Below are 86,375 nucleotides of genomic sequence, written 5' to 3'. Positions count from 1 at the left end.
CTCAAGGCGCGCGGTTGCGTGTTCCAGGCCTTGACCGCCTCGGCGGCGATGCTTGCATAGTCGGGCGGGCGGTTGTAGCCGGGCGCCTGCGGCGGTGGGCTCGAACTGCCGGCCAAATGGCTGAGCATGCCGATTTCCGGCAGCGGATGATTACCATGCGCCTGCGGCCGGCCCGGCAGGCTGTACTGGTCGTTCAAGCTAATTTCCAGCTGTTGCAGGATCGGGTGGTAACTATCCTGGTGCAGCGCACCCCAGCCGCGCCGTTTGGCTTCCGCCGTGGTGAGCCAAAAAAGGCTGTCCGGCACCTGGCAAGGGCCATCCGGGTTGACCTCGGTGTTGTTCGGATCGAAGAGTACTTGGCGCTCGGCAGGATCTTGGAAGGTGCCCTTGGTGGCGGCGCCAATCCCTTCAAGCGTGCCATTGGGCGGCGCCCATGCGGCCCCCTTGTTGTCCGCTAACTTCAAATTCGTTCCCATGATCCCCGGCACGAAGATCACCGGAATCACGTTGTGCGGCGGATTCACGCATAGCGCACGCTGTTTGAAGCTGTCCGGGCTTTTGACCGATTCGAAAAACGGGTTGCCCTGCTTGTCGAACTGTAGTTTGACGCGGCGGGTTGCGGTGTTCAGTACGTCGGTCATCATCCGCTCCGTTTCAGGGTCATTTTGAGGGCATCGATGGCACGGCCCGCCAGGGTGGGCGTAGCGCCGCTGCCATCGGTGCTGCCCGCCCCCTCCGGTTGGCTCTGACCATTACGTACGTCGTGTCGCAGGTCTGGCCGTGCCTGGCCGGCGCGGCCGGATACGCCGAACTGCTCATGGGTCGCCATGGTGCTTTGCGGCATGTTGGGCGGTGCGGCGCTGACGCTGGCCGGGCCGTCCATGCTGTGGCTGGCTGCGTGTTGCTGGTGCGTGGCGGTGGTCTTGGTAACAATGCCGCCGCCGTATTCGGCGCCGGCGTTGCTGGCCTTGATGGTGACCTTCGGTGCTTCCAGAATCAGCTCTTCCAGCGCATACAGGTGCAGTTTCTTGGCGGCGCCGATTTCGATGTCGTCGCTTTGCGCCTGAATGCGGATCTTGCCGGCGGCGGCGATCAGCTTCATGCCCAGTTGCTGTGCGAACAGCGATAGCGATTGGCCGACACGCAGGCGGAAGTGCTGGCCGATGGTCAGGTTGTGGTCTTTGACGGTGACCACGTCGTGACTACCGCCGCTGACCTGCTGAATGCTGGCCTCGCTGGCAATGGCGATGCCTTGTGGCGCACCGAGAGCCAGAATGGCCTTGCCGCCACCGGCCTGGTCTTTGGCGGTGTTGCTGCCACCATGCCATTGCTTGATGTCGTCGGCCAACTGCTGCTGCGGTGCGGTATCGGTTGGGTCGGCCTGGTGGGTGTCGGCTTGGCTCGACAGGCTTTGCGCCATGGAGAGCGCCATCTCAAGCAGCCCGACCAATTCCTCGCGGGCCAGCTGCCCATCCTTGGCCTTGGCTTGCGCATGCGTACTCAGCAGCAAACCTTTGGCGGCGCGGATCGCCCCCTGCAGATCGGTGCGCAGCTCGAAGCCCTCGCCGCGTGGCTCGGCTTTACCATCGATTCTAGGGTGGGTCAGGAAACCTTGATTGAGCTGCGTGGAGCCATGCTCGTTGGACAATCGGGTGCGGGTCTGGCCGCTGGTGTCGTCGAACAGCAGTTCGCCGAAGCCGCTGCCCTGATGTTCTTTGGACTTGATGCCCGACAGCGTTTTGTTGCCCGGCAGGTTGCCGGCGCCGCTGAATTGCGCTGGGGTGTGGCTGCCGTTGTACAGCACCCCGGTGACCACCGGGCGGTCGATGTCGCCTTCGATAAAGTCCACCAGCACTTCTTGGCCGATGCGCGGGATGAATTGATGCCCCCAGCCGGCGCCGGCCGAAGGCATGGCGACGCGGATCCAGCAACTCGAACGTTCGTCGCTGGCGGCGCCCGCTTCGGGGTGCTCCTGGCCACGTTGCCAATGCAACTGGATTTTGATGCGGCCGGACTCGTCGGTAAAAACTTCCTGGTCGGCCGGCCCCACCACGGTAGCGGTTTGCACGCCCGGGGCGGTTGGTTTGGCCAGGGCGGTGTTGGCGTAAGGCGGCGATAGCGGCAGGCCGCGCGGCTGGGCATTGAACTGGGTGGTGAAGGGCGCGCTGTCCGGCGTACTGCTCAACGACTGTTTGAGCGCCTCCGGCAGGTTGTTGCGCGCGTTGAACTGCTGCTTGGTCACCACGAATTCGCGCTGATCGGCCGGCTGGCTGTCGTGCGCGGGGTGATTATCCAGCCGAAACCAGTGGCCGGCGTGTAGCCCGCGCAGCGTGCCGCCCCCCTGAAAACCTTGAGCGGCCAGGTCGTGCGCTTGCTGACGCTGTTGCGCATAACGGGTCAGGCCATCGGCGTCCGAGGCGTAATACAGCGTTTGGGGTTGATAGTCTTCCAGCGTGCTTTGCGCCGCGCGTTCGCTGTCGCTCAGGGCGCGCGTGCTGCTGTCCTGGCCGTGACCGGTTTGCACCGCCTTGTAGTCGAAGCTGGCCAGACTAACCTGACCGCTGGTCAACTGCCGTTGTGCCTGCCAGTCGGTCAGGCCATCCTCGCTTTCGGTGGCGTCGGCACGTTGAAAACGCACGCGCTGTTGTGCTGATTGCGGCAGGCTGAACGGATCGTCGAACACCGTCAGTTGGCTTTGCAGCGTCGAGCCGCTGCTGACATGTTCGAAGCGCCAGGCCAGGCCCTCTTCATGCATTAAGCGGCGCAGGAAATCATAGTCGCTTTCGCGATACTGCAAAGTGTAGCTACGGGGCGCGTGCTGGCCGCTCAACTGAAAGACGAGCGTCTGCAAGTGGGTGAAGACTGGGTTGTTCGCCTGATGTTCGGCGATAACCTGTTTGACGATGTCCGGCACGCTTTGGTCTTGGAAGACCCTGCTGGTCACCCGGTGGGTCAACAAGGCTATGGGCGGCACAATCACCAGGCGGTAGCGGCTGAAGCCGCCGTCGCTGCCGAGCGCCTGTGCTTGGCTGACCACGCCGCCGCGCAGTACCGGCTCGCCGTTTTGATCTTGTATGGCCAGGCGCGCCGACAGGCCGAGTAGATTTTTTAGCGGTAGATTGCCGTTGGCCGACAGACAGTCGACGGTGTAACGATAACTATCGGAAACCGCTTCGCTGCCTTCGACGCTTTGCGGCAGCAGCACACCGTCCCATTGCTGATCGTCACCCAGCTGCAGCGATAACAAACGTTGATCTTGCGTGAAAGCGGAGGCGAAGGCGGCCAACAACGAGGAAAAATCCATGGGCGCGGAGACTGTCGCAGCAATTCACGACATTCTTATTTAAAATAAAGTCATAGATTTTAATTGATCGTTATGAGAGGGACAAGGTAGCCTGACCCAAAGGACAGGTTTTTAAGATTCATCCGAACGGGCCAGTCCCCTATAAACCGTTCCTACTCCCTCTCTTACCCCGCCCCCAGCACCAGCGCCACCACGACACCCGCCGACAACGCCAGACTCAACAGCGCCAAACGCAGCGGCGCGAAATAGAGCGGCGCCACCTCGGCGTCGAACGCCTTACGGCCGGAGAGCATGGCGCCGATCAGGTTCTGCCGTTTGAACACGCGGTGATAAACCACCGCGGCGACATGCACCGCCACCAGCAGCATGATCAAGTTGAAGAAGCCCTTATGCAGATCGGTCAGGACTTCGGAACGCCCCGAGGCAATCAAATGCGCCAGGGGACCGTTGTACAGGTAGCTATCGACATCGGAGGCAAACAGACCGGTGGAAACCTGGAACAGCAGCACCAGGATCAATGCCAGCACCATCAATCCGCCCAGCGGATTATGGCCAGGCTGCTGATGTTCGGGCAGACGACCGCGCAAATAGCGGCGGATCACGTCCGGCCCCTTGAGAAAATCGCTGAAGCGCGCGGTTTGGCTACCGAAGAACCCCCACACAAGGCGGAACAGCAACAATACCGCCACACCCTCGCCGCACCAGATGTGATAGCGCAACCAATCGCCACCTTGCGTGCCGGTAAACCACATGCCGGCGAATAACCCAACCAACGTCCAGTGAAATAACCGCGTAGGCAGATCCCAAACCGCCACGACTCGCTTCATTTTTGCATGCTCCTTCGTTGGCGTGCGCCGGCGCACGCCATGTCATCGACATTATATTTTAGAAAATATGGTACTAGAGTACGCAAGGAAGATTAAATCGGGCTTATGGCCGAGAGAACGATGCATTTTTCCGCGCGACCAGCAACAAGCCCGGCACCGGCCGGCCAAGCTCCACCCGCACAGTCACCTGGTTCAACGTCAGCAAGGTCAGGCCAGCCGCCGCCAACGCGGCGCGCAGATAGTCTTGGGTATGGTTGTAGCGCCCGCTAGGCGTAATACCGAAGCCGTCCTGCTCGAAACGCTCTTCCACCGAGGCCACCAGCAAGCCGCCCGCGGTCAACGACGCCGCAGCGGCATTCAGGAACGGCTCAAGCGCGCCGAAGTAAATGAAGGTATCGGCACTGGCAATCAGATCGAAGTACGCCGGGTGCCGTTGCAGATAGCTGACGATTTCCACCTGGTGCAGCGCATCGTAGCAATCTTTCTTCGCTGCCAGCGCCAAGCTTTTCGACGACAGATCGATACCGATCAACTCGCGTGCCCACGGCGCCAAGAACGATCCGCACAGCCCAGTGCCGCAACCGGCATCGAGCACGTTCAGACCGTGGGCAGGCAGATCGTATTCGGCCAGCATCTGGCCGATCAACTCGGGAATCCGGTAATCGAGCGTGTCGAGCATCTTGTTGTCGAACTGCACGGACGCCTGGTCGAAATACATCTCCAGATAGGCATCGGACGCACGCGGCGGCACGTTCTCCACCGTGCAGGCCGCCAGCATGTGCTCGGCGATCGGATTGCCGGGTTCGGCGTCGAGCCATTGACGGTAAACCTCGGCCGCCTCGTCGATTCGCCCAAGCACGTAAAAAGATGTTGCCAGCAGCCGGCGCGGCTTGGCCTCGTGCGGCGGCAGGACATAAGCCTGGCATTGGCAATGCGCCGCCTCAAGCACATTGCCGAGCGCTTCATGCAACGCAGCCAAGTCGCACCAGGCTTCTGCGCGCGTCACATCCAGCGCCAACGCCTTCTCGAAGGCGGTCAGCGCCTCATCCAGATGCCCACCGCGCTGCAGAACCGCACCCAGATTGCGCCAAACCGGCGCCTGGTGCACATCGCATTCCAGCGAAGCGATGAAAGCCGCCGCAGCTTCGTCATCGCGCCCCAGCGCGGTGTACAGATTACCCAGGTCGTTGTGCCAATCGGCACGCGCCGACGCCAACGTCACGGCGCGTTGCAACGAAGCCAACGCCGCCTCGCCTTGCCCACTCTGGTATTGCCACAAACCGAAGGAGTGATGCGCATCGGCCAAATCGGGCCAACGCGCCAGCACGCGCCGATAGCCGCTGCCGGCTGCACGCAACCGTCCCGCGCATTGCGCCTGCCAGGCGGCAGCCAGCATCATCTGCGCCTCGGGCGGCATCTCGGCATGAGAATGGGTGGTCATGAACAACTCCTGGGTACGTACGATGGCGCCTGTCCCTAGCATACAGCCGCGCCATGGGACGACTTATATACCATCATTCGGCCATCTAATAAATTTATATATTCATTTGTCCGCGCGGAATTGTTAAATATAATCGACTTGCATTCTACGACCGGTCGGCAATAATGACTGCTGAGAACGATATCGGATGTAACTTGCGTACCAGAACCCGTCGAGCGGGTCCTTCGCACTCAACGCCTGTTACTGAAAGCCAATCGACTTGAGGCACCCATGCCACCACCGCTAATTTTGCTGGTCGATGACAACAGGTTTTCACTTGAGCTGCTGACACACGGCCTCGAACTGGCCGGCCTACGCTGCCACGGCGCAGGGCGAGGTCAAGATGCGATCGAATTCTGCCGGCAGCAACGTCCCGACCTAGTGGTCATGGATATGGCCATGCCGGAGATGGACGGCCTGCAAACCACCGCCGAATTGCGCCAACTATTCCGCGACGATTGGGTACCGATTCTGTTCCTATCGGCCAACGGCGATGAAGAACAGGTCATGGCCGGTCTACGTATCGGCGGCGACGATTATCTGATCAAACCGGTCAATCCCGAGCTGCTGCTCACCAAGATCCAGGTCTTCTTACGCATTGCGCACCTGCAACAGCAAATCACCCAAGACGCCATACGCTTGGCACGCTACTACGAAGAAAACGAGTTCGAGCAGACGCTGGCGCTGGAGCTCATCCAGCGCCTGACCTACCGCTCCTTCGTCGGTCAAGCGCACATCTGGCACAAGCTCCACCCCGCGGGCATTTTTAACGGAGACGTTGTCTGCCGCAGTCTGTCCGCACCCGGTATCGAACACTTTCTGCTCGCCGACTGCACCGGACACGGTCTAACGGCGGCGATCAGCGCCTTGCCGGTCATTGACGGCTTCTACGAACTGGTCAAGCAATACCTCTCCACCAGCTTACTGGCCAGCGGCATCAACAAAAAACTGCACAGCCTGTTACCGACCGGTCGCTTCGTCGCGGCCGCACTTTGCTCGATCGACTATACCCAACACACCCTGTCGATTTGGAACGGCGGGACTCCCTGCGCGCTACTGATCGGCGCCGGCGGAAAGCTGAAACACCTCTTCCCGCCGCGTTACCCCCCCTTGGGCATTCTCGACGAGAGCGATTTCGACTCAGGACTCGAGCAGATCCCCTGGCAAGACGGCGACCTGCTGGTACTGACGTCCGATGGCATTACCGAGGCATGTATGCCGCACGGCAAGCTATTCGGTATCGACGGCGTCATCCGTGCGATCGAAACCGGCTGGCCCGACTCGGTCGGCAAGCATGTTCTCGCCGCATTGAGCGAACACCTGGACGGTAACCACGCCCAAGACGACGTCTCGCTACTGATCGTAAAACTACATACCCCGAAAGACTGATTTGCCTGGCGCAGTAACACCGCTAGGGTTTATCGGACACCGACAGCGCCTGTAGTCCCGCGCCGAAGTGGAATTGATAAAATGCATCCAGACTGCCATCGTCGCGCATCTGCTGCACGCCCCGATCGATGCGGTCTCGCAGCCACCCCAGACCCGGCCGCAGAGCCAGCGGCTGCGGCTTACTGGCGACGACTTCCGGCAGGCGACGGATTGCTCGCGCAAAAACCGGATCGACGTCTTGCGTCACAAACGGATCGTCCAGCATCAGATCGATGCGCCCGTTGGCCAGCAGCGCCACCGCCTCCACGGAATCGACCGCCGGCACACGCCGATATTGCTGGTCTTTATCCAGCGTCTCGGGGTAATCGTAGGCGTCGATCCAGGCCAGGCGCTTACCGGCAAACGCTTCGGGCGAGAAATGGGTGACAGGGCTCTTTAACGGCACCCAGGCATACAGCACCCAGGTGACCAGTGTCTGACGGGTGTTAAGCCAGCCTGGCGGCAAATGCGACATCGTGGCGAAAGCCGCCAGGTCGACCTGCCCTTGCCGCATCAGCTTCTCGCAACCGGCCATGCCCATAAAACGGTAGCGGATACGCACATCGGGCTGACGCTGCAGCGCATCTACCAACAGCCCCCTTGCTTGCCCCGCATCCTGATAGATGAAGGGGTACCAGGGTTCGGCGCACAGCAAAAACGGCTTCGCCGCGACCGGCAACCACCACAAGCAACCCAGCAACACCAACCAACGTTTCATGTATTTTTTCCTGGCAAAGTCATGGTTTCACCAAAAGAAATTCTGTGTTGAAGCACTTGCCCGCCGGCGCGCGCATCAGCAGACTGATACGACAAGGAAGGCAAACCATGAACATCCACAAAGAGAACAACAACGCCAAAGCGCCACGACCGACCATCCGTCTGGCGGTGGCATCGGGCGTGGCGCCTTGCGAACTGACCGCGCTGCCCGACGGCTGGCAACTTACGCTCGACAGTGCCGTATTGGCACAGGTCGCCATGACGCCCTTGCCGCCGCGCCCCGAGCGACTGGAGGCCGCGATTCAACTCGTCGAGGATCGAATCGCGCCACTTGGCGCACAGTTGCCCGCCAACGCACGCTGGCAGGCCGATTCCCCGCTGGTCCGCCAAGTGCTCGCTATCGTTTCGCCGCCGCCGGTGAGCCGCGCGGCGCTGGAACAGGTTTACCAGCAGTTGGCGGACAGCGCTCTGGGCCGCCCCTGGCCGCGCAACGGCCAGACACTCGACGCCGAGCTTGCGGCGACATTGCTGATCCTACGCGAATTGATGCATCACCTGGCAATCGACTTCCTGTACGACCAAGCCGACGACGCCGGCTCGCTCAAAGTTTGAATTGGCCGATGGCCCGAGCCATAGCAGCCGACAGCGCCGTCACCTGGTCGGCGTCTTGGGCGGTATGCAACGCGGCTTGCTCGGTCTGAGTCGCCTGGCTTGCAACCCGGGCAACCTCCTGAGCCACTTCGCCGGTATGCGCATTTTGCTCCTCCAGTGCCCGGCTGATCTCCCCAACCAAGGCCAGCACCTCGCCGGCGCTGGTCTTGATTTGCGCCACCGCGTCGCCGGTTCGGTTGACATGCTCGACCCCGGATTGCACCTGTCCCTCCACCGTGCCCATGGTATCGGACACTTCGTGCGTATTTTGCTGAATCTGCCGGATGATCTGCTCGATCTCGTCGGTCGATTGCGTCGTGCGGTCCGCAAGCTTGCGCACCTCGTCGGCCACCACGGCGAAACCGCGCCCCGCCTCGCCGGCCCGCGCCGCCTCGATGGCGGCATTGAGCGCCAACAGATTGGTCTGCTTGGCCAATTCGTCGATCACACCCACCACGCGGGAAATGGCATCGGTCGAGGCTTGCAGTTCGGTGATCTTGCCCGCCGCCGCCGACACCGAGCTGGCAATCGTCCCGATCTCCTCGACAGCCAGATGGATAATCTGGTCGTTGTTCTCGGAAATTTCAAAAGACTTCCGGGTCAACTCGGCGGCGGCACGGGTTCGCTCGTTGAGCACCGCCAGGTTGGCGACGATCAGTTCGAGCTCCTGGTGCATATGCGCCGCAGCGCGCGAGCCGTCCTGCGCCGCGCTCTTCATCGAGGCGGATGAAGTCTGCAAATGGCCGGAGGCGCCATCCATCTCGCTTAGATTCTGCAACACCTCGCGCAGACTGCTCTGCAGCCCCTCCAACAGGGTATTGAACGCGACAATGGTGCGCTGCGCCTTACTCTGCGCGGCCGCGGGCACACGGGTGGAGAAATCGTGTTCGCTGGCGACTCGCAGGATGGTCGATTCCACCCCGCGCAGTGCGCGCATTTCCACATGATTGCGATGCTGCCGGTAGACAAAAAGCAACGCCAGCAGATAAAGCAGCAACAGCACGCAAAACACTGTCACGAGCCGGCTGTGGTAAGCCGAGACCACGGGGGTAAGCGCCTGTGCCAACATCACCGGCGTCACGTGGAGATACAGCACCCAAGGGGTATCGGAATGGATCTTCAGCGGACGGGCGAGCAGTTGCTCGCCGGCGTTGTCTGGCTGCGCCAGCAGCTTACCCAGCGCTTTATTGCGACGGTCGAAAATACGAATGCCGTGCGCCTCGTTGACCAGACCGAACGGCGAGACGCCGGGCGGCATGGTCACGCCATCCTTATGCGCGCTTTCGCGATCCTTGTCAGTCAGAATCAGATACGGCACATCCAGCAGTTCGGCTTCGAAGGCATTGGTTCGAGAAATCACGGCGATCAGGCCGTTGAGCACCTTGCTGTCCCCGCGATAGATCGGGATCGAGTAGATGAAGCCGTTGGCGTCGAGCACGCTGCAGGCCTTCTTGGAGTAGTACTGGGTGTTGTCGCAAGTGCGCATCACCGGGGAGAAATACGCAGGGATATCGTCGATCGCGTGGAAATCGAAAGTGGGATGTGCCGCGCGGATGCTATCCAACTGCTTGGGGAAATAGGTGTACTCCTCGTCCTCCAGCTCTTCCGGCTTGTCCGGATTCTTCACCTCCGGGCCACTGTCCTCGCTTTTGGCATTGTTATCGACGATCAGCGTGTCGAACATAAAAAAGGGCACCTCGCCCTTTTTGTAATCCAACCCCGGCAGCACCGCATAGACCTCGGATACATGCGCGCTACCGGCCAAGTTGTTATAAATCTGCTGCACGGTCTTGAAGCTATCGGCGCTCATGCGCCCCTGGGCGACCACATCTTCCTTGTCGTTATGGCGGTTGCCGCCGGAAATGCCCCGAATGCTGGGCAACAGCGAGATGGTGCGCGCATTCTGGTACATCGCGTTGAAGGTGGCCTCCAACTGGATGGCCTTACCGGCCAATACTCGATCCTTCAGATCCTGAACCGCGACCTGGCGTGCCTGTGCTTCGCGTTCCGCTTCGTCGCGCATCAGGTAACCGTAAATCGCGGCCGACACCGCCAGCATGCACAGGGTCGCTAAGCCGGCACGCACATACAGGTCATTTCGCCCCTTGGTAAACATTGTCGACTCCGCGTGGATGCTGAATTTTTTCTTGGAATTATTTAGTCATATGTCCTGGGTGCGACAATGTCAAAAATATAGCCCTATCCCTGTGCAACAGGACTCACGCCGCCTTCGCATTGTCCGTCACCGCTTTCCGAAAACTCACGAGAGCATAACCGCGTCGACGCGGACTAACACCCTGTCGACCAAACCCAGCCGACACCCCGTACACTTCAATGTACTTAGGAGATTTTCATGAGACATCCACTTGTAGCCGGCTTGGCCGTGGCCTTCATGAGCAGCGCGCCGATTCTCGCAAACGTCAGCGGCACCTCGACCGAAGACTGTACGCATCAGAAATGGAAGCAGCTCTCCGATCGCTACATCAAGGCGCTTTACGACGACGACGTCAGCGTCGAGCAAACCGTGTCCTACGCAAACGAACTGACCGCATGCGAGGATGATCGGGTTAAGCCAAGAACATAACTTCGCCTAGCCGTACCATCGCGGCGGGGCATGCCGCCCGCCGCCGCCCTCCTCACCTGCCGACATCAAATCCCTGGCCGACTGCGATCTGACTGCCATAATGAATGGCAAAGTAAGATCCCAACGCACACGCGATCGAGAAGCCATGGACACGCCCCCTTGGTCGCACACCCAGGGAGGCCCGCATGGCACTGCAAGCACAAGATACGCTGCGCTCATTCACATTGAGCGACGGCCGGAATGCGCGTTTCCATGCGCTGTCGGCATTGGCCGACCTCGGCATCGCCCAGGTCGAGCGTTTGCCGGTGTCGCTACGCATCATCCTTGAATCGCTACTGCGCAATCTGGATGGCCAACGCGTCACCGAAGCCCATGTCCGCCAACTCGCCAATTGGCAACCTCAAGCGACGCGCAACGAGGAAATCCCGTTGATCGTGGCGCGCATCGTACTGCAAGACTTTACCGGTGTGCCGTTACTATGCGACCTGGCGGCCATGCGCAGCGTCGCCCAACGTTTCGGCAAACCACCGCAGATCGTCGAGCCGCTGGTACCGGTGGACCTAGTAGTGGATCACTCGGTACAGGTCGACCATTTTCGCGAAAGCAATGCGCTGGATTTGAACATGCAGCTCGAGTTCCAGCGCAATGCCGAGCGCTACCGTTTCATCAAATGGGGCATGCAGGCGTTTCACCATTTCCGCGTCGTGCCGCCCGGCATCGGCATCGTGCACCAGGTCAACCTGGAGTATCTGGCACGCGGCGTACTGCGGCAGGACGACGTCTACTATCCGGACACGCTGGTCGGCACCGACTCGCATACCACCATGATCAATGCGCTGGGCGTCGTGGGCTGGGGCGTCGGCGGCATCGAGGCCGAAGCCGGCATGCTGGGTCAGCCGGTGTCGCTCTTGACGCCGGACGTACTGGGCATGCAGTTGACCGGCAGTTTGCGCCCCGGGGTCACCGCCACCGACCTGGTGCTGACGATCACGCAAATGCTGCGCAAAGCCAATGTCGTGGGCCAATTCGTCGAATTCTTCGGCAGCGGCGCCAGCACGCTGACACTGCCGGATCGAGCCACTTTAGCCAATATGGCTCCGGAATATGGCGCCACCATGGGTTTCTTCCCGCCGGACGAACAGACCGCAGCCTACCTGACCGCCACGGGGCGCACGGCCGACGAAGTCGATGCCTTCCATCGTTATTTCCAAGCGCAGGGTCTGTTCGGCATGCCGCAAGTCGGCGCCATCGACTACAGCCGGGTACTGACGCTTGACCTCGCCGAGGTGGAACCCAGCGTGGCCGGTCCACGTCGGCCGCAGGACCGCATTCCCCTATCGGAACTCGATGCCCGATTCCGCGCCCTGCTCTCGCAGCCGATCTCCGATGGCGGCTACGGCAAGGCCGAGCATCGACCGACTCCGGATCAACTGGATCACGGCGCGGTATTGATCGCCGCGATCACCTCTTGCACCAACACCTCCAACCCCAGCGTGATGCTGACGGCGGGCCTATTGGCCGCCAAAGCCGCCGCCCGCGGCCTAACCGTCTCGCCCAGGATCAAAACCTCACTGGCGCCCGGCTCGCGCGTCGTCACCGACTATTTGGAAAAAACAGGCCTGCTGGCGCCTTTGGCGCAATTGGGGTTCCGGCTGGTGGCCTATGGCTGCACCACCTGTATCGGCAACGCCGGCCCGCTGGATCCCGAACTGGAAGCGGAAATCGCCGCCCGGGATCTGATTTGTGCCGCGGTATTGTCCGGCAATCGCAATTTCGAAGCCCGCATCCATCCGGCGATCAAGGCCAATTTCCTGATGAGTCCGCCGCTGGTGGTGGCCTTTGCCATCGCCGGCCGGGTCGATATCGATTTGACGCATGAGCCGCTGGGCTTCGATGGCACAGGCCAGCCCGTGTATCTGAGCGAGATCTGGCCCGATGCCCAGGAAGTGGCCACCACTTTGCAGCAAGCCACCGAACCGGCCAGCTATCGCCGGCTGTACCAGGATCTCGACGGCATGAACCCTTTATGGCAGCGCATTGTGGCGCCGGGCGGGCCAGTCAGCGATTGGACGCCCTCCAGCTATATCGCCGAGCCGCCGTTCTTCACCGACTTCGCGCTGCAGCCGCCTGCCGTCCCGCCGATCCGAGACGCTCGGGCACTGGCGATTTTCGGTGACTCGGTCACCACCGATCACATCAGTCCGGCCGGCTCGATCAAACCCACCTCGCCGGCCGGCCTCTATCTGCAGCAGCTAGGCATCAAACCGGCCGACTTCAATAGCTACGGCTCGCGCCGCGGGCACCATGAGGTGATGATGCGCGGCACCTTTGCCAACGTGCGGATCCGCAACTTGATGTTGCCTGCCGACGCCAACGGCCAACCGATCGAGGGCGGATTGACCCTGCGCCAGCCCGACGGCACGCAACAGTTCATCTACGATGCGGCGATGCATTATCAACAAGCCGGCACGCCAACGCTGATCTTCGCCGGCGAGGAATACGGCACCGGTTCCAGCCGGGATTGGGCAGCCAAGGGCACGCGCTTGCTGGGCGTCAAAGCGGTGATCGCCCGCAGCTTCGAGCGCATCCACCGCGCAAACCTGGTCGGCATGGGCGTGCTACCGCTGCAATTCCTGGGCGACGATAGCGCCGCATGCTTACGCGGCGACGAGTTGTTCGACCTGATGGGCATGGATAACGGGCTGCAGCCGCGACAGCACGTCTCGCTAACCATCCGCAGCCCGGATGGCCAGACCCGGCAGATGACCTTGTTGCTGCGGATCGATACGCCGATGGAGATCGAGTACTACAGACACGGCGGCATCCTGCCCTATGTCATGCGGCAATTGCTTGGCTGAGACCGCCGGCCGTCGCTACTCGGTGGTGCTTGGATTCCAGAAGGCTTGTTTGATATAGGCTTTGGCCGACAATCGCTCGGCGATGCGATCCAGCTCGGCCGAATCCGCCGATGTACATAGCAAAGTGGCGGTCAGTTCGACGTCGTCGTCGCCGAAGGGATCGACATCCAGGTCGCCCACCGGGTATTGCGCCTGCTCCAGCAATTCTTCCACCATGGCGCGCGCCAATTGCTGCTCGTTGCTGGTGGTGATGACGCACAGCTGATAGGTGACTTCGCTGTCCCGGTCGTGCAGCGGTTTGCGGTTGATCGAATCCACCACCGGGCGCAACAGCGTATTGGCCGACAGGACGGCCAGCGTCGCCAGCAAAGCGGAATCGTACAACCCCGCGCCGGCGCAGGCACCGGCCGCGGCCGACCCCCACAAGGTGGCGGCCGTGTTCAGGCCGCGCACATTGAGACCATCCTTCATGATGGTTCCGGCACCGAGAAAGCCGACGCCGGACACCACATACGAAACGACGCGCACCGCGCCGTCGGCGCCGGTCAGGCGCAACGCCATATCGACAAAGGCCGCCGCCCCCACCGCCACCAGCGCATTGGTCCGCAAGCCGGCGGTACGCTGGCGCACCTGGCGCTCATAGCCGATGCTCGACCCGAAAACGAAGGCCGTCACCAAGGCTAGCGCCGAGTGCAGAAAAGGCGAAAGACTGAAATTGAATAAGGTTTGCATGGCAGACTCCCATGGCGGCACGCCCCGGGCCTAGACCCGGGGGCGCTTGAATCAGATTGCGTGAATCACCGAATAAATCACCATCCCCATCGCCACCAGCAGGTAGATCCGCAAGATGGACATCCACAGCTTGTTGCCCGAAGACAGGGTCATCGGCTTGAGCTTGGCCAACGGCGCCATACGGAATTCGTACAGGGCTTTCTGGCTGATCTGGCGATCGCTCTGCTCGTCGCCGCCCCTATCGGCCGCTTCGCGGGCGCGCAGTACATTGACGACGATCGCGCAAATCAACGAAATCAACCCGCCGCCGATCAAAATACCGACGATCGTTTCGCTCGAAATATCCGGGAACGCGACCGAGGCGGTCAGGATGACCGACAGCACCACCAACGCCGCCACGATGACGGCCGCCATCACATTGGTCGTGCGCGTATTGACCCACGGCCCCAGCACTTCCTTGTCGTTGCACAGGATCAGCAAGAACACCACGGCGCTTGGCAGCAACACGCCGGCCAACGTTTGCACCGCATTGGTCAACAGTCCCAGCGGCACACCGGGGATCAGCACCAGAGCCGCCGCCACGGCGATCAGGCCGCAGTACATCGCATAAAAGCCCGGCGCGTCGGTCGGCTTGCGATGCAGCGAGTGCTTCAGGCTCAGTACATCGCCCAGCGCATAGGCAGTGGACAGCGAGACCGCCATGGCGCCGATGATGGAGGCGTCGATCAGGGCAATGGCGAACAGCACGCCCGGCAGGCGGCCATAGTATTTGGCGAAGCCGGCGCAGATGGCGCCCGCATCCTGGAAATTGCCGAACTCGGGGTGGCCGGCAAAGATCTGCGCGGTAAAGGAGATCATGGCCACGGCGCCGACGATCACCAACACGATGCCCAGCAGTAGATCGGCACGGCCGTATTTGATGAAACGCGGCGTAATGCGCTTATCGATGACGTAGCTCTGCTGGAAGAACAACTGCCATGGCGCCACAGTGGTGCCGACAATGCCGATGATCAACAGCATCACATCGGTCAGCTTGGCGCCCGCCGGCATCTGCGGCGTCACAAAATCGTGCGCCACTTGCGACATCGGCGGATGCACCATCACCAGGATCGGCACCAGGATCAGACTACCGATCACCAGCAACATCGAGACACGCTCGAAGCGGCGGAAGTCGCCGGTACTGGCCGCCGCCATGATGAACACCGCCGATAACAAGACCCCCATGACCTTGGGCACACCGAGGAATTCCATCCCCAGGCTGATGCCGATGAACTCGGTGACGATGGTCAGCGCATTGAGCAAGAGCAGGTCGATCGCGCTGAAGGCGCCCCAGAATTTGCCGAAGCGTTCCAGAATCAGGCGCGCATGCCCAACGCCGGTGATCGCGCCCAGCCGCAGCACCATTTCCTGGCTGACATACAACACCGGAATCAGCATGGCCAAGGTCCACAACAATGCCGTGCCGTAGTTTTGGCCGGTCTGGCCATAGGTGCTAAAAGCGCCGGCATCGTTATCGCCGACCATGACGATCAGCCCCGGGCCGATAATCGCCAACAGCGTTCTAAGCCGTGCGAACCACCCGGTACGCTTGGCGGTGTCGTTGTGGCGAATGGTGCCAAACGCACCGCGAATATCGCCGATATGGGCGCTGTCGAGCACAGCGGCCTGAATGTTTTTGTTTTCGGACATGAGACTTCCCTTACACAAACTGCTATCGGAGCGTCTTTCTATTGCCTGCGCTTAACGCATGAACGGCGTTGCTCTGGCGTGTCGATGCACGAGAGCGCACAACACGGGCAAAAGAAAAACGGAGCGAGGAAGACCGGACCCGAGGGGTCGGCGTTCCCGAGGGAGGTCACGCTGGAGGGAATGTCGGTAAAACGAGGAATCGAGGCAGGATCAAGCGATTGCCTATCTGCCTGGCGGCGCCATTCCGATCAGCATGACCGCACGACTAGGTGATGGTTCCATGGTCTGCCTTTCTCAAAATCAGCGGCTCGATTGTCCGAGCGGATACCCGCGAGGGGTGCCATCCGGAGAGCCTGTATTATTACGACAAGGTCGTGGTCGTCATGACTGGGCCGTGCAAGGAATGCCGCACACAACATCGCGACGTTTTCGAACGCATGCCATGAACGCACGCAGCACGAAGGCTTCGACGATTCGGATTTGGAGGTGTACCACAAAGATGAAACCGAAGGACACGCACCGTTTGCTCAAGCAAGACGGCGGCGGATGGAAACGCGGGTCTTGCCTAGCTTATTTGTTGAATCCGTAAGTGTTACAACTCTGACAGTCCAAGGCAGTCGCCCATGTAATTAACTTGGCGGCGATTCTAGTCGCGAAAAATGCCATCGTCAACCACAACACCTTGTTCCTAGCACCAGGTTCTTTTGCACCCAATGCGATTTGCCCAAATGCCAGCATGCCAATCCTGGCCTTTCGCTCAGTAGGGAAGCCTATTTTTTTTCCTAAATTTAGCTGGCGTTTCCTAAATAACGCATTTCGACAGGAGAAAACCATGGTCCCTATCCCCAGCCCGGTCACCCAGGTTCGTGTCTTTCCGTACATCCCGGATGCCCCCATCGTCGTGCCGCCGGTCTTTGTCAGCGGCGCCGGCACCTATTCGGTGGGCACACTCGGAAGAAGCGTGTTTTACAACCTCGACCTCACCTCGGGCGAAACCCAAAACGGCGGGCCGCACGCCGGCGTCAAATACTACGCCATCTGTAAGAACGCGGACGGCCAGGAGTTCACCACCACTTGGCTTACCTGCTTGAAAGGCGGCCCCACCCCGCAATTCGGCCGTACCGTGACCCTCGGTGGCCGCGTAATGGAAACCGAAGCGGCCGTGGGCAGCGACATCGCGTATCAAGTCCATCTATCGGATGTTTCGGTCAACGCCTACATCCCGCCGAATGAGCCGTTGATCCTGCCGCTGATCGAATGCGGCAAGGGCATTGCCACCTTTGCCGGCCTGCTCCCCGGCGGCTCGTGGTCGGTATCGGTGGCCGGCGGCGAACGCATCAACCCGCTGCACGTCGGCATGACCGTCACCATTCACGGCACCAACGTGGCCACCGGGAAACCATTCTTCATCCCGGCCACCTTCGTCACGCGAGATGCCGGCGACCCCGCCGAGTTCGTGGAACGACGCATTCCGCGCGATGCGTGACGGGCGCCTCGATATGCGGCGATAAAAAAACCGGGCCTATGCCCGGTTTTTCTGTCTTCGACACGAATGATTTCTTAATCCGTTGATTGCAAGATAGGAAACCTAGTGCGACTCGGAATCCAAAACAAAAGCAGTGCTGAATTTGATCGCGGTCTGGTATTGATGGAAAACCTCAGAAGCGCTCGTATCACGAAGGGAATGTTCATCATCCATGCCATAAGGGGACAGGAGGTGCAGGGATCTGACTCGCTGGGCGGAAATCTCCAAAGGTAACTGTTGGCGAATCGAACTTAATACTGAATCACCAGGGTTCCCCCCCATTCGCACCAGCCACACCAACGCAATGGTGGCGCCTTGCTCCTTGATATCGGAAGCAGACGATAGTTCTCGCAGAGAAAGCCGGCGGGCATCCAAATGTTGCGCTCTCAGAGCAAGCAACAAAATTTCAGCAGCCAACTCATCAGGCTCTCCGTCTGCGGCAATCACAGCCACCACCGATTTTGTTCCTTGCCTTTGACCACGCCCACTTTCACTGAGACGGCGCCAGGACCTGGCAATAGGTTCACCATCCAGCACAGCAGCGCCTCTCCAATGCAACTTGCGCCCTTCCAGCGCCCCAAGCAAGGAGATAATCGCACGATTTACCTTGCGGCGTTCATCCGCCGTTATGTCACGTTGATCGAAATCGGCTTTGGCCAGAAACATGGCAGGGATCAGGACTTTGTCACAATAGGTGCCAAGCGTGTGCTTGCGAAGAAATTGCCTAGCCTGAAAGATAAGCCCATGGGTATCGCCACGGAGCACTCGCTGATAAAACCGTTCCGGCAAATCCAGTGACGGCGCATCTCCAAACAAGATGTCCAGAAAACGCAAAGCTGGCAAATACCTGCCTGCCACGACCATGCACAGGGTTAATGGTGTCGATAAAACCAATCCGGCAGGCCCCCACAATGCACTCCAGAAGATGGCGGAAAGCACCACCGACAACGCCGACAGCCCGGTGCTATGTCCATAGAGATGTGGTTCCAGAAACTGGGAAACAATCAGTTCAGTTACCAGGAATACCGCAATGCATTGAACAGCAAGCAACCACCCGGGAGAAATGGCTGCGGCCAATAGCGAAGCGCACAAACAGGCGATCCACATCCCGATATAAGGAACAAAGCGAAGCAACGCAGACATCGCCCCCCATAAAAAGGCCTGCGGAACGCCAATCCACTTCAAACCAAGGCCGATGATAATGCCGACGGCCAGATTGACCGCAAACTGTGACACAAAGTAATGAGATAACCGTTGCGCCGCATCGCTGACTGCCGCAGTCGTCACCCGCAAACTACCGGGGCCGGTCAATCGAATGAATCGGTCACCCAGCGTATCTTGTTCAAGCAGGACAAAGATCAACACAATCATCACGACACTGACCGTCTCAAGCATACTCGACAGCTGACCAGCAATATTCAGTAAAAGTTGAATCGGTCCTGGCTTGGGCGTCTGTAGCTCTACAGTCATTGGCGCGACGACATTGCGGGCTCCCTGGACGGCGGTCGAGGGCGGATTTACAGATGCCTGAGCACGATTGATATCGCCAAACAGTTGATCGGTCCGTTTTGTCAGATCGTTCAGTTGCCCCAATGTCAGTTGATTCAATTGGGAGATCTTGTCATGGATAGTTGCTTGGTACTGGGGAATTTCGCTCCCCAAGTGCACCAACTGTTCTCCCAATTGGGCGCCCAAGATCAATAGACTCAATGAAAAGGCGAGAACGGCGAGGCAGACAGAAATACCTTGGCCAATGCCCAGACGGCGTAGGGCACGCACCAATGGCGCGATCAAAAAACTGAGCATGATCGCCATGGCAATCGGCACCAAAACACGACGGCCCGCATATAACAACGTGATCACGGCACCAGCATCGATCATATGGCTGGCAAACTGAGGGGAAGAGCGATTGACTTGCGGGCGAAACACACATTCTCCTTTGTATCCGTTGCGGCGAATGAATCGCCCCGGCATCAGCAGACCGTTTCTTGCCGATTGAAATATTGCCGTTCGAACTCTACCGGAGAAACCCCGCCAGCATAACCATGACGGCGTTTCGGGTTGTAAAATATTTCAATGTAATCGAACGCATGACACCGAACCGGCTCGCGATCCATGCACGCCAGCATCCTGCGCGCGGAATGCGGCGCAGCTCACTAGGCGTAATACCCACTGGGATGGACGGACATCAGATAAAGAGAGACTTACTACTATTCAGTCAATCACCGCTCACAACCAGGCAGTCGCGGGCAGAATACTCGCCGTCGAAAACAGTGGCTTCTCCAGCACCAGACTGATATAACGACGCCCTTTGAAACGCATCGATTCGGCAATGCGAAACCCCATGTGCAGATAGAAGGCGCGCAGCTTATCGGCCCGCTTGGGTGTATCGAGCGCCAAAATGGAAAAACCGGCTTGTTTGGCGGCACATTCGGCCAGGCGCAGCAGCGCATCGCCCACCCCTTGTCCCTGATAGCCGGGATCGACGGCGAACTGATGCACGCTGGCGACCCGGCCATCGCGATAAACCCGGCTACCGCTGCCCTGCTCGCAGGGATACACCGTGATTGTTCCGACGATACGCCCCGCGTCGACGGCGACAAAGCTCCACCCGCGAGCGATCCGTGCCAACGTCTCGCTCGATGGCTGGTTCCCGCTGGCGCAATGGATACCGCACCGCGCCAGATCGGCAAAGGCACGGTGCAACAGGTCGGTAAGCACCTGCGGCGAATCGCCTGCCTGCCATGGCCGATAGAGAATGGCGCGGGCACCGCGCCGATCCGAGGGAGGGTTATCGCGTGCCATGCTAAAACCGAACCACCCACTTATGTTCGGCCACGAAATTCGGCCGAATGACACTATCCGAGCGGGCAAAATAGCGCGCGGTGTCGTTCAACATTTGATCGCGGCCACGCCGGCATAGCACCGTTCCCACGCCTTCATTGGTCATCAGTTCGGAGATCAGCCCGCCGCATTCGGCGGCATCGACCAAATGCACGGTCGACACCCCAAGATCCACGGCATCCCTGGCCGCGCACACCTCCGGCTCCAGTGCATCCCGCTCATGCACGGCCAACCAAGCGGACAGTGCACGGCGGTCGATGATGCCCGGTTGAACGCCCGCCTGCTGCAGCAGATCGCCCTCGCTCACCAACACCAGCGAGCGCGCGCAAAGCCGTAGCGCCACTTGGGCGGCAAACCGTTCGGGCGGCAAGGGGTGCAAATGGCCATTGGCATCCGGCGCGCACGCCATCAGAGCGGGAATCATGCCGCTGGTTTGCAACAACGTCATCAAAGACATGTCGGATTCGCGCAGCCCCTGCGACGCCTGCTCCGATGCCTGCGCCCAGCGCGCATCCTGCCCGGTGAGCCCCACCGCGCGCACCCCTTCGCGGTTGAGGAGACGCACCAGGTCAAAGTTGACTTCGGACATCGCGGCACGCATCGCCGCCGGCGACTCTTGCTCGCCAACGCGCATACGCGGAGCACCATGAACCAGCAATGGCCGCGCCCCCAGCAGCGCCAACAGGGCAATGTCCTGCATCCAACGCACACGCGTCGGCACATCGAATAATGCATCACCTAAAAAGCCGATCACCACAGTCTGCCCATGCAATGCCTGCACGAACGGCAAGGACTCGCGCAACAGCAGGGCCTGCCGCGTCGGCGTACTGCCTGAAACTTTGCTCATCATGACTGCCCCCCATCGCGCATGACCGCATGCACGTCGGCAATGGAAACACTGGTCCGCAACCCATCGCGCACGCGACGCTCGCACAATATCCGCGCCGCATCCGCCAAGCGCTGCAGATGCTCTTGAGTTGCCTGTTCTGGTACCAGCAGGATAAAAAACAGATCGACCAGCTTATCGTCCGGCGCACCAAAAGCAATCGGCAACGCCGTACGCACCAACACAGCAATGGGCGTCGCCAGGTCGCGTAAACGCGCGTGCGGGATGGCCACCCCCTGTCCCAACCCGGTCGAGCCGAGCGTCTCGCGCTCGTCGAGCTGACGGGCGATCGCCGACGCCGCGTCTTGCCGCTGCGGGCTCAAAAATCGCCCAACTGTTTCAAATAGCTGCCTACGGTCTTGTATGTCTACGTCCAACAATATGTGTTCGACATCGCAAGGTCGAACCAAAGTGTTCATCATGGCAAGGGTATCCTTCTGGAGAGCAGTCGAGTCCTCCGACCTGTGGCCGGCGATCTCATGCTAAGCAACACCACGTAAAGATCGCATAAAAGTTCGGCGCCATCCGGTCTGCCCCAGAAAATCGTCGAGCCTGCGCAGGCCGGCAGCCAGGGGTTCTACGGCGGCGCCGAGCCCCCCCCAGTTGCCCCCTACTGATCTGGCGCGCGCGAAGTTCGCGCACAAAAAAGGCGGCCGAGGCCGCCTAGGTGGCACGAAAATAAGTTGTCATCCGTTCTTCACGACGTGGCTGAGCAGCGTCAGCTTCTGCCCCATCGCCACCATGAGCACAGCGACAGTCGCCGGGGTGTAGCCGTTGGCAGGGCTGTTCAGTTGCCGAATTAGCACGTTGAGATTGCGCCTGACATCGCGCAGATCGTTTTGCAGCGCTTGGGAGGGGGAAATAGCGGCGTTCATCATGGCAGGTATTCCTTGTGTACGTGTATTGTTCCCGCCCTCTTTCTGCTAGATGGGGGGGCGGGCCGAGGCGGGGTTAGCAGACCGGACACGTACACCAACCGGCACACCCGAAGGTGTCCCCCGCCTGGCCCGCCATAGAAAAGCCTTGCCAGACGTGCACGCACCGCCTGACGGCAGTGCTGCGATTGTGTACGTGTCGTTGGGCTGCTAAACCCCTCGTGCAGGTGCACGACGAGCGGACGATAGGATCCGAGCATCCTAGCGTCAACGGCATGGCCGCGTTATCGGAAAAACCTTCATATCGCTTAGGAATCAAGCGCATTTGTCGCTGCTGGCATACCCCGTTTCCTACGCCGCCCCCCTCTAAGTCGCACCCTAGCCCCTTGACCACCAACAGTCGGCACTCACGCCATCTACGCCAGATACAACCTATCGAGCGCACAGCAGATATTTAACAATCGTCAAAAGTATTTCCAAACCGTATCATTACCTTAATGTCATATTCAAAATATGAGGACGGTGATGAGCGATCAGCTAACCCCTGCACAAACCAAAGCAGCAAGAGCACTACTTGCTTGGTCACAACAAGAATTAGCCGCCCATGCACACCTCGCCACCTCAACAGTGGCTGACCTTGAGCGTGGCCAGCACACATCAATACACCAAAATGCGCATGCAATCCGCGAAGCCCTAGAAGCTCAAGGGTTGAAATTCGTCGCGGGAGGGGTTGTCGAGAAGGACATGCTGTCACTCCAGCCCCTAGCGCGACCAGGGGCATTAATGCGCTGGATCAATGCCACACATTTATCCCAGTGGTGCGAGCAGCGCGAGGGGCAGAGCAGTATGCCTGAACTGATTCGGCGTCTGATTTTTGCAACCGTTGGCCCTGCCGCCAAGGTACGGTTTCCATCAGATGAAAGTGTCCAATATGCCGGCTTGGATGGTGCCTGTACTTCTCCGGATGGGACTAGTTTTGTCCCTGAAGGAGAGTCGGCATGGGAGATTGGAACCCAGCGAACAAAGATCACAACCAAGGCCAATGGTGATTTTGCGAAACGCACTGCTGACCCACTCGGCAAAGATCAAGCGCAAACCACGTTTGTGTTTGTCACCCCCCAGCGATTCACCGGCAAAGATGCATGGGTATCGGCCAAACGTAAGGAGAGCCCCTGGCTTGATGTGCGTGCCATTGATGGGGATGATCTCGTGCATTGGCTCGAGATGTGTCCTGCAGTTGCCCTGTGGCTGGCGACAAAAATCGGCCGACGGCCACAGGGGTTGCGGAATCTAGAAGAGTTCTGGTCAGAATGGACACGGGCGACACGCCCTCCACTGACCCACGATATCCTCCTAACTAATCGCGATCAGACACAAGCCGCTATATCAAAGTGGCTGCGCTCATCGACGTCAGAAGTAATATCCTTGCAAGCAGAGGCCCCTGATGAGGCCATCGCCTTTTTCTATTCCTCTCTCTGCCATTTCCCCGAAAACTACCGTCTCCACTACTTGAGCCAATGTGTCGTTGCAGACAACGCTGACACGGCACGTGCACTCATTGGCTTGGGAACCCCCTTGATCATAGTACTGATCGATCCAGAGCCCGGACTAGCTCAACGATTGGTTGAGGATGGGCATCGTGTCCTCACAGCACATGGGCCAAATGCACACGATCTTAACGGCAACCTACTATCTCTTCCCAAACCTTGGCGATCCGATCTGCAAAATGCGCTCATGGGAGCAGGCCTACCCGAAGACGACGCTCATCGCTTGGCACGCGCATCAGGGCGTAGCATCACTATACTGCGTCGTTTGATGCCTGCCGCCCCGAATTACCGACCCAAATGGGCAGAACAGCCGTCGTCCGAACTTATCGCGGCAATGCTCGCTGGATCATGGCGTGAGGATTCAGAAAAAGATCGAAAAATTCTTAGCGATCTAGCCTCTCGCTCCTATGAGCAAATCGAAGAGGCTTTGGCTCCTCTGGCCGCAACCATGGGCGGCCCACTCGTGCGGTCAGGCATGATCTGGAAAGTCGTTTCACTACGCGATCTTTGGCTTCAAATTGGAGGCCAACTCACGCCAAGCCAGCTAACTCGATTCAAAAAAGCATTCCATGACGTCATGAGCACGATCAACCCGCGGTTTACACAAAAGCCTAAGAGTATTTTTTACGAAGCCCCGGGGGAATTTGGAGAAGAGATTTCTGGCGCACTCCGACGCGGGATTACTGAAGCCATGATTGCAATGGCCACGCTCCCTACATGCGCCAAACTCATTTGCAATATTGAACAACATGCATACGATGCCATCCATACATTGCTTGACAGTGCCGATGGCTCGCTTTGGTGGTCACTATCGGGAGACTTCAGGAATCTTGCCGAAGCCTCTCCAACTGCATTCCTGGATGCACTAGACATTGCTCTCGAGAGCAATGCCACGATCATGCCGCTGTTCCGTAGCGACGAGGGCGCCTTATGCCCGACGGAATACCTAGCGAACCTCCTGTGGGCATTGGAAATGCTAGCGCGAAGTCCAGACTATCTATACCAATCGACCTCATTACTTGCAAGGCTGGCTGAGATAGATCCAGGGGGAAAATTGGGCAATCGCCCAGCCGCGTCGCTACGACGAATCTTTGTTAGCTGGTCGCCTCAGACCTATGCAACTCCGGCTCAGCGCTTGAAGGTGATAGCCTCCCTCGTACACCAATTCCCAACGATAGGCTGGAATTTACTTCTAGGATTGGCGCCACGCTCTTACGACACATCAGAACCTTCTGCGATGCCAAATTGGCTCGACTTCGCTCCCGATGAAGAGGAGGTGGTCACATGGCAAACTGCAGCGGTAGCAGCGAAGGCGATTGGCGAACTACTTTTGGGGCAAGTGGGCAACAGTACGGCACGCTGGCACTCGATTTTGGACTTATGGCCAAATTTTGACCCGCAGTGGCGATCGAAAGCTATCGAACAGCTTAAGGACACCGCTCTCATGCTCACTGACGCCACTGAAATTGAGATGTGGCGAAACAAGCTGCGAACATATTTGCAACATCACCGAGATTATCAAGATACAGAGTGGGCCTTACCCGAAGAGGATCTAAAGCAGCTCGATGAAGTTATGGAGTTGCTACCGCCCGAAAACGTAGAAGAACAGGTTCGCTGGCTATTTTCCAATAGCGTTAACAAGTTGAGGCCCAATATCGACTGGGAGGCACAACAATCTGAGTTGGCAGAACAACGGCGTCAAGCGATAGAAACACTCTTAGCAGACTATTCGTCCGACCAGTTATTTTCCTTTGCCACAACAATCGCAGCACCACGTGCCCTTGGAATAGCCATTGCAACATCATCCCAACCAGAAGCGACAAAACTCGCGCTGATAAAGCGAGGACTGTCGGCCGGCGGTGCTGTTGAACTAGAGCTCGGGCTGGGTATTTTCTATGGGCTAAAAGTCGCGGCGGGATCTGAAGGGGACACATGGGTGCGTACCTGCTGGGCACAAGCCATAGCGGAAAGCTGGGGGGAAAGCGCAGAAAACTGGATTGTACAAGCTCTACCGCTGAACACGTCGACTTGGTCAGAAATTGACGCTCGCTCAGCTAACCTTAGCAAGACCTACTGGGAAACATTGCCTCTATTTCTGGCATCGACAGGGGCCGAACCAGCTTACGTGGTCGAGCATCTGGTGGCAGCAAAACGTAGCCATGAAGCGATAAGCTGGTTGGGAATGCACCTCCAAATGAAGCCAGATAGTGCTCTGGTCATTCGATGTATGCAAGAAGCTGCACGCTCGGGGCAGAGCCGCGACAATACCGATACGACCATGCTCAGCCATTATGTAGCCCTGATTTTGGATTACCTTGCCAAGGACAACACAGTTGACAGGCATAGCCTTGTACAGCTGGAGTGGATGTACTATCCAGCACTTTGCTTCTCTCAACGAGGCACCCAAACGTTACATCGAGCACTGGCGCAAGAACCTGAGTTCTTTGTCCAACTAATCAAACTAATCTATCTACCGACCGAAGCCAGCAGCATCGCCGAGGAGGAGCCTCACAATCCCGATATACTACATCAAGCGTACAGTGTCATACGCGACTGGGCATGCGTACCTGGAGAGGATGATCAAGGCATCATTGACCCAGTCGCCTTGAAGGCTTGGATTACTCGCGCAAGAGAACTCCTTACAGAGGCGGGTCGCCGCAGCATTGGCGACAAACAAATTGGTGAAGCCTTATCAGCGGCCAAGAGTGAGCCTAATCAACCTTGGCCCCCAACACCTGTACGTGACGTGATTGAACTTTTCCGTAGTCGAGACCTTGAAGTAGGCTTTGAAAGAGGAGTCTACAGCCGTCGTGGGGTAACTGTCCGAATGCCCCATGATGGCGGCATGCAGGAACGGGCCCTTGCTGCGCGCTACCGTCATGATGCCGAGGTGCTACGCAACGATTGGCCACGAATGGCTGCTTGTCTTGAGAGAATAGCGGCAAGCTACGACGATAGTGCAACCCGAGCGGATCTCCGAGCCGAACAAGGGGACTGGTAATGAATTGAAAAGAGTACTCCTAATGAATACTCATCTCAGGACATGGCCACAATTGAGGCGTCCTCGGAAACATTCCTTTGCCGTATGGTGAAAACATACTCTTGCTTTTTGGTCATGAAGCCGATACTCGACCTAGCTTCGTTCGACGAGATCGATGAGGCGCAAATAGCGTGGATCTGATGTCAACCTCGGTTCGGTTTCTGCGATCAATGTGAGTATCTGCGGTAACTCGTATGGCGGCCGTGTAAGAACCAGCGGCGTCACTATGTTCACCAGATCTAGTGTCGTTTCGGGGAATCGAGTGGTAATCGGTCTTTCTCCACTTATCTCTTGGGTGAATCGGTAGAAGGGATGCTCATCTGTCTCCACCGGCACCAAGAACCTCTTCACTGCCTCATAGACGTAGGGGAAGGCATCACCCGTGTCATCAAGTAGGCCAATCCATGCCTTTACTGATGCAGAGGTTCGGTATCTGCGTTCTCTCGGCCAATCATCGGCAATTAAGGGGATGACATGATTTACCCAGCTATTCTCCTTTTGCTGTCCAACCCGACCCAACCAAAAAATGAACTGGCTCCGGGTGTCGTCAGACATTGCACGCAAAGCCGAACGCATTTCACTTCGAGAAAGACTGCTCACGCCCGAATAAAATACCCTCATGACGCCTAGCCACTGAGCAGCTTGGCTTGAGAAGTCGCGTTCCCAAGAAAAACCTTCAATCCACGGGTAGAGGTCAAGCATGAGCGGTTTGAGGATCTCGGCTAATGGAGTCCAAGGCGCTCGGCCGCTGTAAAGGAACCCATTCCACGCTGGTTCTGCAGCTGGATGCCCAAACGCCAACATGGGAATAAGACGTTCTTCAGTCCAGATGGGATCAACGTACATGAGCCAGTTCAGCTTGCTCGTCGTTATCGATACCGCATGGTCGGCTCCTTCTCCTGGCGCAGTAAATAGGCGCTCGACGCGAGACTTGATGTGATCCGGGATCAGTGAGCTAGCTTCCGGCTTTACGCCGGAGACCGCATGGAAAAGGGCTTCTGCGCACATGCCGACAGGGCCGTTGACCGCATAACCGAATGTACGCCGCGATCGTGGAATGACTTTCCCTCCTTGGTGAACTTCGCCCAAAGCACTTTTCGTGGCATCAGCACCTCCGCTCAGGATGCCATCGACGGTGTGATCATAGACAGCCCAACCGAGATCATCATCAAACTCAAGAACCGCAGCCAAGTGATCTCGGAGCCACCGACCCAAGGGATGGCGTAATTGGGCGATAACCGCATGAGGGAGCCGTGCTACTCGGTTCAGGAAAGCCCGTCTGAGCCTCGGGCGGATATCTAAGGGGAGAGCCTCAATCAAGGACGACCAGAACACTACAGGGTAGTCGTCAGCCCGTCCTGCTATCGTCAGCGCAGACAGCGCCTTTCGCGGATTTGTTTTCACCAAGCCCGTGAAGGGGCGTTTCTCGGTGAAACTATCAAAGTCCCACTTAAGGTCTTCCTTGGCACGGGGAATTACCGCGTTTATGGGAAGGTTCAAAATCGCATCAGGTGTTTCGTCCGTGCCGACCACCCCCATGTGTGACCCCTCTTCAACAACCACTGAGGTCGCCCAGTCATCGCGCCATCCAGGTATGTTTCCAATAATCTCGACAAGCCGTTCATGGGTGGCCGCCGTCAGTTCGCAATCTTGTAGTTCGAGATACCGGGCATATTTGGCAGCGAGTTTATCTCGTAGCCTTGAGAACTCCTCGTCAGGCCAGTAGGAAAACTGATCAGGGCCCGCCAAGATACGTTCAGAGAGTTGCGCCCTACTCTCCGGAGAGAACTCCCCCCATCGGTCCCCGAGTAGAAAAAGAAGCTCTCGGATCACATCGCTGTCCCAGAAAGTCTCCTGATCTAAGGATAAAAGTCCTTCAGCAACATGATCAGCATGGAAGACGTTTACTTTGCTGTATGCATACAACTTGAGCTTTCGGAAAAAGAATCGGTCAGTCAGAGGCCAGGTCGTTGCGTATGCGTTCGCCAGTATGGGCCATTTGGCAGCCATTCGATCAAAAAGCCTGACAAACCATGTGATGACCTCTGCGCCTTTTGTAATGAGCTCTCTGCCGTTGACTTCACGGTTCGGGTAGCAAGTTGGTATCTGAATGGAGGCTGGCTGAATATCCGCAAGGAGATCAGAGGTGATGATCAGCTGTTCCTGCAGAATGCCAAATACCTTTGGTAATATCTCATCAGGAACTTCAAGATCCTCGTCATACATCTCAAGGAACTGGACCGCAAACTGTCCAAGGTCACTGGGACGTACATTTTCCCAAGTTGATGAAGGGGGTTTGGCCTCCCCTAGGCCAAGTGGTGGCCTGATACTGACTCGGGGCATCACTGCCCGGCTGAATTCACGCAGAGTGCTGGATGTCCAACCTTCGGCATCGACCCGGCCCTTCAAGTCGAACCACTCGCCCCTCCACTGACGATTGCGCGGATCTCTATGGCATTCAAGAATCAGGCGCCACGTGTGGCGCGCGCGCTCATGAAGACCTTTCTCTTGCTCTAATTGCCAATCAATTTCATGCAACAATCTTGGATGAAGCTCGTTTTGCCGAATGGCCCACCAAGCGAGTACTGGACTAGCGATGGACTTCCTGACCCAAGCAATGAGGTGCCCAAGCCTTTTCGGGATCGTTTCAAAACCGTCTAGATGTCGCCCACCCATACGATGAAAATCGTGGGGGTTATCATCTTCATTACGCCAAACCAGGAGATTGTCGTTACAGACCCCCTGCCTGCGTTCATCCTCAGAGATATCCCTCAAGTCATCATCCAGCCCATACGCTGCTCTAGGATCGAAAACTTCAGCATTATCGCCATGGCTGCGGCATTGGTTGGCGGATCGGACACTTGCATCCATCACGCACACCCACTCCGGGTGAGGTGCAGGATCTGTATCCGCGAATAATCTTGCCCCCTGTACAGTGCGAAGGACATGAGCAACTTGGCCCCGCTCATGAGGAGTCAGGTTCTTCGGATCTTGCTGACTTTTAGCAATTATGGATGCTCGCCACCCACGGGGATCATCGGCTCGACCAGCCCAAGCTTCCAAGCTCGTCCATAGATCCGGATGATTGGAATAGGCGATGGCAGTAACGCCTCGGTCACGCCACTTGGCCTCAATATCCTCAGGAAGTCCACGGTCAAAAGCATAGAGTCTAGACCGGTCATACTGACCATCATGGTTGAGGCCCTGAAGAAGGTATTTTATTGGCGGATCTTCCGCCTGATAGCCAACCAAAACGACAGTATATTGTTCGAGGAGGTGCCGGATGAAATTGGTTGCCCATCCTTCAGAGAGATAGGCACGTCCAAAATCCGCGCTGCTGAGCACATAGGGATGGCTTTCAGAACCTATATCCACCAACCGCCCGTGTAGATACGTGATTCCTTCTATCGTCGACCCGAAGTTCAGATCGGGGAAAGCCGGAGGTTCGTGCCGGGCCAGGCTCTTACCCTTCTGTTCGGCCTCGAACAATCTGTCAAAGTTCGTGGTTACAATTTGCGGCACGCCGTTCTGACTCGAAGAAATCCTCTTAATTAGAGCGTGCTCACGTCCAGAATCTTTGGTTTCTAGGGACTCGCTCAGCCGCTTAGTGACAAGAGCGTTCACTTCATCCTTGCCATATTCAAGATGGAGGAGGTTGAAGATTTGGTCGAGAGGGGTTTTCACAGCAGATTGATCAGATTGATCAACCAACCATGGCTGAAACGCAGCCATGATTTCTGAGTCGACAGGTGGATCAAAGAACTCAATGACGTACTGAGTAAGGTCGACAAAGTTCGGCATGCCAGATGGCACCGAGACCCCTGCTCCACACAAAAACACTACGCGCCCCGCATCACAGCGCTCAAGGAGGACGTCTGGTATGGATGGGCCATTTGGATGGAATCTCATGAACTCAATTTACCATTGATTCGGATGCAGCGCCTATCGACTCTAGCCTAGTTCCTGCACGGCAAGTGGATATACAAGAGTCTTGGCGAGGAATGTTAATGATAATGGCAACGCTTATATTGTCATCAGACGCATACAAATAATGCGCTGCGTAACTTTCCATGTGTAGCAAACTTGCGGCAGGGATAATCTTCGACTACCGGGGAAAAAGCTGGATAAGTAAAGCACCGTCTTGAAATTTAAACGGGCATTATTATGTTGTATGATTATACTTTTGGATATGTTCATGCAGCATGCCACTTCTCCTGCTGTTTCCGTTGCAAAGCAGTGCACGTTGCAGATTCAGCTAGCCCCATCACTGCTCAACGCTAATTCTCATACCGTAGCGATATCTCAGCTGCCAACAATACAGGTCAGGGCGACAAGCCCCACCGACTGGTTCGCAATCGGCAGCCTGTTCGTGGGGGCGTTGGCCACGGTGCTAGTGGTGTTGGCTGGTGCTTGGCTTACTGACCGTAGTAACCGTAAGCATGCCGAGGAATTGCGTGAGCAGGCCAATGCAGGGCAGCGCGCTGCGAGCCGCCAAGCATGGATAGATACATTACGGGATAGCCTAGCGGAGTACATCGGGTGTCTGAAACGACTGTGGGACTTGCATCAACTGAAGCTAGGTAGGGAGCCCGCACTCCGTCAACATGTAGACAGTAGTTACGTATTGCAAGAGACGCAGCAACATGCGTTGACTCAAAACCAATTAGTGGCGGAGGCTGAACGGGTTCGCGCCAAGATCAAGCTTTTGCTGAATCCCGCGGAGCCGAATTATGGTGAACTGGAACGACTGCTGGATCGCGCTCTTGACTGTGCCCGTGATGGCGACATCAACGTGCTTCCCGCCTGCAATAATCTGGTACAAGCTTTTCAGCCAGTGTTAAAGGCAGAATGGGAGCGGGTGAAAGCCCGAGAGTAGTATCAATAAATCCATTTGGAAATCCATTTGGATCGCGAGCAGGCCCGCCGGCGCCATTCAAAGTTGCAAAAGAGAAGATAGCAATGAGCGAAAGTCCGGGTGAATTGTGTCACCTGAGCCTTACCCTCGGCCAGCTCTCAACAATAAAGCAAAATCTTTTGCCAGGGCGGGCGTATAGCCAGCGAATCAGTTTGGCCCTGGCATTGCAGCTGGCGCAGATGAAGGTCGAGCGCGACTATTTCGATTGGGTGGTTGACCAACTCGATTTTTTGGAGGGCCTGTGCGTATCTTCTTGTGTAGTGGCCAGCACGCAGTTCAAGCATGCACCTCTGTTTCCGCTCTGGCATGCCCACTATTCAACGCCAAGCGATATCGCCAGAAACCTCCGCCAAAACATCACGGGCAAACAGGGGGCCCGCTGGCTTCACTCCCTTATCAACGAGGTGGCCACACAATGCGGAGAGAATCCTGATGTTTGGCCCGGTGTGCTAGCCCATCGCATGGTCATCGATGGTTACCGCCACCGCACCAGACAGGGTGAAAGTGCAACGATCCATGAGATGCCCCCCGGTGAACCGCGCGGACAAGGGCTCACCGGTGAATGGATCATCTATGGTAAGCATCAGGGAGAGAATTACTATTTATCCCTTGCTACGCATGCTGAAGCGGAGCCGGAACAAGTTGCCGATCTCTACGAGCGCTTGCAAGGCAGTTGCCAGGCAGAATTTCCGTTCTTGTTCTCTGCGGATAGCGGCGCGGGTTAATCCTGATCTCCCTCTATTCCATCCGTACTCCTTACGGGGTTGGTTATCGTGCTCAAAAACAATCTTCAGGAGCCTGTTGCGCCATGATTTCGCCTTCGACACATGGAGGCAAGTCTTAGCATAATGTCGCGCCCAGAAGGAGGCTTCTGAAAATAGCCGACCTCAACCATTTGACAGTGACTGCTAAACAATGAATAAGCTAAAATTATAAGTTTGCTGTTAACTGCAGGTGACTTCATGGCTAAACGTGCCATTATTCGGGTCGGTGATCTCACATCACACGGAGGCCAAGTTGTAGAAGGTTTTGAAACTCTAACTGTATATGGCAAGAAAGCTGCTGGCATCGGCCATCACGGCTTTTGTCCCTTGTGCAAGAGGCCTTTTGTGATTGTAGGCGGCGCGGAAAACTTCACCTACTTCGGTAAAAACGTCGCGCTGGAAGGCATGTATACCTCATGTGGCGCGCAGCTGATCGCCTCCCAGGGCGAGGCGACAGTGGACGACTCGGCGGGCAGTGGCGGTACCGCGTCGAGTGCTACAGCGCAAAGCGCCTCAAAGCGTATGTTGAGTCGCCCCGATTCGATGTTCAACGACAAATTCCAGCTACGTGATGAAGATGATCTGCCTCTGGCCAATGCCGAGTACACGATCTTCCGTGCCGATGGCAGCAAAGAAAGCGGCAAAACCGATGGCAGCGGCCATACGCATATGATTGACGACCACAAAGCCGCTGAAATCGTGGCCATCCATATCGGAGATTTCGATGACTGATACCGCCACACTGACCAGCGAGTCTGGCACGCCGTTGATCAAAGTTGCAGAGAAGACCACCACGCCCAGCGCCGACAACAAAGCCAAGGTTATCAAGGTAGACAAAAAGGCTGTTCGCAAAGCGCAGAACGAGGCGTATTTGGCTAATTCCAACGTGGCCGCATTCCTAAAAGCAATCGCCCAAGCCGAAGGTGGTGGATACGATTTCATGTATGGTGCGATCAAAGGCAAGAAGAACGACAAGTGGCGTTTTAGCGATTACTCTAAGCACCCTGGTCCCGGCTACGATGGCAAGACCAGTGCGGCGGGCATGTACCAAATCAACCTCGTAACGTGGCGCGATATGGGCGGACGGATGGGGCTGACAGACTTCTCTCCGCACACGCAAGATTTGATTGCAGTAGAAATTTTCAGAGCGCAGAAGGCTATTGAGGCGATTGTGGATGGTGATCTGGAAACAGCTTTGAGCCGTTGCTCCGGTCGATGGGCCGCACTCCCCCAAGGCAAAGGCAAGCCAGGACGATACAAACAGCCCTATGCCAAATATGAAGATTTTGCCGGTTACTACACTTCAAACGGGGGGACTATTAAATGAGACTAATTCTAGCCCTGCTAATGATGGCGAGTATTTCGGTCTATGCCGCTGATCAGGCCGATTCCTTCCTCAAGAAAGACCAGCCATTCAAGCCAGCACGAAAAACGGTGCTAGCGCATGGTTGGAAGCCCTTCAAAAATATGGATCCGAGCACTTTGATAGGTGTGGACAAGATGCTGTACCGTGCCGGGTATAAGGAGGTCTACTCTTGCGCCATGGATATTGGCGTCTGCATCCTCCAGTACAAAGACAAGAAAGGCCAATGTCTGTCGGTGTTCGTGAAGGGTGAGGAGCTAAAGGACATGGTTGTCAGTGATTGGAACAATCAGTGCCAGTAGGGTTAGGCTGCATTGGACAGAAGGGTAAGGCGAAGTGACCTTGCCGCTGGGGGGAAGGTCAGAAAGGGCATGTATGATGGCATTGAGTCGTGCAGCCAGAAATGCAGGCCTACAAACCAAAGAAGCCATGCAGAACAGGCGGTGCAAAACCGCACCGCCCGCCAACTGGACGTGTCCAAGCGTTTACTGTAAAATGCCACCTCACCTAGTGAGATAAGCCTCTGACTAAGTTAGGAAATTAATAAGGTGAGACCATCGCAGAGGCGGCCCATTTGAGTCGGGCTACATGCTTTGGTTATAGGTTGGAAGTTCCAAGCCACATTATTTTCCTTTCTAGTCGGTTCCACTCATCGACCTGAGTGTCTTGGTAGACATTAGTTGTAAATGAAGGCTCGAACGCGCCAAACGTTCGGGCCTTCGCCATTTTTAGCTCAAAACCCAACCCTGTCCGCGCAAATTTTTGAATTGCTTTCCAGCGGAAAGCATCTTAGATAGCCGCAGTTGCGGCTCCTCATAATTCATTTCAACATTCCCAGCAACAAGCGCTTCGTAAATTTCAGAAATGGACAAAGGCCGTGAAGCGCACTTCAACAAATCGCTCATAGCCGCAATCACCGGCTTCTGAGATTGCCGCTTTCGTGAAATTTCACCGGAAGTTTCCGCATTAACAGCAACGGAATCAGCTTCACTACCATCACTCACCCCAATCGCAGGAGCCATCATTGGATGGGCCACCCCCTCATTTTGAATAGAGAAAAGCACTTTAACTGTGGTGTCAAGTTCAGAAATTTGCACTTCAATCGATTGCATTTCACGCTCAATCTCAAGTCTTCTCATTTTGAGACTCTCAAAACTCGCAATCAACTCAGAGCGTTTGACTTCCAAAGCCTCAACAACAATCTGAATGTCCTGTGTTTTCCTCACGGAGCAGCCCATCCTTACGTCAAGATACGTAAATCATATCATTAAGGGAATTGAATCGCAACACTTGTGAAATATTGTGACAAAAAATTCGGGAACACATGAATGGCAAGAAGTCAGCGCTTTCTCGAATCTCAACTTCAAAAACCCAAGGTCGCAACAACAGAAAACAAGATAAAAGCCAGCTCAATAGCCTTCCGCGATGTAGCATACAAATGCTCGATGTTCAATCCATTTTGACGCTAATGTCGTCAGTCACACTGCGACTTCCAACGCTCATCTGTACTGGATGTAAGTTTCATCCCTCGTTTTACATCGCTATTTTCTCCTAGCCTACAGCGCTCCTTTGTATCCAGTAACGATTTACAACGATCTTTTGTACCAGATTAAAAATCCTGCCCGAAGAATTTTGAGCTTGCTCGACAAACCGGATCGCAGCAGAAAAGACGTCACCGAGCGCGGCAAGCCGCTCGGCCCCACCCGAGCACGCTCTACGAGTGGATTCAGCGATACGACGACAGCCACTTGCTGACTGCCCTACTGCTCGCACTCGTAGTAACAAAGGCTCAACCAAGTTCGCGCCGGAAATCGAAACCATAATCCAGGCGGTCGTTAAAAGCGCGTACCTAACCAAACAGCGCAAGTCGCAACAGAAGATCTGCGACGAAGTGCGTAAACGTTGCATAAATGCAGGTTTCGAACCACCGCACGACAACACTAATACGTAATCGCCGTCGGCGAACAAACGATAGCCAAGCGCAAGGGCCGCAAAACGCCTATTCGCCTATCGAAGGCAACTTCCCAGGCGCCTATGGACTCCTGGATATCGTCAGATCGATCACACGCCGCTGGACATCATCCTGGTGAATGACATCGACCGGCGCCCAGTTGGCCAGCCATGGAGCACACTCGCCATCGACGTATTCAGCCGGATGGTTGTCGTGTTCTACGTGCCGTTCGACCCGCCAGGCGCGCTATCTACTGGCCAGTACCTCGCCAACGCCATCCTTCCCAAGATAGCCTGGCTGGCCAAGCACGGCATCATGGGTGAATAGCCATGCTGGGGCGCCCCGACAAAGCTGCACATGGACAAATACCAAAGAGTTGCGCGGCGACATGCTGAAGCGTGCCAGCGACAAATACGGCTTTGATATCGAATGGCGCCCGGTGGTGCGCACCCATTTCGGCAGGCGCATCGAACGGCTGCTTGGCACTTTTGCCAAGGAGATCCATACCTTGCCGGGCACCACCTTTTCGAATACCCGAGAACGCGGAGACTACGGCTCAGAGAGCAAAGCAGCGATGAGTTGGACTCTTGGTTCAGAAGGAACCTGGGGATTGTGCTCTACACCACCAAACCAGTCTACCCTCCAGACTCGACCATCATCTGGAAACTCTCTGATCTTCGGTATTGCCCTTCGCATACCCGCCCCTTTCAGTAGCGATTAGCGATGTAGAGTACAAATTAGCGTTGTTCAGTCGCCATGAGCACTGGCATCGTCAGTCACGCCCCCGCGCCATGCGCCTGCACGTCGGCATGATAGCTGGAGCGCACCATGGCGCCGACCGCCGCATGCTTGAAGCCCATCGCATAGGCCTCGCGTTCGAACATGGCGAAGGTGTCGGGGTGCACATAACGCAACACCGGCAGATGGCCGTCGGACGGCTGCAGGTATTGGCCGATGGTCAGCATGTCGACGTTGTGCGCACGCAGGTCGCGCATCACTTCGAGGATTTCCTCGTCGGTTTCGCCAAGCCCCACCATCAGGCCGGATTTGGTCAACACATCCGGTTTTTTCGCCTTGTAGTCGCCGAGCAATTGCAGCGAATGGGCATAGTCGGCGCCCGGGCGGGCCTGCTTATAGAGGCGCGGCACGGTTTCCAGGTTGTGGTTCATCACGTCCGGCGGGGTTTGGCCGAGAATGTCGATAGCCATTTCCAGCCGACCGCGGAAGTCGGGCACCAGGGTTTCGATCTGCGTATCGGGCGACAGGCGGCGAACCTCGCGGATGCATTCGGCGAAGTGCTCGGCCCCGCCGTCGCGCAAGTCGTCGCGATCGACCGAGGTGACCACCACGTAGCGTAGGCGCATGGCCAACACCGACTCGGCCAGATGCAGCGGCTCGTTGGCATCGAGCGGATTGGGACGGCCGTGGCCGACGTCGCAGAACGGGCAGCGACGGGTGCAGATGTCGCCCATGACCATAAAGGTGGCGGTGCCCTTGCTGAAACACTCGCCAATGTTCGGACAGGTGGCCTCTTCGCAAACGGTATGCAGTTTCTGCGAGCGCAAGATGGCCTTGATCTCGTGGAAACGTTCGCCGGTGGGTAGCTTGGCGCGAATCCACTCGGGCTTCTTCAACTTCTGTTCCAGCGGCACCACCTTGATCGGGATGCGCGCGGTCTTGGCGGCGCCCTTCTGCTTGACGCCCGTCATGTCTTCCGGCTTCAAACCACTCTCCTCATCACACCGTCAGTTGTCGTTCCAGTTGCGGCAGCAGCCGTTCGGCCACTTGGCGCACCGACTCGTCCACACCGAGATCCTTCAAGTGCGTTACCCGCAAATTGGGGTAGCCGCAGGGGTTGATCCAGCCAAAAGGGGCCAGATCCATGTCCACATTCAACGATAGGCCGTGATACACGGCGCCGTTCTTGATGCGCAGACCGAGCGAGGCGACCTTGGCGCCATCGACATAAACACCCGGGGCATCGACATCGCCATTGGCCCGAATGCCGTATTCGGCCAGGGTGTCGATCACCGACTGTTCGAGCCGGCGCACCAGTTCGCGCACGCCAATATGCATGCGTTTGAAATCGACCAGCGGATAAACCACGAGTTGTCCCGGTCCATGATAGGTCACCTGCCCGCCACGATCGGTGCGCACCACCGGAATCGGCAGATCGGTACGCAACAGATGCTCGGTCTTGCCGGCCAGGCCGAGCGTATAGACCGGCGGATGTTCGAGCAGCCAGATTTCGTCCTGGGTTTCGGCATCGCGCGCCTCGGTGAGGGCTTTCATCGCATCCAGCGTCGGCGTGTACTCGACCAGCCCGAGGAACTTGATCTTGCGCGTCACTACAGCACCACCTTGACCATGTGGTGACTGGTCAGCGCCAAGTAAATGGTATCGAGCTGCTCGCGCGAAGTGGCGGTCACCGTCACGGTGAGCGACAGATAGCGGCCGGAGCTACTCTCGCGCAGCACCACGTCGTGCTGTGCCAGATCGGGCGCATGCACGCGCACCACCTCGAAAATGGTGGCGGCGAAGGTATCGTGCCGTTCGCCCATGATCTTGAGCGGAAAGCGGCAGGGGAATTCGAGGAGATCCTTGCTAGGCTGAGTCATTGCGTATTCTTTCACTTGCGGATCGGTCTGCCGCCCTTCACAGATGCGGGCATCCGGCCAGAGTGCAAGTTAGTGGTTCCGGGTAATGCGCCCAGCATTATACACCTAGCGTATGCCAAGCCGACAGCCGAGGCATGATGCATTGCAACAACCGGCTTCCGGTCACTATCCGATGCTGTTAATCTGCTGAGACAAAACGAGAAATATAGGACGAAGAGATATGAATCAAGATTACCTGGAGCGTATCCTGACCGCGCGCGTCTACGACGTGGCGGTCGAGACGCCGTTGGAAGAAGCGCCCAATCTATCGCGCCGCTGCGGCAACCGCATTTTGCTCAAGCGCGAAGATCTGCAGCCGGTGTTCTCCTTCAAGATCCGTGGCGCCTACAACAAGATGGCCAAGCTGACCCCGCAAGAGTTGGCGCGCGGTGTGATTACCGCCTCGGCAGGCAACCACGCTCAGGGTGTGGCGCTGTCGGCGCAAAAGCTGGGTTGCAAAGCCACCATTGTCATGCCCGTCACCACGCCGCAAATCAAAATCGACTCGGTACTGCAACGCGGCGGCCATGTCGTGCTGCACGGCGATTCGTTCTCCGACGCCTATCAGCACGCGGTCGAGCTGGAAAAAACCAGCGGCGCCACCTATATCCCGCCGTTCGACGACCCGGATGTGATCGCCGGCCAAGGCACGGTGGGCATGGAGATTCTGCGCCAGCACCCCGGCCCGATCGATGCCGTTTTCGTCGCCATCGGCGGCGGCGGCCTGGCGTCCGGCGTGGCGGCTTATATCAAGCGGCTCAAACCGGAAATCAAGATCATCGGCGTGCAGCCGGTCGATTCCGACGCCATGGATCAATCGATTCGCCAAGGGCAGCGCGTGGAATTGAAGGATGTTGGCCTGTTCGCCGACGGCGTGGCGGTCAAGTTGGTCGGCAAGGAGACCTTTCGTCTATGTCGCGAACTGCTCGATGAAATCATCCTGGTCGACACCGATGCGATCTGTGCCGCCATCAAGGACATTTTCGAGGATACGCGCTCGATCGCCGAGCCGGCCGGCGCCCTGGCGGTAGCTGGCGCCAAAACCTATGTCGAACGCGAGGGGGTCAGCGGCCAGACATTGGTGGCGATCAACTGCGGCGCCAATATGAACTTCGACCGTCTGCGCCACGTCTCGGAGCGTTCGGAGCTCGGCGAGCGGCGCGAGGCGATCATCGCCGTGGCCATTCCCGAACGGCCCGGCAGCTTCAAGAAATTCTGCAGTCTGGTCGGCAAGCGCAATATCACCGAGTTCAATTACCGCTATGCCGATGTCGATGTGGCGCATGTCTTCGTCGGCATCCAGATCACGAAGCGCGAGGATGTCTCCCAGCTATTGAGCGAGCTGGCGCAGGAGGGACTGGAGGGGATCGACCTGACCGACAACGAGTTGGCCAAGCTGCACATCCGCCACCTGGTCGGCGGCCATGCGCCCAGCCTACGCGACGAGCGAGTGATCCACTTCGAGTTTCCCGAACGCCCGGGCGCACTCATGCGCTTCCTGGAAGCGATGCGCACGGACTGGAACATCAGCCTGTTCCACTACCGCAATCACGGTGCGGACTACGGCCGGGTGCTGGTGGGCATTCAGGTACCGTCGCAAGATACGCAGGCGTTTCAGTCGTTTCTCGATCAGTTGGGCTACCCCTATATCGAGGAAACGGACAACCCGGCGTATAAGCTGTTCCTGGGCAAGACCGCCTGATCCGTGACTTGTGAGCCGGGAAGCGCGGGGAGTAGACTCTCCCGTTTCCCGTCTTCCGAGTCCTCCATCATGATCAAAGCAGTCTTGTTCGACCTGGACGGCACGCTGGCCGACACCGCGCTCGACCTCGGCTCGGCGCTCAACCGCCTGCTGACCGAGGAAGGGTTGCCGACGCAGCCGGATCATCTCATCCGCCCGATCGCTTCGCACGGCGCGCGCGCCTTGGTGGCACTCGGTTTCGGCATCACCCACGAGCATCCGGATTTCGAGGCGTTGCGCCAACGTTTCCTCGACCATTACGACGACAGTTTCGCCGATCGCACCTGTCTGTTCGAGGGAGTAAGCGAGCTCATCAGCGAGATCCACCGGCGCGGCCTGCCGTGGGGCATCATTACCAATAAGCCGATGCGCTTCACCGACCGGCTGATCCCCACGCTGCCCTTCCCGGTGGCGCCGCAGGTCGTGGTCAGCGGCGATACGGTCGGCGTGGCCAAACCCGACCCGCGCCCCATGCGCTACGCCAGCGAACGGATCGGACTCGATCCGACCGCCTGTCTGTACGTCGGCGATGCCGAGCGCGACATTCAGGCAGGTCGCAACGCCGGCATGCGCACCGTCTTGGCTGGCTGGGGCTATATCGCCGACAGCGACCGCCCGCAAGAATGGGGCGCCGACGTGCGTATCGAATCGCCGCTCGACCTGCTTCAACATCTCTAATTCCCTTGCCGGGGCGCGATGCGCCCCGCTTCCGCACAACCTTCCGGCCACCGCTTGTCAACCCGAGCGCGCTGGGCTATAGAGGTGATAGACCAAACCCAACGTCATTGTAGGCACAAAAACCTGTGCCAATGTACTTGGCCACCGCCAGGACGGCCAAGTGCGGTGCTGTGCCAACCCGGAAAGGTGCCGCGCATTTATGAAGCCCATGCTTGCGATGCCACAGGAACGCCACCCTTTCATTTCGACCGTGGCGACAACGCCGGGCGCACGCCGGTTGGCACTGGCGGTCACCTTGCTGTCGCTGGCGGTATTTCTGGCGTTGGTGCCATTCGCCAAGCTGCCGCTGGCCAAAGTCTGGCCCTTCATTCCCATCTATGAGTCGGCCCTGGTCGTCAACGACCTGATCACCGCGGTGCTATTGTTCGGCCAATTCGGCATCCTGCGTTTGCGCGGTCTGCTGCCATTGGCTTGCGGCTATCTGTTCACCGCCTGTATGGCCGTCTTCCACATGCTGAGTTTCCCCGGGCTGTTCGCGCCCACCGGACTACTGGGAGCCGGATCGCAGAGCACGGTTTGGTTGTACATGTTCTGGCACAGCGGTTTTCCGCTGGCGGTTCTCGCCTATGCCTGGCTCGGCACCGCACAGAACACCGCCATCGACAACACCCGCCCCATCGGGCGGCTGATGTTGGCCGGCATCGTCGCGACCGTCGCCATCGCAGCGGGCTTAGCGACACTGGCGACGCGCGGCCAAACCCTGCTACCGACTCTATTGCTCATTACACCGTACGGTGTCCAGTACACCTCTTTGCTACGACCGGTCGTGAGCTTCGCCCTGATTTCATGTTTGGCGACACTATTCTTGCTGGGACGACGGCGCGACCGCTCCCTGCTCGATCTGTGGCTGATGGTGGTGCTGTGCGTCTGGCTGTGCGACATCGCGCTATCGACCTATTTCAATGCCAAACGCTTCGACCTCGGCTTCTATGCGGGTCGCATCTATGGTCTGTTGGCGGCCAGCTTCGTGCTGATCATGCTGCTGCTCGAAAATGGCCTGCTGTATGCCAGGCTAAACGAAACGGCGGTCGCGTTGGCGCGCGCCAAGCAGCAGGCCGACGAAGCCACCCAGGCTAAATCGCTGTTCCTGGCCAATATGAGCCACGAAATCCGCACACCGATGAATGCGATCATCGGCTTGTCGCATCTGGTGCTGCGTACCGAACTGACGCCGATGCAACGAGATTATCTGTCCAAGATCCATCACGCCGGCACCTCGCTGCTGGGCATCATCAACGACATCCTGGACTTCTCCAAGGTCGAAGCCGGCAAGCTCGAACTGGAAGCGGTCGATTTCCGCCTCGACGACGTGCTCGACAACGTCACGATGCTGGTGGGCCAGAATGCGACCGACAAAGGGCTGGAGTTCCTGATCGATAGCGGCCGGGACGTAGAACAGGGCCTGATCGGCGACCCGCTCAGACTGGCACAGGTGCTGACCAACCTCGCCAACAACGCGATCAAATTCACCGAAAAAGGCTTCGTTGCGATCACCATCCGGCTGCGCGAACACGATGGCAGCAACGTCACGCTGGATTTCGAGGTGAGCGACACCGGCATCGGCATGACGACCGAGCAGATGCAGCGTCTGTTCCAGTCGTTCACCCAGGCGGATGAATCGATGACGCGCAGGTATGGCGGCACCGGCCTGGGCCTGACGATCGCCAAGCGGTTGGTCACCATGATGGGCGGCGACATCCAGGTCGCCTCCACACCCGACAAGGGCACCACGCTCAGCTTCCATGCCCGCTTCGGCATTTCCGGCGCCGGCGCCATGCACCGCAAGCCGCTGCCCGCCGAAATGCAGGGACTGCGCGCACTGGTGGTGGACGACCATGATTCGGCGCGCGCCATCCTGGCCGAGCAACTGCGTGGACTGGGATTCGACACCGAAGCCGTCGCATCGGGCGCAGAGGCATTGCACGCCATCCGCCAATCGACCGCCGCCCGCCCGTACAACTTGGCGCTGATCGACTGGATGATGCCCGAGCTTGACGGCATCGAAACCATTCGCCAGATCCAGGCCCTCGAATTGGCGCCGCATCTGATCATGGTGACCGCTTTCGGCCGCGATGAAGTCCGCACCCAAGCGGAACGGCTCGGCGTCGAGGCCTTTCTGGTCAAACCGGTCAGTCAATCGTCGCTGTTGGATGCCGTGCTGAACGTCTTCGGTTCCCCCTCCGGCGCCGCCGCCTCGCCGCAGACAGAAGCGGCGCTGCCCCATTTCGCCAACGCGCGGGTCTTGTTGGTGGAGGACAACGAAATCAACCGCATGATCGCGGTCGAACTGCTACAAAGCGCCGGCATCGCGGTAACGCTCGCCCACAATGGGCAAGAAGCGCTGACCAGACTGCAGTCGGGAAACACCGACGACTTCAACGCCGTGCTGATGGACGTGCAGATGCCGGTCATGGACGGCATCGAGGCCACGCGCCATTTGCGCGCCGATACGCGTTTCGCCCACCTGCCGATCATCGCCATGACGGCGCACGCACTGATCGACGAGCGCGACAGCTGCCTGAGCGCCGGCATGAACGACCATATCGCCAAGCCGATCGACCCCACCGTGCTCTATCGCACGCTGGCCCGCTGGCTGCCCATGCTGCACGAGCAGGAAGCCTGCCCGGATCTGAGCATCATTGCCGGGCTGGATCACGCCACAGGCCTTAAGCGCGTCGGCGGCAACAGAGAGCTATACCTCAAGCTGCTACGCGTCTTTTGCGAAGATGAAGCCGATTCCGCGCGCCAAGTGTCCCAGGCGCTCGCCACCGGCGACAAGGACACGGCGGCGCGCATCGCCCACACAGTCAAAGGTGTGGCCGGCAGCCTCGGATTGTCCGCGCTGCAGACCTCGGCCCAGCTCCTTGAGCGGCAGATCAAAGAGCATAACGAGGGGAAGGTGCCCGCACTGGAGCCATTCGAACGACAGCTCGACGAGGTTATCGATAAGTTGAAGCGAACCTTGGCCACATGACGCCACACGGCAAGCCTAAAATAAGATCGAAGCCGGTCATGTAAGAGGAACGAACACTATGACGCAGATGCCTGGAACGCCCAAGAATCAGACGATATTGATCGTCGACGACACCTCGATCAACCTGACCCTGATGAACGAGCTGCTGAAAGGGCAATACCGGACCCTCACCGCCAACAGTGGCGAGCAGGCGCTGCAAATCATGCAAAACGACACGCCGGACTTGATCCTGCTGGATGTCATGATGCCGGGCATAGGGGGACTCGAAGCCTGTCGCCAAATCAAGAACAACCCCAAAACCGCCGGCATCCCGGTCATCTTCCTGACGGCCAAGTCCGACATCGAGGACGAACAAATCGGCTTCATCACCGGCGCGGTCGACTACATCACCAAGCCGATCTCCCCCGCTATCGTGTTGGCTCGAATCAAGACCCACCTCAAGCTTAAAGCGATGAACGACTTCCTGTCGGATGCCAATGCCTTCCTCACCAGCGAAGTGGAGCGACGCACGCACGAGGTGCAGGTCATCCAGGACGTCACCATCATGGCCATGGCCACGCTGGCCGAAACGCGCGACAGCGATACGGGCCAGCACCTTCGCCGTACGCAGAACTATGTGCGTCGGCTGGCCCAGGCACTGCAATCGCACCCGCAATTCTGCGACGCGCTCACCGACGAAAACATCGAGCTGATCTACAAGTCCGCGCCGCTACACGACATCGGCAAGGTCGGCATTCCCGACCGCATCCTGCTCAAGCCCGGCAAGCTGACGCCCGAAGAGTTCGAGATCATGAAAAGCCATACCGTGATGGGACGCGACGCCATCGCCGCGGCGGAGAAGCTGCTCGACACGCCGAGCAGCTTTCTGCGCTTCGCCCGCGAAATCGCCCACCGGCACCAGGAAAAATGGGACGGCAGCGGTTATCCGGATGGTCTGAGCGGCAACGATATCCCGGTCGCCGCCAGGCTGATGGCGGTCGCCGACGTCTACGATGCCCTGATCTCTCGCCGCGTCTACAAACCGGCCTTCCCCCATGCCGACGCCGTAACGATGATACAGGCGCAAAGCGGCAAGCATTTCGACCCCGCGATGGTGGATGCCTTCGTGCGCATTGCCGACGATTTCCAGGAGATCGCTCAGCGTTTCAGCGATCCGGAAACATCAGATCGCGAACACGAGTAGCACCTTGAAAAAAAAGACTATATTTGCTTATCGTCGCCGGCCAAATCTGGCACAATGCGCGTCTGCCTGAAAATCCGAGTTGTCATGACGCAAGTACAAGCCACACCCAAACCGATTTTTTCCTATCGCAAATACTGGGCCGAACGCTTTGGTTTAGCGCCGTTTTTGCCGATGAGCCGTGCCGAGATGGATCAGCTCGGCTGGGATAGCTGCGACATCATCCTGGTGTCGGGCGATGCCTATATCGACCACCCGAGCTTCGGCGCGGCGCTGATCGGCCGTCTACTGGAGGCGCAGGGCTTCCGCGTCGGCATCATCGCCCAGCCCGATTGGCACAGTGCCGACGACTTCCGCCAATTGGGCAAGCCCAACCTGTTCTACGGCGTGACCTCGGGCAATATGGACTCGATGATCAACCGTTACACCGCCGACCGCAAACCGCGATCCGACGATGCCTACACGCCGCACGCCGCCCCGAACAAGCGGCCGGACCGCGCCGTGGGCGTCTATGCCCAGCGCTGCCGCGAGGCCTATCCGGGCGTTGGCGTGCTGATCGGCAGCATCGAGGCCAGCCTGCGCCGCATCGCCCACTTCGACTATTGGAGCGACAAGGTGCGCCCGTCGGTACTGGTCGCCTCCAAGGCCGACTTGCTGGTATTCGGCAATGCCGAACGCGCGATCGTCGAGATCGCCCACCGCGCCGGCCGCGGCGAGAAATTGTCCGAGATGCGAGATATTCGCGGTACGGCCTTCATGACGCAGCACGGCTGGCGGCCCGACGAAGACTGGCAGGAACTGGACTCGACCACGGTGGATCAGCCCGGGGCGGTCGATACGCACAAGAACCCCTACGACATGGAGCCGGCCGCCGCCCCAGCGACCGCGCAAGACGGCGTGCAGCCGATACGCTTCATGAACCTGCAAGAGCGCGTGGCGGCACGACGCGATGCGCGGCGCCGCACCGTGGTGCGCCTGCCGGCCTTCGAGGCCGTTGCCTTCGACCCGGTGCTATATGCGCATGCGAGCCGGACGCTACACCTGGAATCCAACCCGGGCAACGCGCGCGCACTGGTGCAACTGCACGGCGAACGCGACGTTTGGCTCAATCCGCCGCCGATACCGCTTAGCACCGAAGAGATGGACTATGTCTACGGCTTGCACTATGCGCGCAATCCGCACCCGGCCTACGAAGGCGCGCGCATCCCGGCCTGGGAGATGATCCGTTTCTCGGTCAACATCATGCGCGGTTGCTTCGGCGGCTGCAGCTTCTGCTCGATCACCGAACACGAGGGCCGCATCATCCAGAGCCGTTCGCACGAGTCGATCCTGCATGAGATCGAAGAGATTCGCGACAAGACCGAAGGCTTCACCGGACACATCACCGACCTGGGCGGACCGACCGCCAACATGTACCGGCTGGCGTGCAAAGACAAGAAGATCGAGACCTCGTGCCGGCGACTGAGCTGCGTGTATCCGGACATCTGCGAGAATTTGAATACCGATCATAGCTCGCTGATCGAGCTGTACCGCAAGGCGCGCGCGCTACCCGGCGTGAAGAAGATCAGCATCGGCTCGGGCCTGCGCTACGACTTGGCGGTGCGTTCGCCGGAATACATCAAGGAACTGGTCACCCACCATGTCGGCGGCTACCTGAAAATCGCACCGGAGCACACCGAGGAAGGCCCGCTGTCGAAAATGATGAAGCCGGGCATGGGCGCCTACGAGAAATTCAAGGAGCTGTTCGAACGTTTCTCGCACCAGGCCGGCAAGGAACAGTACCTGATCCCCTACTTCATCGCCGCCCATCCGGGTACGACCGACGAGGACATGCTCAATCTGGCGCTCTGGCTCAAGCGCCACAATTTCCGCCTCGACCAGGTGCAGGCCTTCGTGCCGACGCCGATGGCGCTGGCCACCACCATGTGGCACACCGGCCGCAACCCGCTGAAAAAACTGGCGCGCAGCTCGGAGAAAGTCGACGTGGTGCGCGACGCTTACCGCCGCAAGCTGCACAAGGCCTTCTTGCGTTACCACGATCCGAACAACTGGCCGATGCTGCGCGAGGCGCTCGTCGCCATGGGCCGGGAAGATTTGATCGGCTACGGCAAGCAGCAATTGATCCCGACGCGCCAGCCGGCCGAGGGTCGCAATGAGCGCAATGCCCGCTTCAATCCGGCCCACACCAAACATACCGGCGAGCCGCGCGTACCGGGCCGTAAACCGCCAAGCAAGGGTCGTCGTTAATTTCATCCGCCAGAGAATCATTACATGTCACAAAGCGAACACTTCATCCCGGGCAAGGACGCCGCGCTCGAAACGACGATCGCGCGTCTGCAAGACCGACTCGCCGAGCTCGGCCTGGAAGTCGAGGAACAATGCTGGCTCAACTCGGTGGAGAACGTCTGGTCGGTGCATCTGGCCAACAAGCATTGCCCGCTGATCTACGTCAACGGCAAGGGCGCCAGCGAGCTGGCCGCCCGCGCCAGCGCCTTGGGCGAGTTTTTCGAACGCGTCGGCAATAATTATTTCTGGTCGCACTACTACCTGGGTGCGGACATTGCCCGGCGCGACACCGTGTTCTTCCCGCAAGAACGCTGGTTTGCGCTGGAAGACGGCGACCACTGGCCCGAGGGGTTGCTCAATCGAGAGCTTAAGGCACTGTACAACCCGGAGGGCGCCATCCCGGCCAGCATGCTGGTCGAACTCAATTCAGGCAATCGCGAACGCGGCATCTGCACCCTGCCATATCTGCGCGAGCGCGATGGCGCCACCACTTGGTTCCCGATCAACATCATCGGCAATCTGTACGTCAGCAACGGCATGGCGGCCGGCAACACCGCGCCGGAAGCCCGCACTCAGGCACTGTCGGAAATCGTCGAGCGCTACGTCAAGTTCAAGGTTCTACGCGAGGGCCTGTGCCTGCCGGACGTACCGCAAGAAACCATCGACCGCTACCCGGCCATTGCCGCCGGCATCCGCGGCCTGCGCGACGCCGGCTTCGGCATTCTGGTCAAGGACGCATCGCTGGGCGGTCAATTCCCGGTCATGAACGTCACGCTGCTCAATCATCGCGACCAAGGGGTATTCGCCAGCTTCGGGGCGCACCCGCGCTTCGAAATCGCGCTGGAGCGCGCGCTGACCGAGCTGCTGCAAGGCCGCGCGCTGGCGCAACTCGACGGCTTCCCCGAACCCGGCTTCGACATGGATGAAGTGGCCGACCCGCAGAACCTGGAGATTCACTTCGTCGACTCCAGCGGCGTCATCGCTTGGCGCTTCTTCGGCGACACGCCGGACTTCGACTTCCACCACTGGAACTTCAGCCAGACCACGACCGACGACTACGCCTGGATCACCGACTGCATCCATCGTGCCGGTTACGATATTTACTGTGCCGACTTCGATCATCTGGGCGTCTATGCCTGCCGCATCCTGGTGCCTGGCATGTCCGAGATTTACCCGCTGGAAGAGTTGGAATGGGAAAACAACAGCGTCGGCAACACGCTGCGCCCGTATTTGCTGCGCCTGCCGTCGCTTAATCTGGCCGAGTGCCGCGATCTGCTGGATCTGCTGGATAGCTTGGGCCTGGACGACCTGCGCCCGGTGCCGGCGCTGATCGGGGTGGCGGCCGATGCCGACTCCGCCTGGAAGGAACTGCGCATTGGCGAACTCAAGACGCTGCTCGCGTTGGCGCTCTCCGACGAGGACGGCATCCGCGAAGGCTGCGACTGGATACGCCACTTGCGCCACATGCCCCCCGCCCGCCACAAGGTCTATCGCGCCATTGCCGCGCTACTCGATCTGCAAGGCGATGCCGAGCACAGCCTGACGCTGTTGTACGGTGTCGACACGGTCGCACAGGCCAAGCGAGTGCTTAGCGGCGAAACGCGCTTTTTCGGCCTGAACGAGCTGGGCGCCAACATCGAGCACAGCCGCCTGCATCAAAGTCTGCTGGCCGAATACCGCAAGCTGTGGCCCTAAAAGCCGGTTCGATGCGCGCAACCGCTCTCCATGCGCTATAGTGTCCATGTATCCATGACAAATGGATTGCGCATTCAAGCGGCTTGGAAGGAGGCGCCATCATGCACATGGAGCGCTGGTTGCTCGAATTTCCGGCATCGGTACGTAAGGCGGCATTGCAACAGGATCTATCCGGGGCAAAGCTGATCATGGCACGGCTGGAACGGCATTACGCCAACAAGAGTTCGGGCGAGCGCCAGGCGATTTATCTGAGCTTGGCTCGCACGATTCTGGAAGATCTGGACAAGGAGACCTACCGCCAAGCGGAAGGTTTTTTACTGCAGATCGGTCTATTGCAACACCAGAAGGCCTGAAGTCCCCCGTCACGCCCGCCGCCTCCGCGGCGGGCTTTTCATTGCACCACACAAAGTATCGAGGCTTTCCACGATATGGCATTGTCAATTCGTGTCGACCCTGTTATTTTGGCCGACTGCGCGCGACGCAAACGCCGTAGAGCGATAAGCACACCCGCCGCAGAGGAACAACGCCACTTAGGGAGCACGCATGGCCACACAACGCAGCAGCGTTCAACGAAGACTGATCACCCCGGCCTCCTGGGGCAAGAAAGACCCGCGTCAGATAAACGCGTCCGGCGAGGAACGCGCCTGCGGGCACTGTTCGCACCGCGGACTCAAGGCCGAGAGCACCATTGCCGGACAGATGTTCCGCTGCCCCGCCTGCAAAAAACTGCAATTCTGAGCACCGTCACGCCCGACTGAGATGTATCAAACCACTCGGCGATCGTTCGTGACATAGTGACGCATCGAACCTCTTTCATCGGAACGCAGCGCACATGGCCTCTCTGTTCAAACGCCTCGTCGACAAAGTCTTCGGCCCCGACCCCGAACCGCCTCCGCCCTTAAGTGAGCAAGAGCTGGCCGCGGTCGAGCGCTTTCTATTCGAAATTTTCGTCCAACAGAAAGCCAAAGCCGGAATGCCAGTTGGCGCGGTACTATTTTCTCCTCGTCTACGTCGGCTCAGCCCCCTGGTGCAACATATGGAGCAAGGCATGAGCTCGCTGTTCGAAAAGGGCTGGGTGGAAACCCATAATGCACGCTTCCTGGTGCTGACCGATGCCGGCTACGAACGGCTTAAATTTCTTGGCCTGGAAAAAACAGTCGACTGATACGCCAGAAGCACAATCGGCGGCAGCGCCGCCGATTGCCTCCCACTCCCGCGATTTCAAAGTTTGAAGTTGCTGAACATCTTCTCCAGGTTCTGCGCCAGCTCGTTGAGCTGATGTACCGCCGCGCTCGCCTGATGCAAGGCCTCGTCCGACCCTTGCATCTGCCCGGTGATGCGCTCCGCACTTTGCGCCATGGCGGTGGTTGCCGCCAACTGTTCGCGCGTGGATAGCGCGATCTCCTCCATCTTGTTCACTACCGCATCCATGTTCTCGCGGATCGAAGCAATCTTCCCGGCCGTCTCGCCAGAGGCGCCGGCACCGGTTTGTACTGTTTGCAAAGTGCGATGCATGTCGCTGACCGCGGTGCCCATCTCGCTCGTCATGCCCTCGATCATGCCGGTGATCTGCACCGTCGCTTGACCGGTACGCTCGGCCAGCTTGCGCACCTCATCGGCAACCACGGCAAAACCGCGCCCCTGCTCACCGGCACGCGCCGCCTCGATGGCGGCATTCAGTGCCAGTAGATTGGTCTGGTCGGCGATATCCTTGATCACGCGTATGATGCCGCTGATTTCCTGCGAGCGCTGGCTCAAGCCGTTTAGCAGACTCGACAACCCCTCGACTTCGCGCGCCGAACGCCCCACATCGTCGGCCACCACCTGAACCGAATGCGCCGATTCGCTCGACAGCGCACCGGTGTTCTTCACCAGTTGATCGGCATCGTTGGTATGGTCGGCGATATGCGAAATGCTGACGGTGATCTCTTCGATGGCGGCGGCATTCTCGGCCGTCAGGTTCGACAGGGCCTGGGTATCGCGCGACAATTTGCCGATCACCTGATTGATCTCGTTGACCCCCGTCGTCAACCTCGCCGTCTCGTGCCGGATCTCCTGGAACATATTGCGCAGGATATCCAAGAAACGGTTGAATGCCCGCGCGGTCGAGGCGATTTCGTCCACACCCTGGATGTCGATTTTACGCGTCAGGTCACCGCCGCCCTCGGAGATTTCCTGCATGGCATCATGGATGCGGCGCATGCCGGAGAGCATATGGCTGATCTGCAAACCGGCTAGCGGCAGAATCAATAGGATCAGCACCAAGAGCGTCAGACCGGCGCGCAAGACCAAACCGTTGAGCGGTGCCAACGCGCTGGCCTTGTTCACCGCCACGGCCAAATAGAGATCGGCGCCAGGTACCGCCTGGACGTAGAAATAGTTGACGCCGCTATCGAACTGCACTTCCCGCACCTGCCCGCTGGCGGCAAGATCGGCCAATACCGTCGCACTGAGGTCGGGAGACAGATCGCCGACCGGCTTGTTGATCCGCTCGGCATCCTTGTACACCAACACCTGTCCATCCTTGCCCATCAGCATGGCGAACCCTTCGCCGGACAAGTTGATACCGAGCACGTTCTTCACGATATCGTCGAGCAAGGTGTCGGTGCCGAGCACGCCGATCAAATTACCGTTCTTGCGCACCGCACCGGCGAAGGAAAGCACCAACTTGTGCGTCGACACGTCGACATAGGGGGGCGCCATCGTGGTGCCGTTGGCGGCGACCGCCGACACATACCAGGGCCGATGGGTCGGATCGAAGCCAGGCGGAATACCCAAATCATGGTCGCCGATCATCCGCTTGTCGGTCGTGCCGAGATAAGCCGCTTGAAAAAGGCCTGACTTGGCGGTCTGAACGATGCCGGGCAGCGGATCATCCGCCTTGGACAAGTTTTCGACACCGGCAGTGACGATAGACATGCGCACATCGATCCAGGACTTGATCAAACGTGATGTATCGGCGGCGGCATTGGTGATTTCATTCTTGATGCTAACGTCGATCAACTGATTGCGCATTTGGAGATAACTGCCGACCGTCATGGCACATGTGATCAATACCGCCAGCGCCACCACGAAAACAATCAGCTTGGTTCGCAGAGTCATTTTCATCCGCCACCCCATTTTGTCGGTACCGCCCGATGGCGGAATATGATTGGTATTCATACGGTATAGCGCATAGAAATATGAAAAAAATGCGCAAGATCAAAAAAAGGCCGCGAAAGCGGCCTTTTTTGCAGGATGCGGCTCATGACCACTCAGCGAGTGTTGATTTCACCCTGGCAATTTTCATATTTCATCAAACCAGCCGGGCAGGCGATCGCTTTCAGCCCGGTGTCGACGCACAACCACAGCCCGGTCAAGAACTTCTTCTGCTGGGGATCTTTGTCGCAGGTGGCGAACTGGGCGGCAGCCGGATATTGCGGATTGCGCTCGGCAAAACGCTGCTTGATGGCGTCGACCGTACTCTGCGCCGCCAGCGCCGGCACCGTAATTTTTTGGTAGGCGGCAATGGCGTCGCCAAAATAGCGGTTCACACGCTGGTAATACCCGGCGGCATCGCTTTGCTCGCTGCCCGGCTGATAAAACGGCGTACAGGTGGCGTGCTTACTCCACTCGTGATCGACAAATTCGACCGCGTTCTTCAGGTACGGCCGATAGGGATTGGCAAAGGTCAGCCGCGTCGAATCGAGTGGCGGCACGGCATGGCAATCGTGCGGATAACTGCCATCGCTACGCTCCGGCCACAAGCCATGGAACATCAACGGCGCCACCTTCTCGCCACATGCCTGAGACGGATCGAGCGTCGCACCGCTCTTGCCGGCCGTGCCGGTCTGACACCAGCCCGGCACCCATTGCGTGGACAACAAGTAATAGTCGAATCCGTTACCGGCCGGTATATCGGCCGCCATTGCTAAACCACTCAGTACCGCCATGGCGCCGGCCACGACAACAAGCCACGTTTTCATCATGCAAAGCTCCCCATCAGGTCAACATCGAACGGCGGACAGTATATTCCAATGGGTTAACAAATAAAGCTTCGACATCAAATGACCCAACGACAAAGGACATCAGAGGCAATACTTGCCGCCGTCAGGCCACGCAACCACAAAATATGGTAGGCTTGCCCAACCGTTTGCCCAGAACACACCATGAACGCCTCTCAGATTCTCAGCTTCATGATTCAGGCCAAGAGCAGCCAACAGATCAAGTGGGCGGCCATTCCGGCACTGTATGCCGTCACCTTGGCACAGATCGCGCCCAAGCTCAGCGAAGAAGAACTCTTCAGCCTGATCGCCATCGGCTCGGTGCTGTACGACCACAGCACCAAGGAACTCACGGCGCAGGCCGCCACCAATCAATTGATCCAATCGCTGATGCACCCCACCCCGGATCCACAATAGAGACAAGGGGCCCATAAGGCGCACTGCAGGAGCGGCTGTAGCGGCTTCAGCCGCGATACCCTCCACCCCGCACTACCCTGTTCGCGGCTCAAGTCGCTCTCACAGCCCCTGCGAGCGATCAAGAAAAATGCCAGTCGGCGTTAACTGACTGGCATTAGGCGAAAACCCCATTTCATCGAACGATCAGCCCTTACTTGGCGGGCCGACCAGTCTTGATTTTTTCCAGTTGCGACAGCGCTTGTTGCAACTGCGCGTTGGATAGCTTGCTCAAAGCGGCCAGGCCGGCACGCAACAACTCGCTCTTCTTCACCTCCTGCCCAAGTGTCAACACACGCTGCTTCAGCGCGGCAATCTGCTGGTACTCGCCCTCAGGCATGGTGAAACTATCCCTAACCAACTTGGGCTTCTTACCCCCAGCCTTCTTCTTGACCCGAATCTGCGACGCGACCTGCACCTCGGCAAGCACCTGGGCCGGATGCGGATCGACTGCGGGCTTGGCTGCTACAGGCTTGGCTGCTACGGGTTTGGCCGCTGCGGGTTTGGCTACTGCGGGCTTGGCCGCTGCGGGCTTGGCTACTGCGGGCTTGGCTACTGCGGGCTTGGCTACTGCGGGCTTGGCCGCTACAGGCTTGGCTACTGCGGGCTTGGCCGCTACGGGCTTAGCTACTGCGGGCTTGGCCGCTACGGGCTTAGCTACTTCAGGCTTGGCAACAGCCGATGCGGCAGCCGCCGGTTTGGCAACAGCCGATGTGGCGGCCGCCGGCTTGGTGGTGCGATTACTTGCTTTCATTGCTCACCTCTGTGCACAAGTTAACCTTAACAGTATAAACAATTTATACTGTATTTCAATTAACCGGCATGAAATGCGCAAAATTTGACCGCTCCATATCCCCAACGACCGGACAAGCACTTGCAGCATTTGCCCACAGTCTTATCCACAATCTCTGTGGGTAAAGCCCACCTCGCCAACCCCCGTTCAGCCGCCCGCGCCCCGAGCCTCGCCACGCAAAACGACCGCCGCCTCACGCAAAGTGGCTTCGGTCGTTTCCCAATTCAGACAAGGGTCGGTCACAGAACAGCCATAGCGCAACGCAGACAAATTTTCCGTCAACGGCTGGTTACCGGCCTCCAGAAAGCTTTCCAGCATCAAGCCGACAATACTGCTGTTGCCATACTCGATCTGGCGCAAGACATCGCCAACCACCAGCGGCTGCAGCGCGGCCTGCTTGCCGCAATTGGCGTGTGAGCAGTCGATGACGATATTGCAGGGTAAGCCCGCCGCGCTGAGCGCCGCTTCGGCCATGGCGACACTGACGCTATCGTAGTTCGGCCGCCCGCCCCCGCCGCGTAAAACCAGATGGCCATAGCGGTTGCCGCGGGTACGAATAATCGACGAACGCCCCTGGCCGTTGATACCAAGAAAACTATGCGGATACGAAGCCGACATAATGGCATTGACCGCGGTGGCGACCGAACCATCCGTGCCATTTTTGAAACCAACCGGCGTGGACAAGCCGGACGACATCTCTCGATGGGTCTGCGACTCGGAGGTGCGCGCGCCGATCGCCGTCCAGGCGATCAGATCGCCGATGTACTGCGGCGCAATCGGATCCAGCGCCTCGGTTGCCGCCGGCAACCCCAAACGGTTGACTTCCAACAGAAACTCGCGCGCACGGAACACCCCTTCGTCGATCATGAAGGAATCATCCATGCGCGGATCGTTGATGAACCCCTTCCAGCCGGTTGTGGTTCGCGGCTTTTCGAAATAGACGCGCATCACCAAGTAGAGCACGTCGGATAGCTCATCCGCCAACCGCTTGAGGCGGCGCGCATAGTCGAGCCCGGCAACCGGATCGTGAATCGAACAAGGACCGACCACGACGAACTTGCGTTTGTCGGATCGATCGAGAATCCGTTGCAGCGCTTGTCGACTGGCCAGCACATGCTCGGCCAACGCATCCGACAGCGGCAGGCGTTGATGAATATCATCCGGCGTCGGCATCGGGTCGAATGACTCGATATTGAGATTTTCCGTTTTAACCATGGCAATATTAGAAAAATAATGTCACCACAGCTTACCAGAAACACTCAAGGACTTGCAGTTAATCCATCAGGGAAAAAACCCGCACCCGCTGCACATAGCAGATCAGACAAGAACCGAATACGAAACTGGCCAGCAACCCCCACTCCACCGCACCCAACCCGACACGCGCCAAATTATCGCCTTCCAGGTAAGAAACCAGGGCAAGGCCCATCCAGGCGGATAGCGTCACCAGGCTTCCGAAAATCGCCCGATTGTCGACGTCAGGAAACATCTTGGGCAAAGAAAGGGTCAACGCCATGCTAATCACCCGATCCAAACCGACAAAGACGACAAACAACAGCGTCGCGCCCCACAACGGGCAATACGCCTTGACCAGAACAAGAAACACCGCCGCTGACAAGACAATGCTGCCCACCAGCGTTTTGACATAACCGAAATATCGCAGAACATAGGGCGCCGCAAAGGTCATTGCCACCTCGGCCATACCGATAAAGAACAGCCGCGAGCCCACTTCGAGCAATTGCAGACCGTAATGCCGGTAAAACCAGATCCCGGCAATGGCATAGATACCGAAATAACAGGCCTTACTGAATACCATGCCAAGGTAAAACGGCATCGCCTGCGGCTGGCCAAGCGCCATGCCGTAATCGCGCAGCAGGCTCTTCGCCTCCCATTTTTCAATCGTCTGCGTCACCTTTCCCGTCTGGGCATACAGCAACGCGCCACACCCCAGAATCAACACGGCAAACAGCAAAAACGGGCTGTGCCAAGCCGACTTGGCCGCGACGATGGTGGCAAATGGCACACCCAGCGCGGCAGCCAGCGGCCGGGCCGACATCAACACATTCACCATGGCCTGATAATTGGCTTTGGAAACCCCATGAAAGGTTAGCCACCACATCAACGACGCCATAATCCCGCCGCCCAAGCCAAAAACAAAGCGGAACACCACGGCCATCGCAAACGAAGGAAAAGCCAGGAAACCCGCCACGCCCAACACCATGGCTGCAACAGTAACAACGACCAGCCTGGACAACATGACCGAGCGCGTCAGCATCGGCCCCCAAAACACGCCCAAGACGATCCCCGCCGTACAACTGGAAATCAGCAGCAGAATTTCGTCCATGGAAACGCCGAAATGCCGATGCAACGGCAACACCATCGGCGAAATCGATGCATCCACCGTCGTGAATGCAAAGATGATCAGGAATGATGCGTAAACAACCCAACGCTCTTTCAACATAACCCACTCTCGACTTTGCTCGTAACAACCTGGGATGACAGGCGCTCCCAAGCTAGCATCGAGAAAATTCCTTTGGCATGTTTTTCGCCGGGACATGACCTGAATCAACAGCGGCTTGCAGCGAAAAATGCCATGCAACCTCGGGGAACTTACACAACAGACTACGTCACCAAATCGATGCCGATCTTGGCAGTCACATCATCAAGAAGCGCGTCCCGCTCCCTGGCCGAGGCAAGCGCAACGGAGCACGTACCTTGCTGGCGTACCGCCATGGAAACAAGGCGTTTTTTATCTATGGATTTGCCAAGAACGAGCGCGACAACGTTTCTCGCGACGAGCTGAGAGCCTTAAAACAATTGGCCGAGGTGTATTTAAACTTTCATACCGCGCAACTTGCGTTAACGCTGCTCGAAGGCAATTTGATCGAGGTTCCTTACGATGACTAGCCGCTTGCTAAACACCTTGCATGAAACGGCCAAAGAATTGGCCGATATAGGTCTGATCGACGCTCAGACCATGCGTGAGTTCGATGCCAGTTGCTTGCCGCCGGTCAAGCCATTTTCGCCGACCGAAATCAAATCGCTGCGACTGAGCTGCCGCGCTAGCCAAGCCGTATTCGCCGCATACCTCAACACCAGCTTGTCGACAATCCGCAAATGGGAGCGTGGAGAAAAACACCCCAACGGGCCTTCGCTGAAACTCTTGAACCTGGTAGCCCGCAAAGGACTGGAAGTATTGGCATAGCGCCACACGCCACCATCAGCCAGCATCGAAAACATTCCTCTGGCATGCCTTTCGCCAGAACATGACCTGAATCAACAGCGGCAAGCGAAGCACAACCGTCGCCAAAGCGCTCGTCATGCCACAATCGAGGAACAGCGAAAACCCCGTTCAGCCACCCCGAAAGAACAGCATGCCCCACACCGCCCTACAACCGGAAACCATTCAAAAATTGGGCACCGCCGCTTATCCGGCTTTCGCCATGATCGCAGGCATGCAGTTGGATTTGTTCACGCCGCTGGCCGCCGGCCCGATGAGCGCCGAACAATTGGCGGCAGCGCTGAACGTGGCGCCGGCACGATTGACCCCATTGCTATACGCGCTGGTGGCGGCCAAGCTGTTGACGGTCGAGCAAGCGCTGTTCGCCAACACCCCCGAAGCCGATGAATTCCTGGTCAAAGGCAAGCCGACCTACCTCGGCGGCCGGCATGCTTTCTACACCGCCCGCTACCAGGAACTGCAACATACCGCCGCCTCCATCCGCGCCGACCGGCCGCTGGCGAAGCTGGACTTCGGCACCCTCCCGTCCGACGCAATGGAAACCTACCTACGCGGCCTGCACCCCGCCACAAAAGCTTGTGGACGCATGCTGGCGAGCCGTTGGGATTTCTCACGCCATCGCCACCTGCTCGACGTCGGCGGGGGATCCGGCGGGCTGGCGACGGCGCTATGCGCGGCCCACCCATCGCTGCGCGCCACGGTTTTGGAAATGCCCATCGTCGCGCCGATCGCTCAGCGCCTCATCGCCGAAGAAAACATGACGGAACACGTTCGCGCGCTCGTAGGCGATGCGGTACAAGGCTCGTTCGACGGACGCTACGACGTCGCCGTCCTGCGCTCCTTCTTTCAAGTTTTGTCGCCCGCGCAAGCACAGCAGGCTCTCAAGCATGTTTTCCAAGTACTCGAACCCGGCAGTCCGGTATTCATTCTCGGCAAAATCCTCGACGACTCGCGCCTTGCGCCAGAGGAAGCGGTGACGTTCAACCTGGTATTCGTCAACATCTACGACGAAGGCCGCGCCCACACCGAGCGGGAGTATCGGGAATGGCTGACCCAGGCTGGCTTCGAGGAAATAACGCGCGTCGTGCTCGCCGGCGGCGAAAGCCTCGTCACCGCACGCAAGCCCGCATGGACCTGATCGGGCACGCCCGGTTAAACCAGCGATTTTTTCAAGAAAAAGCGAGAAAAGCCGCGAGGGTAATCCGGCAGCTCACCAAAAACCGTGTATCCCAGCTGTTGGTAGAATCCTTTGGCCTGAAACTCAAACGTATCCAGCCACGCGCTATGACAGCCTCGCGCAATGGCCTCCCGCTCCGCCATGGCTAATATTTTTTTGCCGAGGCCTTTACCGCGGGCCGCCTCAGGAACGACAAGGAGCTGGGTAAACAACCAACCGTACGACGTCGCACCCCAGAGACCGCCCACCACCTCATCCGCCTCATTCTTGACAGTAATGACCAGCGGGCGGTAACCGCCTGGGCCAGCCTGCTGTTCATTGAACTGTTTCAACGGGCCGATAATCCGCTCTCTGACTTGCTCATCCGCAATATCGGAAAGATCCAGTTTAAACTCCATCGAAGCTTCTTTCTTGCGATAGCACCCGATTGAATCATGGCGCGTTGCGTGTCGACTTACCGTTCGGCTTTGTCGTGCGGCAATCCTTCACGTCAGCGCTTTCATGAATGCGCAGCCATTTTTGCCAATACCATTTGATGAATCGAAGGATGTATCGCATGTTGTGATATCGATTTGGTCGTTATTTTATCGAAACGATGAGGTCGACCTCGACAGCAGCGCCCTTGGGAAGCTGCAGCACGCCAACGGAGGTTCTGCTGTGCATGCCGATCGAGCCCAATACCTTTGCCAAAGTATCCGATGCGCCATCGGCCACCTCGCTTTGTTGTGTGAAGGACGGCGCAGATCGGACATAGACAGTCATTCTAGACACACACTGAATTGACGCCAGAGAACCGATGGCGCGCTGAATCAGGGCAAGGGCACGCATCACGCAAACCGCGGCGGCTTTTTTCGCGGAAGCCAAGTTAATGCCATCACCGACAGCGCCAACAAACAATACCTCGTCGCCCATCCTGGGGATTTGCCCGCTAATGAAAAGCTGCTTTCCATCCTGAACAACTGGCGAACAGTTGCCGCCAATTTTCAATTCCCCAGAAAAATCATACCCCAGATCTTTCGAGGCATCTGCAAAGCGATTGTCCGCCGTCATGCCACCCTCCATTATTGAAAGTCGGTCATCAATCTGTGATCGAGCATTCGATACCCCGCCTTTCTGCCGACAAATCATGCCATATAGGTAGATTAATCACCAAACTGGGCATATGACCGTATCCAGGAATGAAGACGATGGGCGCGATCGCACCTTACGGCCACAAATTTCAGCATTTTCTGACGGCCGCGCTTGATTGTCAGTGGGTGTGTGGCTGGGTAATCTACGGGTGCGGCGTTTGCCGCGTTATGAGGCGCGGGCCCGGGGTGGTAGCACACCGCCGAACCCGCTGGCCACACCAACTCTCACGAGGAGCCAGTATGGTTGCCATCGATAGTAATGCAGTCCCTGTGTTTTCACAAAAGCAGGATTCCCGCCAGCATCAGTTGTTTTCGCTGATTTCCATGTTGTGCACGCCGCATCAGCCTCGCCCAAATTCCGACGAGTGCCGCTTGGTGGTCGATAGCCGCTTGTTTTGGGCGTTTGAGCCGATCGATGCCGGCATGACATGGATGGTGCTGCCGCAGGTCGCGCATGCGCGCCATCTTGCGAACTGCTTGGTGCTAACGGCCGATTAACGGCCTTCACTGGAGGCGGGGAGCACGGCTCCCCGGCCATCCTCTCGCGCTTGACCTATCGACTAGTCCTATACGCGGCTTGGTTGAAACCTGTCCACAATCACAACTCGGCTACGGCTGAACATTTTGGAATTGGGAAAAGCAGTGTGAAGAGGATGACCTGACTGGTTTTATCGAACCGCTAGCATCTAGAAATTCATCACTCCAGGTTGGGTTGTCATCTCCGACTTCCGGCGAAATTCCATCGGTGTCAGGTACTGCAAACTCGAATGCGGGCGCACTTCATTGTAATGAATGTGTCAGTCTTCGATCACGATCTTGGCTTCAATCCGGTTCCGGCATCTATCTCTTCCGCGCAGCGCATGTAGTGCTTCAGTGCGTTGTATTGACTGTTTTCTTTGCCTTCCTCGGTGCGCGGGCCGGTGCTTTTCTCCCATGGTTTCCACTGTCTGATCAGCTCTGCCTGCCAGGCCCGTCGCTCGGGTGTCCAGCCGTTCCCCATGCTCATGCGCCAACGGACACTCTCGGAAACTAATGGACAACAAAAAACCCAGAGAGCCTTTAGCTGTCTGGGTTTCTTGATACTTCTCGGTACTGCATGGGAAGTAAATTTGGTGGAGGCGGCGGGAATCGAACCCGCGTCCGAAAGCCCTCTACAGTGAGATCTACATACTTAGCCGTGTCGTTTGAATTTAACCTCTCCCCCGCCGACGGGCAGGCTGGTTTGAGGCGAGTCACCTTAATTTAACCCTGGATCAAGTAACCCGAAGCAAGGCGAGCTGATGTAGGATGACTCTGCGGGAGTTGCCTCCACGGCCCATCAGCGAGCCGCTGCAGAGTCCGACTTAGGCCGCTAGGGCTGTCGGAGCGTAAACGTTGTCGTTTGCGGTTATTACAATTTCAGCGTTTTACGGGGTAACTGAAATCCCGGTATGCACCCATCCGCTTTGCAACCCTCGTCGAAACCAGGTCGCCCCCAGATGATCCGCCAGTATACCGCTAGGCGGGGTAGGCGTCCATGACCTTATGGAGCCCCCCCAGCAATTCGCGACATTCTCATTTATGGTTCATGTTTCTCGCATACAATGCCATTTAGGTAAACAACACCTATCGGCATAGCAATTCACAGACCACGCGGGAAATTGCACATGACATCGAAGAAATGGCTATTGGCGCTGGCACTCGGTTGCCTGCTCGGGATGGCACATGCTTATGCAGACGATCCGAACGACACGGCAAATCAAAGTCAATTGGTCGAGCAAGGCAGCTATAACAACGTCGACGGGCAAACCGTACATAAACCGGCACATTCGAAGTCCGGCAAGCGTCCGGACGGCGCCACAGCAAAGTGCGGGGATGGCACGTATAGTTTCAGCCAACACCACCGCGGCACCTGTTCGCGGCATGGTGGCGTAGCTGAGTGGTTTAAATAACGAGACAGCGGATAGGCAAGACCAGCTATGCGCCGTCATTCATGCACGGCGCATGTGCCATCGCCTGCCACTCGTCCCAACCCTGCACCCTCCCCGGCCATGCCACGGCTTCGAACGGCCATTCGGCATTCAACCAGTCGCGCAGGGTGGCGAGTACGCTGCCCGGGTCGGGCTGCGCCTCGTCGTTCGCCAACCAAAAGAAGGCCTGAGCTTGAAACAGCCGTCGGCGCGCATCGTTGTCGATACGCGATTTGATCGGCTTGATATGCAGGCACCCCAAGTAACGCTCGCCTTGTAGCATGGCGTAGGCAAAGGCCTCGCCTTCATTGAACTCTCGCTCATGACGCAACAGATCGGCCAGGTTCTCTTCGTAACTGATGTCGGCGTCAGGCCAATGATTATCTGGGCCAAAGACATGGCGGATCGTGTCGGCACAGCGTTCCAACGCGGCGAAATCCTGCTGAGCCCATTCCGGCGACAAGACCACCAGATCGAGATTCGCCAGTGAAACGGTGCGCGGCGGCACGAAGCTTGCAGGTATCAAATGCATGGCGGACTCTCCTGTGGGTTTTCCGATTATGCACCAGCCGCCAAGATTTCGGAAAATCTCATAGAGTCAGGTCGGAACAAAAGGTAGAGGCAGATCAACACGCTATCGGTGCTCGCCACCGCATAATGACATCCTGTCTTCACCCATGCCGGGGCTTCATATGCACACCACCGTCAGCGCGGCCGTCGATGCCGACATCAAGGCACAGGCGGTCAGTATTCTGCAGCGAGAAGGCCTGACGATGTCGCAGGCCATTCGCGCATTATTGAGCTACGTCGCGCGCGAAGGACGCCTGCCGGGCGACATCGCCTTTTTCGGCGCCGATAGCCAGCCATCCACCGGCGACGCGGATGAGCACGACCTGCCGACCTATGCCAGCTTTTCCGAGTTGATGCGCGCAATCACCGGCGAACCGTGAATTACAGCAGGTGCCGCAGGCCGGAATAGCCGATCGACAACCCCACCAGCACGATCAATACGCCCGAGAAGTACGGTGCCTTGCGCGCGAACTCGCCCGCGCCGCGCCAACGCCCGGACAGGTGTTTGAGGCTCAGCGCCGCCAGAACGCCCGAGGCCACCATGGTCAGTGCCAGGCCAACGCTAAAGCACAGCACCAACGTCGCCCCCAACGCCACTTTCTTCAATTGCAAGCACAACAACAGCACTGTGATCGAGGCTGGACACGGTACGAGACCGCCGGTCAGACCGAATAGCACAATCTGCCCGGTGGTCGCCGAGCGGCCGGCAAAACGGCGGCGAATGTCTTCGGCGTGTGCTCGCTCGTGAGCATCCTGAGCTTGGCCCGCCATGATCTCGAACGCCGCCATGGCATCTTGTGCGGCAACCGGCCGGTATTTGCCCACAGTGACGCCCCTGCCATGAGCATGCTTCAGCGAGCTGCCCTGTGCGTGTGGATGGGCATGCGAATGCGAGTGGCCATGGGCGTGATCGTGCGGGTGATCGTGCTCGTGGTGATGCTGCTCGCGCCAAGTGCGCCACAACATCCAGCAGGCAACGGCCAGAATCATCACCGCCGATACCAACTGAAAATACGGCTCGCTTGATTCGGCGCGCCATTGTCCGCCGAAATGCAGTCCAACCATCGCCACCAGCCACACGACGGCAGTGTGCGACAAGGTGGCCGACAGGCCGAGTAGTACTGCTTGGCCGATCGTGCCGCGGATCGCCACAATGAACGCCGCCATCATGGTTTTGGAATGGCCGGGTTCGAGGCCATGCAAGGCGCCGAGCAGGATAGCGCTGGGGATAAACAACCAAGCGTTACCGTACTGCAATAGATTGGTGAAGTTCAACATAGTCGTTTGTCATCCAATAGTCATTGACGGCAGTATACTCCCCCGCAGTATAAAAATACTACCCCCCTGTATTTTGTGCTACGCTGCCGGCTAATTGGAATCGATAAGGAGAAGGCATGTCGCACACCATTCGCGACCAAGCCAAACTACTTGCTCGAGTGCGTCGCCTGCATGGCCAAACGGCCGCACTGGAAAAGCTATTGACCAATGGCACCGAGTGCAGCGCCGTGCTGCAACAGATCGCCGCGATTCGCGGCGCAGTCAACGGGCTAATGGGCGCGGTGATCGAAGGCCATTTGAGCGTTCACCTGGTCGATGAGCCCGATCAGGCGCAACGCCAACAAGATCTGGAAGTCGTACTGCAGGTGATCAAGTCGTATTTGAAGTAACACAGCCGGATCGGCAAAAATGCAGTCGCGCCCAAACCCATGATTCCGTTATACTTCCGCCCCACATCATTCGTTCACGCAGGAAGTTTCCATGAGTTTGTTGCCGCACCAGGTCGAGTTGCTGTCCCCCGCTAAAACCGTCGAGATCGGCCGTGAGGCCATCCTGCACGGCGCGGACGCCGTCTATATCGGCGGACCCAGCTTCGGTGCGCGCCACAACGCCTGCAACAGCGTCGCCGACATCGCCTCGCTCACGCGATTCGCCCATCTCTATCACGCTCGCGTGTTCGTTACGCTCAACACCATTCTGCACGACGCCGAGCTGGATGCGGCGCGTCGGTTGATCTGGCAATTGTACGACGCCGGGGTCGACGCGCTGATCGTCCAAGACATGGGCATTCTGGAATTGGATCTACCGCCGATCGAGCTGCACGCCTCCACCCAGTGCGATATTCGCGACGCCGACAAGGCGCGCTTCCTGGCCGATGTCGGTTTTTCTCAGCTGGTGCTGGCACGCGAGCTATCGATCGAGCAAGTGCGCGCCATCGCCGCAAGATTGGACGGCGCCGCCACCATCGAATACTTCGTCCACGGCGCCCTGTGCGTCGCCTTTTCCGGCCAGTGTTACATCAGCCATGCCGAAACCGGCCGCAGCGCCAACCGCGGCGACTGTTCGCAGGCCTGCCGGCTGCCCTACACGCTCACCGATCAGAAGGGCGGCGTCGTGGCCTTCGACAAGCACCTGCTGTCGATGAAAGACAACAACCAGAGCGAAAACCTGGCTGCGCTACTGGATGCCGGGGTGCGTTCGCTGAAGATCGAAGGCCGCTACAAGGACATCAGTTACGTCAAGAACATCACCGCGCATTACCGCCAGTTGCTGGACGAGATCTTCGAACGCCGGCCGGATTTGGCGCCGGCAGCCAGCGGCAGCAGCGAGATCTTTTTTACGCCCGACCCGGACAAGACCTTCCATCGAGGCAGCACCGACTACTTCGCCACCAGCCGCCAAAGCGATATCGGCGCGTTCGACTCGCCAAAGTTTGTCGGCGTAGCGCTTGGCACTGTGCACAAGGTCGGCCCGGACTGGTTGGAAATCGCTAGCCTCGAGACGATGAGCAACGGCGACGGCATCAACTATCTGCACAAACGCGAAGTGATCGGCATGCAGCTCAATACCGCCAAGCCGGCCGGCCTGAGCGATGAGGGCGTGCCGCTATGGCGCTGCCAGCCGAATGACCCAACGCTGCTAGCCGGGCTCAAGCCCGGCGTGGAGATTTGCCGCAACCGCGACCATGCCTGGGAGTTGGCGTTGCTCAAACCCTCGGCCGAGCGGCGCATCGGCGTCTGGCTGAGCCTCGCCGAGTGCGAGGGCGGCTTGGCGCTGACACTGACCGATACCGACGGTTGCAGCGCCACCGCTCGCCTGCTGACGGCACTGACGCCGGCCAAGGATGCCGAGCGTGCGCGCCAGGGGCTCGTCGACGGACTCGGCAAGCTCGGCAACACCTGCTTCGTCGCCCATGAGGTCCGGCTCGATCTGAGCCAACCGTGGTTCGTGCCGGCCTCCGCCATCAATGGCTTGCGGCGCGAAGCGATCGAGCAATTGGAAGCTGTCCGGCTGGCGGCCTGGCAGCGCCCAGCGCGCAAACCCGCCATCGAACCGACGCCCCGCTACCCGGCCGACTCGCTGAATTATCTGGCCAACGTCTACAACGAATTGGCTTGGCGCTTTTACCGCCGTCATGGCGTCGAAGTGATCGAACCGGCCTACGAAGCGCATCAAGAGGATGGCGAGGTGAGCCTGATGATCACCAAGCATTGCCTGCGCTTCAGTTTCAATCTGTGCCCGAAACAGGCGAAGGGGATCAAGGGCGTGATGGGACAAGTGCGAGCCGACCCGTTGATTCTCAAGTCCGGCAGCGAAACCTATACGCTGAAGTTCGATTGCCGCCCGTGCGAAATGCATGTCATGGGCAAGATGAAAAAGCACATTCTCAAATCGGCACCGCCCACCGAGATCCCGGCGCTGGCGCCGATCACCTTCTTCAAGCAGCGACCATAGTCCGGTCCACCCTAGGCGGGTTCACCCGCTGCTCCACCGCCTCGGCAACGGCTAGCAAGCGCGCCTCATTTCCAGGCGCCGCCACCAGCATCAAGCTGGGCGGCAGACCGGTGGCCGGGTCGGCGAACGACCAGGCCGGCACGGCGATCGCCGGTAGATCGGCATAGTTGCACAGCGCCAGCGGGCTAATCTGTTGATTGAGTCCCGGCCGCAAGGAGCGACGATTCATTTCGCCGTGCGCGGGCGCCAGCATACCCATCGTCGGCAAGAGCAGGATGCCGTCGTCGCCAAGCATCGTGCGGTACAGCTCGCGCACCGTCTGAAAGCGGCCGATCAGCCGCTCGGAACTCCCCGCATGTTTCGGCACCGAGAAACGCCCAAACGTCGCGCCATAGAGCAGCCACATGAACAGGCCTCGGTCGATGCCGGGCCGATCAATTATCTGACGCCAGGCCTCCGCCAGAAAACGGAAGGTTCGATCGCCGCTATTGAGCGCTCGATACCAATCGGCTTGCATGTCGTGCAAGATCATCGGCGCGATCAGATCGTACAGCGGCACCACTTCGTCGAAGCGCTGCCTTTCTTGTCGCATACCGCTCGCCAATAGCGCCGCGCGCGCCGCGTGCAGCGCTTGATCGATACACGGCGACTCGCATTTCAATGGAAAGTCCGCCGCCTCGATCAGTCGCAGTCCGCTCAACGTATCGACTGCGGGCAGCGTGACTTGTGCCAACACTTGGTACACCAGCCGGGCATCGCGCACCGAGCGGGTGAGCGGTCCGATGGCGAGCCAACTATCGGTGAAGCCGTCGATTTGCGGCCAGGCACCTTGCTTCGGCACGGCCGTCGAGGCCGGCTTGAAACCGACCACCCCGCAACAAGCAGCCGGAATACGGATCGAGCCCAGGATGTCAGAGCCGACACCGAACGCCACCGCGCCCGAGGCCACCAACGCGGCGTCGCCGCCGGACGAACCGCCAGCCACCCGATCCGGAGCGAGCGGGTTGCGCGTGATGCCGTGACGCGGGCTGGAGGTTTCGGCGGTCATGGCGAACTCCGGCACGTTGCCGCGCGCCACGATGAGCGCGCCGGCGGCCTTGAGTCGCGCCACCACCGTTGAGTCCTGCGCCGGGATCAGTGGCCGCATAAAGTTCGAACCGGCATGAATCGGCTGCCCGGCCATACCGAGGGTCTCCTTGACCGAGCACGGCAACCCCGCCAGCGGGCCAGGCTGGGCGACGTCGCACTGCTGGCGCGCCTCATCGCGCAAAATGCAGCTCGCCGCATTGAAAAGCGGCTGCACCTCGCCCAAGCGCATCAGATGACGATGCAACAGTTTCTCGGCACCGAACGTCCCCTGCGCCATTTGTTGCAACAGGATCGTGGCATCGGCTAACTCGCGCGGCAGCGGTTCGGACATACAAGCCTCTCATGACATTCGGATTACGCACATTGTGATCACAATGACATAAAGCATGCTAATGCGCACGCAAAAGCCGTCAGGCAGCCACGACAAATGCATGACAAAGATGCCGAGCCCCCTGCGCCTCTGCTATGATATTCAGGAAAAAAGGCGGGCATTCACATGAAAAAAACACACGCTTTGCTAATGTCTCTCCCTCTGGCATTCCTGCTGGGCTGCAATGCCTCCGGCTCCACCACCGAGCAAGAGCAGCAAGATGTCACCGACACCACCTATTTCAAGGCACAAGCCTTGCGCCAGTCGCTAAGCTGCCCGCTCCCCAAGGGCACGCGCGCCTTCAAACCGCTCGGGAACATCAAACCGGACGACGTCAAAACCCAGGCGCTGGCCCGGGAATACGTCGAATTGAAGCGGCGCGAGACTGAGGCCTCCTGGCAATCGGCAGCCCAATATTTCAACCAGGATCAGTACTCGGCGGAAAATTGGAAAGCCCGCATGCGCGACAACCTCGCCGCTATCGACGACAGCATGCTGGCCTACCGCAAGAACAGCTACAACTTCGCCACCCCGCTGGACGAGTACGTCCAATCCCAGGCGGACCAGTACCACCAAGCCTGCAAGCAGTACATCCAGGCCAATCAGGAGTGGGTCGACAAAGACCGGGCGTTGGAGCGACTGCGCCAGGAGAAGAAGCAGCCCTGGCTAGACCAGACCCGGCCGCTAACCTGTTCGATGATGGCGGGCAAGAACTGCTACGACGATTAAAAAGAAGCGAACACCCGTAGGAGTGGAATGAAAAAACGGGCGCCTCGGCGCCCGTTGTTTTTCGAACTGACCGAACCGGCTCAGCGTGCTCGGTCGGCGGTACGCTCGGCGATACGCATGATCACGGAAACCGCTTTTTCCATGCCTTGCAGCGTGACGAACTCGTGCTTGCCGTGGAAGTTATAGCCGCCGGTAAACAGGTTCGGACATGGCAGACCGCGGAAAGACAGTTGCGCACCGTCGGTACCGCCGCGAATCGGGCACATCTCCGGCTCGACGCCGACGTCCACCATCGCCTGGCGGGCGATCTCCACCACATGCGGGAACTTGGCCACTTCGTCGCGCATATTGGAATACGAGTCCTTCAGGGTCACTTCGATGCGACAGTCGCTCGGCAAACCGGCTTGCACATCACGGGCGATCTGCTGGATGCGCGCTTTGCGCGCGGCGAAGTTGTCGCGATCGAAATCGCGGATGATGTAATTCATTTCCGCCTGTTCGACAGCACCGCTCAGCGAGATCAGGTGGAAGAAGCCCTGATATCCCTCGGTATGTTCCGGCGTTTCCTCGGTCGGCAGCATCTGGTGAATGCGAGTAGCCAACGTCAGCGCATTGACCATCACGTCCTTGGCGCTGCCCGGATGCACGTTGTTGCCGAAAATCTTGATATTGGCCGAGGCGGCGTTGAAATTCTCCGCCTCCAGTTCGCCCACGCCACCGCCATCGACCGTGTAGGCCCACTCGGCACCGAAGGCCTCGACGTCGAAATGCTGGGCGCCCTTGCCGATTTCCTCATCCGGCGAAAAAGCAAAGCGGATCGAACCGTGCGGGCGGTTCATCTCTCGCAAACGCAGCATCGCGGTGATGATTTCGGTAATGCCGGACTTATCGTCCGATCCCAAAAGCGTGGTGCCGTCGGTCGTGATCAGCGTGTGGCCAATCAGCGTGTTCAGCACGGGAAAACGTGTCGGCGACAGCACTTCGCCGCTCATGCCCAACTTGACATCGCCACCGCGATAATTTTCCACCACTTGCGGCTTGATACCCTTGCCGCTGCAGTCCGGCGCGGTATCCAGATGGGCGATGAAGCCGATCACCGGCACCGGCCAGTTGACATTGGAAGGCAGCGTCGCCATCACGCACCCCTTGTCGTTCAGCGTGATTTCCTCGAACCCAAGCTCAGTCAGCTCTTTGAACAAGGCACGCGCCAAGTTCAGCTGTCCATCGGTGCTGGGCACGCGTTCGGCAGCGGGGTCCGATTGGGTATCGATAGAGATATAGCGGAAGAACCGTTCTAGAATATTGTCCATTTTGTCCTCAATGCGAGCGTTTTATTGCATTGTGCATGCAATATGAGGCACAAATTTTGCGTTACATCAGAAAGCCGACGATCACGGCAACCACCGGTTAAATCGCACTCAACACCGGAAAATGATATCGCCACGGCATCGGGCGTTTGCGTGTATATTTCATATTTCTTACTCCCCCGGCTCGCTGCCATGTATCGATGGCTACTCATTCTGCTTTTCTGGTTGCCGATGGCGCTGGCCGCACCGATGCCGCCGTCGCCGATTAAGCCGTTGACCCTGCTGACCGAGTCCTACCCACCGTTCAACGACGCGGATTCCGCCGGCAATCCTACCGGCATTTCCACCCACATCGTCACCCTGCTGATGCAAAAAGCGGGGCTGAGTTACAGCATAACGGTCGTCCCCTGGGTACGCGCCATCACGCTCGCCAAAACCCAAGCGAATCATTGCGTATTCTCGATGTCGCGAACGCCCGAGCGCGAGGCGTCGTACCAGTGGATCGGCCCACTGGTATACAACGATTGGGCCCTGTTCGCCAAAGTGCCGGCGGATCGACTAGATCGATTGGAGCAGATCGGCCAGCGCGCCATCGGTTCTTATCAGGGCGACGCTATCGTCGCCTATCTGGCATCTCGCGGCTACAACGTGGATGCGACTGTCAAAGACGAGCTCAATCCAGACAAGCTGCTGGTCGGCCATATCGCCTACTGGGCCACCGGCAAGCTCATCGGCCAGTACATCCTGCGCCAGCAAGGCCGACAGAACCAAATCGAACCAATCTTGGTCTTCAATCGCACCGAGATGTATCTGGCCTGCCATCGCAGCACTCCGGAAGCATTGGTTTCCCGCCTCAACGCGCTGATACGCGAGATGCGACAGTCGGGCGAGATCGAGCGCATCTACCTGCAAGCCGGCTATTCACCCTAGAGACAGCCCGCCACAGCCGGCCATCAAGGTATCGGATTGACGAGTGATGCGGGGCACCGGGACAATGAGGGCGACATCAACACTAGGTCTTCCATCATGCCGGACAACCAGCGCCACCAGCCGATCGAACTGGCCAAATCCTACCGATTGCTCAATCACGGCCCAGTCACCATCGTCACAAGCAGCCACAATGGCGAACGCAACATCATGGCGGCGGCCTGGGCCATGCCGCTCGATTTCGACCCGCCCAAGGTTGCCGTGGTCATCGACCGCAACACCTGGACGCGCGAACTGATCGAGGCTTCGGGTCGTTTCGCGCTCAACATCCCGACCCGCGCCATCGCCAGCCAAGTTCTGGCCGTTGGCGCCAGCTCCGGCCGCGAAGGCGACAAGTTCGCCGCATTGGGACTAGAGACCTTCACAGGGTCTAGCGACCTGCCGCTCGTGGCCGGCTGTGCCGGCTGGTTGGAATGCCGCATTCTGCCGGAAGACTCGATTCAACAGCGCTATGACCTGTTCCTCGCCGAAGTAACGGCAGCCTGGGCCGATCCGCAGCTCTATAGCGACGGCCGCTGGCACTTCCCGACCCCGGACAGCCGAACCCTGCACTACATCGCAGGCGGCGCGTTCTTCGTTACAGGCGACGAATTGGCGCTCTAACGCTGGCACGCTAATTGCTGCAAGAGGGGCTGGACAATCACTCCATCCAGCGCCCTTGCAATGAATTCGACACTTCCGATCGCCATGACCGCCTCGAGCGGCAATACGCCGAACTACGGCCAGGCAGATTTTGCCGCAACAACGGCAAACCCTGCCCATGCCACGGACGCCGAGAGCGGCGCAGCCCCACACGAAGATCGCGTCTCCCTGTCGGCCCAAGCGCTCGCACTCTCGCAAAGCGCTGCACAGGCCGACGACAAGGCAGCAAGGGCACAGCAGACCCAAGCCGTCGAGCCACATCAGTTGCAATTCCCCGATGCAGCCCTAATGGCGAAATTGCGCGCACAAGGCATTCCGACGCAGCCCGCCTTCATGTTGGATGTCGACCCGGCCACGCACCGCGTCAGCGTGCTAGGCGCCAGACCCGACGCCAGCCGCATCGCCGCCATGATCAACACCAGCGCTTAAGAAGCCGCTCATGATCGTTGCGTGGCGACAATCGACGCATGGCGTGCACGCGCGACACACCCAACACGGCGCCACCACCACATAGAGCCGCCTTCATCTGCGCATCTGCCCACCATCAAAGTTCCGACTGATTTTTGAATTAATTCCTACAGATCAATAAGCCAATCGATGTAAACCAGGAGTCGATCGGACTGCCTATGCGAGGCATCCCGAGGCAACCTCCAATGTTTCATCACGCAAAAGGCATCGCCATGCGCACTTTCTCATGTCATTTCCTCGCCATCCCCTTATTGGCAGGCTTAAGCCTGCCGGCAAGTGCCGACCAACCGGGCGCTGCGCCACCGGCGACGGAGTGTTCGCTCAAGTGGCTGCAGGAACTCAGTACCGCCGCACGGGTGGCATTGACCAACAACAATTCGGACGCGGCAGCGACGCTAATCAGGGCAGCCACTCTCTGCAAGGCAAATAAGCGAGCACAACTAAGCAGCAACTAAGCAGCGTTAACAGCAGCAGCCCCGCCGCGCGCGGCGGGGTTCGATTTTTATCATGGTGGCGCCACCGGCTCCCTGCTACACTCTTCCTCTTTTCAACTTCCGCGCGCGCGACCGACTCCGTCACGACCGCCCGGGCTCTGATGCAACAGCTTGATCGACATGAAGAATGCTTTACGTTTTCTGGGTGCGCTGCTGACTAGCGCCTGGCTGGCGCAAGGCGTGGCCGCGAATCGGCCGCTCGCCGACCTGCTGGGCGATGCCGCGCTATGGCAACAGCTCGATTGGACGCAGGCGACCGGCTCGGCGCCATGGCAGGATCGAGCCTGGGTCAACTTTCTAGGCAAGCAGACCGGCAGCATCACGCACGACCGCATCCAGGCGCTACGACTGGACGGCATCGACTGGCAAGCCACGCTCGACGAGCACCAGGGCGTCACGCCTTCGGCACAACTGACTGTCTACACGCCGGCGGAAGACAACCAGCTCGACCACTGCGGCAACCTTTACAGCTGGGCACAGCATCATTTCGGCCAACCCGGCATGACCGTGGACGGCAGCTATCGCATCGCCGGCAGCGGCGGCTCGTCGGCGCACGGTTATACCGACCGCCATTACCAGTGGGATCTTGGCAATACGCGCATCATCGAGGACTGCCAAGGACAGAGCACGGGCGACGGCACCATCGTCTACGCAGCCAGTTCGCTACGTTTCGCGCCGCAAAGTGCCGGCAACACCGTCCATCCACTCATCCTCGCCAAGTGCTCGCGCTCGCTGCGCCTGAACGATGCCAGCGACATTCCGCTAAAGATGTCGGACATCGTCTTCGTAGTGGATGAGAATAATGGATCGATCCGCCGTCCCGACTTGGTACCGATCCGCGTGCACAACGTACAAGTCAATCCGCGACAAGTCAGTTTCAATCTGACACTCGACCAGTCGACCAACGAGTACCAGGTCGACCTACCGTCCGGCCAGCTCACGGCCACCATGTCGATCGCCGCCATTCGCGCAGGCCAAGTGACCGGCCAATGCAGCCTGCGTCCTTTGCCGCCCCCGGATCGCGACCTGCCTGCCGCAAAGTAAGCCCATTAAGCAAACAGCCCGGCACTCGCCGGGCTGTTTGCAACGTCGTTCCGAAAGTAAAGCTAGCGCGTTTCCACCGCCAGATTCGCATCGGCCACCGCAGTCCGTCTTGCATGCAAATCGGGTAGGAACGCCGTCAATAGCCCCAAAAGCGGCAAGAAAGCGCACACCCGATAGACGAAGAAGATACTCGTGTGATCCGCCAGTGTTCCCAATGCCGCGGCGCCCAGCCCCCCCATGCCAAACGCGAAGCCGAAGAACAACCCGGAAATGGCGCCGACTTTGCCAGGTACCAGTTCCTGGGCATAGATCAGAATGGCGGAGAAGGCCGAGGCCAGCACCAGCCCAATCACCACCGACAGTACTTCGGTCCAGAACAGATTGGCCGAGGGCATCAGTAAAGTGAACGGCGCCACACCGAGAATCGACACCCAGATAACCCGTTTACGGCCAATGCGGTCGCCGACCGGGCCGCCAATCAAGGTACCGGCCGCCACCGCGAACAAGAACAGGAACAAATGCATCTGCGCCGACTGCACGCTCAAATGGAATTTACTGATCAGGTAAAAGGTGTAATAGCTGGTTAGGCTGGCCAAGTAGAAGTATTTGGAAAAAATCAGCATCGCCAGGATAAATAACGACCAAAACACGCGACGAGACGACAGCCCGGTGCTGTGGCGCACAACCGCCTTCTTGGCTTGCGCCCGTTGATGGCCGCGGTACCAGTTGCCGACGGCGGTCAGCACCAACATGCCGATGAGCGCCGCAGCGCCGAACCAAGCGACACTCCCCTGCCCATGCGGCAGAATGATCCATGCCGCCAGCAGCGGACCAAGCGACGAGCCCAAGTTGCCGCCAACCTGAAACACCGATTGCGCCAGTCCGTGCCGGCCGCCGGATGCCATGCGCGCCACGCGGGAAGACTCGGGGTGAAAGATCGACGACCCCATCCCCACCATTGCCGAGGCCATCAGCAGCGAGGACATGCTCGCGGCCGACGACAACAGCAACAGCCCCGCCAGCGTACAACCCATGCCGACCGCCAGAGAATAAGGCTGCGGACGCTTATCGGTATACAACCCGACCACCGGCTGCAGTAGCGAAGCGGTAATTTGATAGGTCAAGGTAATCAGGCCGATCTGAGCGAAGCTCAGGTGATGCGAGCCCTTGAGCATCGGATAAAGGGCAAAGATCAGCGACTGCATCATGTCGTTGAGCATATGCGAAAAGCTGATGGCGACCAGCACGGCCATCACGGTACCGCCAGCCGCCGCTTGAGCGCCCGGCGAGCTGGCGAGCGCCTCGATTTTGCGATTCATCGAACTGCCCCATGGAAATGAAAGACATTCTCATTTTACGGTGGCATTAAAAATAGATCTTGCCAAACTATATCGCCAATCAGCCAAATGACGATAAAAAAAGCCGACCTCGCGAGGCCGGCTTCTTACTGTCGCTATCGCGGTTTAGCGCGATTTGACGAACGGGATCCCGATGGCTTTCGGTGCCACGGCACGGCCGACGAAGCCAGCCAGCAACAGCACGGTCAGCACATACGGAATCACCTGGATGAACTGCGACGGGATTTCGCCGATGAACGGCAGCGGCACCCCCTCCAGGCGAATCTGCACCGCATCGGCGAAGGCGAACAACAGACAGCCCATGACCGCATAGGTCGGCCGCCACTTGCCGAAGATCAGCGCCGCCAAGGCCAGGAAGCCCTTACCGGCAGTCATTTCCTTGATGAACGACCCGGTTTGATACACCGACAGGAAGGTACCGGCCATACCGCACAGCATGCCGTTGCACAGCAGCGCCAGGTAACGGATGCGCACCACCGAGATCCCGGCGGTATCGGCTGCGTGCGGGTTTTCGCCCACGGCGCGCAGACGCAGACCGAAACGGCTGCAGTACACCGTCCAGGTCACCAAGGGCAGCACCACCAGGAAAGCCAGATACACCAGGATGCAGTGGCCGGACAGTAAACCGCTGTAGATCTGACCGATCACCGGCACGTTGGCGATCGAATCGGCAAACGGCAAATTGATCTCGTGAAAGCGCGCCACGTCGTCGAGCTGCGGCGAATTACCGCCTTGCTGGAACCAGGCGAGCCCCAGCACCGGCGTGATCCCCGAGGCGATGGTATTGACCGCCATACCGGAAATCAGCTGATTGCCGTTGTAGGTCACCGACACCAGCGCATGCAGCATCGACAGCATCGTGGCGGCGAACATACCGGCCAGCAAACCAAGCCAGGGGTTGCCGGTGGCGTAGGCCACCGCCGCGCTGGCGAAGGCAGCGGTCAGCATCTTGCCTTCCAGGCCGATATCCACCACGCCGGAGCGCTCGGAGAACAGGCCGGCGAGTGCCGCCAGCACCAGCGGCGTGGAAACGCGGATGGTCGAATCGAGCAAACTGATCAACTGTTCCATGTCATTTCCCTCGCTTGAAGAACGAAGCCAGAATCGGCTCGAACAGATTTTCCAGGCCGCCGCAGAACAGAATGACCAAACCTTCGATCAACAGCACCATTTCCCGGGTGATCATCGGCTTGGCAAACGACAGATCCAGGCCGCCTTGAGTCAGCGCACCGAACAGCAACGCCGACAGGATAATACCGACCGGGTGGTTGCGCCCCATCAGCGCCACAGCCACGCCGACGAAGCCGATGCCGTTGGTGAACAGCACGTTCATGCGGTGGGTCGAGCCCAAGAGTTCGTTGACCGAGGCCAAGCCCGACAGCGCGCCGGATGCGCACATGGCCAGGATGATGATCTTGGTGACATTCATGCCGGCATAGCGCGCGGCATGCTCATTGGTACCGACGGTGCGCAGTTCATACCCCCAACGGCTGTGCCATACCACCAGATAGAACAGCACGCAGGCGATCAGCGCCAGGAAGAAGGTGCCATTGAGCGGCGTACTCGGAATACTGATACCGATGCCAGCCAGAATGTTCTGCATCGCCGGCATCCACGCGTTCTGACCGAATTCGCGCGTCGTCGGGTTTTGCGAACCCGGCTCGATCAGTTGGTGACCGATCAGGTACAACATCAGCGAATACGAGATGAAGTTGAACATGATGGTGGTCACCACGATGTGGCTACCGCGTCGAGCCTGCAGCCACGCCGGGATATAGGCCCAAGCTGCGCCGAAAGCCATGGCGGCGAGCATGCACAGCGGCATCAGTATCCAGAACGGCAATACCTTGTCGAAGGCGAACACCGTAAGCGTGATGCCAAGGCCGGCCAAGTAGGCCTGCCCTTCGCCACCGATGTTGAATAGCCCGGCATGGAACGCCGCCGCCACCGCCAGACCGGTGAAGATGAAATCGGTGGTATAGAACAGTGTGTAGCCGATACCCTCGCCATAACCCAGTGCGCCATGCACCAGGATCTTCAAGCACTCGAGCGGATTTTCACCGATGACCCAAGTCACGACACCCGTGACCAGGAGCGCCGCCAACAGGTTAAGCGCCGGCAGAATCGTCAGCTGCGCCCAACGCGGCAAAGTAGATGGTTGACCGAACTTCAATGCTTGTCTCCTCCGCCCATCAACAGGCCAAGGGCAGGAGCGGTTGCATCCTTGCCGGCCATTTCGCCAGTAATCTGACCGCCCGCCATCACCAGGATGCGGTCGGACAATGACATGATTTCTTCCAATTCGACCGACACCAGCAAGATGGCCTTGCCGGCATCGCGCAATTCGACCAGGCGTCGATGAATGAACTCGATGGCGCCGATGTCGACCCCGCGGGTCGGCTGACCGATCAGCAGCAGATCCGGGTTGGCGTGAATCTCACGCGCCAGCACCACCTTTTGCTGATTACCGCCAGACAACAAGCCGACGCGCAGCATGGGATTGTCGGGACGGATGTCGAACTGCTTGATCAGTTGATTCATACGCGCAACCAGGGCCTTGCGGCTGTAGAGCGGCCCCTTGCAGACCGAGCGGTCGCATTGGTAGCCCAGGATGGCATTTTCGTAATTGGGGAAAGCCTTGACCAAACCCTCGCGCGAACGATCTTCCGGCACATGGGCGATGCCCAGTTTGCGCAGCACGGCAGCCTTGGGCTGGCGATATTTGAGCGTACCGAGGTTCTGACCCTTGTAGAAAATTTCGCCCGTAGAGGGTTGCTGCATACCGGCCAGCACCTCGAGCAGCTCGGACTGTCCATTGCCGGCAACGCCGGCGATGCCGACGATTTCGCCGGCACGGACTTGCAGATTGATGTCCTTGAGCAGCTTCACGTTACGACGATCGACCAGGTTCAGATCCTTGACCGACAGCACCACTTCGCCCGGCTCGCGCTGCGCCTTGTCGACCTGCAGGTTGACCTTGCGTCCGACCATCAGATCGGCCAGACCGGCGCGATCGACGTCGCAGGTGCGCACGTTGCCGACCATCTGGCCACCGCGCATCACACTGACGTTGTCGGTAATGTCCAGCACCTCGCGCAGCTTGTGCGTGATCAGGATCACGGTCTTGCCCTGCTCCTTGAGCGTGCGCAGGATGCGGAACAGGTGATCGGCTTCCTGCGGGGTCAGCACCGCGGTCGGCTCGTCCAAAATCAACACGTCGGCGCCGCGATACAGCGCCTTGAGGATTTCCACCCGTTGCTGCAGCCCTACGCCGAGCTTGCCCACTACGGCATCCGGATCGACCTCGAGGCCGTATTCCTTGTTGAGTTCCTTGAGATGGGCGCGCGCTTGCTTGACGCCGTGCTTCAGCACGAGGCCGCCTTCGGCGCCCAGAATGATGTTTTCCAGCACGGTGAACGTGTCGACCAGCATGAAGTGCTGATGCACCATGCCGATACCGAGGCGGATCGCCTCCTGGCTATTGCGGATATGCGTATCCTTGCCATTGACGCGGATAGTGCCGGCATCCGCCTGATAGTAGCCATAGAGGATACTCATCAGGGTGGACTTCCCAGCGCCGTTCTCGCCGATAATGCCGTGGATCGAGCCCTTGGCAACCTTCATTTCGATGTCGCGGTTGGCCGCGACGGCGCCAAAACTCTTGCAGATGCCGATCAACTCGATGGCTAAGTCGGTCATTCTTATATTTCCCTGAATGCTGATTGCCCTGAGACTTTCCCACACAAATCAAACGGCCACGCCACCAAGGGCAGGCGTGGCCGTTTCGGGGATCGCTCCGATCCTGACTACGTCGCTACCTTATTGAACCGGGCAGCTGTTGTTGGCGCGGTAGTCCACAACCTTGATCTTGCCGCTGATGATATCGGCGCGTGCTGCCTTGATATGCTTTTCCATATCCGGCGTGATCAGCGGGCGGTTGTTGGCGTCCAGCGCCCAGTCGATACCGTTTTCCTTCAGACCCAGCACTTGAATACCCGGCTTCCAGGTATTGTTCTTGGCATCCATGAAGGTGTTATGCACGGCGATGTCGACGCGCTTGACCATGGAGGTCAGCACGGAACCCGGGTGCAGGTAGTTCTGGTTGCTGTCGACACCGATGGAGTACTTACCGGCGGACTTGGCGGATTGCAGTACGCCCAGACCGGTACCGCCGGCAGCGGCGAAGACCACGTCGACACCACGGTCGAACTGGCTCTTGGCAAGCTCGGTACCGCGAGCCGGGTCGTTGAAGGCAGCCGGCGTGGTGCCGGTCATGTTTTGGATGACCTTGTCGTTCTTGTTAACGAACTTGACGCCTTGAACGTAACCGCAAGCGAAAGCGCGGATCAGCGGCACATCCATGCCACCGATAAAGCCGACGGTATTGGTCTTGGACTTCATGGCGGCGGCCATACCGACCAGGAACGAGCCTTCTTGTTCCTTGAACAGGATGCTCTTGACGTTCGCACCCTTAGCGACCGAGTCGATGATCACGAAGCGAGTTTTCGGGAATTCCTTGGCCACGGACTCGATAGCCTGGGTGTAGGAGAAACCCACGGCGATAATCGGATCCATGTTCTTGCGTGCCATGTCGCGCAGCACTTGCTCTTTTTGCGCGTCGGAGGAAATTTGCGCGTCGCGGTACGCTACGCCGGTTTCCTTTTTGAACTGCTCAGCACCCTTGTACGCCGCTTCGTTGAAGCTCTTGTCGAATTTACCGGCCTGGTCGTACACCACGGCAGGCGCGAAGGCGGCAAAGGCGGAAGACGCCATCAGGGCCGACGCAACGGCAAGGCTCACACGTTTCAGTTCGATTTTCATCTTTATCAACTCGCATCGTTGGTGATAGGAAATGTGCGTCAAGCCGAGGCTGGCCAGAGCGGCACACTCTCAAAAGAGCAAGCCCGAAGCGTGCTTCACCTCGAGCCAGGGTCAGGTGTTTCAGGATTTTCCATGTCTGCGACATGCCCCGCATCGACCCCAGACGACACCGCGCATTGAGCGGAACCCGGGACGATGTTGCTGAAACATCAGCGCATTCTGAGGGCGCAAATTGTAGTTTTACCATGCAAACCTGTAAACACTGAATAGCTTATCAGTATTTACTGTAGATGGTTGGCTATCACACCCACAGAACGATCAGTCATCGCCCGCTGTTGCAATATTCTCTTCCGATGAAGATATCTATGCAACATGATTGGCATCTTTTAAATACGCAAAGATGAATTTATTTGACGCGGATCAGCCATCGTCATGACAACGGGATTGGCAAGTTAGCTTTTAATGAAGATATCTAGGTGCACTGCGCGAAAGACGTGGCATTTCCGTTACAATCAGGCCCGTCAGATTGAAGAAAACACCCCATGCTGAGCTATCGCCACGCCTTTCATGCCGGAAATCACGCCGACGTTCTGAAACACCTGATCGAAGTGCTGCTTTTGCAACACTTGGCTTTGAAGGATACCCCGTTCTGGTATGTCGACACCCACGCCGGCGCGGGTTTGTACGCACTGGACGACGGCTTTGCCAGCAAGAACGCGGAATTCGAGTCCGGCATCGCCCGACTCTGGCAGCGCGACGATCTGCCCGAGGCGCTGGCCCCGTATCTGGCAGTCATCCGAAGCTTCAACCCCGATGGCCGGCTGACCCGCTACCCCGGCTCGCCGCTGGTGGCGGATAGGACGATGGCGGCGAACGGCAAGCTACGGCTGTTCGAGCTACACCCAAGCGATCACCGCATTTTGCAGGATAATTTCGCCGGCCGGCACCGCCGCTGCCAAATTCAATGCACAGATGGCTTCGAAGGCATCAAGGCCATTCTCCCGCCTCCGCCGCGCCGCGCACTGGTGCTGATCGATCCGCCTTATGAAGACAAGAAGGACTACCAGCGCGTACCGGCGGCGCTACGAGAAGGCCTGAAGCGCTTCGCCACCGGTGTCTATGCCGTCTGGTATCCACTGCTGCAGCGCGCCGAAATGCGCGAATTGCCCGAGGCGCTCAAAAAATTGCCGGTCAGTAGTTGGCTCGACGTGACGCTAAGCGTGCAGCATCCATCGTCGGATGGCTTCGGCATGCATGGCAGTGGCATGTTCATCCTCAATCCGCCCTGGACGTTGGCTAAAACGCTGGAAGCCACCCTGCCCTGGCTGAGCCAGACCTTGGCGCAAGACACGGGTGCCGGCTATACACTACGCTACCAGGCGGACTGATTCGTCTCAGCGGTCGCCAAACCGAGCCAGCAGCGCCGGCAGATCACGGATGCCTTGCTGCGGATAATACTTGCCGATCAAGGCCGCCAACTCATCGGCGAAGGCGGCGAAGTGCGCCGAATCCTCGTTGACCGCCCCCTCCGTTTCGATGGCCCGTTCGATCATGCCGCCTGCGGCGGTAGCGTGATTGAAGCGGTCGATGACAATGAAGTTGCCGGTATGACGGCATTCGCGGTAAGGGTCGAAGATCGCCGGCGCGTCGAGCACCACATGGCACAGTCCGATCTCGTTCAGCGTCAGTTGCCCAGCCTCCGTGGCGGCATGCGAATTGACATCGATCCGCTGTACGATGCGCGCCACCCGGCCCGGCACTTGGCGCCCCGCCAATTTGAACAGATATTCGCGCCCCGGCTGCAACGGCGCCTCCGCCATCCAGACAATATGCGCCTCGAACGCTGCGGATACCGCTGGCAAAGCCTCTTCGACACGCACCAGCATATCGCCGCGCGAAATGTCGATTTCATCGTCCAGCGTCAAGGTAATGGCTTGGCCGCGATGCGCTCGCGCCAAGTCGCCATCCGCCGTAACCACCGCCTTGACTCGGCTCTCACGCCCGGACGGCAGCGCACGCACCAGATCGCCCGGGCGAATCTCGCCCGAGGCCACCGTGCCGCTAAAGCCACGAAAATCGGCATGCGGCCGATTGACCCACTGCACCGGCAGACGGAATGCCCCCAAACCCGGCCCGGCCGAAAGCTCCACCGACTCCAGCAGTTGCATCAAGGTCTGGCCGTGATACCAAGGCATGCGCGCACTACCCTCCACCACATTGTCGCCGCGCAATGCCGAAATCGGCACAAAGTGCAACGAGTCGAAACCCATACCGACGGCCAGACTCAGATATTGGTCGCGGATGACATCGAAAGCCGCCTGATCGTAATCGCGTAGATCCATCTTATTGATGGCAACGATCACATGGCGGATGCCGAGCAGGCTGACGATATAGCTATGACGTCGCGTTTGCTTCTGGATACCGTGACGCGCATCGACCAAAATCACAGCCAAGTCGCAGGTAGAAGCGCCGGTGGCCATATTGCGCGTGTACTGCTCGTGCCCGGGGCAATCGGCAATAATGAATTTGCGCTTCTCAGTCGAAAAATAGCGATAGGCGACGTCGATGGTGATACCCTGCTCGCGCTCTGCCTGCAGCCCGTCCACCAAGAGCGCCAGGTCGATATCGTCGTCGGTGGTGTTATAGCGCTGCGAGTCGCGCTGAATCGCCGCCAGTTGATCCTCGAAGATCAGCTTGGAGTCATGCAACAGCCGGCCGATCAAGGTGGACTTGCCATCGTCGACGTTGCCGCAGGTAATGAAGCGCAGCATATCCTTCTGCTCATGCTGCTTCAGGTATTCGTGGATGTTTTCCGCGATCAGTCCGGATTGGTGTGACATGGCGTTCGCTTCCGTGTGCAGGGGCGGGCTAGAAATAGCCGGCGATCTTTTTCTTTTCCATGGAGCCGGACTGATCGTGGTCGATCAGACGCCCCTGGCGCTCCGAGGTCTTGGTCAACAGCATCTCTTGGATGATCTCCGGCAACGTGGCCGCGGTCGACTCGACCGCACCGGTCAACGGATAACAGCCCAGCGTACGGAAACGCACCTTACGTAGCTGCGGCACTTCCCCCGGCGCAAGCGGCATGCGCTCGTCGTCGACCATCAACAGCATGCCGTCGCGTTCGACGACCGGCCGCTCGGCCGCGAAATACAGCGGCACGATGTCGATATTCTCCAGATAGATATATTGCCAGATGTCGAGTTCGGTCCAGTTGGACAACGGGAACACCCGAATGCTCTCGCCCTTGTTGATGCGGGCGTTGTACAGATTCCACAGTTCCGGACGCTGGTTCTTCGGATCCCAGCGATGCTGACGATCGCGGAACGAATAGACCCGTTCCTTGGCGCGCGATTTTTCCTCATCGCGGCGCGCGCCGCCAAAAGCGGCATCGAAACCATACTTGTCCAATGCCTGCTTCAGCGCCTGGGTCTTCATCACGTCGGTATGCAGCGAACTGCCGTGTACGAAGGGATTGATGCCTGCCGCCACGCCATCCTGGTTGATGTGCACCAGCAATTTGAGTCCCAGACGCGCCGTCAACCGGTCGCGAAAGGAGATCATGTCGCGGAATTTCCAAGTCGTGTCCACATGCAACAAAGGAAATGGCGGCTTGCCGGGATAGAAAGCCTTCAGCGCCAGATGCAGCATGACCGCCGAATCTTTGCCGATGGAATAGAGCATTACCGGATTATCGAATTCGGCAGCCACTTCACGAATGATGTGGATGGACTCCGCTTCCAGCTGCTTGAGATGGGTCAATCGATCTTGCTCAATCATGGATACCTGCCTGATTCTTGGTCCGGGCGGGACTGTCTGTATTACCAGCAATCTAAATCAGACAAAGGTCGTAAGCAAAATCGATTTGATATATCAATATAATGGGCCGAAGTACCGCAATACGCTCTCGCGCTCAAGCACGTTGACCAACCATGCCAGGCGGAAAACCAAAGAACCGCTTGAAAGCCACGATAAAGGCAGAAGCCGAGGTATAACCCACCTCTGTTGCAACGAGCGATACCGCAGCCCCCTCGCCCAGCCGCATCATGGCGCGCTGCAGCCGCAAACGCTGCCGCCAAGCGCGAAAGCCCATGCCGGTTTCCGCCTCGAACAGCCGGCTCAGCGTGCGGCTCGACGCTGCCGCGCGCTCGGCCCACTCATCCAGGCTGCGCTCGCAGCTCGGATCTTCAATCAACTGCCGGCAAATCGCCTTCAGCCGGACGTCCTGAGGGAACGGCAGCAGCACGTCGCGTGGCGGCAAACGGCCGAGTTGATCGAGCAGCACGGCAATCAGTCGCCCCTGCTCGCCACCCTCGTCGTACTCGACAGGGTAAGAGCCGGCCTCGTGAATCAGTTCGCGCACCAGAACAGTCATGTTTACCACACCGCCGCGCCCGGCCAGCCGCACCCCCGCCGAACCTCCCACATAGAGGCTCTCCTGCTGGATCTGCTGCACCATCTCCACCGAATGCTCTATGTTGGGCGGAATCCATAAGCCCATGTCCGGCGTCATGACATAACTGCCGATCTCGGTTGTCACCGACATAACGCCGCTACTGCAGTACAAGAACTGAGCCCAAGTATGTCGGTGCGGGCGAACCACCGAATTCTCCGGGCGCATCTCAATTCGCATCATCACCGGCCGAGGCAAACTAGCGTAATTCGGCAGACTCAGTTCAACAAGATGATTTAGATTCATGGCGATTATATGCAAAGGGGAGGCCATTTTAGTAACGGCCATTGGAACCACACAGCTGTACGATATTACATTCCCATGAACCTATTAACAATAAACAAACGTTATGCCTTGATTTTGTTGGCTTTATAACCCATCCCGCCATAGAGCCGGCCTTCCAGACATTGACTTCGCGTCATCTGTCAAAACGGACAGTTTATATAAAATTACAAACCATCGATTTTAAAAATGGCGAGCAAAAGTGCCGCCATTTAAAACGGAGAAATAGATGGTTAATAACCAAACCAAGAAAATATATAGTGTCACATTGGGTGCATTTTTCCTGGGCAATCTTGCCTGGGCACAAGCCGGCCCGACTTGGGTCGATACCCAAACCAAGAGCATCAGACCGCCGGTCACCACAATGGCCGCTTTGCCGGCCCAGCCCGGCACACCGATGCATGTGGTTGTTGCACTGAAGCTTCGCAATCGTGCCCAGCTCGATCAGCAAGTTGCCCGCATGCGCGCCGACCCTCTCCATGCGCAACACCTCTCCAAGGAGGCATTTCTACGGCAATACGCGCCGCTAAGCAGCCAGGTGAACCAAGTCGTGCGCTACCTGCAAAAACAGGGGTTCCGCAATATCCGCGTCGCCGATAACCGCTTGCTCATCCAAGCGGATGGCACCGCGCTGACGGCTGGCAATGCGTTCAACACCTCGATCCGCCTCTATTCGCAAGGCGAACATGCTCGCTTCGGCAATACGCGCCCGGCACAGGTGCCGGCTGCGCTCGGCGGTACGGTGCTATCCATCATGGGCCTGCAGAACGTCTACAAGGCCCACTTCATGGCACGCCCGGTAGCCGCCGGCACACTTGCGGCCACCCCCAAGGGAGTCTCGGGGCACGAACCGTTCACGTTCTCGGCCATCTACAACGGCACCAAAGCACCGAACGCGAGCAAGGCCACCATCGGCATAATCGCCCAGGGCGATCTGACGCAAACCCTGGCCGACCTGCAAACGTTCCAGCAGAAGCACAAGCTGAACGTGCCGGTCGATGTCGTCCAGACCGGCGACGCCAGCAGCGATACCAGCGGGTTGGTCGAGTGGAACATGGATAGCCAAAGCAGCCTGGGTGCGGCTGGCGGCGTCGCGAAACAGATGCTGTTCTACGTGGCCCCCACCCTGGAAAACAATGCTCTGACCGTCGCATTCAACCAAGCCGTCAGCGATAACCAGGCGCAAGCCATCAACGTATCGCTGGGCGAGTGCGAAAACGACGCCAAGAACGACGGCTCGGCAGACGCGCAAGATCAAATCTTCCAGACTGCGGTAGCACAAGGCCAGACCTTTGCCGTTTCGTCCGGTGATTCCGGTTCCGACGAGTGCGGCAACGGCGGCACCAGCCAGAGCTATCCGGCCGTCTCGCCCTATGTCGTTGCCGTGGGCGGCACTACCGTCACCACCAGCAGTAATGGCAGTTATCTGAGCGAGAGCACTTGGTCCGGCGGCGGCGGCGGCCCAAGCGACACCGAGTCGGCACCGGATTGGCAAGCACAATCCGGCGTATTGGGTTCGTCCACCCAGCGCGGCGCACCGGACATCGCTTTCGATGGCGACCCGGCAAGCGGCGCATTGGTTCTGGTGAACGGCGCTCAGCAACAGGTGGGCGGCACCAGTCTGTCGGCACCGATCTTCACCGGCATCTGGGCGCGCATGCAATCGATCAGAAACAATCAGGCAGGCTTTGCCGGCCCTACGATCTATCGTCTGGCCAAGAGCAAGCCTAAGACCTTCCACGATGTCACAACCGGCAACAACGGTAGCTTCAGTGCCAAGAAGGGCTGGGACTATGCCACGGGCTGGGGCAGCATCGACATCTACGCGCTGTCGCAAGCCATTCAGCAAGGCCTGTAATAGTCGCAAACGCGTAGCGTGCATTCGCTGAAGCCAATGCACGGGTTTGAAGGGTATGGAGAATTTGTGCGTTGCTTCGCGAACGCACACTACGCAAGCACCAAAGCAAAAAGCCCAGACCTAATGGTCTGGGCTTTTCTCAAGAGGCGTCTGGCAGTGTCCTACTTTCACACGGCGAATGCCGCACTATCATCGGC

78 protein-coding genes, 1 other RNA gene and 1 pseudogene are annotated in these 86,375 nt (G+C 58.5%); 39 read left to right on the top strand and 41 right to left on the bottom strand.

Features of this window, described 5'->3' with window-relative positions:
* From DFP86_RS17625 to DFP86_RS17610, 4 genes are all read right to left on the bottom strand, one after another.
* On the bottom strand, positions 1–641 hold a 641-nt coding region (locus DFP86_RS17625), incomplete at its 3' end, for a hypothetical protein (protein ID WP_208108384.1).
* Complete coding sequence (locus DFP86_RS17620; RefSeq protein ID WP_133683735.1) at positions 641–3,304, bottom strand: type VI secretion system Vgr family protein; 2,664 nt, start codon at positions 3,302–3,304, stop codon at positions 641–643. The genes DFP86_RS17620 and DFP86_RS17625, both read right to left, overlap by 1 nt.
* 164 nt (positions 3,305–3,468) lie before the next feature.
* Positions 3,469–4,131: a cytochrome b/b6 domain-containing protein gene (locus DFP86_RS17615; RefSeq protein ID WP_133683733.1), complete on the bottom strand. Its 663-nt coding sequence runs from the start codon at positions 4,129–4,131 to the stop codon at positions 3,469–3,471.
* A 103-nt stretch (positions 4,132–4,234) separates the two neighbouring features.
* Positions 4,235–5,572, bottom strand: a complete 1,338-nt coding sequence (locus tag DFP86_RS17610; protein ID WP_166642327.1) for a tetratricopeptide repeat protein — start codon at positions 5,570–5,572, stop codon at positions 4,235–4,237.
* A 270-nt stretch (positions 5,573–5,842) separates the two neighbouring features.
* Between DFP86_RS17610 and DFP86_RS17605 the strand changes: the two genes are divergently transcribed.
* Positions 5,843–7,000 (top strand): PP2C family protein-serine/threonine phosphatase, encoded by a 1,158-nt coding sequence (locus tag DFP86_RS17605; protein WP_133683728.1) that lies wholly within the window; start codon positions 5,843–5,845, stop codon positions 6,998–7,000.
* Positions 7,001–7,022: 22 nt separating this feature from the next.
* On the opposite strand, the gene DFP86_RS17600 is transcribed toward DFP86_RS17605, so the two are convergent.
* Positions 7,023–7,757, bottom strand: coding sequence for a substrate-binding periplasmic protein (locus DFP86_RS17600; RefSeq protein WP_133683726.1), 735 nt, complete (start codon positions 7,755–7,757; stop codon positions 7,023–7,025).
* 107 nt (positions 7,758–7,864) lie between these two features.
* Here DFP86_RS17600 and DFP86_RS17595 point away from each other — a divergent pair, with 107 nt between their 5' ends.
* Entirely contained in the window at positions 7,865–8,368 is a 504-nt protein-coding gene (locus tag DFP86_RS17595) for a hypothetical protein (protein WP_133683724.1), read from the top strand.
* Here DFP86_RS17595 and DFP86_RS17590 read toward each other — a convergent pair.
* Positions 8,358–10,523, bottom strand: a complete 2,166-nt coding sequence (locus tag DFP86_RS17590) for a methyl-accepting chemotaxis protein (RefSeq protein WP_133683722.1) — start codon at positions 10,521–10,523, stop codon at positions 8,358–8,360. The two genes, DFP86_RS17595 and DFP86_RS17590, sit on opposite strands and share 11 nt — an antisense overlap.
* A 237-nt stretch (positions 10,524–10,760) precedes the next feature.
* Here DFP86_RS17590 and DFP86_RS17585 point away from each other — a divergent pair, with 237 nt between their 5' ends.
* Together DFP86_RS17585 and acnA are read left to right on the top strand one after the other, a co-directional pair.
* Positions 10,761–10,991: a hypothetical protein gene (locus tag DFP86_RS17585; protein WP_133683720.1), complete on the top strand. Its 231-nt coding sequence runs from the start codon at positions 10,761–10,763 to the stop codon at positions 10,989–10,991.
* 185 nt (positions 10,992–11,176) lie between these two features.
* Positions 11,177–13,849, top strand: coding sequence for an aconitate hydratase AcnA (gene acnA / locus DFP86_RS17580; protein ID WP_133683718.1), 2,673 nt, complete (start codon positions 11,177–11,179; stop codon positions 13,847–13,849).
* Positions 13,850–13,864: 15 nt separating this feature from the next.
* On the opposite strand, the gene DFP86_RS17575 is transcribed toward acnA, so the two are convergent.
* Together DFP86_RS17575 and DFP86_RS17570 are read right to left on the bottom strand one after the other, a co-directional pair.
* Positions 13,865–14,581, bottom strand: coding sequence for an MgtC/SapB family protein (locus DFP86_RS17575; RefSeq protein WP_133683717.1), 717 nt, complete (start codon positions 14,579–14,581; stop codon positions 13,865–13,867).
* Between the two features lie 51 nt (positions 14,582–14,632).
* On the bottom strand, positions 14,633–16,270 hold the full coding sequence (locus DFP86_RS17570) for an NRAMP family divalent metal transporter (RefSeq protein WP_133683715.1): 1,638 nt from the start codon (positions 16,268–16,270) through the stop codon (positions 14,633–14,635).
* 272 nt (positions 16,271–16,542) lie between these two features.
* On the opposite strand from DFP86_RS17570, the gene DFP86_RS19390 reads away from it, so the two are divergent.
* Positions 16,543–16,716: a hypothetical protein gene (locus tag DFP86_RS19390; protein ID WP_166642326.1), complete on the top strand. Its 174-nt coding sequence runs from the start codon at positions 16,543–16,545 to the stop codon at positions 16,714–16,716.
* 386 nt (positions 16,717–17,102) lie between these two features.
* Entirely contained in the window at positions 17,103–17,756 is a 654-nt protein-coding gene (locus DFP86_RS17565; RefSeq protein WP_133683713.1) for a hypothetical protein, read from the top strand.
* A gap of 102 nt (positions 17,757–17,858) precedes the next feature.
* Here DFP86_RS17565 and DFP86_RS17560 read toward each other — a convergent pair whose 3' ends face one another.
* The 6 genes and pseudogenes from DFP86_RS17560 to DFP86_RS17535 form a co-directional block, all read right to left on the bottom strand.
* Positions 17,859–19,724: an AI-2E family transporter gene (locus tag DFP86_RS17560; RefSeq protein ID WP_166642325.1), complete on the bottom strand. Its 1,866-nt coding sequence runs from the start codon at positions 19,722–19,724 to the stop codon at positions 17,859–17,861.
* A 44-nt stretch (positions 19,725–19,768) separates the two neighbouring features.
* A pseudogene (locus tag DFP86_RS17555) lies at positions 19,769–19,906 on the bottom strand (IS3 family transposase); the annotation flags it as partial.
* A 118-nt stretch (positions 19,907–20,024) separates the two neighbouring features.
* Positions 20,025–20,600 (bottom strand): GNAT family N-acetyltransferase, encoded by a 576-nt coding sequence (locus DFP86_RS17550; protein WP_133683706.1) that lies wholly within the window; start codon positions 20,598–20,600, stop codon positions 20,025–20,027.
* Position 20,601: 1 nt separating this feature from the next.
* Positions 20,602–21,489 (bottom strand): amino acid kinase family protein, encoded by an 888-nt coding sequence (locus tag DFP86_RS17545; RefSeq protein WP_133683704.1) that lies wholly within the window; start codon positions 21,487–21,489, stop codon positions 20,602–20,604.
* Positions 21,486–21,944, bottom strand: a complete 459-nt coding sequence (locus DFP86_RS17540; RefSeq protein ID WP_243729436.1) for a PTS sugar transporter subunit IIA — start codon at positions 21,942–21,944, stop codon at positions 21,486–21,488. The genes DFP86_RS17545 and DFP86_RS17540 overlap by 4 nt, the downstream gene beginning before the upstream one ends.
* Before the next feature lie 267 nt (positions 21,945–22,211).
* Positions 22,212–22,403 (bottom strand): hypothetical protein, encoded by a 192-nt coding sequence (locus tag DFP86_RS17535; protein ID WP_133683699.1) that lies wholly within the window; start codon positions 22,401–22,403, stop codon positions 22,212–22,214.
* A gap of 522 nt (positions 22,404–22,925) precedes the next feature.
* Between DFP86_RS17535 and DFP86_RS17530 the strand changes: the two genes are divergently transcribed.
* Positions 22,926–26,948, top strand: a complete 4,023-nt coding sequence (locus DFP86_RS17530; RefSeq protein ID WP_133683697.1) for a helix-turn-helix domain-containing protein — start codon at positions 22,926–22,928, stop codon at positions 26,946–26,948.
* A 132-nt stretch (positions 26,949–27,080) separates the two neighbouring features.
* On the opposite strand, the gene DFP86_RS17525 is transcribed toward DFP86_RS17530, so the two are convergent.
* Positions 27,081–30,788 carry an SIR2 family protein gene (locus DFP86_RS17525; RefSeq protein WP_208108383.1) on the bottom strand — a complete coding sequence of 1,236 codons (3,708 nt, stop codon included), beginning with the start codon at positions 30,786–30,788 and terminating at the stop codon, positions 27,081–27,083.
* Between the two features lie 394 nt (positions 30,789–31,182).
* Here DFP86_RS17525 and DFP86_RS17520 point away from each other — a divergent pair, with 394 nt between their 5' ends.
* The 5 genes from DFP86_RS17520 (at position 31,183) to DFP86_RS17500 (ending at position 34,331) form a co-directional block, all read left to right on the top strand.
* Positions 31,183–31,863, top strand: a complete 681-nt coding sequence (locus DFP86_RS17520; RefSeq protein WP_133683693.1) for a hypothetical protein — start codon at positions 31,183–31,185, stop codon at positions 31,861–31,863.
* Positions 31,864–31,946: 83 nt separating this feature from the next.
* Positions 31,947–32,627: a hypothetical protein gene (locus tag DFP86_RS17515; RefSeq protein ID WP_133683691.1), complete on the top strand. Its 681-nt coding sequence runs from the start codon at positions 31,947–31,949 to the stop codon at positions 32,625–32,627.
* 237 nt (positions 32,628–32,864) lie between these two features.
* Positions 32,865–33,398 (top strand): PAAR domain-containing protein, encoded by a 534-nt coding sequence (locus tag DFP86_RS17510; protein ID WP_133683689.1) that lies wholly within the window; start codon positions 32,865–32,867, stop codon positions 33,396–33,398.
* Positions 33,391–33,993, top strand: coding sequence for a glycoside hydrolase family 24 protein (locus DFP86_RS17505; protein ID WP_208108382.1), 603 nt, complete (start codon positions 33,391–33,393; stop codon positions 33,991–33,993). Before DFP86_RS17510 ends, DFP86_RS17505 begins: the two co-directional genes overlap by 8 nt.
* A complete protein-coding gene (locus DFP86_RS17500; RefSeq protein ID WP_133683687.1) occupies positions 33,990–34,331 on the top strand; it encodes a hypothetical protein in 342 nt (113 codons plus the stop codon). Before DFP86_RS17505 ends, DFP86_RS17500 begins: the two co-directional genes overlap by 4 nt.
* Positions 34,332–34,757: 426 nt before the next feature.
* Here DFP86_RS17500 and DFP86_RS17495 read toward each other — a convergent pair whose 3' ends face one another.
* Positions 34,758–35,255: a hypothetical protein gene (locus DFP86_RS17495; RefSeq protein WP_133683685.1), complete on the bottom strand. Its 498-nt coding sequence runs from the start codon at positions 35,253–35,255 to the stop codon at positions 34,758–34,760.
* Between the two features lie 860 nt (positions 35,256–36,115).
* Between DFP86_RS17495 and DFP86_RS17490 the strand changes: the two genes are divergently transcribed.
* Both DFP86_RS17490 and DFP86_RS17485 read left to right on the top strand, forming a co-directional pair.
* Positions 36,116–36,307 (top strand): hypothetical protein, encoded by a 192-nt coding sequence (locus DFP86_RS17490; RefSeq protein ID WP_133683684.1) that lies wholly within the window; start codon positions 36,116–36,118, stop codon positions 36,305–36,307.
* A 61-nt stretch (positions 36,308–36,368) separates the two neighbouring features.
* Positions 36,369–36,701, top strand: a complete 333-nt coding sequence (locus DFP86_RS17485) for a hypothetical protein (RefSeq protein WP_133683682.1) — start codon at positions 36,369–36,371, stop codon at positions 36,699–36,701.
* A gap of 55 nt (positions 36,702–36,756) precedes the next feature.
* Here DFP86_RS17485 and lipA read toward each other — a convergent pair whose 3' ends face one another.
* From lipA to DFP86_RS17470, 3 genes are read right to left on the bottom strand one after another with little or no spacing between them, the layout of a single operon-like run.
* Positions 36,757–37,689, bottom strand: a complete 933-nt coding sequence (gene lipA, locus DFP86_RS17480; protein WP_424991640.1) for a lipoyl synthase — start codon at positions 37,687–37,689, stop codon at positions 36,757–36,759.
* A gap of 28 nt (positions 37,690–37,717) precedes the next feature.
* Positions 37,718–38,329, bottom strand: coding sequence for a lipoyl(octanoyl) transferase LipB (gene lipB / locus DFP86_RS17475; RefSeq protein WP_133683678.1), 612 nt, complete (start codon positions 38,327–38,329; stop codon positions 37,718–37,720).
* The gene (locus DFP86_RS17470) at positions 38,329–38,598 is read right to left on the bottom strand and encodes an HP0495 family protein (RefSeq protein WP_133683676.1); all 270 of its coding nucleotides are present in this window, start codon (positions 38,596–38,598) and stop codon (positions 38,329–38,331) included. Before DFP86_RS17470 ends, lipB begins: the two co-directional genes overlap by 1 nt.
* Before the next feature lie 220 nt (positions 38,599–38,818).
* Between DFP86_RS17470 and ilvA the strand changes: the two genes are divergently transcribed.
* The 9 genes from ilvA (at position 38,819) to DFP86_RS17425 (ending at position 50,416) form a co-directional block, all read left to right on the top strand.
* Entirely contained in the window at positions 38,819–40,339 is a 1,521-nt protein-coding gene (gene ilvA / locus DFP86_RS17465) for a threonine ammonia-lyase, biosynthetic (protein ID WP_133683674.1), read from the top strand.
* A gap of 69 nt (positions 40,340–40,408) precedes the next feature.
* Positions 40,409–41,056 carry an HAD family hydrolase gene (locus DFP86_RS17460; protein ID WP_133683673.1) on the top strand — a complete coding sequence of 216 codons (648 nt, stop codon included), beginning with the start codon at positions 40,409–40,411 and terminating at the stop codon, positions 41,054–41,056.
* 199 nt (positions 41,057–41,255) lie between these two features.
* Positions 41,256–44,090, top strand: coding sequence for a hybrid sensor histidine kinase/response regulator (locus DFP86_RS17455; RefSeq protein ID WP_133683671.1), 2,835 nt, complete (start codon positions 41,256–41,258; stop codon positions 44,088–44,090).
* A 58-nt stretch (positions 44,091–44,148) separates the two neighbouring features.
* Positions 44,149–45,273, top strand: coding sequence for a response regulator (locus DFP86_RS17450; RefSeq protein ID WP_133683669.1), 1,125 nt, complete (start codon positions 44,149–44,151; stop codon positions 45,271–45,273).
* 84 nt (positions 45,274–45,357) lie between these two features.
* Positions 45,358–47,517 (top strand): YgiQ family radical SAM protein, encoded by a 2,160-nt coding sequence (locus DFP86_RS17445; protein ID WP_133683667.1) that lies wholly within the window; start codon positions 45,358–45,360, stop codon positions 47,515–47,517.
* 24 nt (positions 47,518–47,541) lie between these two features.
* Positions 47,542–49,251 (top strand): 30S ribosomal protein S12 methylthiotransferase accessory factor YcaO, encoded by a 1,710-nt coding sequence (gene ycaO, locus DFP86_RS17440; RefSeq protein WP_133683665.1) that lies wholly within the window; start codon positions 47,542–47,544, stop codon positions 49,249–49,251.
* Between the two features lie 101 nt (positions 49,252–49,352).
* A complete protein-coding gene (locus DFP86_RS17435) occupies positions 49,353–49,604 on the top strand; it encodes a hypothetical protein (protein ID WP_133683663.1) in 252 nt (83 codons plus the stop codon).
* A 190-nt stretch (positions 49,605–49,794) separates the two neighbouring features.
* Entirely contained in the window at positions 49,795–49,989 is a 195-nt protein-coding gene (locus tag DFP86_RS17430) for a hypothetical protein (protein WP_133683661.1), read from the top strand.
* A gap of 94 nt (positions 49,990–50,083) precedes the next feature.
* Positions 50,084–50,416, top strand: coding sequence for a hypothetical protein (locus DFP86_RS17425; protein ID WP_133683659.1), 333 nt, complete (start codon positions 50,084–50,086; stop codon positions 50,414–50,416).
* A gap of 56 nt (positions 50,417–50,472) precedes the next feature.
* On the opposite strand, the gene DFP86_RS17420 is transcribed toward DFP86_RS17425, so the two are convergent.
* Both DFP86_RS17420 and DFP86_RS17415 read right to left on the bottom strand, forming a co-directional pair.
* Complete coding sequence (locus DFP86_RS17420) at positions 50,473–52,359, bottom strand: methyl-accepting chemotaxis protein (protein ID WP_133683657.1); 1,887 nt, start codon at positions 52,357–52,359, stop codon at positions 50,473–50,475.
* 146 nt (positions 52,360–52,505) lie between these two features.
* Entirely contained in the window at positions 52,506–53,219 is a 714-nt protein-coding gene (locus DFP86_RS17415) for a ribonuclease T2 family protein (protein WP_133683655.1), read from the bottom strand.
* A gap of 180 nt (positions 53,220–53,399) precedes the next feature.
* Here DFP86_RS17415 and DFP86_RS17410 point away from each other — a divergent pair, with 180 nt between their 5' ends.
* The gene (locus tag DFP86_RS17410; protein WP_133683653.1) at positions 53,400–53,651 is read left to right on the top strand and encodes a hypothetical protein; all 252 of its coding nucleotides are present in this window, start codon (positions 53,400–53,402) and stop codon (positions 53,649–53,651) included.
* Between the two features lie 190 nt (positions 53,652–53,841).
* On the opposite strand, the gene DFP86_RS19650 is transcribed toward DFP86_RS17410, so the two are convergent.
* From DFP86_RS19650 to DFP86_RS17390, 3 genes are all read right to left on the bottom strand, one after another.
* Complete coding sequence (locus tag DFP86_RS19650; RefSeq protein WP_243729434.1) at positions 53,842–54,441, bottom strand: hypothetical protein; 600 nt, start codon at positions 54,439–54,441, stop codon at positions 53,842–53,844.
* A 186-nt stretch (positions 54,442–54,627) separates the two neighbouring features.
* Positions 54,628–55,695 (bottom strand): 3-deoxy-7-phosphoheptulonate synthase, encoded by a 1,068-nt coding sequence (locus tag DFP86_RS17395; protein WP_208108380.1) that lies wholly within the window; start codon positions 55,693–55,695, stop codon positions 54,628–54,630.
* A gap of 58 nt (positions 55,696–55,753) precedes the next feature.
* Positions 55,754–57,046 carry an MFS transporter gene (locus DFP86_RS17390; RefSeq protein ID WP_133683645.1) on the bottom strand — a complete coding sequence of 431 codons (1,293 nt, stop codon included), beginning with the start codon at positions 57,044–57,046 and terminating at the stop codon, positions 55,754–55,756.
* Between the two features lie 65 nt (positions 57,047–57,111).
* Between DFP86_RS17390 and DFP86_RS17385 the strand changes: the two genes are divergently transcribed.
* The 3 genes from DFP86_RS17385 to DFP86_RS17375 all read left to right on the top strand — a co-directional run bounded on the left by DFP86_RS17385 (position 57,112) and on the right by DFP86_RS17375 (position 58,856).
* A complete protein-coding gene (locus DFP86_RS17385; protein ID WP_133683643.1) occupies positions 57,112–57,384 on the top strand; it encodes a type II toxin-antitoxin system RelE/ParE family toxin in 273 nt (90 codons plus the stop codon).
* Positions 57,377–57,682, top strand: a complete 306-nt coding sequence (locus tag DFP86_RS17380) for a helix-turn-helix domain-containing protein (RefSeq protein WP_133683641.1) — start codon at positions 57,377–57,379, stop codon at positions 57,680–57,682. The genes DFP86_RS17385 and DFP86_RS17380 overlap by 8 nt, the downstream gene beginning before the upstream one ends.
* A gap of 169 nt (positions 57,683–57,851) precedes the next feature.
* Positions 57,852–58,856 (top strand): methyltransferase, encoded by a 1,005-nt coding sequence (locus DFP86_RS17375; RefSeq protein ID WP_166642324.1) that lies wholly within the window; start codon positions 57,852–57,854, stop codon positions 58,854–58,856.
* Between the two features lie 14 nt (positions 58,857–58,870).
* On the opposite strand, the gene DFP86_RS17370 is transcribed toward DFP86_RS17375, so the two are convergent.
* On the bottom strand, positions 58,871–59,293 hold the full coding sequence (locus DFP86_RS17370; RefSeq protein WP_133683636.1) for a GNAT family N-acetyltransferase: 423 nt from the start codon (positions 59,291–59,293) through the stop codon (positions 58,871–58,873).
* Positions 59,294–59,474: 181 nt separating this feature from the next.
* Complete coding sequence (locus tag DFP86_RS17365; protein WP_133683634.1) at positions 59,475–59,945, bottom strand: RidA family protein; 471 nt, start codon at positions 59,943–59,945, stop codon at positions 59,475–59,477.
* Between the two features lie 320 nt (positions 59,946–60,265).
* Here DFP86_RS17365 and DFP86_RS17360 point away from each other — a divergent pair, with 320 nt between their 5' ends.
* Complete coding sequence (locus tag DFP86_RS17360) at positions 60,266–60,523, top strand: hypothetical protein (protein ID WP_133683633.1); 258 nt, start codon at positions 60,266–60,268, stop codon at positions 60,521–60,523.
* A gap of 188 nt (positions 60,524–60,711) precedes the next feature.
* On the opposite strand, the gene DFP86_RS19645 is transcribed toward DFP86_RS17360, so the two are convergent.
* From DFP86_RS19645 to ssrA, 3 genes are all read right to left on the bottom strand, one after another.
* Positions 60,712–60,819: an integrase core domain-containing protein gene (locus DFP86_RS19645; RefSeq protein ID WP_133683737.1), complete on the bottom strand. Its 108-nt coding sequence runs from the start codon at positions 60,817–60,819 to the stop codon at positions 60,712–60,714.
* A gap of 14 nt (positions 60,820–60,833) precedes the next feature.
* Positions 60,834–61,025, bottom strand: a complete 192-nt coding sequence (locus DFP86_RS17350) for a hypothetical protein (protein ID WP_133683631.1) — start codon at positions 61,023–61,025, stop codon at positions 60,834–60,836.
* A 110-nt stretch (positions 61,026–61,135) separates the two neighbouring features.
* Positions 61,136–61,501, bottom strand: a transfer-messenger RNA (tmRNA) gene (gene ssrA / locus DFP86_RS17345).
* Positions 61,502–61,671: 170 nt separating this feature from the next.
* Here ssrA and DFP86_RS17340 point away from each other — a divergent pair.
* Complete coding sequence (locus tag DFP86_RS17340; protein ID WP_133683628.1) at positions 61,672–61,956, top strand: DUF3761 domain-containing protein; 285 nt, start codon at positions 61,672–61,674, stop codon at positions 61,954–61,956.
* 25 nt (positions 61,957–61,981) lie between these two features.
* Here the strand turns inward: DFP86_RS17340 and DFP86_RS17335 are convergent, their stop codons facing one another.
* Positions 61,982–62,506: a hypothetical protein gene (locus DFP86_RS17335; RefSeq protein ID WP_133683626.1), complete on the bottom strand. Its 525-nt coding sequence runs from the start codon at positions 62,504–62,506 to the stop codon at positions 61,982–61,984.
* Between the two features lie 160 nt (positions 62,507–62,666).
* On the opposite strand from DFP86_RS17335, the gene DFP86_RS17330 reads away from it, so the two are divergent.
* Positions 62,667–62,924 (top strand): type II toxin-antitoxin system RelB/DinJ family antitoxin, encoded by a 258-nt coding sequence (locus DFP86_RS17330; RefSeq protein ID WP_166642322.1) that lies wholly within the window; start codon positions 62,667–62,669, stop codon positions 62,922–62,924.
* A 1-nt stretch (position 62,925) separates the two neighbouring features.
* Here DFP86_RS17330 and DFP86_RS17325 read toward each other — a convergent pair whose 3' ends face one another.
* On the bottom strand, positions 62,926–63,822 hold the full coding sequence (locus DFP86_RS17325) for a nickel/cobalt efflux transporter (protein ID WP_133683622.1): 897 nt from the start codon (positions 63,820–63,822) through the stop codon (positions 62,926–62,928).
* Positions 63,823–63,938: 116 nt separating this feature from the next.
* Here DFP86_RS17325 and DFP86_RS17320 point away from each other — a divergent pair, with 116 nt between their 5' ends.
* Positions 63,939–64,211: a metal/formaldehyde-sensitive transcriptional repressor gene (locus tag DFP86_RS17320; RefSeq protein WP_133683620.1), complete on the top strand. Its 273-nt coding sequence runs from the start codon at positions 63,939–63,941 to the stop codon at positions 64,209–64,211.
* Positions 64,212–64,302: 91 nt separating this feature from the next.
* Positions 64,303–66,276: a peptidase U32 family protein gene (locus DFP86_RS17315; protein ID WP_133683618.1), complete on the top strand. Its 1,974-nt coding sequence runs from the start codon at positions 64,303–64,305 to the stop codon at positions 66,274–66,276.
* Here DFP86_RS17315 and DFP86_RS17310 read toward each other — a convergent pair.
* On the bottom strand, positions 66,260–67,696 hold the full coding sequence (locus DFP86_RS17310; RefSeq protein WP_133683616.1) for an amidase: 1,437 nt from the start codon (positions 67,694–67,696) through the stop codon (positions 66,260–66,262). The two genes, DFP86_RS17315 and DFP86_RS17310, sit on opposite strands and share 17 nt — an antisense overlap.
* Before the next feature lie 165 nt (positions 67,697–67,861).
* On the opposite strand from DFP86_RS17310, the gene DFP86_RS17305 reads away from it, so the two are divergent.
* Positions 67,862–68,464: a hypothetical protein gene (locus tag DFP86_RS17305; protein WP_133683614.1), complete on the top strand. Its 603-nt coding sequence runs from the start codon at positions 67,862–67,864 to the stop codon at positions 68,462–68,464.
* Positions 68,465–68,544: 80 nt separating this feature from the next.
* Here the strand turns inward: DFP86_RS17305 and pepT are convergent, their stop codons facing one another.
* Positions 68,545–69,774: a peptidase T gene (pepT, locus tag DFP86_RS17300; RefSeq protein ID WP_133683612.1), complete on the bottom strand. Its 1,230-nt coding sequence runs from the start codon at positions 69,772–69,774 to the stop codon at positions 68,545–68,547.
* A 189-nt stretch (positions 69,775–69,963) separates the two neighbouring features.
* On the opposite strand from pepT, the gene DFP86_RS17295 reads away from it, so the two are divergent.
* The 4 genes from DFP86_RS17295 to DFP86_RS17275 all read left to right on the top strand — a co-directional run bounded on the left by DFP86_RS17295 (position 69,964) and on the right by DFP86_RS17275 (position 73,406).
* Positions 69,964–70,701 carry a substrate-binding periplasmic protein gene (locus DFP86_RS17295; RefSeq protein WP_166642321.1) on the top strand — a complete coding sequence of 246 codons (738 nt, stop codon included), beginning with the start codon at positions 69,964–69,966 and terminating at the stop codon, positions 70,699–70,701.
* A gap of 96 nt (positions 70,702–70,797) precedes the next feature.
* Positions 70,798–71,361: a flavin reductase family protein gene (locus DFP86_RS17290; RefSeq protein ID WP_133683608.1), complete on the top strand. Its 564-nt coding sequence runs from the start codon at positions 70,798–70,800 to the stop codon at positions 71,359–71,361.
* A 60-nt stretch (positions 71,362–71,421) separates the two neighbouring features.
* Positions 71,422–71,829 carry a hypothetical protein gene (locus DFP86_RS17285; protein ID WP_133683606.1) on the top strand — a complete coding sequence of 136 codons (408 nt, stop codon included), beginning with the start codon at positions 71,422–71,424 and terminating at the stop codon, positions 71,827–71,829.
* 653 nt (positions 71,830–72,482) lie between these two features.
* Positions 72,483–73,406, top strand: coding sequence for a hypothetical protein (locus DFP86_RS17275; RefSeq protein ID WP_133683602.1), 924 nt, complete (start codon positions 72,483–72,485; stop codon positions 73,404–73,406).
* A gap of 62 nt (positions 73,407–73,468) precedes the next feature.
* Here DFP86_RS17275 and DFP86_RS17270 read toward each other — a convergent pair whose 3' ends face one another.
* The 5 genes from DFP86_RS17270 to DFP86_RS17250 all read right to left on the bottom strand — a co-directional run bounded on the left by DFP86_RS17270 (position 73,469) and on the right by DFP86_RS17250 (position 79,585).
* Entirely contained in the window at positions 73,469–74,725 is a 1,257-nt protein-coding gene (locus DFP86_RS17270) for an MFS transporter (RefSeq protein WP_133683600.1), read from the bottom strand.
* Positions 74,726–74,869: 144 nt separating this feature from the next.
* On the bottom strand, positions 74,870–75,835 hold the full coding sequence (locus tag DFP86_RS17265; RefSeq protein WP_133683598.1) for an ABC transporter permease: 966 nt from the start codon (positions 75,833–75,835) through the stop codon (positions 74,870–74,872).
* Position 75,836: 1 nt separating this feature from the next.
* Positions 75,837–76,937: an ABC transporter permease gene (locus DFP86_RS17260; protein WP_133683596.1), complete on the bottom strand. Its 1,101-nt coding sequence runs from the start codon at positions 76,935–76,937 to the stop codon at positions 75,837–75,839.
* A complete protein-coding gene (locus DFP86_RS17255) occupies positions 76,934–78,463 on the bottom strand; it encodes an ABC transporter ATP-binding protein (RefSeq protein WP_133683594.1) in 1,530 nt (509 codons plus the stop codon). Before DFP86_RS17255 ends, DFP86_RS17260 begins: the two co-directional genes overlap by 4 nt.
* Positions 78,464–78,583: 120 nt before the next feature.
* Positions 78,584–79,585 (bottom strand): BMP family lipoprotein, encoded by a 1,002-nt coding sequence (locus DFP86_RS17250; RefSeq protein ID WP_133683592.1) that lies wholly within the window; start codon positions 79,583–79,585, stop codon positions 78,584–78,586.
* 542 nt (positions 79,586–80,127) lie between these two features.
* Here DFP86_RS17250 and DFP86_RS17245 point away from each other — a divergent pair.
* On the top strand, positions 80,128–80,973 hold the full coding sequence (locus tag DFP86_RS17245) for a 23S rRNA (adenine(2030)-N(6))-methyltransferase RlmJ (RefSeq protein WP_133683590.1): 846 nt from the start codon (positions 80,128–80,130) through the stop codon (positions 80,971–80,973).
* A gap of 6 nt (positions 80,974–80,979) precedes the next feature.
* Here the strand turns inward: DFP86_RS17245 and cysN are convergent, their stop codons facing one another.
* The 3 genes from cysN to DFP86_RS17230 form a co-directional block, all read right to left on the bottom strand.
* Positions 80,980–82,425 carry a sulfate adenylyltransferase subunit CysN gene (gene cysN / locus DFP86_RS17240; RefSeq protein ID WP_133683589.1) on the bottom strand — a complete coding sequence of 482 codons (1,446 nt, stop codon included), beginning with the start codon at positions 82,423–82,425 and terminating at the stop codon, positions 80,980–80,982.
* 28 nt (positions 82,426–82,453) lie between these two features.
* Positions 82,454–83,365, bottom strand: a complete 912-nt coding sequence (gene cysD / locus DFP86_RS17235) for a sulfate adenylyltransferase subunit CysD (RefSeq protein WP_133683587.1) — start codon at positions 83,363–83,365, stop codon at positions 82,454–82,456.
* A 133-nt stretch (positions 83,366–83,498) separates the two neighbouring features.
* Positions 83,499–84,218: an AraC family transcriptional regulator gene (locus DFP86_RS17230; RefSeq protein ID WP_279526907.1), complete on the bottom strand. Its 720-nt coding sequence runs from the start codon at positions 84,216–84,218 to the stop codon at positions 83,499–83,501.
* 331 nt (positions 84,219–84,549) lie between these two features.
* Between DFP86_RS17230 and DFP86_RS17225 the strand changes: the two genes are divergently transcribed.
* Positions 84,550–86,178 (top strand): S53 family peptidase, encoded by a 1,629-nt coding sequence (locus DFP86_RS17225; RefSeq protein ID WP_133683584.1) that lies wholly within the window; start codon positions 84,550–84,552, stop codon positions 86,176–86,178.
* The last annotated feature ends 197 nt before the right edge of the window (positions 86,179–86,375 follow it).

Origin of the sequence: Paludibacterium purpuratum, assembly GCF_004363805.1 — a bacterium.
In the GTDB taxonomy this organism is placed as follows: Bacteria; Pseudomonadota; Gammaproteobacteria; order Burkholderiales; family Chromobacteriaceae; genus Paludibacterium; species Paludibacterium purpuratum.
The sequence above is the reverse complement of the archived record's forward strand: the minus strand, read 5'-3'. Positions and strand labels throughout refer to the sequence as shown.

Coding starts and splice junctions, on each gene's coding strand:
- DFP86_RS17615 (WP_133683733.1), bottom strand. CDS start 4,131: ATGAAGCGAGTCGTGGCGGTTTGGGATCTGCCTACGCGGTTATTTCAC.
- DFP86_RS17225 (WP_133683584.1), top strand. CDS start 84,550: ATGGTTAATAACCAAACCAAGAAAATATATAGTGTCACATTGGGTGCA.
- DFP86_RS17540 (WP_243729436.1), bottom strand. CDS start 21,944: ATGAACACTTTGGTTCGACCTTGCGATGTCGAACACATATTGTTGGAC.
- DFP86_RS17505 (WP_208108382.1), top strand. CDS start 33,391: ATGACTGATACCGCCACACTGACCAGCGAGTCTGGCACGCCGTTGATC.
- DFP86_RS17470 (WP_133683676.1), bottom strand. CDS start 38,598: ATGACTCAGCCTAGCAAGGATCTCCTCGAATTCCCCTGCCGCTTTCCG.
- DFP86_RS17605 (WP_133683728.1), top strand. CDS start 5,843: ATGCCACCACCGCTAATTTTGCTGGTCGATGACAACAGGTTTTCACTT.
- DFP86_RS17340 (WP_133683628.1), top strand. CDS start 61,672: ATGACATCGAAGAAATGGCTATTGGCGCTGGCACTCGGTTGCCTGCTC.
- DFP86_RS17245 (WP_133683590.1), top strand. CDS start 80,128: ATGCTGAGCTATCGCCACGCCTTTCATGCCGGAAATCACGCCGACGTT.
- DFP86_RS17575 (WP_133683717.1), bottom strand. CDS start 14,581: ATGCAAACCTTATTCAATTTCAGTCTTTCGCCTTTTCTGCACTCGGCG.
- DFP86_RS17600 (WP_133683726.1), bottom strand. CDS start 7,757: ATGAAACGTTGGTTGGTGTTGCTGGGTTGCTTGTGGTGGTTGCCGGTC.
- DFP86_RS17535 (WP_133683699.1), bottom strand. CDS start 22,403: ATGATGAACGCCGCTATTTCCCCCTCCCAAGCGCTGCAAAACGATCTG.
- DFP86_RS17485 (WP_133683682.1), top strand. CDS start 36,369: ATGCTGAAGCGTGCCAGCGACAAATACGGCTTTGATATCGAATGGCGC.
- DFP86_RS17620 (WP_133683735.1), bottom strand. CDS start 3,304: ATGGATTTTTCCTCGTTGTTGGCCGCCTTCGCCTCCGCTTTCACGCAA.
- DFP86_RS17315 (WP_133683618.1), top strand. CDS start 64,303: ATGAGTTTGTTGCCGCACCAGGTCGAGTTGCTGTCCCCCGCTAAAACC.
- pepT (WP_133683612.1), bottom strand. CDS start 69,774: ATGGACAATATTCTAGAACGGTTCTTCCGCTATATCTCTATCGATACC.
- DFP86_RS17395 (WP_208108380.1), bottom strand. CDS start 55,695: ATGGTTAAAACGGAAAATCTCAATATCGAGTCATTCGACCCGATGCCG.
- DFP86_RS17590 (WP_133683722.1), bottom strand. CDS start 10,523: ATGTTTACCAAGGGGCGAAATGACCTGTATGTGCGTGCCGGCTTAGCG.
- DFP86_RS17380 (WP_133683641.1), top strand. CDS start 57,377: ATGACTAGCCGCTTGCTAAACACCTTGCATGAAACGGCCAAAGAATTG.
- DFP86_RS17425 (WP_133683659.1), top strand. CDS start 50,084: ATGGCCTCTCTGTTCAAACGCCTCGTCGACAAAGTCTTCGGCCCCGAC.
- DFP86_RS17275 (WP_133683602.1), top strand. CDS start 72,483: ATGAAGAATGCTTTACGTTTTCTGGGTGCGCTGCTGACTAGCGCCTGG.
- DFP86_RS17255 (WP_133683594.1), bottom strand. CDS start 78,463: ATGACCGACTTAGCCATCGAGTTGATCGGCATCTGCAAGAGTTTTGGC.
- DFP86_RS17435 (WP_133683663.1), top strand. CDS start 49,353: ATGCACATGGAGCGCTGGTTGCTCGAATTTCCGGCATCGGTACGTAAG.
- DFP86_RS17290 (WP_133683608.1), top strand. CDS start 70,798: ATGCCGGACAACCAGCGCCACCAGCCGATCGAACTGGCCAAATCCTAC.
- DFP86_RS17450 (WP_133683669.1), top strand. CDS start 44,149: ATGACGCAGATGCCTGGAACGCCCAAGAATCAGACGATATTGATCGTC.
- DFP86_RS17520 (WP_133683693.1), top strand. CDS start 31,183: ATGCAGCATGCCACTTCTCCTGCTGTTTCCGTTGCAAAGCAGTGCACG.
- DFP86_RS17415 (WP_133683655.1), bottom strand. CDS start 53,219: ATGATGAAAACGTGGCTTGTTGTCGTGGCCGGCGCCATGGCGGTACTG.
- DFP86_RS17595 (WP_133683724.1), top strand. CDS start 7,865: ATGAACATCCACAAAGAGAACAACAACGCCAAAGCGCCACGACCGACC.
- DFP86_RS17460 (WP_133683673.1), top strand. CDS start 40,409: ATGATCAAAGCAGTCTTGTTCGACCTGGACGGCACGCTGGCCGACACC.
- DFP86_RS17250 (WP_133683592.1), bottom strand. CDS start 79,585: ATGAAAATCGAACTGAAACGTGTGAGCCTTGCCGTTGCGTCGGCCCTG.
- cysN (WP_133683589.1), bottom strand. CDS start 82,425: ATGTCACACCAATCCGGACTGATCGCGGAAAACATCCACGAATACCTG.
- acnA (WP_133683718.1), top strand. CDS start 11,177: ATGGCACTGCAAGCACAAGATACGCTGCGCTCATTCACATTGAGCGAC.
- DFP86_RS17445 (WP_133683667.1), top strand. CDS start 45,358: ATGACGCAAGTACAAGCCACACCCAAACCGATTTTTTCCTATCGCAAA.
- DFP86_RS17310 (WP_133683616.1), bottom strand. CDS start 67,696: ATGTCCGAACCGCTGCCGCGCGAGTTAGCCGATGCCACGATCCTGTTG.
- DFP86_RS17455 (WP_133683671.1), top strand. CDS start 41,256: ATGAAGCCCATGCTTGCGATGCCACAGGAACGCCACCCTTTCATTTCG.
- DFP86_RS17515 (WP_133683691.1), top strand. CDS start 31,947: ATGAGCGAAAGTCCGGGTGAATTGTGTCACCTGAGCCTTACCCTCGGC.
- DFP86_RS17420 (WP_133683657.1), bottom strand. CDS start 52,359: ATGAAAATGACTCTGCGAACCAAGCTGATTGTTTTCGTGGTGGCGCTG.
- DFP86_RS17525 (WP_208108383.1), bottom strand. CDS start 30,788: ATGCCGAACTTTGTCGACCTTACTCAGTACGTCATTGAGTTCTTTGAT.
- DFP86_RS17370 (WP_133683636.1), bottom strand. CDS start 59,293: ATGGAGTTTAAACTGGATCTTTCCGATATTGCGGATGAGCAAGTCAGA.
- DFP86_RS17335 (WP_133683626.1), bottom strand. CDS start 62,506: ATGCATTTGATACCTGCAAGCTTCGTGCCGCCGCGCACCGTTTCACTG.
- DFP86_RS19390 (WP_166642326.1), top strand. CDS start 16,543: ATGGTTCCATGGTCTGCCTTTCTCAAAATCAGCGGCTCGATTGTCCGA.
- DFP86_RS17530 (WP_133683697.1), top strand. CDS start 22,926: ATGAGCGATCAGCTAACCCCTGCACAAACCAAAGCAGCAAGAGCACTA.
- DFP86_RS17305 (WP_133683614.1), top strand. CDS start 67,862: ATGAAAAAAACACACGCTTTGCTAATGTCTCTCCCTCTGGCATTCCTG.
- DFP86_RS17550 (WP_133683706.1), bottom strand. CDS start 20,600: ATGGCACGCGATAACCCTCCCTCGGATCGGCGCGGTGCCCGCGCCATT.
- DFP86_RS17610 (WP_166642327.1), bottom strand. CDS start 5,572: ATGACCACCCATTCTCATGCCGAGATGCCGCCCGAGGCGCAGATGATG.
- ycaO (WP_133683665.1), top strand. CDS start 47,542: ATGTCACAAAGCGAACACTTCATCCCGGGCAAGGACGCCGCGCTCGAA.
- DFP86_RS17510 (WP_133683689.1), top strand. CDS start 32,865: ATGGCTAAACGTGCCATTATTCGGGTCGGTGATCTCACATCACACGGA.
- DFP86_RS17365 (WP_133683634.1), bottom strand. CDS start 59,945: ATGACGGCGGACAATCGCTTTGCAGATGCCTCGAAAGATCTGGGGTAT.
- lipA (WP_424991640.1), bottom strand. CDS start 37,689: ATGACGGGCGTCAAGCAGAAGGGCGCCGCCAAGACCGCGCGCATCCCG.
- DFP86_RS17565 (WP_133683713.1), top strand. CDS start 17,103: ATGGTCCCTATCCCCAGCCCGGTCACCCAGGTTCGTGTCTTTCCGTAC.
- DFP86_RS17265 (WP_133683598.1), bottom strand. CDS start 75,835: ATGGAACAGTTGATCAGTTTGCTCGATTCGACCATCCGCGTTTCCACG.
- DFP86_RS17500 (WP_133683687.1), top strand. CDS start 33,990: ATGAGACTAATTCTAGCCCTGCTAATGATGGCGAGTATTTCGGTCTAT.
- DFP86_RS17350 (WP_133683631.1), bottom strand. CDS start 61,025: ATGGGGAACGGCTGGACACCCGAGCGACGGGCCTGGCAGGCAGAGCTG.
- DFP86_RS17295 (WP_166642321.1), top strand. CDS start 69,964: ATGTATCGATGGCTACTCATTCTGCTTTTCTGGTTGCCGATGGCGCTG.
- DFP86_RS17570 (WP_133683715.1), bottom strand. CDS start 16,270: ATGTCCGAAAACAAAAACATTCAGGCCGCTGTGCTCGACAGCGCCCAT.
- DFP86_RS17585 (WP_133683720.1), top strand. CDS start 10,761: ATGAGACATCCACTTGTAGCCGGCTTGGCCGTGGCCTTCATGAGCAGC.
- DFP86_RS17545 (WP_133683704.1), bottom strand. CDS start 21,489: ATGATGAGCAAAGTTTCAGGCAGTACGCCGACGCGGCAGGCCCTGCTG.
- DFP86_RS17270 (WP_133683600.1), bottom strand. CDS start 74,725: ATGAATCGCAAAATCGAGGCGCTCGCCAGCTCGCCGGGCGCTCAAGCG.
- DFP86_RS17410 (WP_133683653.1), top strand. CDS start 53,400: ATGAACGCCTCTCAGATTCTCAGCTTCATGATTCAGGCCAAGAGCAGC.
- DFP86_RS17230 (WP_279526907.1), bottom strand. CDS start 84,218: ATGCGAATTGAGATGCGCCCGGAGAATTCGGTGGTTCGCCCGCACCGA.
- DFP86_RS17330 (WP_166642322.1), top strand. CDS start 62,667: ATGCACACCACCGTCAGCGCGGCCGTCGATGCCGACATCAAGGCACAG.
- ilvA (WP_133683674.1), top strand. CDS start 38,819: ATGAATCAAGATTACCTGGAGCGTATCCTGACCGCGCGCGTCTACGAC.
- DFP86_RS17375 (WP_166642324.1), top strand. CDS start 57,852: ATGCCCCACACCGCCCTACAACCGGAAACCATTCAAAAATTGGGCACC.
- DFP86_RS17360 (WP_133683633.1), top strand. CDS start 60,266: ATGGTTGCCATCGATAGTAATGCAGTCCCTGTGTTTTCACAAAAGCAG.
- DFP86_RS17325 (WP_133683622.1), bottom strand. CDS start 63,822: ATGTTGAACTTCACCAATCTATTGCAGTACGGTAACGCTTGGTTGTTT.
- DFP86_RS17285 (WP_133683606.1), top strand. CDS start 71,422: ATGAATTCGACACTTCCGATCGCCATGACCGCCTCGAGCGGCAATACG.
- cysD (WP_133683587.1), bottom strand. CDS start 83,365: ATGATTGAGCAAGATCGATTGACCCATCTCAAGCAGCTGGAAGCGGAG.
- DFP86_RS19650 (WP_243729434.1), bottom strand. CDS start 54,441: ATGAAAGCAAGTAATCGCACCACCAAGCCGGCGGCCGCCACATCGGCT.
- DFP86_RS17430 (WP_133683661.1), top strand. CDS start 49,795: ATGGCCACACAACGCAGCAGCGTTCAACGAAGACTGATCACCCCGGCC.
- DFP86_RS17320 (WP_133683620.1), top strand. CDS start 63,939: ATGTCGCACACCATTCGCGACCAAGCCAAACTACTTGCTCGAGTGCGT.